The sequence below is a fragment of the Bradyrhizobium sp. MOS001 genome (assembly GCF_004634465.1).
GTDB classification, from domain to species: Bacteria; Pseudomonadota; Alphaproteobacteria; order Rhizobiales; family Xanthobacteraceae; genus Bradyrhizobium; species Bradyrhizobium barranii.
This window is the reverse complement of record NZ_SPVJ01000002.1, coordinates 223371-338713: the sequence shown is the minus strand read 5'-3', so window position 1 is coordinate 338713 and position 115343 is coordinate 223371. Positions and strand designations below refer to the sequence as shown.

General features: G+C 64.5%; 105 protein-coding genes and 2 tRNA genes (2 of these 107 cut by a window edge). 49 read left to right on the top strand and 58 right to left on the bottom strand.

The features are described 5' to 3' along the window. Positions 1-627 carry the 3' portion of a polyribonucleotide nucleotidyltransferase gene (pnp, locus tag CT676_RS05040; protein WP_135214068.1) on the top strand. 1530 nt of this gene lie to the left of the window's left edge, so the window shows 627 of its 2157 coding nt (coding positions 1531-2157); the start codon falls outside the window, past its left edge; it ends in the stop codon at positions 625-627. A 76-nt stretch (positions 628-703) separates the two neighbouring features. Here pnp and katG read toward each other — a convergent pair whose 3' ends face one another. Then, the gene (gene katG, locus CT676_RS05035) at positions 704-2869 is read right to left on the bottom strand and encodes a catalase/peroxidase HPI (RefSeq protein ID WP_135214067.1); all 2166 of its coding nucleotides are present in this window, start codon (positions 2867-2869) and stop codon (positions 704-706) included. Positions 2870-2983: 114 nt separating this feature from the next. Here katG and CT676_RS05030 point away from each other — a divergent pair, with 114 nt between their 5' ends. The 5 genes from CT676_RS05030 to CT676_RS05010 all read left to right on the top strand — a co-directional run bounded on the left by CT676_RS05030 (position 2984) and on the right by CT676_RS05010 (position 6948). Continuing rightward, the gene (locus CT676_RS05030) at positions 2984-3910 is read left to right on the top strand and encodes a hydrogen peroxide-inducible genes activator (RefSeq protein WP_028150571.1); all 927 of its coding nucleotides are present in this window, start codon (positions 2984-2986) and stop codon (positions 3908-3910) included. 76 nt (positions 3911-3986) lie between these two features. Further along, the gene (locus CT676_RS05025; protein WP_135214066.1) at positions 3987-4451 is read left to right on the top strand and encodes a GNAT family N-acetyltransferase; all 465 of its coding nucleotides are present in this window, start codon (positions 3987-3989) and stop codon (positions 4449-4451) included. 90 nt (positions 4452-4541) lie between these two features. Further along, entirely contained in the window at positions 4542-5369 is an 828-nt protein-coding gene (locus tag CT676_RS05020) for a hypothetical protein (protein WP_135214065.1), read from the top strand. A gap of 2 nt (positions 5370-5371) precedes the next feature. Next, positions 5372-6187 carry a hypothetical protein gene (locus CT676_RS05015; protein ID WP_135214064.1) on the top strand — a complete coding sequence of 272 codons (816 nt, stop codon included), beginning with the start codon at positions 5372-5374 and terminating at the stop codon, positions 6185-6187. A gap of 164 nt (positions 6188-6351) precedes the next feature. After that, positions 6352-6948: a glutathione S-transferase family protein gene (locus tag CT676_RS05010; protein ID WP_135214063.1), complete on the top strand. Its 597-nt coding sequence runs from the start codon at positions 6352-6354 to the stop codon at positions 6946-6948. A gap of 112 nt (positions 6949-7060) precedes the next feature. Here CT676_RS05010 and fabI read toward each other — a convergent pair whose 3' ends face one another. From fabI to fabA, 3 genes are all read right to left on the bottom strand, one after another. Beyond that, entirely contained in the window at positions 7061-7861 is an 801-nt protein-coding gene (fabI, locus tag CT676_RS05005) for an enoyl-ACP reductase FabI (RefSeq protein ID WP_135214062.1), read from the bottom strand. Positions 7862-7996: 135 nt separating this feature from the next. Further along, on the bottom strand, positions 7997-9220 hold the full coding sequence (gene fabB, locus CT676_RS04995) for a beta-ketoacyl-ACP synthase I (RefSeq protein ID WP_135214061.1): 1224 nt from the start codon (positions 9218-9220) through the stop codon (positions 7997-7999). Between the two features lie 40 nt (positions 9221-9260). Then, the gene (gene fabA / locus CT676_RS04990; RefSeq protein ID WP_063980149.1) at positions 9261-9782 is read right to left on the bottom strand and encodes a bifunctional 3-hydroxydecanoyl-ACP dehydratase/trans-2-decenoyl-ACP isomerase; all 522 of its coding nucleotides are present in this window, start codon (positions 9780-9782) and stop codon (positions 9261-9263) included. A 352-nt stretch (positions 9783-10134) separates the two neighbouring features. Here fabA and irrA point away from each other — a divergent pair, with 352 nt between their 5' ends. Continuing rightward, positions 10135-10614, top strand: a complete 480-nt coding sequence (gene irrA, locus CT676_RS04985; RefSeq protein WP_135214060.1) for an iron response transcriptional regulator IrrA — start codon at positions 10135-10137, stop codon at positions 10612-10614. 154 nt (positions 10615-10768) lie between these two features. Here the strand turns inward: irrA and CT676_RS04980 are convergent, their stop codons facing one another. Further along, positions 10769-11299, bottom strand: coding sequence for an SH3 domain-containing protein (locus CT676_RS04980; RefSeq protein WP_071908916.1), 531 nt, complete (start codon positions 11297-11299; stop codon positions 10769-10771). A gap of 312 nt (positions 11300-11611) precedes the next feature. Here CT676_RS04980 and CT676_RS04975 point away from each other — a divergent pair, with 312 nt between their 5' ends. Then, a complete protein-coding gene (locus CT676_RS04975; protein ID WP_028149823.1) occupies positions 11612-12613 on the top strand; it encodes a D-glycerate dehydrogenase in 1002 nt (333 codons plus the stop codon). Between the two features lie 3 nt (positions 12614-12616). Here the strand turns inward: CT676_RS04975 and CT676_RS04970 are convergent, their stop codons facing one another. Further along, positions 12617-13528, bottom strand: a complete 912-nt coding sequence (locus CT676_RS04970) for a LysR family transcriptional regulator (RefSeq protein ID WP_135214059.1) — start codon at positions 13526-13528, stop codon at positions 12617-12619. A gap of 120 nt (positions 13529-13648) precedes the next feature. On the opposite strand from CT676_RS04970, the gene CT676_RS04965 reads away from it, so the two are divergent. Then, entirely contained in the window at positions 13649-14656 is a 1008-nt protein-coding gene (locus CT676_RS04965; RefSeq protein ID WP_135214058.1) for an aldo/keto reductase, read from the top strand. A gap of 9 nt (positions 14657-14665) precedes the next feature. Here the strand turns inward: CT676_RS04965 and moeB are convergent, their stop codons facing one another. Then, positions 14666-15469 carry a molybdopterin-synthase adenylyltransferase MoeB gene (gene moeB, locus CT676_RS04960; protein WP_039155124.1) on the bottom strand — a complete coding sequence of 268 codons (804 nt, stop codon included), beginning with the start codon at positions 15467-15469 and terminating at the stop codon, positions 14666-14668. Between the two features lie 126 nt (positions 15470-15595). Between moeB and CT676_RS04955 the strand changes: the two genes are divergently transcribed. Then, positions 15596-16954: a serine protease gene (locus tag CT676_RS04955; RefSeq protein ID WP_167767945.1), complete on the top strand. Its 1359-nt coding sequence runs from the start codon at positions 15596-15598 to the stop codon at positions 16952-16954. Between the two features lie 88 nt (positions 16955-17042). Here the strand turns inward: CT676_RS04955 and CT676_RS04950 are convergent, their stop codons facing one another. Both CT676_RS04950 and ggt read right to left on the bottom strand, forming a co-directional pair. Beyond that, entirely contained in the window at positions 17043-18011 is a 969-nt protein-coding gene (locus CT676_RS04950; protein WP_244623070.1) for a PAS domain-containing sensor histidine kinase, read from the bottom strand. Between the two features lie 373 nt (positions 18012-18384). Beyond that, positions 18385-20064 (bottom strand): gamma-glutamyltransferase, encoded by a 1680-nt coding sequence (ggt, locus tag CT676_RS04945; protein ID WP_135214055.1) that lies wholly within the window; start codon positions 20062-20064, stop codon positions 18385-18387. Positions 20065-20308: 244 nt separating this feature from the next. Here ggt and CT676_RS04940 point away from each other — a divergent pair, with 244 nt between their 5' ends. Beyond that, on the top strand, positions 20309-21052 hold the full coding sequence (locus CT676_RS04940; protein WP_085405035.1) for a ParA family protein: 744 nt from the start codon (positions 20309-20311) through the stop codon (positions 21050-21052). Positions 21053-21325: 273 nt separating this feature from the next. Here the strand turns inward: CT676_RS04940 and mutM are convergent, their stop codons facing one another. Beyond that, entirely contained in the window at positions 21326-22225 is a 900-nt protein-coding gene (gene mutM, locus CT676_RS04935) for a bifunctional DNA-formamidopyrimidine glycosylase/DNA-(apurinic or apyrimidinic site) lyase (RefSeq protein WP_028149815.1), read from the bottom strand. Between the two features lie 81 nt (positions 22226-22306). Between mutM and ubiE the strand changes: the two genes are divergently transcribed. The 11 genes from ubiE (at position 22307) to trxA (ending at position 39420) form a co-directional block, all read left to right on the top strand. Beyond that, a complete protein-coding gene (gene ubiE, locus CT676_RS04930) occupies positions 22307-23068 on the top strand; it encodes a bifunctional demethylmenaquinone methyltransferase/2-methoxy-6-polyprenyl-1,4-benzoquinol methylase UbiE (RefSeq protein WP_135214054.1) in 762 nt (253 codons plus the stop codon). Next, on the top strand, positions 23065-24639 hold the full coding sequence (ubiB, locus tag CT676_RS04925; protein WP_135214053.1) for a 2-polyprenylphenol 6-hydroxylase: 1575 nt from the start codon (positions 23065-23067) through the stop codon (positions 24637-24639). Before ubiE ends, ubiB begins: the two co-directional genes overlap by 4 nt. Positions 24640-24696: 57 nt before the next feature. Further along, positions 24697-26148 (top strand): bifunctional phosphopantothenoylcysteine decarboxylase/phosphopantothenate--cysteine ligase CoaBC, encoded by a 1452-nt coding sequence (coaBC, locus tag CT676_RS04920; protein WP_135214052.1) that lies wholly within the window; start codon positions 24697-24699, stop codon positions 26146-26148. After that, the gene (dut, locus tag CT676_RS04915) at positions 26145-26603 is read left to right on the top strand and encodes a dUTP diphosphatase (RefSeq protein ID WP_135214051.1); all 459 of its coding nucleotides are present in this window, start codon (positions 26145-26147) and stop codon (positions 26601-26603) included. The genes coaBC and dut overlap by 4 nt, the downstream gene beginning before the upstream one ends. Positions 26604-26792: 189 nt before the next feature. Further along, entirely contained in the window at positions 26793-29297 is a 2505-nt protein-coding gene (locus CT676_RS04910) for a PAS domain-containing sensor histidine kinase (RefSeq protein ID WP_135214050.1), read from the top strand. Further along, entirely contained in the window at positions 29294-30862 is a 1569-nt protein-coding gene (tsaE, locus tag CT676_RS04905) for a tRNA (adenosine(37)-N6)-threonylcarbamoyltransferase complex ATPase subunit type 1 TsaE (RefSeq protein ID WP_135214049.1), read from the top strand. Before CT676_RS04910 ends, tsaE begins: the two co-directional genes overlap by 4 nt. A gap of 89 nt (positions 30863-30951) precedes the next feature. Continuing rightward, positions 30952-31269 carry a PilZ domain-containing protein gene (locus CT676_RS04900; RefSeq protein ID WP_135214048.1) on the top strand — a complete coding sequence of 106 codons (318 nt, stop codon included), beginning with the start codon at positions 30952-30954 and terminating at the stop codon, positions 31267-31269. A 155-nt stretch (positions 31270-31424) separates the two neighbouring features. Then, positions 31425-32147: a nucleotidyltransferase family protein gene (locus CT676_RS04895; RefSeq protein WP_071908906.1), complete on the top strand. Its 723-nt coding sequence runs from the start codon at positions 31425-31427 to the stop codon at positions 32145-32147. Between the two features lie 235 nt (positions 32148-32382). After that, complete coding sequence (gene addB / locus CT676_RS04885) at positions 32383-35529, top strand: double-strand break repair protein AddB (protein WP_135214047.1); 3147 nt, start codon at positions 32383-32385, stop codon at positions 35527-35529. After that, positions 35523-39032 (top strand): double-strand break repair helicase AddA, encoded by a 3510-nt coding sequence (gene addA / locus CT676_RS04880; protein WP_167767944.1) that lies wholly within the window; start codon positions 35523-35525, stop codon positions 39030-39032. The genes addB and addA overlap by 7 nt, the downstream gene beginning before the upstream one ends. A 67-nt stretch (positions 39033-39099) precedes the next feature. Then, a complete protein-coding gene (gene trxA / locus CT676_RS04875) occupies positions 39100-39420 on the top strand; it encodes a thioredoxin (RefSeq protein WP_007598398.1) in 321 nt (106 codons plus the stop codon). Positions 39421-39494: 74 nt separating this feature from the next. Here the strand turns inward: trxA and CT676_RS04870 are convergent, their stop codons facing one another. From CT676_RS04870 to aroA, 13 genes are all read right to left on the bottom strand, one after another. Then, positions 39495-39923, bottom strand: a complete 429-nt coding sequence (locus tag CT676_RS04870) for an SRPBCC family protein (RefSeq protein WP_135214045.1) — start codon at positions 39921-39923, stop codon at positions 39495-39497. Between the two features lie 79 nt (positions 39924-40002). Beyond that, on the bottom strand, positions 40003-40743 hold the full coding sequence (locus CT676_RS04865) for a metallophosphoesterase family protein (RefSeq protein WP_135214044.1): 741 nt from the start codon (positions 40741-40743) through the stop codon (positions 40003-40005). A gap of 137 nt (positions 40744-40880) precedes the next feature. Continuing rightward, on the bottom strand, positions 40881-42224 hold the full coding sequence (locus CT676_RS04860) for a folylpolyglutamate synthase/dihydrofolate synthase family protein (protein ID WP_135214043.1): 1344 nt from the start codon (positions 42222-42224) through the stop codon (positions 40881-40883). Further along, positions 42221-43162: an acetyl-CoA carboxylase, carboxyltransferase subunit beta gene (accD, locus tag CT676_RS04855; protein ID WP_135214042.1), complete on the bottom strand. Its 942-nt coding sequence runs from the start codon at positions 43160-43162 to the stop codon at positions 42221-42223. Before accD ends, CT676_RS04860 begins: the two co-directional genes overlap by 4 nt. A 112-nt stretch (positions 43163-43274) precedes the next feature. Beyond that, positions 43275-44111 (bottom strand): tryptophan synthase subunit alpha, encoded by an 837-nt coding sequence (gene trpA / locus CT676_RS04850; protein ID WP_135214041.1) that lies wholly within the window; start codon positions 44109-44111, stop codon positions 43275-43277. Next, a complete protein-coding gene (trpB, locus tag CT676_RS04845) occupies positions 44108-45325 on the bottom strand; it encodes a tryptophan synthase subunit beta (protein WP_135214040.1) in 1218 nt (405 codons plus the stop codon). The genes trpA and trpB overlap by 4 nt, the downstream gene beginning before the upstream one ends. Continuing rightward, entirely contained in the window at positions 45322-45993 is a 672-nt protein-coding gene (locus CT676_RS04840; protein ID WP_135214039.1) for a phosphoribosylanthranilate isomerase, read from the bottom strand. Before CT676_RS04840 ends, trpB begins: the two co-directional genes overlap by 4 nt. A gap of 66 nt (positions 45994-46059) precedes the next feature. Further along, positions 46060-46452: a lipopolysaccharide assembly protein LapA domain-containing protein gene (locus CT676_RS04835; RefSeq protein WP_135214038.1), complete on the bottom strand. Its 393-nt coding sequence runs from the start codon at positions 46450-46452 to the stop codon at positions 46060-46062. 71 nt (positions 46453-46523) lie between these two features. Further along, entirely contained in the window at positions 46524-46829 is a 306-nt protein-coding gene (locus tag CT676_RS04830; protein ID WP_007598410.1) for an integration host factor subunit beta, read from the bottom strand. A 171-nt stretch (positions 46830-47000) separates the two neighbouring features. Beyond that, complete coding sequence (sppA, locus tag CT676_RS04825) at positions 47001-47981, bottom strand: signal peptide peptidase SppA (RefSeq protein WP_085405021.1); 981 nt, start codon at positions 47979-47981, stop codon at positions 47001-47003. A 393-nt stretch (positions 47982-48374) separates the two neighbouring features. Then, complete coding sequence (rpsA, locus tag CT676_RS04820; RefSeq protein ID WP_063980172.1) at positions 48375-50078, bottom strand: 30S ribosomal protein S1; 1704 nt, start codon at positions 50076-50078, stop codon at positions 48375-48377. Positions 50079-50344: 266 nt separating this feature from the next. Next, positions 50345-50983 (bottom strand): (d)CMP kinase, encoded by a 639-nt coding sequence (gene cmk, locus CT676_RS04815; protein ID WP_063980173.1) that lies wholly within the window; start codon positions 50981-50983, stop codon positions 50345-50347. Beyond that, positions 50980-52317: a 3-phosphoshikimate 1-carboxyvinyltransferase gene (gene aroA, locus CT676_RS04810; RefSeq protein WP_063980174.1), complete on the bottom strand. Its 1338-nt coding sequence runs from the start codon at positions 52315-52317 to the stop codon at positions 50980-50982. The genes cmk and aroA overlap by 4 nt, the downstream gene beginning before the upstream one ends. Before the next feature lie 170 nt (positions 52318-52487). On the opposite strand from aroA, the gene CT676_RS04805 reads away from it, so the two are divergent. The 3 genes from CT676_RS04805 (at position 52488) to CT676_RS04795 (ending at position 53479) form a co-directional block, all read left to right on the top strand. Then, a complete protein-coding gene (locus CT676_RS04805; protein ID WP_063980175.1) occupies positions 52488-52895 on the top strand; it encodes a TIGR02300 family protein in 408 nt (135 codons plus the stop codon). A 96-nt stretch (positions 52896-52991) separates the two neighbouring features. Beyond that, positions 52992-53067 (top strand) — tRNA-Ala (locus CT676_RS04800). A gap of 175 nt (positions 53068-53242) precedes the next feature. Next, positions 53243-53479, top strand: a complete 237-nt coding sequence (locus tag CT676_RS04795) for a GIY-YIG nuclease family protein (RefSeq protein WP_161495934.1) — start codon at positions 53243-53245, stop codon at positions 53477-53479. A gap of 8 nt (positions 53480-53487) precedes the next feature. Here the strand turns inward: CT676_RS04795 and CT676_RS04790 are convergent, their stop codons facing one another. Then, positions 53488-53946, bottom strand: coding sequence for a MarR family transcriptional regulator (locus CT676_RS04790; protein ID WP_028149792.1), 459 nt, complete (start codon positions 53944-53946; stop codon positions 53488-53490). Between the two features lie 154 nt (positions 53947-54100). Here CT676_RS04790 and CT676_RS04785 point away from each other — a divergent pair, with 154 nt between their 5' ends. From CT676_RS04785 to CT676_RS04745, 9 genes are all read left to right on the top strand, one after another. Beyond that, positions 54101-54526 (top strand): organic hydroperoxide resistance protein, encoded by a 426-nt coding sequence (locus tag CT676_RS04785; protein ID WP_014490914.1) that lies wholly within the window; start codon positions 54101-54103, stop codon positions 54524-54526. A gap of 184 nt (positions 54527-54710) precedes the next feature. After that, complete coding sequence (locus CT676_RS04780; RefSeq protein WP_135214037.1) at positions 54711-55913, top strand: CaiB/BaiF CoA-transferase family protein; 1203 nt, start codon at positions 54711-54713, stop codon at positions 55911-55913. Between the two features lie 220 nt (positions 55914-56133). Continuing rightward, complete coding sequence (gene ugpB, locus CT676_RS04775; RefSeq protein ID WP_135214036.1) at positions 56134-57450, top strand: sn-glycerol-3-phosphate ABC transporter substrate-binding protein UgpB; 1317 nt, start codon at positions 56134-56136, stop codon at positions 57448-57450. Positions 57451-57498: 48 nt separating this feature from the next. Further along, complete coding sequence (gene ugpA, locus CT676_RS04770) at positions 57499-58380, top strand: sn-glycerol-3-phosphate ABC transporter permease UgpA (protein ID WP_063980179.1); 882 nt, start codon at positions 57499-57501, stop codon at positions 58378-58380. Next, positions 58380-59228: a sn-glycerol-3-phosphate ABC transporter permease UgpE gene (ugpE, locus tag CT676_RS04765; RefSeq protein WP_063980180.1), complete on the top strand. Its 849-nt coding sequence runs from the start codon at positions 58380-58382 to the stop codon at positions 59226-59228. Before ugpA ends, ugpE begins: the two co-directional genes overlap by 1 nt. Before the next feature lie 12 nt (positions 59229-59240). Continuing rightward, on the top strand, positions 59241-60326 hold the full coding sequence (locus tag CT676_RS04760; protein ID WP_135214035.1) for a sn-glycerol-3-phosphate import ATP-binding protein UgpC: 1086 nt from the start codon (positions 59241-59243) through the stop codon (positions 60324-60326). Between the two features lie 308 nt (positions 60327-60634). Continuing rightward, positions 60635-61060, top strand: a complete 426-nt coding sequence (locus CT676_RS04755; RefSeq protein ID WP_014438749.1) for an Hsp20 family protein — start codon at positions 60635-60637, stop codon at positions 61058-61060. 51 nt (positions 61061-61111) lie between these two features. Beyond that, complete coding sequence (locus CT676_RS04750; protein WP_011083553.1) at positions 61112-61384, top strand: DUF1150 domain-containing protein; 273 nt, start codon at positions 61112-61114, stop codon at positions 61382-61384. 81 nt (positions 61385-61465) lie between these two features. After that, on the top strand, positions 61466-62245 hold the full coding sequence (locus CT676_RS04745) for a HEAT repeat domain-containing protein (RefSeq protein WP_135214034.1): 780 nt from the start codon (positions 61466-61468) through the stop codon (positions 62243-62245). Between the two features lie 177 nt (positions 62246-62422). On the opposite strand, the gene CT676_RS04740 is transcribed toward CT676_RS04745, so the two are convergent. The 4 genes from CT676_RS04740 to CT676_RS04725 form a co-directional block, all read right to left on the bottom strand. After that, positions 62423-63265, bottom strand: coding sequence for a DUF1194 domain-containing protein (locus CT676_RS04740; RefSeq protein ID WP_135214033.1), 843 nt, complete (start codon positions 63263-63265; stop codon positions 62423-62425). A gap of 173 nt (positions 63266-63438) precedes the next feature. Further along, a complete protein-coding gene (locus tag CT676_RS04735; protein WP_135214032.1) occupies positions 63439-64977 on the bottom strand; it encodes an AMP-binding protein in 1539 nt (512 codons plus the stop codon). Positions 64978-65033: 56 nt separating this feature from the next. Beyond that, positions 65034-66164, bottom strand: coding sequence for a DUF5938 domain-containing protein (locus CT676_RS04730; RefSeq protein ID WP_135214031.1), 1131 nt, complete (start codon positions 66162-66164; stop codon positions 65034-65036). A gap of 36 nt (positions 66165-66200) precedes the next feature. Continuing rightward, on the bottom strand, positions 66201-67004 hold the full coding sequence (locus CT676_RS04725) for an SDR family oxidoreductase (RefSeq protein ID WP_135214030.1): 804 nt from the start codon (positions 67002-67004) through the stop codon (positions 66201-66203). Between the two features lie 280 nt (positions 67005-67284). Here CT676_RS04725 and CT676_RS04720 point away from each other — a divergent pair, with 280 nt between their 5' ends. Further along, on the top strand, positions 67285-67923 hold the full coding sequence (locus tag CT676_RS04720) for a TetR/AcrR family transcriptional regulator (protein WP_085405011.1): 639 nt from the start codon (positions 67285-67287) through the stop codon (positions 67921-67923). A 125-nt stretch (positions 67924-68048) separates the two neighbouring features. Here CT676_RS04720 and CT676_RS04715 read toward each other — a convergent pair whose 3' ends face one another. The 11 genes from CT676_RS04715 to CT676_RS04665 all read right to left on the bottom strand — a co-directional run bounded on the left by CT676_RS04715 (position 68049) and on the right by CT676_RS04665 (position 82897). Then, entirely contained in the window at positions 68049-69161 is a 1113-nt protein-coding gene (locus CT676_RS04715; RefSeq protein WP_135214029.1) for a tetratricopeptide repeat protein, read from the bottom strand. A 214-nt stretch (positions 69162-69375) separates the two neighbouring features. Next, a complete protein-coding gene (locus CT676_RS04710; protein WP_167767943.1) occupies positions 69376-72891 on the bottom strand; it encodes a filamentous hemagglutinin N-terminal domain-containing protein in 3516 nt (1171 codons plus the stop codon). 19 nt (positions 72892-72910) lie between these two features. Continuing rightward, positions 72911-74599, bottom strand: coding sequence for a ShlB/FhaC/HecB family hemolysin secretion/activation protein (locus tag CT676_RS04705; RefSeq protein WP_244623068.1), 1689 nt, complete (start codon positions 74597-74599; stop codon positions 72911-72913). 315 nt (positions 74600-74914) lie between these two features. Beyond that, positions 74915-75376 (bottom strand): PTS IIA-like nitrogen regulatory protein PtsN, encoded by a 462-nt coding sequence (gene ptsN, locus CT676_RS04700; RefSeq protein ID WP_008141251.1) that lies wholly within the window; start codon positions 75374-75376, stop codon positions 74915-74917. A 221-nt stretch (positions 75377-75597) separates the two neighbouring features. Beyond that, positions 75598-76197: a ribosome-associated translation inhibitor RaiA gene (gene raiA, locus CT676_RS04695; RefSeq protein WP_028149778.1), complete on the bottom strand. Its 600-nt coding sequence runs from the start codon at positions 76195-76197 to the stop codon at positions 75598-75600. An 84-nt stretch (positions 76198-76281) separates the two neighbouring features. Continuing rightward, positions 76282-77895 carry an RNA polymerase factor sigma-54 gene (rpoN, locus tag CT676_RS04690; RefSeq protein WP_135214026.1) on the bottom strand — a complete coding sequence of 538 codons (1614 nt, stop codon included), beginning with the start codon at positions 77893-77895 and terminating at the stop codon, positions 76282-76284. 90 nt (positions 77896-77985) lie between these two features. Further along, entirely contained in the window at positions 77986-78993 is a 1008-nt protein-coding gene (lptB, locus tag CT676_RS04685; protein WP_135214025.1) for an LPS export ABC transporter ATP-binding protein, read from the bottom strand. Between the two features lie 246 nt (positions 78994-79239). Next, a complete protein-coding gene (locus CT676_RS04680) occupies positions 79240-79956 on the bottom strand; it encodes an LptA/OstA family protein (RefSeq protein ID WP_167767942.1) in 717 nt (238 codons plus the stop codon). 5 nt (positions 79957-79961) lie between these two features. Beyond that, positions 79962-80693, bottom strand: a complete 732-nt coding sequence (gene lptC, locus CT676_RS04675) for an LPS export ABC transporter periplasmic protein LptC (RefSeq protein ID WP_135214023.1) — start codon at positions 80691-80693, stop codon at positions 79962-79964. A 146-nt stretch (positions 80694-80839) separates the two neighbouring features. Further along, positions 80840-81454: a ribonuclease D gene (locus CT676_RS04670; protein WP_135214022.1), complete on the bottom strand. Its 615-nt coding sequence runs from the start codon at positions 81452-81454 to the stop codon at positions 80840-80842. A gap of 117 nt (positions 81455-81571) precedes the next feature. Next, the gene (locus CT676_RS04665; protein WP_085405006.1) at positions 81572-82897 is read right to left on the bottom strand and encodes a UbiA family prenyltransferase; all 1326 of its coding nucleotides are present in this window, start codon (positions 82895-82897) and stop codon (positions 81572-81574) included. A gap of 299 nt (positions 82898-83196) precedes the next feature. On the opposite strand from CT676_RS04665, the gene CT676_RS04660 reads away from it, so the two are divergent. Continuing rightward, positions 83197-84468 (top strand): MFS transporter, encoded by a 1272-nt coding sequence (locus CT676_RS04660; protein WP_085405110.1) that lies wholly within the window; start codon positions 83197-83199, stop codon positions 84466-84468. A 21-nt stretch (positions 84469-84489) separates the two neighbouring features. On the opposite strand, the gene CT676_RS04655 is transcribed toward CT676_RS04660, so the two are convergent. Further along, positions 84490-84873, bottom strand: coding sequence for a response regulator (locus CT676_RS04655; RefSeq protein ID WP_071908878.1), 384 nt, complete (start codon positions 84871-84873; stop codon positions 84490-84492). Positions 84874-84976: 103 nt separating this feature from the next. Between CT676_RS04655 and CT676_RS04650 the strand changes: the two genes are divergently transcribed. Next, a complete protein-coding gene (locus CT676_RS04650; RefSeq protein WP_085405005.1) occupies positions 84977-86146 on the top strand; it encodes a GAF domain-containing sensor histidine kinase in 1170 nt (389 codons plus the stop codon). A 32-nt stretch (positions 86147-86178) separates the two neighbouring features. Here the strand turns inward: CT676_RS04650 and CT676_RS04645 are convergent, their stop codons facing one another. From CT676_RS04645 to CT676_RS04630, 5 genes are all read right to left on the bottom strand, one after another. Continuing rightward, complete coding sequence (locus CT676_RS04645; RefSeq protein WP_085405004.1) at positions 86179-86388, bottom strand: hypothetical protein; 210 nt, start codon at positions 86386-86388, stop codon at positions 86179-86181. 56 nt (positions 86389-86444) lie between these two features. Then, a complete protein-coding gene (locus tag CT676_RS46040) occupies positions 86445-86570 on the bottom strand; it encodes a hypothetical protein (RefSeq protein ID WP_256468676.1) in 126 nt (41 codons plus the stop codon). 74 nt (positions 86571-86644) lie between these two features. Beyond that, on the bottom strand, positions 86645-87256 hold the full coding sequence (locus CT676_RS04640; protein WP_244623067.1) for a molecular chaperone TorD family protein: 612 nt from the start codon (positions 87254-87256) through the stop codon (positions 86645-86647). 36 nt (positions 87257-87292) lie between these two features. Next, positions 87293-87928 (bottom strand): DUF3306 domain-containing protein, encoded by a 636-nt coding sequence (locus CT676_RS04635; protein ID WP_085405002.1) that lies wholly within the window; start codon positions 87926-87928, stop codon positions 87293-87295. A gap of 20 nt (positions 87929-87948) precedes the next feature. Then, positions 87949-88410, bottom strand: a complete 462-nt coding sequence (locus CT676_RS04630; protein ID WP_085405001.1) for a DUF3305 domain-containing protein — start codon at positions 88408-88410, stop codon at positions 87949-87951. Positions 88411-88659: 249 nt separating this feature from the next. Here CT676_RS04630 and CT676_RS04625 point away from each other — a divergent pair, with 249 nt between their 5' ends. Continuing rightward, positions 88660-90645 (top strand): 4Fe-4S binding protein, encoded by a 1986-nt coding sequence (locus CT676_RS04625; RefSeq protein ID WP_135214021.1) that lies wholly within the window; start codon positions 88660-88662, stop codon positions 90643-90645. Between the two features lie 35 nt (positions 90646-90680). On the opposite strand, the gene CT676_RS04620 is transcribed toward CT676_RS04625, so the two are convergent. From CT676_RS04620 to CT676_RS04600, 5 genes are all read right to left on the bottom strand, one after another. Beyond that, positions 90681-91679, bottom strand: a complete 999-nt coding sequence (locus CT676_RS04620; RefSeq protein WP_135214020.1) for a formate dehydrogenase subunit gamma — start codon at positions 91677-91679, stop codon at positions 90681-90683. A gap of 49 nt (positions 91680-91728) precedes the next feature. After that, a complete protein-coding gene (gene fdh3B, locus CT676_RS04615; RefSeq protein ID WP_014490880.1) occupies positions 91729-92331 on the bottom strand; it encodes a formate dehydrogenase FDH3 subunit beta in 603 nt (200 codons plus the stop codon). A gap of 11 nt (positions 92332-92342) precedes the next feature. After that, positions 92343-95297, bottom strand: coding sequence for a formate dehydrogenase subunit alpha (locus CT676_RS04610; protein ID WP_135214019.1), 2955 nt, complete (start codon positions 95295-95297; stop codon positions 92343-92345). 9 nt (positions 95298-95306) lie between these two features. Further along, positions 95307-95516 carry a hypothetical protein gene (locus CT676_RS04605; protein ID WP_071908869.1) on the bottom strand — a complete coding sequence of 70 codons (210 nt, stop codon included), beginning with the start codon at positions 95514-95516 and terminating at the stop codon, positions 95307-95309. 580 nt (positions 95517-96096) lie between these two features. Beyond that, positions 96097-98136 (bottom strand): TonB-dependent siderophore receptor, encoded by a 2040-nt coding sequence (locus tag CT676_RS04600; protein ID WP_205124591.1) that lies wholly within the window; start codon positions 98134-98136, stop codon positions 96097-96099. A gap of 504 nt (positions 98137-98640) precedes the next feature. On the opposite strand from CT676_RS04600, the gene CT676_RS04595 reads away from it, so the two are divergent. Then, positions 98641-99897, top strand: coding sequence for a PepSY-associated TM helix domain-containing protein (locus tag CT676_RS04595; protein ID WP_135214017.1), 1257 nt, complete (start codon positions 98641-98643; stop codon positions 99895-99897). A 189-nt stretch (positions 99898-100086) separates the two neighbouring features. On the opposite strand, the gene CT676_RS04590 is transcribed toward CT676_RS04595, so the two are convergent. Beyond that, a tRNA-Leu gene (locus CT676_RS04590) sits at positions 100087-100173 on the bottom strand. Positions 100174-100336: 163 nt separating this feature from the next. On the opposite strand from CT676_RS04590, the gene CT676_RS04585 reads away from it, so the two are divergent. Then, positions 100337-101302, top strand: a complete 966-nt coding sequence (locus CT676_RS04585) for a complex I NDUFA9 subunit family protein (protein ID WP_135214016.1) — start codon at positions 100337-100339, stop codon at positions 101300-101302. Between the two features lie 126 nt (positions 101303-101428). Here CT676_RS04585 and CT676_RS04580 read toward each other — a convergent pair whose 3' ends face one another. The 3 genes from CT676_RS04580 to CT676_RS04570 form a co-directional block, all read right to left on the bottom strand. Further along, the gene (locus tag CT676_RS04580; RefSeq protein WP_135214015.1) at positions 101429-102169 is read right to left on the bottom strand and encodes an SDR family oxidoreductase; all 741 of its coding nucleotides are present in this window, start codon (positions 102167-102169) and stop codon (positions 101429-101431) included. 3 nt (positions 102170-102172) lie between these two features. Further along, on the bottom strand, positions 102173-103498 hold the full coding sequence (locus CT676_RS04575) for an FAD-binding oxidoreductase (RefSeq protein ID WP_135214014.1): 1326 nt from the start codon (positions 103496-103498) through the stop codon (positions 102173-102175). 101 nt (positions 103499-103599) lie between these two features. Next, positions 103600-104406 carry an undecaprenyl-diphosphate phosphatase gene (locus tag CT676_RS04570; protein ID WP_063980219.1) on the bottom strand — a complete coding sequence of 269 codons (807 nt, stop codon included), beginning with the start codon at positions 104404-104406 and terminating at the stop codon, positions 103600-103602. Positions 104407-104575: 169 nt separating this feature from the next. On the opposite strand from CT676_RS04570, the gene CT676_RS04565 reads away from it, so the two are divergent. The 3 genes from CT676_RS04565 (at position 104576) to CT676_RS04555 (ending at position 107374) form a co-directional block, all read left to right on the top strand. Next, positions 104576-105268 (top strand): glutathione S-transferase family protein, encoded by a 693-nt coding sequence (locus CT676_RS04565; protein WP_063980220.1) that lies wholly within the window; start codon positions 104576-104578, stop codon positions 105266-105268. Next, positions 105217-106392 (top strand): tRNA epoxyqueuosine(34) reductase QueG, encoded by a 1176-nt coding sequence (gene queG, locus CT676_RS04560; RefSeq protein WP_135214013.1) that lies wholly within the window; start codon positions 105217-105219, stop codon positions 106390-106392. Before CT676_RS04565 ends, queG begins: the two co-directional genes overlap by 52 nt. A gap of 184 nt (positions 106393-106576) precedes the next feature. Then, positions 106577-107374 carry an acyl-CoA thioesterase domain-containing protein gene (locus CT676_RS04555; protein ID WP_135214012.1) on the top strand — a complete coding sequence of 266 codons (798 nt, stop codon included), beginning with the start codon at positions 106577-106579 and terminating at the stop codon, positions 107372-107374. A gap of 66 nt (positions 107375-107440) precedes the next feature. Here the strand turns inward: CT676_RS04555 and CT676_RS04550 are convergent, their stop codons facing one another. Beyond that, positions 107441-107908, bottom strand: a complete 468-nt coding sequence (locus tag CT676_RS04550) for a nuclear transport factor 2 family protein (RefSeq protein WP_135214011.1) — start codon at positions 107906-107908, stop codon at positions 107441-107443. A 192-nt stretch (positions 107909-108100) separates the two neighbouring features. Then, positions 108101-108889 carry an alpha/beta hydrolase gene (locus CT676_RS04545; RefSeq protein ID WP_135214010.1) on the bottom strand — a complete coding sequence of 263 codons (789 nt, stop codon included), beginning with the start codon at positions 108887-108889 and terminating at the stop codon, positions 108101-108103. 248 nt (positions 108890-109137) lie between these two features. Here CT676_RS04545 and infC point away from each other — a divergent pair, with 248 nt between their 5' ends. Continuing rightward, positions 109138-109677, top strand: coding sequence for a translation initiation factor IF-3 (gene infC, locus CT676_RS04540; RefSeq protein WP_071917037.1), 540 nt, complete (start codon positions 109138-109140; stop codon positions 109675-109677). A 62-nt stretch (positions 109678-109739) separates the two neighbouring features. On the opposite strand, the gene CT676_RS04535 is transcribed toward infC, so the two are convergent. Beyond that, a complete protein-coding gene (locus CT676_RS04535; protein WP_085404991.1) occupies positions 109740-110144 on the bottom strand; it encodes a hypothetical protein in 405 nt (134 codons plus the stop codon). Between the two features lie 271 nt (positions 110145-110415). Here CT676_RS04535 and rpmI point away from each other — a divergent pair, with 271 nt between their 5' ends. Both rpmI and rplT read left to right on the top strand, forming a co-directional pair. Further along, a complete protein-coding gene (gene rpmI / locus CT676_RS04530) occupies positions 110416-110616 on the top strand; it encodes a 50S ribosomal protein L35 (protein WP_008539890.1) in 201 nt (66 codons plus the stop codon). Between the two features lie 88 nt (positions 110617-110704). Further along, positions 110705-111064: a 50S ribosomal protein L20 gene (gene rplT, locus CT676_RS04525; RefSeq protein WP_014490867.1), complete on the top strand. Its 360-nt coding sequence runs from the start codon at positions 110705-110707 to the stop codon at positions 111062-111064. 26 nt (positions 111065-111090) lie between these two features. Here the strand turns inward: rplT and CT676_RS04520 are convergent, their stop codons facing one another. Continuing rightward, a complete protein-coding gene (locus CT676_RS04520; protein WP_028148823.1) occupies positions 111091-111498 on the bottom strand; it encodes a hypothetical protein in 408 nt (135 codons plus the stop codon). Positions 111499-111634: 136 nt separating this feature from the next. Between CT676_RS04520 and pheS the strand changes: the two genes are divergently transcribed. The 3 genes in view from pheS to CT676_RS04505 are tightly spaced (each overlapping or abutting the next) and all read left to right on the top strand, a layout consistent with a single transcriptional unit that may run on beyond the window. Further along, positions 111635-112717 carry a phenylalanine--tRNA ligase subunit alpha gene (pheS, locus tag CT676_RS04515; protein WP_038932708.1) on the top strand — a complete coding sequence of 361 codons (1083 nt, stop codon included), beginning with the start codon at positions 111635-111637 and terminating at the stop codon, positions 112715-112717. Continuing rightward, complete coding sequence (pheT, locus tag CT676_RS04510) at positions 112714-115122, top strand: phenylalanine--tRNA ligase subunit beta (RefSeq protein WP_135214009.1); 2409 nt, start codon at positions 112714-112716, stop codon at positions 115120-115122. Before pheS ends, pheT begins: the two co-directional genes overlap by 4 nt. Next, positions 115119-115343: the 5' end (the start) of a sulfite exporter TauE/SafE family protein gene (locus CT676_RS04505; RefSeq protein WP_135214008.1), read on the top strand. It continues 546 nt past the right edge of the window; the window shows 225 of its 771 coding nt (coding positions 1-225); the start codon lies at positions 115119-115121; its stop codon lies off the right edge, out of view. The genes pheT and CT676_RS04505 overlap by 4 nt, the downstream gene beginning before the upstream one ends.

The following is a 115343-nucleotide window of genomic DNA, read 5'->3' as shown; positions in this document are numbered from 1 at the left end:
AAGATCGAGGGCATCACCGAAGAGATCATGAAGGTCGCACTCGGTCAGGCCAAGGATGGTCGTATCCACATCCTCGGCGAGATGGCCAAGGCGCTCACCAACGCCCGCGCCGAGCTCGGCGAATACGCGCCGCGCATCGAAACCTTCAAGATCGCCACCGACAAGATCCGCGAAGTGATCGGCACCGGCGGCAAGGTGATCCGCGAGATCGTCGAGAAGACCGGCGCCAAGGTCAACATCGAGGACGACGGCACCGTGAAGGTCGCCTCCAGCGACGGCGAGGCGATGAAGGCCGCGATCAAGTGGATCAAGTCGATCGCGTCCGATCCGGAAGTCGGCCAGATCTATGACGGCACCGTCGTCAAGGTGATGGAGTTCGGCGCCTTCGTGAACTTCTTCGGCTCCAAGGACGGTCTCGTTCACATCAGCCAGCTCGCTTCGGCGCGCGTGCAGAAGACCTCCGACGTCGTCAAGGAAGGCGACAAGGTCAAGGTCAAGCTGCTCGGCTTCGACGACCGCGGCAAGACCCGGCTGTCGATGAAGGTGGTCGACCAGACCACCGGCGAAGACCTCGAGGGCAAGGGCGGCGACGGCGAGAAGGCCCAGCGCGAAGCAGCCGGCGAGTAATCGCTCCGCATATCAGAAACACGAAGGGCGGCCTCTCGGCCGCCCTTTTTGTTTGTCGCTTGCTTAAGCCCGGGGATCAGGCCGCGAGGTCGTACCGGTCGAGGTTCATCACCTTGATCCAGGCCTTCACAAAGTCCTGCACGAACTGCTGCTTGGCGTCCGACGAGGCATAGACCTCGGCGAAGGCGCGGAGCTGCGAGTGCGCACCGAAGATCAGATCGGCGCGCGTGCCGGTCCACTTCACCGCGTTGGTCTTGCGGTCGCGGGCCTCGTAGCTGCCGTCAGCCGCTGGCGTCCACTGCGCGCTCATGTCGAGCAGGTTGACGAAGAAGTCGTTGCTCAGCGTGCCCACCTTCGCGGTTAGGACGCCGTGCTTCGAACCGTTCGCATTGGCGCCGAGCACACGCAGGCCACCGACCAGCACGGTCAGCTCGGGTCCGCTCAGCTTCAGCAGCTGCGCGCGATCGACGAGGGCTTCCTCCTGATGCAGGAACTGATGCTTCTTGCCGACGTAGTTGCGGAAACCATCGGCCCGCGGCTCCAGCGGGGCGAAGGAGTCCGCGTCGGTCTGCTCCTGCGAGGCATCCATGCGGCCCGGCGTGAAGCCAACCTTCACGTCAACGCCGGTATCCTTCGCGGCCTTCTCGACCGCGGCAGAACCGCCGAGGACGATGAGGTCGGCGAGCGAGACCTTCTTCGCACCGGCCGATGCGTTGAAGTCCTTCTGGATCGCTTCGAGCTTGCCGAGGACCTTGGAGAGCTGAGCCGGCTGGTTCACCTCCCAATCCTTCTGGGGGGCCAGACGGATGCGCGCGCCGTTGGCGCCGCCGCGCTTGTCCGAGCCGCGGAACGTCGAGGCCGACGCCCACGCGGTCGAGACCAGCTCGGAGACCGAGAGGCCCGAAGCCAGGATCTTGGTCTTCAGCGCGGCGATGTCCTGGTCGCCGACCAGCTCGTGGTTCACCTTCGGAATCGGATCCTGCCAGATCAGCGTTTCCTTCGGCACCAGCGGGCCGAGATAGCGCTGGATCGGACCCATGTCGCGGTGGGTGAGCTTGAACCAGGCGCGGGCAAAGGCGTCCGCGAACTGATCCGGGTTTTCCAGGAAGCGACGCGAGATCTTCTCGTAGGCCGGATCGAGGCGCAGCGAGAGGTCGGTCGTCAGCATCGTCGGCCGGTGCTTCTTCGACTTGTCGAAGGCATCCGGAATGATCGCCTCGGCGCCCTTGGCCGTCCACTGATTCGCGCCGCCCGGGCTCTTCGTCAGCTCCCATTCGTACTTGAACAGGTTCTCGAAGAAGTTGTTGCTCCACTTCGTCGGCGTCGTCGTCCAGGTCACCTCGAGACCGCTGGTGATGGAATCACCCGCCAGGCCCGAAGCGTGCTTGCTCTTCCAGCCGAGGCCCTGGTCTTCGAGCGCACCCGCTTCCGGCTCCGGACCGACCAGCGACGGATCGCCCGCGCCGTGGGTCTTGCCGAAGGTGTGGCCGCCGGCGATCAGCGCGACGGTTTCCTCGTCGTTCATCGCCATGCGGGCGAACGTCTCGCGGATGTCCTTGGCCGCGGCGACCGGGTCAGGCTTGCCGTTCGGGCCTTCCGGATTGACGTAGATCAGGCCCATCTGCACCGCGCCGAGCGGCTCGGCGAGCTGGCGTTCGCCGCTGTAGCGCTCGTCGCCCAGCCACGTGCCTTCAGGACCCCAATAGAGCTCTTCCGGCTCCCACACGTCGGCGCGGCCGCCGGCGAAGCCGAAGGTCTTGAAGCCCATCGATTCCAGCGCGACGTTGCCGGCGAGCACCATCAGATCAGCCCAGGAGATCTTGCGGCCGTATTTCTGCTTGATCGGCCAGAGCAGACGGCGCGCCTTGTCGAGATTGGCGTTGTCGGGCCAGCTGTTGAGCGGTGCGAAACGCTGCTGACCGGCACCGGCGCCACCGCGGCCGTCCGTGGTGCGATACGTGCCGGCGCTGTGCCAAGCCATGCGGATCATGAGGCCGCCATAGTGGCCGAAATCGGCGGGCCACCATTCCTGCGAGTCCGTCATCAGAGCCGTCAGGTCCTTGATGACGGCATTCAGGTCGAGCGACTTGAACTCCTTGGCATAGTCGAACTCCTTGCCCATCGGGTCGGACAGGGTGGAATTCTTGTGCAGCATCTCGATGCTGAGCTGGGTCGGCCACCAGTCGCGGTTCACGCGCGTGGGTTTTCCGCCCGAAAACGGGCACTTCGAAGTGTCATCCATGAATACCTCCTCTGGTGGCGTCGAACTCGCGCCTTTAACCAGGTAGAATTACTCTAGGCTTCGCATTCGATCAGGGGAAGTTGACTTTAATGATCGCTGCGATAGGATTTTCTGATGGCCAACGTGACGATGCGCCAGCTCAGATATTTCGACGCGCTGGCGCGTCACGGCCATTTCGGCCGCGCGGCGGAGGCAAGCTCGATCTCCCAGCCGGCCCTGTCGATGCAGATCAAGGAACTGGAGGAGGCGCTCGGCGGCCTGCTGCTGGAGCGCAGCGCCCGGCAGGTGGCGCTGACCCGGTTCGGCGAGGAACTCGCACCGCGCGTCCGCGACATCCTGCGCTCGGTCGATGAGCTCGGCGATTTCGCACGCGCCTCGCAGGACCGGTTTGCGGGCCGGCTGCGGATCGGCATGATCCCGACGATCGCGCCCTATCTGCTGCCGAAGATCACCAAGAATCTCACGCGCATGCATCCGGAGCTCGACATCCGCGTGCGCGAGACGATGACGCCGCGGCTGATCCAGGAACTGGTCGAAGGCCGGCTCGACACGGCCATCGTCGCACTGCCGGTGTCCGAGCCTTCGCTCACTGAAGTCGCGCTGTTCGATGAAAAATTCCTGCTGGTGCGGCCGGGCTCCGACGAAGGCACACCGGTGCCATCACGCGAGATGATGCGCGAGATGCGGCTGCTGCTGCTCGAAGAGGGGCACTGCTTCCGCGATCAGGCGCTGTCGTTCTGCAACATGCAATCGGCGCCGCCGCGCGAGATGCTGGATGCGAATTCGCTGTCGACGCTGGTCCAGATGGTCAGCGCCGGAATCGGCGTCACCTTGATCCCGGAAATGGCGGTGTCGGTGGAGACACGATCGGCCTCGGTCTCGCTGTCGCGCTTCCGCGATCCCGAGCCCTCGCGCACCATCGGCATGGTCTGGCGCAAGACCAGCCCGCTGGCGCGGCAGCTGCTGCAGATCTCCGAGGTGGTGTGCCTGTCGGCCGGCAAGGCGCGCCCGCGGCAAGCCACGCGCGGCCAACGTGGGTAGGCGGGAATTTTCCTGAATAGCCGGGATCATTCAAGCGAGCCCCCGCGCAAGGCGGCAGATCGAACTGAGAGCACCAATGTCTGATCCCGTCATCCGTCCCGCGCGCACCGACGAATATGACGAGATCGGCCGCGTCTGGATGGAAAGCTGGGTCTCCACCGGCCTCGCCGAGGCGAGCGAGTTCCTGCTGGCAAATCTGCGCGCACGCATCAGGCGCGAGATCGAGAACGGCTGGAGCCTGTTCGTGGCCGACGACAACGGCACGATCGCCGCCATGCTGGCGCTGCATCTGCCAAAACTCTATCTCGACATGCTTTTCGTCGGGCCCGCCTACCAGGGCCAATCGCTCGGACGGCAGTTGCTCGCCTTCACGCGCACGCAAATGCCGGATGAAATGTACCTGCGCTGCGTCCGCGAAAACGAAAGAGCCTGGCGCTGGTACGAGCGCGAAGGCTTTGTGTTCGAGAAGGAAGAGATCGAGCCCTCGAACGGGTTCGTGATGAAGTATTATCGGTGGAAGCGGCAGCGGCTCACCGGATAGACAGCGATCCCGGGCTGCAGCTTGCGGTTGTCACGATCCCACCCTAGTGTGGCGTATCCGATGACCTCCCGCCTCTGATCCTTGGAATCCATGTTTCGACTTGCTGCCCCGGTGCTCATCCTGCTGTCCTTCCTGACTTCGGCAGCAGCGCAAACCCCTCTCGCTCCCGCCGCTCAGACCGCACCATCGGCAAAGCCGACAGCCAAGAAAGCGACGACGAAGCCGAAGGCGGCGCCGAAGCCTGCGGAGGCGGCGACTGCCGGTCCTTGCGGCGTCGGCGTGATTGCGGGGACCGGGGACATCTTTGTCGTCCAGAAGATCGGTCTGACCGTGTTCGGCAACGACTATGCCGAAGTCCCGGTATCCTGGGGCCTTGACGATCTTGTCTTTGCGCGGGTGCGGGCCGCAGCAGGCAACACGCCGGTGCGACGGATCACTTACGCCAAGGGCGCACTCGATTCCTACTACCACCCCAAATCCGGCCTGTTTCGCAATCAGCGCGAGGAGCTGTCGAACCTGATCCGGCAGGTCGCGGGCAATGCCGGTTGCGAGCGCTATCTCGTCGTCATGCGCAGCGAAGGACAGCTTGACGGGACCAATCAGTCGCTCAGCGGCGTCGGCATCTTCAGCCGGGGTGTCGGTCTCATCTCCTACGCGTATGTCTTCGCCTATATCGGCGTGACATGGGTCGATGGCCGCACCTTCGAAATCATGAAGGGCCCCGCCGTGACGTTCGAAGGTGTCATGAAGCATATGGCAGACAACTTCGTTTCGAACGAGCTTTTGCAGAAGGTGGACAAGTCCATATTTCCGGAGACGGCCGCGGACTCCGCCAACAACACCGCCCTGCGCGACACCACGCGCGACTTCCTGACCAAACGGCTGGACAAGATCCTGCCGCCATATTTCGCGCAGTGACGATGCTGAAAGGAAGCCAAGCTCGTAAGAAAGCGACGATCAAGGCGATGCAGGCCTTCGCGATAATCGTCGCGGCTCATCTGCTCTCGACGGCGGGAGTCGGGGCCCAGGCTGCGTCAAAGACGAGCACGGCCAAGTCATCGAACGCGTCCCCAACGACACCAGCAGAGAGCGGCCCATGTCAGATCGGCGTCATCCCGATCGCCGGCGATCTCTTCATGATTAAGAACTTCGGTCCCCTGGAGTTCCTCGACAAATACTCGCGGGCCTCCGTGACCACGTGGGCACTCGACGACCTCGTCGTGTCCCGTGTTCGCGCGGCTGCGCCCGGCCGCTCCGTGCGTAGAATCTCCTACACAAGGGAAGAGTTGAAATCCGGTGGCCGGCGGGAGCAAAATCCGTTCTTCTACCGTGCCGAAAGAGACATCGCGGACTTCGTTCGGTTTCTCGCACCAAGACTCCGTTGCGAACGTTATGTCGTCGTGCACCGGCACGGCGGAACGCATCGCGAATACGGCATTGGAATCTCGCGGTACCCCTACGACGGATCCGTGCATCTCTACGCGATAATGTACATCCGTGTTTACGACGGCGGGACTTTTACGTTGATCAAGGAAGCGCAGGCCTTGATGACTGACGACACCTACGTCGACCGCTTGCTGCGCAATCCGCTTGGTGGACCATCGCGCGAGCTGGATCGGACAATGTTTCCGGAGAAGCCTGCGGATGTTGCCAATAATCCGGTACTGCGCGACGGCGTGCGCGCCATGCTGACGGCAAGTCTCGACAAGACATTGCCGCCCTTGCTCCGGCACTAGGACATCCTGCGCGCTGCTTGAGAACGCCACCGTCAACCGGTCGCGTTGACCAACATGTCGTTCGCGCAGCTGACCTCTTGCCTAGGCGTAGTGCGTTGCGAATACGCGGCAAACGCGCCATGAATTGCGCGCTGTTTACCTCTCGCCGATGAAAGGTCCGCTCCATGATCAAGCTCTATTGGTCGCCACGCTCGCGCTCGTTCACGACGCTCTGGCTGATGGAAGAGAGCGGGCTGCCCTATGAGCGCGTGCTGACCGACATCTCGACCGGTGCGCAGAAAGCGTCGGATTATTTGAAGGTGAATCCGATGGGCAAGGTGCCGGCGCTCAGCGACGGCGATGCCGCGCTCGGCGAAGCCGCCGCGATCTGCGCCTACATCGCCGACCGCTATCCCGACACGAAGCTGGCGCCTGCCGTGGCCGACCCGCGCCGTGCGCGCTATCTGCAATGGCTGTTCTTCTCGCCGGGCTGCATCGAGCCTGCCATCATCCAGATCTTCACCAAGATCGAGATCCCGACCTCGACCGCGGCCTGGGGCAGCGCGACACAGGTGTTCGACGTGCTGGAAGCTGCGCTCGCGAAGGGACCGTGGATCCTCGGCGAGGAATTTTCGGCCGCCGACATCACGGTCGGCTCCGGCCTGAACTTCGCGGTCCGCCTGTTCAAGATGGTGCCGTCGCGCCCGGCCTTCGATGCCTATCTCGCGCGCTGCATGGCGCGGCCGGCGTTCCAGCGGGCGGAAAAGATCGCGGCGGGGTGAGGCAAGCTCAGAACTCGTAGGGTGGGCAAAGCGGAGCGTGCCCACCGCGTCTCTCTGCGATCGAGGAGAGATGGTGGGCACGGCGCTCTGCGCCTTTGCCCACCCTACGAAATCACTCTGACGATTTCAAATCGTCGGGCCTCGGCATCAGGATGATGTTGTAGCCGGAATCGACATAGTGGATCTCGCCGGTCACACCGCCGGAGAGATCCGACAACAGATACAGCGCCGAGCCGCCGAGCTCGTCGAGCGTGACGCCGCGGCGGAGCGGCGAATGTTTCTGCATGAAACCGAACATCGCACGCGCCTCGCCGATGCCCGAGCCGGCGAGCGTACGGATGGGGCCTGCGGAGATCGCGTTGACGCGGATGCCGCGCGGTCCGAAATCGGAGGCGAGGTAGCGCACGGAAGCTTCCAGCGCCGCCTTGGCGACGCCCATCACGTTGTAATTCGGCATCGCGCGCTCCGAGGCGCCGAAGGTCAGCGTGATCATGCTGCCGCCCTCCGTCATCAGCTCGGCGGCGCGTTTGGCGACCTCCGTGAACGAGAAGCAGGAGATCACCATGGTGCGCGAAAAGTTCTCGCGGCTGGTGTCGGCGTAGCGGCCCTTCAGCTCGTTCTTGTCGGCAAAGCCGATGGCGTGGATGACGAAATCGAGCTTGCCCCATTTCTCGCGCAGCACGGCGAAGGTCGCATCAACGCTGGCGATGTCCTCGACGTCGCAAGGCAGCACCAATTCCACGCCGAGCTGCTCCGCCAATGGCTTGACGCGCTTGCCCAGCGCCTCGCCCTGGAAGGTGAAGGCAAGCTCGGCACCGTGGGCATGCAGCGCCTTCGCCATGCCCCAGGCGATCGAATGATCATTGGCGATGCCCATGATCAGACCGCGCTTGCCTTTCATCAGTCCTTCCATTGCCTCGTAACTCCACTATTCGATGTCATCGCCCGCGCAGGCGGGCGATCCAGTATTCCAGAGATGATCGTGATAGATCGAGAAGCCGCGGCGTACTGGATGCCCCGCCTTCGCGGGGCATGACAAAGTCCGTGCTCACACATCCAGCCGGCTGAACACCAGCGTGGCGTTGGTGCCGCCGAAGCCGAAGGAGTTCGACAGCACGGTGCCGATCTTGACGTTGTCGATGCGCTTGCGCACGATCGGCATGTCGGCAAACACGGGATCGAGCTCCTGGATGTGAGCGCTCTCGCAGATGAAGCCGTTGTTCATCATGAGCAGCGAGTAGATCGCCTCCTGCACACCGGTTGCGCCCAGCGAGTGACCGGTCAGCGCCTTGGTCGCCGAGATCGGCGGGCACTTCTCGCCGGCACCGAACACGCGGCGGAGCGCGTCGATCTCCGGCGGATCGCCTGCCGGCGTCGAGGTCGCGTGCGGATTGATGTAATCGACCTTGGTCTTCACCGTCGACATCGCCATGCGCATGCAGCGCTCGGCGCCTTCACCGGAGGGCGCGACCATGTCGTAGCCGTCCGACGTCGCGCCGTAGCCGACGATCTCGCCGTAAATGCGCGCGCCGCGCGCCTTGGCATGTTCGAGCTCTTCCAGCACCAGCACGCCGGCGCCGCCGGCAATGACGAAGCCGTCGCGGTTGACGTCATAGGGACGCGAGGCGGTGGCGGGCGTATCGTTGTACTTCGACGACATCGCGCCCATGGCGTCGAACAGCACCGAGAGCGACCAGTCCAGCTCCTCGCAGCCGCCGGCGAAAATGATGTCCTGCTTGCCGATCTGGATCGTCTCATAGGCGTTGCCGACGCAATGGTTCGACGTCGCGCAGGCCGAGGAGATCGAATAGTTCACGCCCTTGATCTTGAACCAGGTCGCGAGCGTCGCGGAGGCCGTGGACGACATCGCCTTCGGCACGGCAAACGGTCCGACGCGCTTCGGCCCCTTGGTGCGGGTGATGTCGGCGGATTCGACGATGGTGCGGGCCGACGGGCCGCCGGAACCCATGATGATGCCGGTGCGGATGTTGGAGATATCTTCGGACGACAGACCGGAATCCTGGATCGCCTGCTCCATCGCGATATGATTCCACCCCGCGCCCTGGCCGAGGAAGCGCATCGCACGCCGGTCGACGACCGTCGCAGGATCAATCGTCGGCGCACCTTGCACCTGCGAACGGAAGCCGAGTTCGGCATATTTCTCAGCCCGCGAAATGCCTGACTTCGCCTCGTGAAGGCTCGCAAGCACTTCCTGGGTGTTGTTTCCGATGGACGAGACGATACCCATCCCGGTGACCACAACCCGCCTCATGACAGCCTCGCCTAAATCATTGTCTTTCTTGGTGATGCGCTCAGCCCAGGCTCACGCCCTGCTTGAACAGGCCGACCTTCAGATCCTTCGCGCGATAGATAATCTGGTCATCGACCGAAAGCCATCCGTCGGCGATACCGAGCACCAGCTTTGAACGCATCACGCGCTTGATATCGATGTTGTACACAACCTTACGGGCCTCGGGCAGCACCTGGCCGCTGAACTTCAGCTCGTTCAGGCCAAGGGCGCGGCCGCGCCCTTCACCGCCGCTCCAGCCCAAATAGAAGCCGACCATTTGCCACAGCGCATCGAGGCCGAGGCAGCCGGGCATGACGGGATCGTTCTTGAAGTGGCAGCCGAAGAACCAGAGGTCGGGCTTCACGTCGAGCTCGGCCCGCACCATTCCCTTGCCGAACTCCCCGCCATTGTCGTTGATTTCCGCGATGCGGTCGAACATCAGCATCGGCGGCAGCGGCAGCTGGGCATTGCCCGGGCCGAACATTTCGCCGCGGCCGCATGCCAGCAGATCTTCGTATTCGTAGCCGTTGCGCCTGTTCAGCATGCGGAAGCCTCTGTTCAAATCCCGATTGAGCGGCGTTTCTGGCGAAAATGGGCCCCGTTTCGTTCGGAAAGCCGCGCCAATTCCCGTCATGAGGCGCGACTGCCACGAGCCAGGATGGACTGCGGGCCGGGCCTCAATGCCCGGCTGCGCCATAATCGGCCAAGCGGAACCGGGGGCTCTCTAACACAGGCATTTCGGGTGGCAAAGCGATCTCATGAAGGTAAAGTGACCACCTGCTCGCCCGGTTCCATTTCTCATTAGAACCTCTCTAGTTGCGAGAAACTTGCATCTGCATCTATCTGTCCATATATTGCATATAGATGCAGTGTCCACGCGTGCCCGAAATCTGGAAATGAGCGAGAATCCCGCGCCCCATCACGACGACGACGTCCATTCCGCCGGCCGCCAGCCGGCCTTGACCGGCTGCCCGTGGCACGACGTCAACGAAATGCTCCAGTCCGCGGGGCTTCGTCCGACGCGCCAGCGCATGGCGCTCGGCTGGCTCCTGTTCGGCAAGGGTGCTCGCCACCTCACGGCTGAAATGCTCTATGAGGAGGCGACGCTGGCCAAGGTGCCGGTGTCGCTCGCGACCGTCTACAACACGCTGAACCAGCTGACCGATGCCGGCCTGCTGCGCCAAGTCAGCGTCGACGGCACCAAGACCTATTTCGACACCAACGTCACCACCCACCACCATTATTACCTCGAGAACAGCCACGAGCTAGTCGATATCGAGGATCCGCATCTGGCGCTGTCTAAGATGCCGGAGGTGCCCGAGGGTTACGAGATCGCGCGCATCGACATGGTCGTGCGCCTGCGCAAGAAGCGCTGAAGATCGATCCAAAGCTGCTGAATTTGTCGTCATGGCCGGGCTTGTCCCGGCCATTGTCGTTTTACGCTGTCATTCCGGGATGGTCCGAAGGACCAGACCTCAGATGCGCAATTACGCATCGGGGAATCTCGAGATCCCGGGATGACCCTTCGGGTCAGTTGACCTGCTCGTCCGAATAAACGCCCCAGAGGCGCTCCTGCTGGATCCAGCCGTCAAAGCCGTTGCCGGTGACGCGACACCAGTTTGCAGTGCACTTCTTGACCTGCGTGACGACGCCGGCCTGGAGCTTGGCCGCAACCGCGCTGTCGAGATCGGCGCGGTCGTAGATCGGGGCGAGGTCGTCCTTGTGCTTCATGGTGACGACCGCAGTGCGGCGGCCCGACAGCAGCGAATGATAGACCCAGCCCTCAGCGCCTTCGGAATCGCGCACCCGGCGCCAGTTCTCGAACTCGGCGGTGATTTCGACCGGCAGGCCGGCGCGGGTGTAGACCCAGGCGACGTCATTGTCCTTGGTCGGGCCGGCGCGCACGTTCACATGATCCGATTTGAGGCTGACATAACGCGGCACCGGCAGGCCGCTCGCGGTCTGGGGGGTGCTGTCCTTCGCCGAATGCCCGGGGCTGACCGAGGCGCTCAACCAGGTGCAAACGAGCGCCATCACCGAACAAAAACGCCCCAACGCCATCAACCCGTCTCCTGTCGAGGGCCCCGCCACGCCGGGCCCTCACCCCAAAATCAGAACCTGCCGCGCAAGCCCCTCGCCCGTGTTCCCGAAGCCTTAACCCGTGGTTCTTGTCTTGGCCCGGCCTTCTGCTAGAGAGGACGGACACTTGAACAACCAGTTTGCCCCGATTTTCCGGTCGGAAATGTCGGGAGAGCTTGAAGGAAGCGCCGGGGACGACACGGCAAAGGCAGTGTCGAACAACCGGGTTAATGAGGCCTCAACGGCCGGCCTTTGGTAACAGAGGCGGCTTGCGGCGCCTCATGAGGGCATGACATGTCGGTGAAGAAAAAGCCCCTCGTGGTGGTGACGCGCAAGCTGCCGGACTCGATCGAGACCCGGATGCGCGAGCTGTTCGACGCGCGGATCAATCTCGAGGACACACCGATGTCGGCCGAGCAGATCGCTGAGGCCGCGCGCACCGCCGACGTGCTGGTTCCGACCGTCACCGACCACATCACCGCCGACATCGTCAACCAGCCCGACTGCAAGCTCCGCCTGATCGCCAATTTCGGCAACGGCGTCGACAATATCGACGTCGAGGCCGCGCATGCCCGCGGCATCACCGTCACCAACACGCCAAAGGTTCTGACCGAAGACACCGCCGACATGACCATGGCGCTGATCCTGGCGGTGCCGCGCCGGATGATCGAAGGCGCCTCGATCCTGACTGAAGGAAAGCCCTGGCCCGGCTGGTCACCGACCTGGATGCTCGGCCACCGCATCGGCGGCAAGCGTCTCGGCATCATCGGCATGGGCCGCATCGGCCAGGCGGTCGCGCGCCGCGCGCGCGCCTTCGGCCTCCAGATCCACTACCACAATCGCCGCCCCGTGGCGCCCAAGATCGCCGAAGAGTTAGGGGCGACCTATTGGGAAAGCCTCGACCAGATGCTGGCGCGGATGGACATCATCTCGGTGAACTGTCCGCACACGCCAGCGACCTATCATCTGCTGTCGGCGCGGCGGCTGAAGCTGATCCGCAAGGACGCCTACATCGTCAACACCGCGCGCGGCGAGGTGACCGACGAGGACACGCTGATCAAGCTGATCGAGGGCGGCGAGATCGGCGGCGCCGGCCTCGACGTCTACGAGCACGAGCCCGCGGTCAATCCAAAGCTGGTGCGGCTCGCCAAGGCCGGCAAGGTGACGCTGCTGCCGCATATGGGCTCGGCCACGATCGAGGGCCGCGTCGAGATGGGCGAGAAGGTGATCATCAACATCCGCACCTTCCTCGACGCGCACAAGCCGCCGGATCGCGTGCTGCCGAGCATGCTCTGAGGTTTATTTGCCGCGCGCTTCGTGCCTGCGCCAATCCGCGGCGAAATCGATGAAAGCGCGTAGCGCGGGCGGCGTCTGGCGGCGGCTCGGATAGTACAGGAACGGGCCCGGAAACGGCTCGCACCAATCTTCCATCAAGCTGACCAGCGTGCCGGACGTCACGGCGTCATGGACGTAGCCATCGAGCGTCGCCCAGATGCCGGCGCCGTCGAGCGCAGCGCGCATGGCGAGCCCCATGTTGGTCGAGATCAGCTTTGCGGGCGGATCGACCTTCACGATCTGGCCAGCCTTCTCGAACTCCAGATCATGCATGACGCCGCTCGAGTAGCGGGCGCGGATGCAGTCATGGTCGAGCAGATCTTTCGGATGCTTCGGCTTGCCGCGGCGCGCGATGTACGCAGGCGATGCGACGACGACATAGCTCTGCTGACCGCTCAGCGGGATCGCCACCATGTCCTGCGCGAGGTGCTCGCCATAACGCACGCCGGCATCGTAGCCCGCGCTGACGATGTCGACGAAGCCGCTTTCGGAAACGATGTCGAGATCGACCTGCGGGTAGGTCGCGAGAAACGGCCCGACCATCGGCGCCAGCACGAGGTCCACCGCCGGCGGCGGCGCGTTGATGCGCAGGCGGCCCGAAGCCACCTCGCGCAGGCCGCGGACCTGATCCAGGGCATCGCCGACATCGCGCAGCGCCGGAGCGATGCGGGATAGCAGCAGCTCGCCCGCCTCGGTCAGCGCGACGCTGCGGGTGGTGCGGTTCATCAGGCGGACGCCAAGGCGCTCCTCCAGGTCCCGCAGCCGCTGGCTAAGGCTCGACACCGACACGCGAATTTCAATCGCCGCACGCCGGAAATTGCGGGTGCGGGCAACCGCCACGAAGACGTCGAGATCACGCAGATCGGGCTCGGCCATTGTTCGTTATGATGAACAAGCCATACTGGATTGTCCAGCTTATCGGCCTAATCGGTCAGGCGCATATCTGGCCTCGTCACGCGGCACAATCAGCCTGCCGCCTTTTCGAGGAGAACCATCATGGAACAGCGCAAACTCGGTTCAACCGGCCCGACCGTCTCCGCCCTTGGTCTCGGCTGCATGGGCATGTCGGAGGTCTATGGCCCCGCCGACCGCGGCGAAAGCATCGCCACGGTCCATGCGGCGCTCGATGCCGGCATCACACTGCTGGACACCGGCGATTTCTACGCCATGGGCCACAATGAAATGCTGGTGCGTGAGGCCCTGAAGGATGTGTCGCGCGACAAGGTGCAGATCAGCGTGAAGTTCGGCGCGCTGCGCGGTCCCGCCGGCGAATTCTCCGGCATGGACACAAGGCCAGCCGCGACCAAAAACTTCCTGGCTTATTCGCTGCAGCGCCTCGGCACCGATTACATCGACATCTACCGTCCGGCGCGTCTCGATCCCAACGTTCCCATCGAGGAGACGATCGGCGGCCTCGCCGATCTCGTGAAGGCCGGCTACATCAGGCATATCGGCCTGTCCGAGGTGGGCTCCGACACCATCCGCCGCGCGCACGCCGTGCATCCGATCGCCGATCTCCAGATCGAATATTCGTTGATCGAGCGCGGCATCGAACGCGACATCCTCAAGACCTGCCGCGAGCTCGGCATCGGCATCACGGCCTACGGCGTGCTGGCGCGCGGCCTGATCAGCGGCCATTGGTCGAAGGACTCCGGCAAGACCGGCAGGGATTACCGGCCGATGACGCCGCGCTTCCAGGGCGCAAATCTCGACGCCAATCTCGCGCTGGTGGAATCCCTGCGGGCGATCGCCACAGAGATCGGCGCAACGCCGGCGCAAGTTGCGATCGCCTGGGTAGCGGCGCAGAGCAAAGAGATCATACCGCTGGTCGGCGCACGCACGCGCAACCGTCTCAACGAAGCGCTCGGCGCGGCGAAGGTAACGCTGACGCCGGCGCATCTCGCGGCGCTTGCAAAAGCATTTCCGCCCGACGTCGCTTCCGGCACGCGCTACGCGGCCGAGCAGATGGCGCATCTCGACAGCGAGAAGCCGGCCACGCGGTAGCGGCGGCGATCAGGTGCGATGGGCGCTGAGGTCAGTGATGACAGGCCCATCGCCGTTGAGCGGATTGGCCGGATCGCGCGCGTAGCGCAGCGTCTCGAAGCGCATCGCGCGCGCATCGATCATCAAGAGGCGGCCGACGAGGCCGTCGCCGAAGCCGACGATCTCGCGGATCGCCTCCAGCGCCATCATCGAGCCCATCACGCCCGCAAGCGCGCCCATGACGCCGGCCTCGGCGCAGGCCGGCACGGTGCCGGGCGGCGGCGCTTCCGGAAACAGGCAGCGATAGGTCGGATTGAACACGCCCTGCTCATTCTTCTCATGCGCGCGGATGGTGGTGAGCGAGCCGTCGAACGTGCCGAGCGCCGCCGTGATCAGCGGCCGCTTCGCGAAGAAGCAGGCGTCCGAGACCAGATAACGCGTCGAGAAATTGTCGGAGCCGTCGAGCACGAGATCGTAGTCTCCGATCATGCTCAGCGCATTGTCGGCATTGAGCCAGGTGGCGTGGCCGACGAAGCGGACATGCGGATTGAGCGCGGAGATCCGCTCGGCCGCGCTCTCGACCTTGTGCCGGCCGATATCGGGCGTCGTATGGATCACCTGGCGCTGGAGGTTTGACAGCGAGACCACGTCGTCATCGACCACGCCGAGCGTGCCGACGCCGGCGGCCGCCAGATACATCAGCGCGGGCGCGCCGAGCCCGCCGGCGCCGATCACCAGCACGGAGGCCCGCTTCAGCGCAGCCTGGCCCGGCCCGCCGACGTCGCGCAGCACTATATGCCGGGCATAGCGTTCAAGTTCGTCCGGGCTCAGCATCGTCGTCCTTCGTACCTCTCGCCCCTCATGATGAGGCGGCGCAACACCTGAACCACCCCAACATTGTTCGCGACCAACGAGATGTGCTTCAATGGTAGCACGTTCAATGGGCTGGCTGGATTTGTCATGAGATCGATGCTTGCGGCAACACTGATGTTCGCGGCTGCCACAGGCGCTAGCGCCCAGATGACGACACCAGAGATCCCCGGCACCAAGCCGAAGCCGGTCCAGACCGTGCCGATCCGGCCTCCCGCACTGCAGACGCCGTCGGCGACGGCCGATGCGATGGCGCAGGCGGAACGGCTGTCGCTCCAGTCCGACCTCGCCTGGGTCGGCCAATATAACGGCGCCATCACCGGCGACGTCAGCGCGCGCATGGTCGAGGCGATCAAGGACTATCAGAAGGCCAAGGGCGGCAAGCCGACCGGCGTGCTCAATCCGCAGGAGCGCGCCGCGCTCGCCGAGACCGCGCGGCGGAAGCAGGAGAGCGTCGGCTGGAAGATCGTGATGGAGCCGACCAGCGGCGCCCGGCTCGGTATCCCCGGCAAATTGGTGCCGCAGCAGGCGACCGATGCCAACGGCTCGAAATGGACTTCGCCGACCGGCACGGTGCAGGTGCTGCTGAGCCGCCGCAAGGAAGCCAACCCGACCACGGCGAAACTCGCCGAGCTGGAGAAGGAGCCGTCGGGGCGCAAGGTCGACTACACCGTGGTGAAGCCCGACTTCTTCGTACTATCGGGATTGCAGGGCCTCAAGAAATTCTACGTGCGAGGCACCTTTAAGGGCGACGAAGTCCGCACCATGACGATCCTCTACGACCAGGCGACGGAGAACACCGTCGAGCCGGTCGTTATCGCGATGTCGAGCGCGTTCAATGCGTTTCCGACGGGACCGCAGGCCGGGCCGCCGCCGCGCAAGACCGTCGAATACGGCACCGGCATCGTCGTCAGCGACGACGGTGCGATTGTCACCGACCGCCTCGTCACCGATAACTGTCTCGCGATCACCATTGCCGGCTATGGCAGCGCCGACCGTCTCGCCGAGGACAAGGAGCACGATCTCGCGCTCCTGCACATCTACGGCGCGCGCGGCCTGAAGCCGCTCAGCCTCACCGGCGGTACAGCGAAGACGAGCGTCGATGTCATCGGTATTGCCGATCCGCAGAGCCAGGGCGGAGCTGCGGGCGTGTCGAGCCTCAAGGGCGCGCTGGCGCCGGTCACAGCAAGCGATTCCGCGCTTTCCCCTCCTCCGGCGGTCGGCTTCTCCGGCAGCCCGGCCATCGACGGCGATGGCAAATTCGCCGGCGTCGCGCTGTTGAAGCCGGCGATGGTCGCGGGGCCCGCGACATCGGTGCCGGCGTCGCAGGCGGTGATGGTGTCTGCAGAAGCGGTGCGTAATTTCCTGAAGGCGAACGATGTCACGGCGAACGGCACGTCGACGGATGCGAAGGCGGCCGTCGTCCGCGTGATCTGCGTGCGGAAGTAGGCGAGAGAGAATAACACTTCTCTCGTGTCCCGGACGCGGTGCGGAACGCAATGCCCTCTCCGTTGAGCCACGCAGCTCCTACACGGTCTCACGTGCTCTTTGGCGAAGGTCCCAGATTTTCGAGGGGCGCGGTCAGCCTGCATGTAAGCCCGGCTGCGCCATACGAAACGTCAACGGAACCGCTGAAATCGTCCTTCAGCACCCGGGAAATCAGCCTGGAGCCAAAGCCTGTGCCGACGGGTTTCGATACGGACGGACCGCCAATCTCCTGCCAGACAAAGACAAATTTTGACTCGCCATCCTGAGCCTCGGTTGACCATGTAATCGATACGCAGCCTCCCGCTACGGTCAGAGCGCCGTACTTCGAAGCGTTGGTCGCGAGCTCGTGGAGCGCCAATGACAGAGCCAGCGCTTGTCGAGATTTCACGACGAGTGGAGGACCCGAGACGATGAAGCGGCCTTCGCCTGTCCGATAAGGTGCAAGAGCAGTGCCGATCACATCGTGGAGTGGCGCGGCCGCCCAATTTGATGCGGTCAGCAGATCCTGCGCTCGTCCAAACGCGCCGAGCCGTGCCTGGTACTTTTCGAGATCGGCTTTGCTCGTCGGGTCACGAAATGTCTGGGCAGCTACCGCGCTCAACACTGCGAGCGTGTTCTTGACGCGGTGCTTCAGCTCCTCATTGATGAGGTTCAGCGCTTCCCTTGCCATATGCTCGGACGTGACATCCCTGCAGACGACAAGCACGCCGCCCACCTTGCCTTCAAGATCAATTGGACCAAAGCTGTACGTCCACCAAACGTCCTCGCGGCGCCCGTGACGGGTCACCGGCACCAGCTGGTCCTCATTCCAGGTCGCCCCCTTGCCCGACATGACGTACTCGATCTGGGGACCAATGATGTCCCAGATCTCGGCCCAACACTCACGGCCGCGCGCGCCCAAAGCGCTTGGGTGCCTTTCCGGCCCCATCGTCTCCCGGTATGCATCGTTGTAGAACTGGATGAGTTCTGGTCCCCACCAAATGAACATCGGGTGCCGCGAGGTCAGAACGAGCCGCACTGTAACTCGAAGACTTTGGGGCCAAGTGTCCGGAGAGCCCACGGATGTGCTTGACCAGTCAAACGCTCGCGTCAAAGAGCCCATCTCGCCGCCGCCGGCCAGGAAGTCGCCGCTTATATCGCCGCCCATACGCACAGCCTTACTCAGACGCTGATCGACGAGCCTGCCGCCAGTGTTCCGCACCCTACATTGCCGAACTTGTGCCGTCATCTGCGCGGATCGGGCCGCATAGGCGACATCTGCCTCGCACCGAAAAATACCGCGGAGGTTCGAAAACCGCGAACCGCTGGATTTGCGGTCGCGACACCTGCCGGCGATTGGACGACGTCAGTTGTACAAGAGGTACGAGCGCACCGTCCTTGTGAATGCGCGGTCAGCTCAACCTGAACCTGACACCGCTCCGCGCAAGCCCTCCAGAGATCCCGACCGGCGTGCCGTCCGCGCGCCAGCAGGCGGCGCCGGTCATGCTGCCGTCGTCGTGGAAGGCAATGCCGTTCATGCCGCCCGCCACCGTCGCGACGGGCTGCACCTTGTGGCCGAGGCCCGCAAGCTTCGCGCGCACGGCCTCCGGCACCTTCTGCTCGACTTCGAGCGTGTTGCCTTCGGTCCAGATGCGCGGCGCCTCGACCGCTTCCTGCAGGCTCATGCCGTGGTCGATCAGATTGACCAGCGCCTGCATCGCGCTGGGGAAGATGCGCTTTCCCCCGGGCAGGCCGAGCGCATAGCGCAGCTTGCCGCCGCGCAGCGCCATCATCGGCGACATCGAGGTGGTGACGCGCTTGCCCGGCGCCAGCGACAGCGCGTGGCCGGGGCGCGGATCGAACAGGTTCATGTAGTTGTTGGCGATGGCGCCCAGGCCCGGGATCATGATCTTGGCGCCAAAGAGATTGTTGATGGTCTGCGTGGTCGCGACGACGTTGCCAAACGCGTCCGCCGCGGTCATGTGCGTGGTGTGCGCGCCTTCGAGCTGCGAGACGCCGGCGCCCCAGGCCTGCGCCCGCGCCGGATCGATGGCGCGGCGGCGTTCGTCGGCATAGGCCTTCGACGTGAGCTTCTCTACAGGCACGCCGACATAATCAGGGTCGCCGCTGGCGGCCGCACGGTCGGCGAAGGCGATCTTCAGGACTTCGGCGAGATAGTGGATGGTCTCTGATGTACCGAAGCCGAGATCTCCGATGTCATAGCCCTCGAGAATGTTCAGCATCTGCGCGATGTGGACGCCGGAGGCCGCGGGCGGCGGCGGGCCAAGGATAGTCCAGCCGCGATAGTCGGCGCGGATCGGTTGCCGTTCAACGGTCTTGTAGCCGGTGAGATCGTTGCGGCGGATGAAGCCGCCGGTCTTCTCCATGTAGTCGACGAGGATGTCACCAAGCGGCCCCTCGTAGAGCGCGGTCTCGCCGTGGTCGGCGATGGTGCGGAGCGTCTCGGCATATTCGGCCTGCACCACGCGTTCGCCGACCTTGAGCGGCTCGCCATCAGGCAAATAGATCGCCGCAATCGGCTTGTCCTTGCGCATCTCGGCGGCGCTCTCGCTGATGCATTCGTGCAAATATGGCGTCGCCGCATAGCCGCGCGCGGCATGCTTGATCGCGGGCTGCATCACGTCGCCAAGCGACATGGTGCCGAACCGGCGCAGCGTCTCGCACCAGGCTTTCAGCGAGCCCGGCGTGGCGACCGCCTTCGGGCCGTTGAGGTTCTCGTTGCCGACGGTGTCGAACACGTCATGCGCCGCGCCCGGCGCGGAGGTGTAGGTGGTGTCGCGCACCGCGGCGGGCACGGTGCTCTGCCCATCGATGAAACGGTGGCTGCCGTCAGCCAGACGTATATGCGCCATGCCGCCGCCGATGATGCCGACCATCATCGGCTCGACCACGGTCAGCGTGAACAGGGTCGCGATCGCGGCGTCGATGGCGTTGCCGCCCGCGGCCAGCATCTCGGCGCCGGCGCTTGAGGCCAGCGGATGGTTGCTGACCACCATGCCGCGGCTCGAGACCGCCGGCATCTTCTGGCATTCAAAGATCGTTGCCGTCCGGTCGCGCCAGTTTCCGCCCATGCCGCCTGCCCCTTTTATTCACGGCGGCAAGCACATCATACGCGCGATGACGGGTCCAGTATTGGTACGGATTAGCTGGCATTCCCGATTCTGCCATCATCGTTACCGTTGATTCGGACATCCGCGGTCCCCTTTGGATCGGGCAGGGCACGTCCTGAGCGAGTAGAGCTCAGCATCGAGAAGCGATGCACGTTCGCGTGGCGTTACCCCACAGACCCAAGCATTCCAAAGGATTCAACTTTCCATGCACACGATCGTACTGGCCACCCAAAAGGGTGGCAGTGGCAAGAGCACGCTTGCCATCGGCCTCGCGCTGGCGGCCAAGCAGGCCGGCTTCACCGTCCGCCTGATCGAAACCGACCCCCAGGGTACCCTGTCCAACTGGCTGCGTCGCCGCCACGCTGACGATCTCGTCGTCGAGCCGATCTATCACGCGGCCGACATCGCGCCGCGCCTGAAGATGCTGGCCGACAGCGGCTTGCAGCTCGCGATCGTCGACACCGCGGCCGGCCTCAGCGCCGCGACCACCGCCGCGATCCGCCATTCCGACCTCTGCCTGATTCCCGCTCGCCCGAGCGTTGCCGACATCGAGGCGACCGTCTCGACGCTGAGCGTCGCGCGCGCCTGGAAGCGGCCCTACGGCTTCGTGCTGAACCAGGCGCCGATCCGCGGCCAGCGCATCGACAACGCCGCCAACACGCTCGCCGAGGAAGCAGCGCTCGATCTCGCCGAGGTGCTCGCGCGCCCGCTGATCGTGATGCGCAACGACCACCAGGACTCACTCGCGAGCGGCCTCGCCGTCAGCGAATTCGCGCCGAACGGCAAGTCGGCGGACGAGATCCGCGGCCTCTGGCGCTGGATCGAGACCCGTCTCGAGCTCGAAGCCACGACCAACGTCCTGATCGACCAGGTCATCTCGGTCGCGGACGGGATGCTGCACGTCGCCGCCGAACACGCGGCGGACGAGACCACGACACTGGCGTCCTGAGCGGGGCGATCGCTCGGACGACAGGCGGCCTCTTCACTTATCCGGTTGAAGAGCCCAAGCGACGAATCAATCCGGCCACCAGCCCGGCCGGATTGCTTCGCTTCGCGTTTTTTCAGGCGAGCAACCATCCTCTTCGTCATTGCGAGCGCAGCGAAGCAATCTAGAGTCTTTCCGCGGAGGGATTCTGGATTGCTTCGCTGCGCTCGCAATGACGGCGTGGTGGGGTCGTCGCCTTCGCCGAGACTCACGGCCTATCGGCGGCAGGCCCGATCTTCACTTCTGACATTTCTGACACCAGAAGGTGGAGCGCCCGTTCTGGGTGAATCGCTTCACGGTGCCGCCGCACCCTGGCGTCTTGCAGGTCTCGCCCTCGCGGTCATAGACCTTGAAGGAGTGCTGGAAATAGCCGAGTTCGCCCGAGGTCTGGCGATGGTCGCGCAAGCTGGAGCCGCCGGCCTTGATCGCGTCGTTCAGCACGGTGTGAATGGCACTCACCAACCGCTTCGCATGATCGGTCGGCTCGCCGCCGCCGACACCCTTGCGACCCTTGGTCGCGAGTGTCGCGGCAATGCGGCGCGGTGACAGATGCGAGCGATGCAGCGCTTCGCAGACATAGATGTTGCCGAGCCCGGCGACCACGCGCTGGTCGAGCAGCGCGGCCTTCAGGCTCGTCGTCTTGCCCTCGCACGACCGCGCCAGCATCGCAGCATCGAATTCGTTGCCGAGCGGCTCGGGACCGAGGTCGCGCAGCAGTGGCTCGTCCTCAAGCGCGTTGCGCGCGATCACTTTCATGTAACCGAAGCGGCGCGGGTCGTTGAACACGATGTCGGCGCCGGAGGACATCCGAAACAGCACGTGGTCGTGCGTGGAGTCCTTGCCACGCGGGTAGTGAAACTCGCCCGGCGCGGCCTCGTTGTCCGGCTTGATGACGCGGAACGAGCCCGACATGCCCAGATGCATCAGCAGCACGTCGCCGGAGGCGAGATCGGCCATGAGATATTTTGCACGGCGGCCAAGCCCCGTGACGACCTGCCCCTGGAGCCGGGCCACGAAATCGGGCTGGAAGGGAAAGCGCAGATCCGGCCTGCGGGCCTCTGCGACGAGGATTTTCGCACCCTCCATGACGGGCTGAAGGCCGCGGCGGACGGTCTCGACTTCGGGCAATTCAGGCATGGTCAGGCATTCACCTTATGAGGGCGGTGTGATAGCGCCATTGCGGCGGCCGCGCTATGGTCCGCCCAGTGGAGTGGAGTAATGGATCGGCCGGGCGAAACCACGCATTTTGGCTTCAGGGACGTTCCCCTGGGGGACAAGCAGACGCTGGTGAACGATGTGTTTCACAGCGTGGCGTCGCGCTATGACTTGATGAACGACCTGATGTCCGGTGGCCTGCACCGGGTCTGGAAGGACATCATGATCACCGCGCTCAACCCGCCGCGGGGTGACCGGCCGTTCGCGCTGCTCGACGTTGCCGGCGGCACCGGCGACATCTCGTTCCGCGCTGCCAAGGCGGCAGGTCCCGGCTTCCATGCCACGGTGTGCGACATCAACGCCGAGATGCTGGCCGTGGGCCGCGAGCGTGCCGCGAAGCGGCATCTCGACACCCAGGTCGATTTCGTCGAGGGCAATGCCGAAGCGCTCGCCTTCGCGGACCGCAGCTTTGACGCATATACGATCGCTTTCGGCATTCGCAATGTGCCGCGGATCGACCTGGCGCTGCGCGAGGCCTATCGCGTGCTGAAGCCCGGCAGCCGCTTCCTGTGCCTGGAATTCTCCACCGTCGAGATGCCTGGGCTCGACCGGATCTATGACCTGTTCTCGTTCAAGGTGATCCCGCCGCTCGGCCGCATGGTCACGGGCGACGCCGAGTCCTACCAGTATCTCGTCGAATCGATCCGCAAGTTTCCGAAACCCAACGCCTTCGCCGACATGATCCGCGACGCCGGCTTCGCCCGCGTCGGCTGGCAGACATTGTCCGGCGGCATCGTCGCACTGCATTCGGGCTGGCGTTTGTGATTTCTTCCATTACCCACATTTCGCGCCTGATCCGCGCCGCGTTCGTGTTTGCGCGCGAGGGCGTGTTCGGTTCCGTCGATCCGACCCTAGTGCCGCCGCCAGGGCAACTCGCGCTGAAGCTTGCGCGCCTCGTCGAACGGCGCGGTCCAAAGCACGGACCACGGCTGACGCGCGCGCTGACCCGGATGGGCCCAGCCTATCTCAAGCTCGGGCAGTTTCTGGCCACGCGTCCCGACGTCGTCGGCGTCGTCATGGCGCGTGATCTGGAAAGCCTCCAGGATCGCTTGCCGCCGTTTTCGCAAGCCGAAGCGGAAGCCGCGATCGCGAGCTCGCTGGAGCGTCCGCTCAAGGACGTGTTCGCGAGCCTCGGCCCGCCGGTCGCCGCCGCCTCGATCGCGCAGGTGCATCGCGGCGAGGTGTCGCGCGACGGTGTCCGCAGGCCTGTCGCGGTGAAGGTGCTGCGGCCGAACGTGGCCTCGCGATTCCGCCGCGATCTCTCCGATTTCTTCTACGTCGCGCACAAGGCCGAGACCTATTCGAGCGAGGCGCGGCGTCTGCGCCTGATCGAAGTCATCAACACCATGTCGCGCTCGGTCGCGATGGAGATGGACCTGCGGCTGGAAGCGGCTGCAATGTCGGAGATGGCGGAGAACACAGGCGACGATCCTGATTTTCGCGTGCCGACCGTCGACTGGGACCGCACCACGCACAACGTGCTGACAATGGAGTGGATCGACGGCATCGCGCTGAACGATCACAAGCGCCTGGCAGAGGCGCAGGTCGACCTGCCCGATCTCGGCCGCAAGGTGATCCAGAGTTTTCTGCGCCACGCGCTGCGCGACGGCTTCTTCCACGCCGACATGCATCCCGGCAACCTGTTCCTAGATGACGCCGGCCGTCTGGTCGCGGTGGATTTCGGCATCATGGGCCGGCTCGGGATGAAGGAGCGGCGCTTCCTCGCCGAGATCCTGCTCGGCTTCATCACCCGCGATTATCGCCGCGTCGCTGAGGTGCATTTCGAGGCGGGCTATGTGCCGGCGCACCACTCGGTCGAGAACTTTGCGCAAGCGATCCGCGCCATCGGTGAACCCATTCACAACCGCACGGCGGAAGAGATCTCGATGGCGCGGCTGCTGACGCTGCTGCTCGAGGTCACCGGTCTGTTCGACATGACGACGCGGCCCGAGCTGATCCTGCTGCAGAAGACCATGGTGGTCGTCGAGGGCGTGGCGCGCGCCTTCGATCCCAAGCTCGACATCTGGAAGGTCGCCGACCCCGTGGTGCGCGAATGGATCGAGCGCAATCTCGGCCCGCTCGGCCGGGTGCAGGGCGCGCTCTCCGGCGGCAGCGACCTCGCCCGCGTGCTGATGCGCCTGCCCGACATCGCGCAGCGCTCGGTCGCGGTGCTCGAGCAGCTCGAGACCATGACGCGGGAAGGCATCCGGCTGTCGCCGGAGAGCATCGCCGCGATGGGGCGCAGCGAAGGCCGCAAGAACCGCTGGCGCACCGTGGCGCTCTGGATCATCGCCGCCACCTTCATCGGAATCCTGATCGCCGTCCGGAATCTGTGATTGCACTGCAATCACGGAAACGATAGCATCGCTATCATTCCGTGCTGGAGGGGCGTCATGGCAAGCCTGACCATCCGCAAGCTCGACGAGGGCGTCAAAACCTATTTGCGCCTGCGCTCGGCCAGGAACCGCAGGTCGGTCGAGGAAGAGGTCCGGGTCATCCTCGGGGAGCTGATCGAGGGCCGCGAGGAGCCGCTGACGCCGTTTGCGCTGCCGCCGGCCCAGTCCACCGCCCCCACGCCGCAACGGACCGGCGCCCTCCCCGAGGCCAGCGTCACCCTGATCATCGGGGGCGGGATCGCGGCCTATAAGTCGCTCGACCTGATCCGCCGGCTCAAGGAACGCCGGATCGAGGTCCGTTGCGTCCTGACCAAGGCGGCGCAGCATTTCGTCACGCCGCTGGCCGTGAGCGCGCTGTCGCATGAGCGCGTCTACACTGACCTGTTCGACCCCCAGAGCGAGTTCGACGCCGGGCACATCCGCCTGGCGCGCGACTGCGACCTGATCGTCGTCGCGCCCGCGACCGCCGATCTCCTGGCGAAGATGGCCAATGGCCATGCCGATGATCTCGCCAGCGCCATCCTGCTTGCGACCAACCGCAAGGTCCTGCTGGCGCCGGCGATGAACCCACTGATGTGGAACAATGCGGCGACCCGCCGCAACGTGACGCAGCTTCAGCGTGACGGCGTGGTCCTGATCGGCCCGAATTCCGGCGAGATGGCGGAGGCAGGCGAAGCCGGAATCGGCCGCATGTCCGAGGCGATCGAGATCGCCACCGCCGCCGAGCGCCTGCTACGGCCGCCGGTGCCGCGCCCGCTCGCCGGCAAGCGCGTGCTGATCACCGCAGGTCCCACCCACGAGCCGATCGACCCGGTGCGCTACATCGCCAACCGCTCCTCCGGCAAGCAGGGCTTTGCCATCGCCGCCGCCGCGCAGGCTGCCGGCGCCGAGGTGATTTTGGTCAGCGGCCCGGTCGATCTCGGCGATCCCCCGGGCGTGACGGTGAAGCGCATCGAATCAGCCCGGCAGATGCTGGAGCAGGTGCAGGCGGCGCTTCCCGCCGACATCGCGATCTTCGCGGCCGCGGTCGCCGACTGGCGGGTCGCCAGTGAGGGCGAGCAGAAGCTGAAGAAGACCTCGGCCGGCATGCCACCGCTTCAGCTGGTCGAGAATCCCGACATCCTCGCCACGATCTCGAAGCTGACCGACCGGCGCCCGCCGCTGGTGATCGGCTTTGCCGCCGAGACCGAGCACCTCATCGACAACGCCAAGTCCAAGCTGGCCCGCAAGGGCTGCGACTGGATCGTCGCCAACGACGTCTCGCCGGCGACCGGCGTGATGGGCGGCGACCGCAACACCGTGCATCTGATCAGTCGCAAGAATGGTGAGGAGGACGGCGAGATCGCAGTTGATTCCTGGCCGGTGATGACCAAGGAACAGGTCGCCATCGAGCTGGTCGCGCATGTTGCAAAGAGCGTGACCGACAAATCCCGGGAGCCGGCATCTTGAGCACGAAAGTCACGGTCGAACTGCAGCAACTGGCCCACGCCGAAGGCCTTCCGCTGCCGGCCTATCAGACCTCCGAAGCCGCCGGCCTCGACCTGATGGCCGCAGTTCCCGACAGCGAGCCGCTGACGCTCGCTGCCGGCCAATATGCGCTGGTGCCGACGGGCCTCGCGATCGCGCTGCCGCCCGGCCACGAGGCGCAGGTGCGGCCGCGCTCGGGCCTTGCCGCCAAGCACGGCGTCACCGTGCTGAACTCGCCCGGCACGATCGATGCGGACTATCGCGGCGAGATCAAGGTGATCCTGATCAACCACGGCGCGGCGCCCTTCGTGGTCAAGCGCGGCGAGCGCATCGCGCAGATGGTGATCGCGCCGGCGGTGCAAGCCGCGCTGGTTCCCGTGGCGACATTGTCCGCGACCGATCGCGGCGCCGGCGGCTTCGGCTCGACCGGCCGCTAACACACGGCAGCTCCAGCCGAATCACCCGAAGAACTACGAGGATTGGAACCGCGCGCCCGGCATTTTTGTGGGACCGCCTTTGCGTTCACGATCTGGACTCTTACCGCTGGAGTCACGGTGGGGGTATTGTCGTTTGATTCGCGCGCGACGGGGGTCGCCGCGCGCAAATTCGTGCGATCTGGGGCAACTATGTCAGGCGTGATCGTGTCGATGCGTCGGACGCTGCTGTCGTGCACATCGTTGGCGCGCAACGGCTTGTTGGGAGGCGCTCTCGCGGCGCTGCTGCCGGCTGCGCCGGCTGAGGCTGCCGACCTCGTCGACACACTTTCCATAATGCTGGACTTCAACCGGCAGGAACTCGCGGTGCTGGCCACCGCGCTCGCGCTGCTCGGCTTCTCGGTCGTGGCCGCGATCCTGTTGATGCGCACGCGCGTGCGCACGGCGAACAACGAGGCGCGGCTGCGCGCGCGGATCGGGGAGCTGCAACTCCAGTCCGATCGCTTCGGCGCGCTGCTGTTCGCCGAGCCGCAGATCCTGATCTCGTGGCCGGCCGGCGACAATCGCGCGCAGATTTCCGGCGACATCTCCATGGTGCTGCCGCGCGATTCCTCCCCCCAGCGCGTCCTCGCGTTCGGAACGTGGCTGCCGCCGGAACCTGCGCTCCAAATGGATCACGCGGTCGATGCGCTACGTGACCGCGGCGACGGGTTCCAGCTGACGCTGACCACCGCGCACGGCCACACGCTGGAGGCCATCGGCCGCGCCATCGGCGGCCAGGCCATTGTCAGGATTCGCGAACTCTCCGGTCTCCGGCGCGATCTGGCCGAGACCAATCTGCGTTACAAGGCCCTCGCCGACGAGACCGAGATGCTGCGCGGCTTTGCCGCCGCCGCGCCCTGGCCTATCTGGGCCAAGGCCGAGAACGGCGCGCTGAGCTACGCCAATCCGGCCTATGTGCGCGCGACCGAGGCAAGCAGCGTCATCGACGCCCAGCAGCGCAAGCTCGAGCTGCTCGACAGTGCCGACCGGACCGCGATGGAGCGGGGCCTGAAGGACGCGGCCAGTTTCACCTCGCGGCTGCCGATCGTGATCGGCGGCGAGCGGCGCATCTACGACGTCCGCGCGGTCAATGTCGGCAGCGGCAATGTCGGCGTCGCCATCGATGCCAGCGAGGCGGATGCGCTGAGCTCGGCGCTCGTGCGGATGGCGGAGGCGCATCGGCGCACGCTGGACCAGCTCTCCTCGGGCGTTGCCGTGTTCGACGGCCAGCGACGGCTCGCCTTCTACAACGATTCCTACCGCCGGCTGTGGGACCTCGACCGCATCTTCCTCGACGCCAATCCCGACGATTCCAGCGTGCTCGACCAGCTCCGCGCAGCGCGCAAGCTGCCGGAGCAGCCGGACTTCCGCGCCTGGAAGGCCAAGCTGCACGAGGCCTATCGCGCGGTCGAGGCCGCCAAGGACACCTGGTACCTGCCCGACGGCCGCGCGCTCTCCGTCGTCACCACGCCGAATCCGGAAGGCGGCGTCACCTATCTGTTCGACGACGTCACCGAAAGCCTCGAGCTCGCCCGCCGCTTCGACGGCATGATCCGCGTCCAGCGCGAGACGCTGGACAGCCTCGCCGAGGGCGTCGCCGTGTTCGGCAGCAACGGCAGGGCGCAGCTGTTCAACCCGGCCTTCGTCCGGATGTGGAAGCTGTCGAGCGACGCCATGCGCGACGAGCCGCACATCCAGACGGTCGAAGGCTGGTGCCATCAGCTGTTCGACGACCCGCAAGTCTGGCGGCAGATCCGCGAGGCCGTCACCTCGATCGAGAGCCGCGCCGACGTGCCGCTGAAGCTCGAACGCAAGGACGGCAGCGTGCTCGACGGCATGATCCGTCCGCTGCATGACGGCGCGACCATGCTGACGTTCCAGGACATCACCGACACCGAGAATGTCGAGCGTGCGCTGCGCGAGCGCAACGAGGCACTTGAGGCCGCCGACCAGATGAAGGTGGATTTCGTCCACCACGTCTCCTACGAGCTGCGCTCGCCGCTCACCACCATCATCGGCTTCGCGCATTTCCTCAGCGATCCCTCGACCGGGCCGCTGACGCCGAAACAGGCCGAATATCTCGACTACGTCACCAAATCCACCAACGCCCTGCTGGCGCTGACCAACAACATCCTGGATCTCGCCACGATCGACGCCGGCGCCATGAAGCTGGAACTCGGCCCGGTCGACGTCAGCAAGGCCATCGAGCTCGCCGCCGAGGGTATCCAGGACCGCCTCGCCACCGACCGCATCCGCCTCAAGGTCGAGATCGCGCCCGATATCGGCAGCTTCGTCGGCGACGAGAAGCGCGTGGTGCAGGTGCTCTATAACCTCCTCGCCAACGCCGTCGGGTTTTCTCCACAGGATTCCACCGTCGGCATCAGCGCACGCCGCACCGAACGCAGCGTGGTCTTCACTGTGACAGATTCCGGGCCTGGAATACCTGCCGACATGAAGGACAAGGTGTTCAACTGGTTCGAAAGCCGCTCGCAGGGGTCGCGTCACCGCGGCGCCGGGCTCGGCCTGTCGCTGGTGCGCTCCTTCGTCGAGCTGCATGGCGGCAAGGTGCGGGTGGATTCGATCGTGGGCAGGGGCACGGTCGTGATCTGCGACTTCCCGACCGACCAGGCGGCGCATCGCGACGCCGCCGAATGACTGAACCGACCACATTCTCCGTCGCGCTTGTCAACGAGACGGCCACTGCGCAATTGATGGCCGACCTCGCGCTGCTGGTCGGCCCCGGCGACGTCATCACCCTCACCGGCGATCTCGGTGCCGGCAAGACTGCGGCTGCGCGCGCCATGATCCGCTATCTCGCCGGCGACGAGGCGCTGGAAGTCCCGAGCCCGACCTTCACGCTGGTGCAGGGTTACGAGCTGCCGCCGTTTCCGGTGATGCATGCCGATCTCTACCGCGTCGAGGACGAAAGCGAGCTCGAGGAGATCGGCCTGTCGCCGCTTCCCGATGCCACGCTCGTCCTGATCGAATGGCCGGAACGCGCACCGTCGGCGATGCCGCAAGACCGCATCGACATCGCTCTGACGCACCGGCCGGCGCTGGGCTCGAATGCGCGCGCCGCCGACTTCACCGGTTACGGCAAGGCCGCCGCACAAGTCGCGCGGCTGAAGGCGCTGCGGGAATTCCTCGAGGAATCCGGCTACATGGATGCAAGGCGCAAGTACATGGCCGGTGATGCCTCGACCCGCTCCTATGCGCGACTGCTGCGCGACGACGAGATCGTCATCCTCATGAACTTTCCGCAGCGGCCCGACGGCGCTGCGATGTACAACGGAAAATCCTACAGCGCGGCGGTGCATCTTGCCGAGAACATCAAGCCGTTCGTTGCCGTCGACGAAGGCCTGCGCGTGGCGGGAGTCTCAGCGCCCGCGATCCACCACTACGATCTCGACCACGGCTTCCTGATCTCCGAGGATTTCGGCAGCGACGGCGTGATCGAAGGCGATCCGCCGCGCCCGATCGCCGAACGTTACGAAGCTGCGACCGACGTGCTGGCCGTGCTGCACAGCAAGACATTGCCGGAGACGCTGCGGCTGGCGGATCAGACCTACACCATTCCTGCCTTCGACACCGAGGCGCTGCTGATCGAGATCGGGTTGATGCCGGAATGGTATCTGCCCGATCGCAACGCGCCGCTGAGCGACGAGAAGCGCGCGGAATTCTTCGCGATGTGGCGCGAGCTGCTGAAGAAGCCGCTGGCCGCGCCAAAAACCTGGATCATCCGCGACTACCACTCGCCCAATCTGATCTGGCTCGCCGATCGTACTGGCATGGCGCGCGTCGGCGTGATCGACTTCCAGGACACCGTGCTCGGGCCGCGCTCCTATGACGTAGTGTCGCTGCTGCAGGACGCGCGTATCGACGTCCCTGAGACCCTCGAGCTGACACTGCTGTCGCGCTACATCAAGGCGCGGCGCACGGCCGATGCGAGCTTCGATCCGGCCGGCTTCGCCGAGCTCTACGCCATCATGTCGGCGCAGCGGAACACGCGCCTGCTCGGCACCTTCGCCCGCCTCAACCGCCGCGACGGTAAGCCGCATTATCTGCGCCACCAGCCGCGGATCTGGACCTACCTCCAGCGCTCGCTGGCACATCCCGCGCTGGCTCACCTGCGCGACTGGTATCTCGCCAACGTCCCGCCGCCCCAGGGGGCGTCCCAAGAGCCGTCTGAAGAACAGCCTCAAGAGCAGCCCCAAGCCTGATTCGCGGCCCGATTTACCGCCTGTTAGCCATCGCATCGGTATCATCGCCCGCAGGCAGCCGGACAAGGACGGGGCTGGAGCAAGGGCAGATGGCGGTCAAGACGGACCATCGTGGCAACAGCCGGGTTGTTTTCGAGCGCGGGATACCGGCCCAGATGATGGGGATCGACGGCACCTGGCGGCGCGAGTGCACCATGGAGGACGTCTCCGAGAGCGGTGCCAAGCTGACCGTCGACGGCTCGGTCGAGGGCCTGCATCTGAAGGAATTTTTTCTCCTGCTGTCGTCCACCGGACTTGCGTACCGTCGCTGTGAGCTGGCGTGGGTCAACGGCGACCAGATCGGCGTCAATTTTCTCAAGCTCGGCGACAAGAAGAAGAAGGCGCGTTCCACATCCGTTGGGGCGTGACGGCCACACCCGTCGTACAACCGTCACGGCAGGTGGTTAAGGCGGTTAAGACGCGGTGCGGCCAATTGCGGTCCGTGTTAGGATTGCTGCGTACGCGAACTTCAAAAGTTCTCAAGTCCAGGATTCCGGGAAAGACGAGTCTGAGAAAGCGAACGATGTCCGTCAAACCGACCAAAGCCATGGTGCTCGCTGCGGGGTTCGGGCTGCGCATGCGTCCGTTGACGGAGAAGATGCCGAAGCCGCTCGTGCCGGTGGCCGGCCAGCCGCTGCTGGACCATGTGCTCGACAAGCTCGGCGACGCCGGCGTGACCGAGGCGATCGTCAATGTGCACTATCTGCCGGACCAGATCATCAACCACACCGCATCCCGCCAGCATCCGCGCGTGACCATCTCGGACGAGCGCGACCAGGTGCTCGGCACCGGCGGTGGCGTGGTCAAGGCGCTGCCGCTGCTCGGCGACGCGCCGTTCTTCCATGTCAATTCCGACACGCTGTGGATCGACGGCGTGCGCTCGAACCTGGCGCGGCTTGCGGAAAACTTCGACCCTGAGCGCATGGACATTCTGCTCTTGATGGCGCCGACCGCGACCAGCATCGGCTATAGCGGCCGCGGCGATTACGGCATGCTGCCCGACGGCGCCCTGCGCAAGCGCAAGGAAAAAGAGGTCGTTCCGTTCGTCTATGCCGGCGCGGCGATCCTGTCGCCATCGATCTTCGCCAACGCACCGCAGGGCGAGTTCTCACTGACCAAGATGTTCGACCGCGCCAACGAGCAGGAGCGGCTGTTCGGCCTTCGCCTCGACGGCGTCTGGATGCATGTCGGCACGCCCGATGCCGTGCATGCGGCGGAAGAGGCGTTTCTGGAGAGCGTGGCGTAGGGCCAGCTCTCGCGTCCCGGACGTGGGTACCGTAGGGTGGGCAAAGCGAAGCGTGCCCACCATCTCTCTGCTTAGAGATCGGGGATACATGGGTGGGCACGGCGCGAGTGCGCCTTTGCCCACCCTACGGCACCTGATCCTAGTCCAGCGAACAGCGGGGACTATCTCCCCCCCACCCATATCCATTTGAATCCGCCTCCCTATATTGGCGCCTGATTCCCGAATCAGGCAGCCCATGCGCGTTTTCAGCGTTCCCATCTCAGTTCCGTTCCTGCGCACGGTCGTCTCGAGCCTGCTCGACGGCCGGCTGGTCGACGGATTCGAGGCGCGCAAGGAACCGGCGCGGCTTGCGGATGCCACGCTGTACCTGCCGACAAGGCGCGCCATGCGCGTCGTTCGCGAGATCTTTCTCGACGAGATGGCCGCCGATGCGGTGGTGCTGCCGCGCATCGTCGCGCTCGGCGACATCGACGAGGACGAACTCGCTTTCGCCGACGAGGGTGAGCAGTTCTCCGGCGGAGCGCCGCTCGACATTCCGCCACGGCTTGGCGAGCTCGAACGGCGGCTGACGCTGGCGCAGCTCGTGGCCGCCTGGGCCAAGGGCCCGGTGCTGTCCCCGCTGGTGGTCGGCGGCCCCGCCTCGACACTCGCGCTGGCCGGCGACCTCGCACGCCTGATCGACGACATGGTGACGCGCGGCGTCGACTGGAGCGCGCTCGACGGCCTGGTGCCCGACATGCTCGACCGCTACTGGCAGCACTCGCTCGAATTTTTGCGGATCGCGCGCATCGCGTGGCCCGGCCATCTCGCCGAGATCAACCGGATCGAGCCCGCGGCGCGGCGCGATCTCCTGATCGCGGCGGAAGCCAGGCGGTTGACCGCGCATCCCCATGGCCCCGTGATCGCCGCCGGCTCCACCGGCTCGATGCCGGCCACCGCAAAATTCCTGCATGCGGTCGCATCGCTGCCGCATGGTGCCGTGGTGCTGCCCGGCCTCGACACCGATCTCGACGACGACGCCTGGCGCAGCATCGGCGGCGTGCGCGATTCGCTCGGCAAGTTCGCCGAGCATCCGGCGTCGAACCATCCGCAATATGCGATGCATGCACTGCTGGAGCGCTTTGGCATCAAGCGCGGCGATGTCGAGCTGCTTCAACCGGCAGCGGACGGCGGCCGCGATCTGCTCGCCTCCGAATCGATGCGGCCATCTGCCAAGACGGAAGTCTGGCACGACCGGCTGAAGCAACCGGATGTCGCAGCGAAGATCGCCGGCGGCATGTCAAACCTCGCGGTGGTCGAGGCGCCCAATCCCGAAATGGAGGCGCTTGCGATCGCCATCGCGATGCGCGAGGCGCGCCATCTCGACAAATCGGCGGCACTGGTGACGCCCGACCGCGCGCTGGCGCGGCGGGTGATGGCCGCGCTCACGCGATGGGATCTCGCCTTCGACGATTCCGGCGGCGACGTGCTGATGGAAACATCCGCCGGCGTTTTTGCGCGTCTGGCATCGGAAGCGGCGACCAAGGGATTGGAGCCGCCGACACTGCTGGCGATGCTGAAGCATCCGTTGTGCCGGCTTCGCCGGCTGCCTGGCGCATGGAAGGCGGCGATCGAGGGCCTCGAGCTTGCAGTCCTGCGCGGAACGCGGCCGCCTGCGGGCACCGCGGGCCTGCTGCGCGAATTCAATCGTTTCCGTGAGGAGCTGGCAAAGCTGTGGCGCAAGGAGGTCTCTGCGCTCCACCACGCGGAGCCACGTGCGCGTCTGAAGGCAGAGGACCTCGATCGCATCCAGGCGCTGATCGATGCCCTGCGACAAGCGTTGGCGCCGATCGAGAGTCTCGCGTCATCGAGACCGTACGACTTCGCCGAGCTCGCGCACCGGCATCGCGAGATCATGATCGAACTGTCGCGCGACGAGCAGGGCATCCCGCTCGCTTTCGAGGAGCGCGAGGGCCTGGCGCTCGCAGCCGCTTTCGACGACCTCCTGCGCGGCGGCACCACCAGCGGGTTGATGGTGACGCTGCCTGACTATGCCGACGTCTTCCAGACCGCGTTCAGCGACCGGGCCGTGCGGCGGCGGGACAGACCCGGCGCGCGGCTGCAGATCTACGGCCCGCTGGAATCGCGCCTGATGCAGGCCGACCGGGTCATCATCGGCGGCCTGATCGAGGGCGTCTGGCCACCGGCGCCGCGCATCGATCCCTGGCTCAGCCGGCCGATGCGGCACGAACTTGGCCTCGATTTGCCGGAGCGCCGCATCGGCCTCTCCGCACACGATTTCGCGCAACTGCTCGGCGGCGACGAGGTGATCCTGACCCATTCCGCGAAAGCCGGTGGCGCACCGGCGGTCGCCTCGCGCTTCCTGCATCGATTAGAGGCGGTCGCGGGCGACGAGCTCTGGAAGACGGCCATCCGCGCGGGCGAAAAATACGTGCAGTTTGCGGGCGCGCTGGACCAGCCCGACGAGGTCAAGCCGGTCAAGCAGCCCGAGCCGCGGCCGCCACGCGCAACGCGGCCGCTGAAGATGTCGGTCACCGCGATCGAGGACTGGCTGCGCGATCCCTACACGATCTACGCAAAGCACATTTTGCGGCTCGATGCGCTCGACCCCGTCGACATGCCGCTGTCGGCCGCCGACCGCGGCTCGGCGATCCACGATGCGCTCGGCGAGTTCACGGAAAGCTACGCCACGCGCCTGCCCGACGATCCCGCGCGCGTGCTGCGCGCGATCGGCGAAAAGTATTTTGCGCCGCTGATGGAGCGCCCCGAAGCGCGCGCGCTGTGGTGGCCGCGTTTCCAGCGCATCGCGCGCTGGTTTGGCGAATGGGAGACGGCGCGTCGCGACGTGATCGAGGTCATCACGGCAGAAACGCGTGGCGAGATCTCGATCCGGCTCGACAACGACCGCAGCTTCCAGCTTTCCGCCCGCGCCGACCGCATCGAGCGGCGCCAGGGCGGCAGCTATGCCATCCTCGACTACAAGACCGGGCAGCCGCCGACCGGCAAGCAGGTCCGCATGGGCCTGTCGCCGCAGCTGACGCTGGAAGCCGCGATCCTGCGCGAGGGCGGATTCCCTGACATCGACGCGGGTTCGTCCGTCAGCCAGCTCGTCTATGTGCGCCTGAGCGGCAACAATCCACCCGGCGAGGAGCGCATCCTCGAGCTCAAGTATAGGCAAGGCGACGAGCCACAGCCGCCGGACACGGCCGCCGCCGAAGCCCGGGCCAAGCTGGAGGCGCTGATCCGTGCCTTCGAGGACGAGAACCAGGCGTACACCTCGCTGAACCTGCCGATGTGGACCAACCGCTACGGCACCTATGACGACCTCGCCCGCATCAAGGAATGGTCCGCGGCCGGCGGTTTGGGGATCGAGGAATGGTGAAGCTGCCGCGTCCCATTCCCGACGAGGTGCGTGCGCGGCAGGCGCGCGCGTCCGATCCGACTGCGTCGGCGTTCGTGTCGGCCAATGCCGGCTCGGGCAAGACGCATGTGCTGGTGCAGCGGGTGATCCGCCTGCTGCTGTCGGGCGTGCCGCCGGAAAAGATCCTCTGCATCACCTTCACCAAGGCCGCCGCCGCCAACATGGCGGAGCGCGTGTTCACGACGCTCGGTCATTGGGTGACGCTGGACGACAACGCGCTCGACGCGGCGATCAAGGCGGTCGGCATCCCACATCCCGATCGAAAACTACGCCGCGAAGCACGAAAGCTGTTCGCCTGCGCGCTGGAGACGCCGGGCGGATTGAAGGTGCAGACCATCCACGCGTTGTGCACCCGCCTGCTCCAGCAATTTCCGTTCGAGGCCAATGTTCCCGCACGCTTTGCCGTGATCGACGAGCGTGACCAGACCGACATGATGGAGCGCGCCAATCTGAAGGTGCTGCTGGAAGCCGCGCGCGATCCGGAGACCGTCACTGGCCGCGCGCTGCTCACCGCGATGGCAAGCGCGGCCGACGTCACTTTCAAGGAGGTCGTGCGGGAGGCCTGTCTCAGCCGCGATCATTTCATGGCCTGGACCGACGAGGCCGGCAACGCCGGGGCAGCTGCTGAGCAGATGGCGGCGGTGCTGGGCGTGGAGGCGGGCGATCGGATCGAGGACGTCGAGACGGAAATTCTCGACGGTCCCTTCCTGCCGCGGTCGCGCTGGGACGACATCGCCTTCGCGCTGGAGGACGGGAGCAAGTCCGACAACGACCAGGCCAGCCGGCTCCGCGAGGCCAAGGTGTTTTCCGGTGCCGCGCAGGTCGACGCCTATCTCGGCGTCTTCCTCACCGACGAAAAACTGCCGCGCAAGGCGGTGCTGACGAAGAAGTTTGGCGATCACAACCCATCCGTCGCCCGCCTGTTCGAGAACGAGGTGCAGCGCCTCGGCGGATTGATCGAGAAGCGCCGCGCGGTGACCATGCGCGACCGCACCGCGGCCCTGCTGCACATCGCGACCGCGGCCGCCGCAAACTACCGCCGTGAGAAGCAGGAGCGCGGGCTGCTCGACTACGACGACCTCATCGACAAGACGCTGGCGATGCTGAACCGCGTCTCTTCAGGCTGGGTACATTACAAGCTCGATCGCGGCGTCGACCACGTGCTGATCGACGAGGCCCAGGATACGAGCCCGCGGCAGTGGGACATCGTCGCGCATATCATTTCGGAGTTCACCGCCGGCGAAGGCGCGCGCGAAGGGTTGAACCGCACCGTCTTTGCCGTCGGCGACGAGAAGCAGTCGATCTTCTCCTTTCAGGGCGCCCAACCCCGAGAATTCGACGCGCGCCGGCGCGAGCTGCGCAGCAAGTTCACCGCCGCCGGGCTGAAGTTCGATCCGGTCGCCTTCACCTATTCGTTCCGTTCGGGCGCGGCGATCCTGCACTCGGTCGACCACGTCTTCCGCGAGCCCCAGATCTACAAGAGCATCCATTCGGCCGAGATCGGCCATCCCCTGCACAATGCGCTCGCCGATGCGGGCCCGAGCGTGATCGAGCTGTGGGATCTCGCCGAGCCCGATGACAGGCAGGAGATCGAGGGCTGGCGCGCGCCGTTCGATGGCGTCGCCGCCACCAGCCCCGAGGTGAAGCTCGCCCGCCGTATCCAGACCGAGATCAAGCAACTGGTCGAGAGCGGCACGCTGACGGGACACGAAGGCGAGCGCCGGCCCTTGCGTTACGGCGACATGCTGATCCTGGTGCGCCGGCGCGGCAATGCGTTCGACGCCGTGATCCAGGCGCTGAAGCACGCCAATGTTCCGGTCGCCGGCGCCGACCGGCTGAAGCTGACCGAGCACATCGCGATCATCGACCTGATGAATCTTGCGGACGCGCTGCTGCTGCCGCAGGACGATCTCGCGCTCGCGGTTGCGCTGAAGAGCCCTCTGTTCGGGCTCGATGACGACGACCTGTTCCAGCTCGCCTGGGGCCGCAAGGGCTCGCTGCGCCGCGCGCTTGCCGAACATGCTGCCACAAGCGAGACGTTCGCCACGGCGCTGCGGCGGCTTGAAGCCTGCGAAGCGCGGTCGCGCGACGAGACTCCGTTCACCTTCTACGCCTGGCTGCTCGGCGGCGACGGCGGACGCGCGCGGATCCTGCGCCGGCTCGGCCATGAGGCTAACGACGCGATCGACGAGTTTCTGGAGCTGGCGCTGAACTACGAGCGCAAGGCACCGGCCTCCCTGCAGGGTTTCATGGCCTGGCTGCGCTCGGCCGACACCGAGGTGAAGCGCGACATGGAGATCTCGCGCGACGAGGTGCGGGTGATGACGGTGCACGGCGCCAAGGGCCTGGAAGCCTCCGTTGTGTTCATGGTCGACACGACATCATCGCCCGCGGATTCGCAGCGGGTCCGGCTGATCCACGTGCCGCGCGGCAATGGCGGCGAGGTCGTGGTCTGGGCCGGGCGCAAGGCCGATGATCCCAAGCCCGTCGCCGACGCACGCAAGGCGATGATCGAGGAGACCGAGGACGAGTATCGCCGCCTGCTCTATGTCGCGATGACGCGCGCGGCCGATCGGCTGATCGTCGGCGGCTGCATGCCCGGCAACATGAAGACGGTGCGCAAGCTGAGCTGGTACGACCTCATCGACACCGGGCTCACCGGCTCGGGCCTGGACAAGCAGACGATCGAGACGCCGCTCGGCAAGGTGACCCGATTCGCCCGGCCGGCGGATGTCGCGGCGCTCGGCACGCCTGCGATGGCGGTGGACCAATCGATCGCATTGCCGGACTGGCTGCGGACGCCGTTACCGCGCGAGAGCGTCGATGACGATCCCGTGCGCCCCTCCGGCCAGTCGGCCGAGGACGGCCGTAGCGTGCGGTCGGGCGAATCGGTGCAGTCGCGCGCGGTGGCGCTGCAGCGCGGCACGCTGGTGCACCGGCTGCTGCAATCCCTCCCCGACATCGCCCCCGAGCGCCGGCGCGAGGCCGCGCTTGGCTTCATGGCGCGCAACGCGCCCGGCTGGACGGAGGCCGACCGGGCCGCGCTGGCCGACAAGGTTCTCGCCCTGATCGCCGAACCGCGCTTTGCCCCGGTGTTTGCCGCCGGCAGCCGTGCCGAGGTCTCGATCGTCGGCCGATTGGACCGGCCGGGGCGGGCGCCAGCGCTGGTGTCGGGGCAGATTGACCGGCTGGTCGTTCGTCCGGATGAGGTTCTGATCGTCGATTTCAAGACCAACCAGGCGGCGCCCAAAAGCGCCGCTGAGGCGCCTGCCGCCTATGTCCGGCAGCTTGCGCTGTACCGGGCGGTGCTGGCGCGGCTTTATCCCCAAAAGCCGATCAGGGCCGTCCTGCTCTGGACCGAGGCCCTTGAATATATGGAGATTTCAGCCCCCGCGCTGGACGCGGCGCTGGCATCCCTTCATCTCAGTGCGAGCGTCCTTGACCCGGCAAGGGGCCGTTCATAGGTTGACGGCATGATCCCGGGCGCGATTCCCATGCGCGCCGATTCTTTCAACCGAGTGAGGTACTCCCATGGCCGTTGGCAAGGTTTCCGACACCGATTTCGAAGCCGAAGTGCTCAAGGCGAACGGCCCCGTGGTCGTCGATTTCTGGGCCGAATGGTGCGGCCCCTGCCGCATGATCGCACCTGCGCTCGACGAGATCGCCGGCGCGATGGGCGACAAAGTCAAAATCGTGAAGCTCAACGTCGACGAGAGCCCGAAGACCGCGTCGAAATACGGCGTGATGTCGATCCCGACGCTGATGATCTTCAAGGGCGGCGAGATGGCCTCCCGCCAGGTCGGCGCGGCGCCGAAGGCGAAGCTGCAGCAGTGGATCACCTCCGCGGTCTGATCCGCTTCGCGTGTAACTGAGAATTCTTCAACGGCCGGCCACCCGCCGGCCGTTTTATTTTTGCTCGACGGCAATCACGCCGATCTCGTTTCGGCGAGTTTGGCGAGGCTGGCGAGAACATCGGGAAAGTCCGACGCGACGGCCGGACCGATCTCGGACGCTTGCGGCCCTCGCGCGTCGACGGCGTAAACGATGCGCGTGCGTCCTGCCCCAAGGGATTCGATGCGATGGGCGACCTTGATGACGAGATCGCCGACCCGCGTTTCGTCGATGAAGCACGCGTTCTCGCGGACCTCGATCAGCTGCGAGCGCAGCGCGTCCTCGCCGGGAGGCTTCATCGTGAACCAGGTCCCGGCCGCAAATGGCCCGTCAATGTCGATCTGCTCGATACCTGCGTTCCAGGTTTTCCAACCGGGCACATCGCGGAAGATGCTCCAGATCGTCTCCGGGGCTGCCGACGTCTCGACCGCGTATTCGCCCCGCCAGACATTGTCGTCGTTCATCGCACGCTGCCCTCTTTGATATGTACGCTCATAATAAGCGCGCCTATTAAGGAGTCGAGGCAACCGGGACGAAGCGCCTCTATCCGATCCACCCCGTCGCCAATGCATTCGCCAGCTCCGGCTGGCCATTGCGGCGCGCGAGTGCAGCCATCGCCTCGTGGTCATATGCGACGTGCCGGAACGTCACCTGCCATGCACTCCCGACAAGCTCGAGGATCGCGTAGCGCGCGTGCGGCGTGCCGGCTTCGACGACATGCGGGAATGGATGCACGTCGCGATAGCCGGGGCTGCCGACGCTGCCGGGGTTCACGATCAGCCGGCCGTCGCGCAGCCGCACCGCGCGGGCAAGATGGGTGTGGGCGCAGAGGATCAGCGATTGGGTGATGCCTTGCGCGAACTGCTCGATGCGGTCGAGCGGCGAGAGCGCCACCGTGCCGTCGGAATGCACGGTATCGAGCCAATAGACCTCGTCATCATCCGGCGTCGCGTGGCAGAGGAAGACCTGCTCACGAAACACCCGCGTCATCGGCTGCGCGCGCAGCCAGTCGAGCTGGGCGGCGTTGAGCGCTTCGTAGGCGGGACGGTCCCACGAGCCCATCTCTTCCGGCGGGCGGTCGAGCAGGTAGCGGTCATGATTGCCGAGCACGTGCACGGCGTCGAGCTGCATCAGGATCTCGATGGTCCGGCGCGCATCGAGCGGGCCGCTCAGCATGTCGCCGAGATTGACGATGTCGGCGATGCCTTGCGCACGGATGTCGGCAAGCACCGCCTCCAGCGCGAGATGGTTCCCGTGAACGTCGGCGATCGCGGCAAAGCGCATTGGTAGTCTCTCTTGCCCCGGACGCAGCGCAGCGTGAAACGGTGCGCTGCAGAGCCGGGGCCCATGTTGCGGCATTCTAGGTCCCGGCTCTGCGGAGCAGCGTTGCACGCTGCACCGCGTCCGGGACACGAGACCGACTATGCAGGAGGCGTGCCGTTGATGCCCAGCACATGGCCGGCAAGATAAAGCGAGCCGGTGATCAGGATGCGCGGCGGCACTTCGTAGGCGAGCTTCGCCAGGCCGCGCAGCGCGGCTTCGACGCCGGGCGCGCTCTCGACGCGCATGCCGAGGCTGCGCGCGGCATCCGCGAGGCGGTCGACCGGCATTGCATTTTCGGTGTCGGGGATCGGCACCGCGATGATGTGACGGGTCAGGCCGGCGAAATTGGCGAGAAAACCTTGCGCGTCCTTGTTGGCCATCATGCCCGCGATCACGACCAGCGGCCGCGAGACCCGCTCTTCGAGATCGCCGAGCGCGGCTGCTGCAACGCGCCCGCCTTCGGCATTGTGGCCGCCGTCGAGCCAGATCTCCGAGCCCTGCGGTCCGAGCGCAAGCAGCTCGCCCGAGGTGATGCGCTGCATCCGCGCCGGCCATTCGGCGCCGACGATGCCTGCCTCGAAGGCCGCCTGGTTGACCTTGAAGGCCGGAATCGCGCGCAGCGTCGCGATCGCAAGGCCGGCATTGTCGAACTGGTGACGGCCGAACAGGCGCGGCGCCGCCAGATCCATCAGGCCGCGCTCGTCGGAATAGACCAGGCGTCCATGCTCGACATTGACGTGCCAGCTTTCGTTCGCGGCGAACAGCGGCGCGCGCATGCGCCTCGCCTGCGCCTCGATCACGGCCATCGCCTCGCCCGTCTGCTCGGCGCAAATCACGGGCACGCCGCGCTTGATGATCGCGGCCTTCTCGCCGGCGATGGAGGTCAGCGTATCGCCGAGGAAATCCATGTGATCCATGCTGATCGGCGTGATCACGCAGGCCGCCGGCGTGTCGACCACATTGGTCGAATCGAGCCGGCCGCCGAGGCCGACTTCGAGCAGCACCACATCGGCCGGGTTCTGTGCGAACAGATGAAACGCCGCAGCCGTCTTCAGCTCGAACACGGTCGCGGCTTCGCCGGCATTGACGCGCTCGACCTCTTCCAGCGCCGCGCGCAATTCATCGTCGCCGACCAGCACCCCGCCGCCGACGCGGCCGAGCCGGAAGCATTCGTTGATGCGGACGAGATAGGGCGAGGTGTAGGCATGGACACGCAGACCGGCGGCCTCCAGCGTCGCGCGCAGATAAGCGAGCGTCGAGCCCTTGCCGTTGGTGCCGGCAATGTGAATCACCGGCGGCAGCTTGCGTTCGGGGTGGTCGAGCCGCTCGAGCAGGCGGTGCATCCGCTCAAGCCCGAGATCGATACGCTTCTGATGCAGGGCCGACAGCCGCCCGATCAATTCACCGAGCGGCGGCTTTGCGCTGTCAGAGGACGCGTTCACGCGTGCGGCGCGGCCGGCGCCGTCTCGGCGGCCGAGACGATCTGCGCCGGACTGACGACCGGCTGCACCGATTTCGATGCGCCTTCCTGCGCCGGCGCCTTGGTCAGCAGGCGGCACAGCCGCGCCAAGGTCGGGCGCAGTTCGTGACGATGCACGACCATGTCGACCATGCCGTGATCCTTCAGATATTCGGCACGCTGGAAGCCTTCCGGCAATTTCTCGCGGATGGTCTGCTCGATCACGCGCGCGCCGGCGAAGCCGATCAGCGCGCCGGGCTCGGCGATCTGCACGTCGCCCAGCATCGCATAGGACGCGGTGACGCCGCCGGTAGTCGGGTTGGTCAGCACGACGATGTAGGGCTGTTTTGCTTCACGCAGCATCTGCACGGCAACCGTGGTGCGCGGCATCTGCATCAGCGACAAAATGCCTTCCTGCATACGGGCTCCGCCCGAGGCGGCGAACACGACGAACGGCGACTTCTTCTCGACGGCGAGCTCCAGCCCACGCACGATCGCTTCGCCCGCGGCCATGCCGAGCGAGCCGCCCATGAAATCGAAATCCTGCACGGCAACGACGACGGCGGCGCCTTCGAGCTTGCCATAGCCGACCTTGATCGCATCGTTCAGATTGGTGCGCGCACGGGCATCCTTGATGCGGTCGACGTACTTTTTCTCGTCACGGAACTTGAGCGGATCGGGCGTGACGTCGGGCAGCGCGACGTCGTACCAGGTCTCGTTGTCGAAGATCGACTTCAGACGCGCCACCGCGCCCATGCGCATGTGGTAGTTCGAGCCGGGGATGACGAACTGGTTGGCCTCGACGTCCTTGTAGAACACGAGCTGTCCGGAATCCGGGCACTTGATCCACAGATTCTCCGGCGTCTCTCGCCGCAGCATGTTGCGGATCTTCGGCCGGACCACATTGGTAAGCCAGTTCATGGTTTGCTCCGATGTGCGAGCCCCGCGAAAGGGCCGCCTGAAGGATATATGGCGGCCGGGCCTCTGCCCGGCAAGCCGCCGTGTTCGCCCGCCCCAGAAGCGGAATTATGGCCTATTCCGCCGCAGCTTTCGCGCCCTTGACGCCCTGGGCCAGGGCCGCGGTCAGCTCGGCTACCGCGTTAACGGTTTTGGCGGTCGCGCGACCCTCGGCATCGAGGCTGTTCTTGAGTGCATCGACCAGTGCCGTGCCGACCACCGAACCATCGGCCTTCTCGGCAATGGCGCGCGCCGCCTCTGGCGTGCGGATGCCAAAACCAACGCAGATCGGCAGCTTGGTATGCCGCTTGATGCGCGCGACAGCTTCACCGACGGCATTCGCATCCGCCGCCGCGGCACCGGTGATGCCGGCGATAGAGACGTAGTAGACAAAGCCTGATGTGTTCGCGAGCACCGCGGGCAGGCGCTTGTCGTCGGTGGTCGGGGTCGCGAGGCGAATGAAGTTCAGGCCCGCCTTCAGCGCGGGAATGCAGAGCTCGTCGTCTTCCTCCGGCGGCAAATCGACGATGATCAGGCCGTCAACGCCGGCCGTCTTGGCATCGGCCAAAAACTTGTCGACACCGTAAATGTAGATCGGATTGTAATAGCCCATCAGCACCAGCGGCGTGACGTTGTCGTCCTTGCGGAAGTCGCGCACCAGTTCCAGCGTCTTCTTCAAGGTCATGCCGTTCTTGAGCGCGCGCAGACCTGCAGCCTGAATCGAGGGACCATCCGCCATCGGATCGGTGAAGGGAATGCCGAGCTCGATGACGTCGGCGCCTGCCTTGGGCAGCGCCTTGACGATATCGAGCGACGTCGCGAGATCGGGATCGCCGGCCATCACATAGGTGACGAAGGCCGAGCGGCCTTGCTTCTTCAGCTCAGCGAAACGGGTATCGATACGCGTGGTCACTTGCTCTTGCCCCTCAGGATGTCGCCGACCTGCGGGACGTCCTTGTCGCCGCGGCCGGAGAGATTGACGACCATCAGGTGATCTCTCGGCCGCTTCGGCGCGAGCTCCATCACCTTGGCGATGGCATGCGCGGGCTCGAGCGCGGGGATGATGCCTTCGAGCCGCGACAGCAGCTGGAATGCCGCGAGTGCCTCGTCATCGGTCGCGGAGAGATAGTTGACGCGGCCGATCTCGTGCAGCCAGGAATGCTCGGGACCGATGCCGGGATAGTCGAGGCCGGCGGAGATCGAATGCGCGTCCTGAATCTGGCCGTCCGCATCCATCAAGAGATAAGTGCGGTTGCCGTGCAGCACGCCGGGACGGCCGCCCGCGATCGAGGCCGCATGCAATTGCGTGAGCCCATGGCCGGCGGCTTCGACGCCAAAAATTTCAACGGAGGGATCATCGAGGAACGGATGAAACAGGCCCATCGCGTTCGAGCCGCCGCCGATGCAGGCGACCAGCGAATCCGGCAGGCGTCCCTCGACCTCCTGCATCTGCGTCTTGGTCTCGTTGCCGATGATCGACTGGAAGTCGCGCACCAGCGTCGGATAGGGATGCGGGCCCGCCACCGTGCCGATGCAATAGAACGTGTTGTGCACGTTGGTGACCCAGTCGCGCAGCGCCTCGTTCATGGCGTCCTTCAGCGTGCGCGTGCCCGACTGCACCGGGACCACGGTTGCGCCCAGCATCTCCATGCGGATGACGTTGGGCTGCTGCCGCTCGACGTCGACGGCGCCCATATAGACCACGCATTCGAGGCCGAAACGCGCGCACAGCGTCGCGGTGGCAACGCCATGCTGACCGGCGCCGGTCTCGGCGATGATGCGCTTCTTGCCCATGCGCCGTGCCAGCATGATCTGGCCGAGCACGTTGTTCACCTTGTGCGAACCGGTGTGGTTGAGCTCTTCGCGCTTGAGGTAAATCTTGGCGCCGCCGAGCTGCTCGGTGAGGCGCTCGGCGAAATAGAGCGGCGAAGGCCGGCCGACATAGTTCTTGAGATAGCCGTTCATCTCGGCCTGGAAGGCCGGATCGGCCTTGGCCGCGGTGTAGGCCTTCTCCAGATCCAGGATCAGCGGCATCAGGGTTTCGGCGACGAAGCGGCCGCCGAAAATGCCGAAGTGCCCGCGCTCGTCGGGACCGCTGCGGTAGGAATTTGGTTTGGCGATGTTCATCGAACGCTCAACTCTTGACTTGCATCTTGGGTGGCGCGCGCGGCGCGAATGAAGGCCTTGATCATCTCGGGATCCTTGACGCCGGAGGCGCTCTCGACACCGGAGGAGACGTCGACACCGCCGGCGCGCGTGACCCGAAGAGCCTCGGCGACGTTGTGGGCATCAAGTCCGCCCGAGACCATATACGGCAGCTTGAGTTCCAGGTTTTCGAGCAGATGCCAATCGAAGGCCGCGCCGAGGCCGCCCGGGCGTGTCGCGTCCTTAGGCGCACGCGCGTCGAACAGGATGCGATCGGCAACCTCTGCGTAGCCAGGCAGCACGGCGAGATCGGCGGCGGTTGCGACCGGCACCGCTTTCATCACCGGACGGCCGAACCGCTGCTTGATGTCGCGCAGGCGTGCGACGCTCTCCTTGCCGTGGAGTTGAAGGATATCCGGCGACAACGCGTCCATGATGTTGTCGAGCGTGGCGTCATCGGCATCGACCGTGAGCGCGACCTTGAGCGCGCGCCGCTTCACCTGGCGGCCGAGGTCGCGGCCAAGCTCCAGAGAGACGTGCCGCGGCGACGGCGGAAAGAACACGAACCCCACCATGTCGGCGCCGGCGTCGAGCGCTGTTTCGAGCGTCTCGCGCGTGGACAGGCCGCAGATTTTGACGAGCAGGGACATGGTCTCAAAGCAGGTGAAGGCCGCGGGTCTGCGGCCGGAAAACCGGGTTTTCGGTTGCGGCCGCTTCTACAACGTCGCGCGCTGCTTGTCTCGCCCGATGGGCCCGTAAAGGCCAACCCCGGAGGGAACGGGGAGGCGCTGGGGCTGGGGCTTCGCTGCGGCCGCCTGAGCCCGCAGATCGGCCAATTCGGTCCTGGCAGCCCGTGCATCCGCATCATTCCGGCGCGCCGCACGCCGCCATCGCCGCTGGCCGAACCAGACCGCGCAGCCGCCCGCGAGGACCCCGAGGGCAGCCACCAGGATGAGGAGCAGGAACAGCGGCAACGTCGCCGAGAATGACGGGTCGTTCGTAATGAAGGGATCGAATGAGACCGTGACGAAATGCCGGTTGGCGACGGCAAAGGTCACCAGGATCAGGCCCAGCGGAATCACGATCAGCGCGGTCAGGAACTTTCGCATCTCGCTTCGCTCGCCTTGAATCAAGCTTCCGGCCGCATCGCTCGCGACCGCGGAAAACCCTGACGCCGGTCTCAGTCTGGCGCGCCTGGATCCGGATGGTCGCGGTTCAGCCGTTCGCGCATTTCCTTGCCGGTCTTGAAGAACGGAACGCTCTTCTGATCGACGGGTACATGGGCGCCGGTGCGCGGATTGCGCCCTGCGCGCGCAGGGCGATGCTTGACCGAGAAGGCACCGAAGCCGCGCAACTCGACGCGATCACCGCGCGCGAGAGCCGCTACGATCTCTTCGAGAATCGCATTCACAATGTTCTCGACATCCCGCTGGTACAGATGCGGGTTGTGCTCGGCGATACGCTGAACAAGTTCGGATTTGATCATCGAGAGATAGGACCCGGAAGCGTGCGGATGACCATTTCCGTGAAAATACTGTGATCTGTCAAGACGCTAAATGAAGGTTGAGCGTCGGGAAAATGCGTGACAAATGCCGAAAAAGCGGGCTGCCCCGCTACCCGCCAGACGGGAAAAGCCTCTGAAGCTCGCCCGGTTCCATCAATTTGACGCAGCCGGCTGCCACAGGGCCAGCATTCCATCCATTCCGAGCCGATCGACGGCCTGCGCGACGCCGGTTTGCCCGATCTGATGCGCAATCGAGCCTAAACCAAGCGCTTCCAGCGTGACGACGGCAGCCGTTTTGAGGAACGGCAGATCGCCAAAGCGGGGCTGGAGCTTGTAATCGCGGACGGTGAGGCCCTTCTTGACGCCCTTCTGCTCGACCAGCCAGGTCACGGCGGTCTTCTCGTCGCCGAGCTGATCGATCAGCTTGAGATCGATCGCCTGGCGTCCGGTGAAGACGCGGCCATCGGCGACTTTTTCGAGCTGCGTGTCATCCATGCCACGCCGCTCCTTCACCAATCCCTTGAACCAGGCATAGGAATCCTTCACCAGCGCATCGAGCGCGGCGCGTGCCTCGGGGCTGGTCGGCTCAAAACCGTTCGGCGCGGCCTTCAGCGGCGAGGATTTCACCTCCTCGACCTTCACACCGACGGTCTTCAGCAGCTCCGTGACGTTGGGAAACTGGAACAGCACGCCGATCGAACCGACCAGCGAGCTCTGCTGGGCAATGATGTGGTCACTCGCAATCGCGGTGATGTAACCGCCGGACGCGGCGAGGCCTTCGACCACGACGACGAGCGGCTTCTTCGCCTTCAGCCTCACAAGCGAGTCATAAAGCTGCTCGGAGCCGGCGGTGGTGCCACCCGGCGAGTTGATGTGAATGATGACGGCGGCGGCCTGCGAGTTCTCCAGTCGCTCCAGCGCCTGGGTGCGATCGGAGTCGCTGCGGATCAGGCCATCGATCTGGACCCGCGCGATCGAGCCGGCGGATGCGAACGTGCCGCGCGCACCGGGTGTTGCGATCAGCGCGACGCCCGCGATCGCCGCGATCGCGATCAGCGCAGCCATCACGCGCCAGAACGTCAGCTTGCGACGAATCCTGCGGCGATCGACGATGATGTCCGAATCGAGCGACATCGGAATATCTCCAAATGAAAGGCTGGGCGCGTTGTGCCGTCACAGCGTGACCATTGGCTTATCTGGATACATCAATTGCGGCGTAATTTGAAGAAAACAAGGCTGCGCGAGGCCGGATGGTAGCCAAGCACTCAATGTCATCCCCGCCTAGTGCGCAATTGCGCACGGGCGCCGGGACCCATACCCCCAGGGAGAAGTTGTCGCGCGAGTTGGTAACCACGAGTCTTCGCCAAACTCGATCCTGTGGCTATGGGTCCCGGGCTCGCGCTTCCGCCTTCGCTCTTCGAGCTACGGCGGACAAGTCGCGCGCCCCGGGACGACAGCGGAGCACGCCGCAACAAAAAAGCCCCGGCTTACGCCGGGGCTTTGATGGTTGCGAAACAGGCGTTTCGCTTACTTGTCGCGGTTCTTGAGCGCGGTGCCGAGAATGTCACCGAGCGTCGCCCCCGAATCGGAGGAGCCGTACTGCGCGATGGCTTCCTTCTCTTCGGCGACTTCGAGCGCCTTGATCGACACCTGGACCTTGCGGGCCTTCTTGTCGAACTGGATCACGCGAGCATCGACCTTCTCGCCGACGGCGAAGCGCTCGGCGCGCTGGTCGTTGCGGTCACGGGCGAGCTCCGAACGCTTGATGAAGGTCGAGAAGTCGGTACCGGTGATCTTCACCTCGATGCCGCTTTCCTTCACTTCGAGCACTTCGCAGGTCACGACCGCGCCCTTCTTGACATCGCCCGGCTCGGCGAAGGGGTCGCCTTCGAGCTGCTTGATGCCGAGCGAGATACGCTCCTTCTCGACGTCCACATCGAGCACCACGGCTTTCACCACGTCGCCCTTCTTGTAGTTGTCGATCACCTGCTCGCCCGGAAGCTTCCAGTCGAGGTCGGAGAGATGGACCATGCCGTCGACGTCGCCCTCGAGGCCCAGGAACAGACCGAACTCGGTCTTGTTCTTGACCTCGCCTTCGACCACCGAACCGGTCGGGTGACCTTCGACGAAGACCTCCCACGGGTTGCGCATGGTCTGCTTGAGGCCGAGCGAGATGCGGCGCTTGACGGAATCGACTTCCAGCACCTGCACTTCGACTTCCTGCGAGGTCGAAACGATCTTGCCGGGGTGCATGTTCTTCTTGGTCCACGACATCTCGGAGACGTGGATCAGGCCTTCGATGCCCGGCTCGAGCTCGACGAACGCACCGTAGTCGGTGATGTTGGTGACGCGGCCGGTGAAGCGGGCACCCAGCGGGTACTTGGCTTCGATGCCCTGCCACGGATCGTCCAGCAGCTGCTTCATGCCCAGCGAGATGCGGTGCGTCTCGTGGTTGATCTTGATGATCTTGACCTTCACGGTCTGGCCGATCGAGAGCACCTCGGTCGGGTGGTTGACGCGGCGCCACGCGATGTCGGTGACGTGCAGCAGACCGTCGATACCGCCGAGATCAACGAACGCACCGTAATCGGTGATGTTCTTGACCACGCCGTCGATGACCTGCCCCTCTTCGAGGTTCTGCACCAGCTCCTGACGCTGCTCGGCGCGGGTCTCTTCCAGCACCGTGCGGCGGGAGACGACGATGTTGCCGCGGCGGCGATCCATCTTGAGGATCTGGAACGGCTGCGAGTTGTTCATCAGCGGCGCAACGTCGCGGATCGGACGGATGTCGACCTGCGAGCGCGGCAGGAAGGCCACGGCACCGTCGAGGTCGACGGTGAAGCCGCCCTTGACCTGGTTGAAGATGACGCCGTTGACCTTCTCGTTGTTCTGGAAGGCCTTCTCGAGCTTGCCCCAGCTCTCTTCGCGGCGCGCCTTGTCGCGCGACAGCACGGCTTCGCCGAGGGCGTTCTCGATGCGATCGAGGAACACTTCGACCTCGTCGCCGACCTTGATCTCGCTCTCACGGCCGGGGCCGGAAAATTCGCGCAGGGCAACGCGGCCCTCGGTCTTCAGGCCGACGTCGATGACGGCCATGTCTTTTTCAATTGCAACCACCTTGCCCTTGACGACGGAGCTCTCCTGCAGGTTGCCACCTGCGAAGGACTCGTCGAGCATCGCGGCGAAATCGTCGCGCGACGGGCTATAGGTATCAGCAGAAATCGAAGCCATTTGTTCTCCAGTTGCGGATGTCGTGCCGGCCGTTGGGTTCATGGGCGCATCGCACACGCAGTGTCGGAAGGTCCGCAAGACCTTCGAGCGACCGCTCGTTGCTCCGGCATGGAGGCGGAACAGCGGAGGCGGGCCGGCTGAGGCCCGCGCGTTCGATACGTGGAAATCTTGGTCCGGAGCCTGGATCGCGCCGGGCCCAAACAGGGGACCGGGGTTATCGACCTCAAAGAGCGGGAGCGGGCGCTTCCTCCAATGACGGCGGCGGCTTAACCCCGCGACCGGCCCGCTCGGACGGCCTCGATAATGTCGATGGCGGCCCGGACGCCGCCTTCTATATCCAGTTGGGAGTTATCTAGCAAGTAAGCATCCGGGGCCGGTTTCAAGGGCGCAATCGGCCGGTTCTTGTCGCGCTCGTCGCGCCGGATGATGTCAGCGAGCACCGCCGCCTCGTCCGCCTCCTCGCCCCTCGCCTTGGCCTCCATGGTCCTGCGGTGGGCGCGGACCCTGGGGTCGGCCACGACGAAGATCTTCACGTCGGCATGGGGGCAGATCACGGTTCCAATGTCCCGGCCGTCGAGCACGGCGCCGGGCGGATCGGCGGCGAATTGCCGCTGGAAATTGAGCAGGACCTCGCGAACCCTGGGGATCGCCGAGACGATCGAGGCGCCCTCGCCGGCCTCCTGGGTCTTCAGGGCGGGATTGCCGAACTTTTCGGGATCAAGCTCCAGCGCAGCCTGCACCGCAGCCGCCTCGTCCCGGAGATCATGACCGGATTCCACCACGGCGTAGGCCACCGCGCGATAAATGACGCCGGTATCGAGATGACGATAGCCGTAATGGTGGGCGAGGCGCTTGCCGAGCGTCCCCTTGCCCGAGGCCGCGGGCCCGTCGATGGCGATGATCATGAAAACTCGGCCCCAAGCGAACGCATCATCGGGATGAAGTCCGGGAAACTGGTGGCGATGAAGGCGGTGTCGTCGACGGTCACGGGCTGGTCGGAGGCGCAGCCCATCACCAGCGCGGACATCGCGATGCGATGATCCATGTGCGTGGCGACTGTGCCGCCGCCGGGGACATGGCCGCGGCCTTCGACGATCAGGTCGTCGCCGGAGACCTCGACCTTGACGCCGTTGACGCGGAGCATGTCGGCGGTGGCCTCAAGCCGATCGGATTCCTTGACGCGCAGCTCCTGGAGGCCGCGCATGATGGTCGTGCCCTCGGCGAAGGAAGCCGCCACCGCCAGCACGAGATATTCGTCGATCATCGAGGGCGCGCGCTCCGGCGGCACCTCGACGCCGCGCAGTTTCGACGCGCGCACGCGCAGCTGCGCCATGGGCTCGCCGGCATCGCCCCGGACTTCGCTTTCCTCGATCGAGGCACCCATTTCACGCAGCGTGGTGAACAGGCCCGTGCGCAGCGGATTGGTCATCACGTCGGACAGGACGACATCCGAGCCTTCGACAATCAGCGCCGCGACGACCGGGAAGGCCGCCGAAGAGGGATCGGCGGGCACAACGACGGTGGCGCCGTGCAGCTCGGGCTGGCCAACGAGCGTGATGCGGCGGCCGTGCTGACCCTCCTGCGCGGAGGTGATGTCGGCGCCAAAGTGCTTCAGCATCAGCTCGGTATGGTCGCGGCTGGCCTCGGTCTCGATCACCGTCGTGGTGCCGGGCGCGGCCAGGCCCGCCAGCAGCACGGCGGATTTGATCTGGGCCGAGGCGACCGGGGTCTTGTAGGTGATCGGCAGCGGATCGCGCGCGCCCTGGACGGTCAGCGGCAGACGGCCGCCCTCGCCGCCGGACACCACTTTGGCGCCCATCTTCTCGAGCGGGTCGAGGATCCGGCGCATGGGCCGGCTGCGCAGCGAGGCATCACCGTCGAAAACCGCCGAAATCGGGCAGCCGGCGACGGCGCCCATGACGAGCCGGCAGCCGGTGCCGGAGTTGCCGAAATCAAGCGGCGCCCTGGGCTCGGCGAAGCCGGCGACGCCCACGCCGTTCACCCTCCAGGCGAAATCGCCGGTGCGCTCGACCCTGGCGCCCAGCGCCTGCATGGATTTGGCGGTGTTGAGGACGTCCTCGCCCTCGAGCAAGCCCGAAATCCGGGTCTCGCCGACCGCGAGCGCGCCCAGGATGAGGGCGCGGTGGGAGATCGACTTGTCCCCGGGGACCCGTACTTTCCCGGTCAGGGGACCGCTTGCGCGCGACTGAAGCGGCGTCGGCTTGTCGGAATCAGTCAAGTTTGTGTCCTTGGATAGGCCCGAAACGTCCCTGCGGGGCTCGCGGGGCAGGTACCATAAGGTCTGCCCGCCGTCACGGGCATGTCTTTCTCCCGTAATGCGCTATTGACAGCGGGCCGCCAACTAGCCAAGTGAAACACCGCTTTTCAGACATTCCCAGGATTCCTGCCGTGGCCAAGTCCGAACTCGGAACCAAACGTATTTGCCCGACCACGGGCAAGAAGTTCTATGACCTCAACAAGAATCCGGTGATCTCGCCCTATACCGGCGAAGTCGTCCCGATCGCGCCTGTGGCGCCGGCCCGCGCGACTCGCGGCGCCGAACCTCGCCACACGCCGGCTGCCGACACCACGCCGGAGCCGGCAGAAGTCGAAGAGGTCTCGCTCGAGGAGGCCGACGCCGAGGAAAACACCGGCAAGGTCAAGGCCGCGGTGCCCGAATCCGAGGACGACATCGAGGTCGACGAGACCATCGAGGACGATGACGACGATGATTCGACCTTTATCGCCGACGACGAAGAGGGCGATGAGGACGTCACGGACATCATTGGTGATGTCGGAGGTGATGAAGAGACTTGAGATCAGCCCTGATCTGTGAAAAAGGGTGCACCGCGCGAGTCACCAGGCTCGGCGGTCGGGAGTGATCCACCAGGATCCTCCCAACTGGAAGACTAAGGGGCCATAGCTCAGCTGGGAGAGCGCTTGCATGGCATGCAAGAGGTCGGCGGTTCGATCCCGCCTGGCTCCACCAGCCTTCGCTCGCTTCGCGAGCTTCGGCTGGGCAAGCCCGGGAAGTCCCTCGTAGCGAAGTGAGCGAAGGCTGTCCCGCCATAGCCCGAAGGGCGGCGGCGGACTTCATCGAGGATCACCAGCGAAGCCCCGTGATGGTTCCAAGCTGCTATCCTGCCCTCCGGGGAGGAAGCAGAATGAAATACGTCTATATCCTCGAAAGTCTCAATTCCGAGCATTTCTACGTCGGCATCACCGACGACCTACGGGCCCGTTTAGCCAAGCATAACGCCGGCGAGGTGCCACACACGTCGAAATATGGGCCTTGGAGAATTCGGACCTATTTCGCCTTTGATGACGCGGCACGCGCTGTCGCGTTCGAGCGATACCTGAAATCGGGCTCGGGGCGCGCCTTCGCGAAGAAGCACTTCTGATCGCCCCCCTACTCCCCGATCACCGCATTCAACCGATCCCGCAGCGCGACGATCTCGTCCTTCATCGCGACCAGCTCCGACACCGAGCAATCCGACGCCGCCAGGATCGATTGCGGCACGGCGCGCGCTTTTTCCTTCAAGGCATGGCCCTGCGGGGTCAGCGCGATCAGCACCTGACGTTCGTCCTCGCGCGAGCGCGTGCGCCTGACGAGGTGGGCGGCCTCGAGGCGCTTGAGCAGCGGCGTCAGCGTGCCCGAATCCAGGAACAGCTTTTCGCCGATGTCCTTGACCGGCACGTCGTCGCGCTCCCACAGCACAAGCATCACCAGATATTGCGGGTAGGTCAGGCCGAGCCGGTCCAGCAGCGGCTTGTAGACCCGGTTGAAGGCATGCGCGGCCGAATAGACCGCGAAGCAGATCTGATTGTCGAGGCGCTGCGGGTCCAGCGCCGATAATTTCCGGGGCATCGAGAATCTCACGCGGTTTCCTCCATTCTGGGACCGGGCGGCCGTACATTCAATTGCGAACAATTAAATGTGAGGCATGCAGATTTCAATTGCGCGCAATCTAATTGTTTGCGATGTAGGTTCCACCCCAACCCGAAGACCTGAGGAGACGAAAATGTCGGTAAACGTCCTGTACAAGACCAGCGCAAAGGCCACCGGCGGCCGCGACGGCCATGCGGCGACCCTCGACGGCGCGCTCGACGTCAAGCTCACCACCCCGAAGGAACTCGGCGGCGGCGGCGGCGCCGGCAACAATCCCGAGCAGCTGTTCGCGGCCGGCTATGCCGCCTGCTTCATCGGCGCGATGAAGTTCGTGGCCTCGCAGGGCGGCCCGAAGGTTCCGGCTGACGCCTCGGTCACCTCCACCGTCGGCATCGGCCCGCGCTCGGCCGGCGGCTTCGGTCTCGACATCGATCTGGCCGTCTCGCTGCCGGGCCTCGCCCGCGCGGAAGCAGAGGCGCTGGTCGAGAAGGCCCACCAGGTGTGCCCCTACTCCAATGCCACGCGCGGCAATGTCGACGTTCGCCTGACGGTCGTCTGATCAAACGGCGGATTGGCTGGCCCGAGATCCCCCTCGGGCCGGCCGCTTCCCTTTGTTTTGTTGTTTTGCCACGCCGCGGGATTGTGCGGCGGCACCGCATACGCCCCTACGCACCAAGCCATTGCTGGCGCAAAAAAACCTCGCTAGGCCTGTGATCAATGATCGACACAGGGGAAGCGAAGGCATGACTGAAGCCGTTTTGGGCGCAATGAGCGGACTGCGCGTCATCGATCTCACGCGCGTGCTCGGCGGCCCCTACTGCACCCAGATCCTCGCCGACCACGGCGCCGACGTGATCAAGGTCGAGCCGCCCGCCGGCGACGAGGTGCGCGACTGGGGCCCTCCGTTCCACGAGGAAGACGCGGCCTATTTCATCGGCATCAACCGCAACAAGCGCTCGATCGGCCTCGACCTTGCCTCCGAGGGCGGCCGAATCGTGCTGCTCAAGATGCTGGAGACAGCCGACGTCCTGATCGAGAATTTCAAGCCGGGCACGCTGGAGAAATGGGGCATCGGCAACGATGTGCTCAGCAAGAAATTCCCGCGCCTCGTGCATTGCCGGATCTGCGGCTTCGGCGCCGACGGTCCGCGCGGCGGCAATCCCGGCTATGACGCCATCATCCAGGCGATGACCGGCATGATCGCGGCGACCGGCTCTCCCGAGAGCGGACCGATGCGGATCGGCGTGCCGCTGGTCGACATCACCACCGGCCTCTATGCGGCGATCGGCATCCTGATGGCGCTGTCGGAGCGGCAGCGCTCGGGCCAGGGCCAGTTCCTGGAGACGACGCTGTACGAGACCGGCCTTGCCATCATGCATCCGCACACCGCGAATTATTTCATGCACGGCAAGCCGCCGTCGCTCACCGGCAACGAGCATCCCAACCTCGTGCCTTACGCGATCTTCCCGACCAGGACCGACGACATCTTCATCGGTGTCGGCAATGACGGCACCTTCCGCAAGCTCGCCAAGGAAATCGGCAAGCCTGAGCTCGGCACCGATCCGCGCTTTGCCCGCAACAAGGACCGCATCGCCAATCGCGAGGCGCTGCGCGCCGAGCTCGCCGCCGTGTTCAGCCAGCACGAGGCCGAGCCGCTGTGCAATCGTCTGCTCGCCGCCGGCCTGCCCGCAGGTCCCGTGCAGAAGATCGACCAGGCCTTGACCAACCCGCACACGATCGCCCGCGGCGATGTCATCGAGAAGGACTGGTACAAGGGCGTGGCCTCGCCGATCCGGCTCGATCGCAGCAAGCCGAGCCTGCGCCGCCTGCCGCCGAAATTCAGCCAGCACTCCCAGGAGGTGCTGGGCGAGTTCGGCTACTCCAAATCGGAGATCGACGCGATGGTCGAAAAGGGCACCGTCTGCGGCCCCGAGCGCAAGCGCTAAACGCCCTCGCCGCCTCACCCGAGCAAATGCCGCACTGCGGCGCGGGCACGCATGTGCGCCGCGAAGGGAGGAGGCTGCGCGCTCGGCATTCGCCTATTTGACGGCTTCCCTTTTGGCCGCGCTTGCTGCTTTCGTTTCTCCCGCTTACACAGTCATGTGAACGTCATATGGCGCTGCTAGCGCAAGCGCTTCTTTTTGACGGCCAAGGGAGGTTTACTTGATGGCTCTTCGACACTTTGGGGCGGCTGCCGCAGTTGCGATCACAATCGGCATGGGCGCATCGCCGGCCTTGGCCGTGACCGAAATCCAGTGGTGGCACGCGATGACTGGCGCCAACAACGACGTCATCGTCAAGCTCGCCACCGACTTCAACGCCTCGCAGACCGACTACAAGGTGATCCCGACCTACAAGGGCAACTATCCCGATACGATGAACGCCGGCATCGCGGCGTTCCGCGCCGGCAACGCCCCGCACATCATGCAGGTGTTCGAAGTCGGCACCGCGACCATGATGGCCGCGACCGGCGCCGTAAAACCCGTCTACAAGCTGATGGCCGAGGCCGGCGAGAAGTTCGACCCCAAGATCTATCTGCCCGCCATCACCGGCTACTACTCGACCTCGAAGGGCGAGATGCTGTCGTTCCCGTTCAACTCGTCGTCGACCGTCATGTGGGTCAACCTCGACGAGCTCAAGAAGGCGAACGTCGAGATCCCCAAGACCTGGCCCGAAACGTTCGAGGCCGCCAAGAAACTGAAGGCAGCGGGTCATGACACCTGCGGCTTCTCCGGCTCCTGGGTCACCTGGGTCAATCTCGAGCAGCTCTCCGCCTGGCACAACGTGCCGCTCGCCAGCAAGGCCAACGGCCTCGACGGTTTCGACACCGTGCTGGAGTTCAACGGCCCGCTCCAGGTCAAGCATCTCGAAACCCTGGTCGAGCTGCAGAAGACCAAGACTTACGACTATGCCGGCCGCACCAACACCGGCGAAGGCCGCTTCACCTCCGGCGAATGCCCGATCTACCTGACCTCGTCGGCGTTCTTCGGCAACGTCAAGGCGCAGGCCAAGTTCAACTTCACCGCCGTGCCGATGCCATACTATCCGGACGTCAAGGGCGCGCCGCAGAACTCGATCATCGGCGGCGCTTCGCTCTGGGTGATGGGCGGCAAGTCGGCCGACGAATACAAGGGTGTCGCGAAGTTCCTGACCTTCCTCTCCGACACCGATCGCCAGGTCTACATCCACAAGGCCTCGGGCTATCTGCCGATCACCAAGGCGGCCTACGCCAAGGCGAAGGAAGAGGGCTTCTACAAGGATCAGCCCTATCTCGAGACCCCGCTGATCGAGCTGACCAACAAGGAGCCGACCGACAATTCGCGCGGTCTGCGCCTCGGCAACATGGTTCAGCTGCGTGACGTCTGGTCGGAAGAGATCGAGCAGGCGCTGGCCGGCAAGAAGACCGCCAAGCAGGCGCTGGATGCTGCCGTCGAGCGCGGCAACACGATGCTGCGGCAGTTCGAAAAAACCGCCGTCAAGTGAGGCGACGAGCGGCAGGCCGCGACCCGGCCTGCCGCTTCTGCTGACATCATGCAAAAGCAAGCCATTTTCCAAGCAAAACTATTGCCCTACGCGCTGGTTGCGCCGCAGCTCGCGATCGTCCTGATTTTTTTCTACTGGCCGGCCGCGCAGGCGGTGATCCAATCCTTCCTGCTCCAGGACGCCTTCGGTCTGTCGACAAGCTTCGTCTGGTTCGAGAATTATCAGGACCTGTTCAAGGACCCGGCCTATTTCGAGGCGGTTGTCCGTACGTTCGTCTTTTCGTTCGCCATCGCCGTCTCGTCGCTGTCCTTCGCGCTCTTGCTCGCCGTGATGGCCGACAAGCCGCTGCGTGGCTCGATGCTCTACCGCACGCTGCTGATCTGGCCCTATGCAGTGGCGCCGCCCGTGGTCGGCGTGCTCTGGATCTTCATGCTGCATCCTTCGCTCGGCGTGCTGTCGCGCTATCTGCGCAACCTGGGCGTCGACTGGAATCCGCTGCTTGACGGCAACCAGGCGGCTGGGCTGATCATCCTCGCCGCGGCGTGGAAGCAGATCTCCTATAATTTCCTGTTCTTCCTCGCCGGCCTGCAAGCCATCCCCCGAAGCGTGTTCGAGGCCGCCGCGATCGACGGCGCCCGCCCGATGCGGCGGTTCTGGACAGTGACGTTCCCGCTGCTGTCGCCCACGATCTTCTTCCTGCTTGTCGTCAACATCGTCTACGCCTTCTTCGACACCTTCGGCATCATCGACACCATGACCCGCGGCGGTCCCGGCACATCGACGGTCACGCTGGTCTACAAGGTCTATTCCGACGGCCTGCTCGGCGGCAATCTCGGCAGCTCGGCGGCGCAGTCGGTGATCCTGATGGTCATGGTCATCGTGCTGACGGGAATCCAGTTCCGCTTCGTCGAACGCAAGGTGACCTACTGATGGTCGAAGAAGAGGGCTTTCGGCGCTACGTCGCCCACGCGATTCTCTGGATCGGGATCGCGATCGTCGCATTCCCGGTCTACATCGCGATCGTCGCCTCGACCCAGGACAACGCCCTGATCGCGAACGGGCAGATGTCGCTGCTGCCGGGCGGCCATTTCTTCGAGGTCTACTACAAGACCATCTTCGTCGGCACGAGCGGCTCGACTCGCGAGCCCGTCGGCAACATGATGCTGAACTCGCTGGTGATGGCGCTGGCAATCGCGATCGGCAAGATCGCGATCTCGATCATCTCGGCCTATGCGATCGTCTATTTCCGCTTTCCGTTCCGGATGGCGATCTTCTGGATCATCTTCATCACGTTGATGCTGCCGGTCGAGGTGCGCATCTATCCGACCTACAAGATCGTCGCCGATCTACACATGCTCGACAGCTATGCTGGCCTCGCGCTGCCGCTGATCGCGTCGGCCACCGCGACGCTGCTGTTCCGCCAGTTCTTCATGACCGTGCCGGACGAGCTGCTGGAGGCCTCGCGCATTGACGGTGCCGGACCCTTGCGCTTCTTCTGGGATACGCTGCTGCCGCTGTCGCGCACCAACATGGCGGCGCTGTTCGTGATCCTCTTCATCCTCGGCTGGAATCAATATCTCTGGCCGCTGCTGATCACAACGCGCGACGACATGCAGACCATCCAGGTCGGAATCCGCAAGATGATCACCACTACCGATGCGCTGACCGAATGGCCGATCGTGATGGCGACTGCCGTGCTGGCCATGCTGCCGCCGGTGTTCGTCGTCGTCGCCATGCAGAAATTGTTCGTGCGCGGCCTGGTCGAGACGGAAAAGTAGAAGCGAGTTTTCATGGCTAACGTCACCCTGCGCAACGTCCGCAAGACCTATCCCGGCGGCTTCGAGGCCATCAAGGGCGTCAACGTCGATGTCGGCGACGGTCAGTTCTGCGTGCTGGTCGGTCCCTCCGGCTGCGGCAAGTCCACGCTGCTGCGCATGGTCGCAGGTCTCGAGACCGTCACCGGCGGCGAGATCGACATCGGCGGCCGCGTCGTCAACCAGATCGAGCCCGCCGATCGCGACATCGCGATGGTGTTCCAGAACTACGCGCTCTACCCGCATATGAGCGTCTTCAACAACATGGCCTACGGCCTGCGCAACCGCGGCATGAAGGAGGCCGAGGTCAAGACCCGCGTCGAGGAAGCCGCGCGCGTGCTCGAGCTCGCGCCGATGCTGGAGCGCAAGCCGCGCCAGCTCTCCGGTGGCCAGCGCCAGCGCGTCGCCATGGGCCGCGCCATCGTGCGCCAGCCGAAAGTGTTTCTGTTCGACGAGCCGCTGTCGAACCTGGACGCAAAGCTGCGCATCGCGATGCGCGTCGAGATCCGCAAATTGCAGCGCCGGCTCAACACGACCTCGATCTACGTCACCCACGACCAGCTCGAGGCGATGACGCTCGCCGATATTCTCGTCGTGATGAACGGCGGCCAGGTCGAGCAGGTCGGCAATCCCCTTGCGATCTACGAGAAGCCGGCGACGACCTTCGTCGCCTCCTTCATCGGGGCACCGCCGATGAACCTGATGTCGACGCGCGCCGATGAGATCAAATCGCAACTCGGCGGCGGCGCGACCGAGGCCGGCATCCTCGGCATCCGCCCGGAAGATTTCGTCATCACCGACCAGACCCCGGCCGGCGGCGTCGCACTGCCGCTGACCGTGGAAGCGATCGAGCGCGTCGGCGCCGAAACTTTCGTCTACGGCACGCGGGCCCAGGACGAGCAGCGCGTCGCCGCCACCCCCGGCGAGCTGCCGCCCGGCGAGGTCATCGTCCGCATTCCCGGAACCGAGGCCCCCGCCATCGGTGAGAGGATCCGCGTCGCCGCGGTACGGCCGAAGCTGCACCTTTTCAGCGGCGACGGGCGGACGCGGATCGAGGCCTGACTGGTTCCGAGGGCCGGCCGATCAGAAACGCGAAAAACAACCCCATGCACAGTAGCCGGGGGTTTGATTTCATTGAGATAAATCGTCGGCCGATTCGTCATGCCCGGGCTTGCCTGAGCATTTGCGTTCCCGGTGACGAATTGGGCGCTTCCGCGCGACCGCGGTCGGGGTCAGGCGCGAAAATGGGCAATCCACAGGCCCCCGCTACGTCCTTGAACCCCCAAGGGGTTATGACCATATTGCTGACCAAGGGGCGCCGCTTCCGGGCCCTGAAATGCCAAAGTCGCTTCGAGAGGACTTTGTAAACTATGTCTCGTGTTCCAACGCTTTCCAGTCCGTTCCTTCTGGGCTTCGACGAGATCGAGCGCGTGCTTGATCGCGTCGTCAAAGGCGCCGACGGCTACCCTCCCTACAATATCGAGAGGTGCGACCGGTCGGACGGCCAGCCCGAGCGGCTGCGGATCACGCTGGCGGTCGCCGGATTCACCCGCGACCAACTCGATGTAACCATTGAGGAAAACCAGCTCGTGATTCGCGGGCGGCAGCAGGACGACAAGACCCGGCAATACATCCATCGCGGCATCGCCGCGCGCCACTTCCAGCGCACCTTCGTGCTGGCGGAGGGGATGCTCGTGCTGGGAGCGGATCTGAAGAACGGGCTGCTGTCGGTCGATCTTGCCCGGCCTGAACCGGAGAGGATCGTTAAGACAATCGCTATCAATGAGCACGAATAATGGAACGAGTAGCGGACTCGACCGCTTAGTTTCTGTGAAGGAGTCGAGACCATGAGTGAAGGTCACGTTGCGTTCGAATACGAAGCCAAGAACGTCTCGCCCGAGACGCTGGCAACTCTCGGCGAAGGTCATATCGCCTATGTGAAGCAGATCCGCTCCGAGGATGTGCCGGGCCTGTTTCCCGAAGCGCCAAAGATCGCGCCGGGCCTCAAGCTCTTCGCGCTCCACGCCGCCGACGGCACGCCGATCATGCTGACCGACAGCCGCGAAGCCGCGGTCGCCAACGCCTGGAGCAACGAGCTGCAAGCCGTGAGCGTGCACTGACGCACGCTTAGCGCGACATCTGCGAATTCAAATGCGCGGGCATGCCTCAAGGCGGCCCGCGCATTTTTTATGGGCCATCCCATGACGCGGCACCAAGCGGACGCCTCGCTTTCTTTGTGCTATGGCCCGATATCCTCCGGCTACTCGATCAGCCGGATCGGGCTATGGAAGCGTGACCAGACCATCATGACCGACGAGCCAATCGCGTACATTGGAGGTGCTCAGGCTCGATTCGTTGAGGTGGTGTTGGCATTTCGCCGTTGGGCTGATCGCTACCCTGTTGACCAGAGATCTGGCGAGTGGGAATGCGACTATGGAGAATGGCCCGCGATCACGACTGCCTTCGCCGCGTTCCTGGATTCGGGCGTTCCGCAGCATTGGAGCGCTCCTATCGTCGAGTTGCTGCTTTACATCCTTGCTCGCGACAATGAGGTGGAGGTACTCAAGCGCGAGTTGATGGCCAAGCCGGCTCATCTGCTGGCTTTGGCGAGGGTAGCCCCGCATTCACCGGAGCGAGATGCCCGGTGGCAACTCGCCGATGCGCTTGGGAGCGACGAATTTGCCGCCGATGAAGTCGAACCGCTGTTGGAGCAATTCTTTCACGACGCGGATGAGTATGTAAGCCGGCGAGCGCTTCTTGCTCTCGCGCGCAGGCGGTCGAAAAGGTCGGAGACGCTGGCGCTTCGCGCGTGGAGCACGGAGTATGAATATCAGCGGATGGCCGCGCTCGACGCACTTTCCGCGGTTAACTCGCCGTTGTTGCCGTCATATCTCGATCTCGCTCAGCGCGATGGGCGGCAGTATCTCGTCAATTTTGCCAATTCGCTCCGCGCGAAGCCGGCTTCAGAAGGTAGCGAGTAGGAGAAGGCGACCACATCGACCAAATGTCGTCTTGCACCGCTCGGGTATTGCCGACGCACCGTCACCCTTGATTACCTGCCTGACCGCCCTGCCAGCCGCGCGCGAATGTCCGGCTTCAGCACCTTGCCCACCTTCGAGCGCGGCAGGTCGTCCCGGACTTCGATCAGCTTCGGTGTCTCACCGTCGCCCGCGCTCCCGCCATTTTTCTTCGCCGACCAGACAGGACACCCGGGGCTCTTTCTCGGCGGTTCGGACGATCCTCCCCTCCGGCGTGAGGCCCGCAACTTCGAGAACAAGCTTGGTCCGGATCGCTTCCTGGAATTTTTCGCGATCCTTGATTGTCATGATGAAGGCACCCGGCCCTCCGATCACGCAGTCCTCGTAGTAGAGATCGAGATTCTCGATATCGGTCGTCAAATAGGACGGCTCCTTCACCATGATCGGCAGGCCGTTGATGATGATGCCTTTCTCAACGGCAGCGTCGCGCGCGCCGGTGACGGGGGCTCCGTCGTTGTTCGGCCCATCGCCGGAAATGTCGATGACGCGCCGCGACCCGCGATAGGGATTCTCTTCGAACAGCTGCACTGCGAAATTGATCGCGCCGGAAATCGAGGTGCTCGAACCTCGGCGAATCGGCGTTTTCATGATCTCGGCGGCCACGGCGTCCGCCGATTCCGGGCCGTCGATCACGCGCCACGGAATGATGATCCTGTCGTCGCCCGACATCGACCACTCGAAATAGGTCAGAGCCACCTTGCTGGCCGGACGGGCCCTTAGCGCCTGAAGAAAGTCTTTCGAGACGATGGCCTGTGCATAGCCCTCGCGCTGAATGGCGAGTTCGTCCAGATCCATCGAATAGGAGACGTCGACGGCGATAACGAGCTCGACATTGACGGACAGTGCGCTGTGCCTGGCGTCGGCTATCCCTGATTTCGGGCTCGGCGCGGCAATGCTGGCAACGTCACCTCCGACGATCGCCCCCGCAACAAGCACCGCCCCGACCGAGACACACCAGCGCATGGCGGCCCTCCCGTCCGTTCAAAAGCATGGTGACACCCAAAACGCGCATCGAAAAGCGGAGACATGCCTTTGCCTGCCCGGACACGGATGAGAGTTCCAGGCCCGCGCGAATGTCCGCGTCAGCGCGTCTCGCGGATATCTTCGAAGCGATGGGCGCTGCAATAAGATGCGCCTCAGTCGCCTGAGCGACCTGCCAGCCGCGCGCGGATGTCCGGCTTCAGCACCTTGCCGACCTTGGAGCGCGGCAGATCGTCCCAGACTTCGATCTGCTTCGGTGTCTTGACGCTGCCGATCCGCTGCTTGACGAAGGCCGCCAGCGCCGTCGCATCGACGCTTTGGCCGGCGCGGGGCTGCACCACGGCGACGATCCGCTCACCCCATTTCTCGTCCGAAAGGCCAATCACGGCGCAATCCTGCACCGCCTCATGCGCCCGCAGCGCGTTCTCGACCTCGATCGAGTAGACGTTGAACCCGCCGGTGATGATCATGTCCTTGGCGCGATCGACGATATAGAGGTAGCCGTCGTCGTCGATGTAGCCGATGTCGCCGGTGTGGTGCCAGCCATGTGCGGAGGCTTCCGCCGTAGCCTCGGGATTTTTGTAATAGCCCTCCATCACCAGCGAACCGCGGACCACGATCTCGCCGCGGGCGCCGGTCGGCAGCAAATTGCCGTCGCCATCCATGATGCCGGCCTGCACCAGCGGGCTGATCCGCCCGGCCGAGGCGAGACGCTCCATCGCGATCGTGCCGTCGGCATTGTAATGCTCGCTAGGTGCCATCATCGAGATCATCATCGGCGCTTCGGTCTGACCGAACAACTGCGCCATCGGCCCGATACGCTGGAGCGCTTCCGCAAGCCGCGCGGCCGAGATCGGCGCCGCGCCGTACCAGAAACATTGCAGAGACCCGAGCCTCGCGGAGTCGAGCTTCGGATGATCGAGCAGCATGTAGATCACGGTCGGCGGCAGGAAGGTGTGCGTGACGTGATAGCGCTCGATCAGATCGAGAAATTCTGCGATGTCGGGGTGATGCATGATCACGATGCGGCCGCCGAGCGCCATGATCGGGAAACACAGCACGCCGGCCGCGTGGGTCAGCGGCGCAAGCGCGAGGTAGATCGGGCGGCCCTTGAAGGGATAGCCCATCAGCGTCAGTGCCGTCATAGCCTCGATGTTGCGGCCCGACAGCATGACCCCCTTCGGCTTGCCGGTGGTGCCGCCGGTGCCCGGGATCATCGCGAGATCGTCGATCGTCTCGCGTTGATAGTGGTCGTCTGCAAGGCCGGCGAGCCAGCTGGCGAACGAGGGCGCGAAGGACAACTCGGCATCGAGGCAGACGACGGCGCGCAGCATTGGCAGCTCTGCACGCACCGCCTCGACCATCGCCGCGAAGCTTGAATGAAACAACAGCAGGCTGCAGTCGAATTGCTCGAGGATGAGCCGATTTTCGGCCGCCTCGTTGCGCGGATTGATCGGGCACCAGACCGCGCCCGCACGGGAAATGCCGAACACGCAGGCAAACGCGACCGGATCGTTGCCGGAGAGGATTGCGACCTTCTCGCCGGCAGCAATGCCCGATCGCGCGAGCCCGCGCGCGACGCGGTAGCTCAGCCGCTGCACCTCGCGATAGCTGAGGTCGCGTCCATCCATGGTGAGGCACGGCGCGTCGGCGCCGAGCGAGGCACCTTTGTCCAGGTAATCGATGAAGCGCATGATCAACACCCGAAGCAGAGCGGGTGACGCGGAGGACCGCGCCACCCGCGATTTACTTAATCGTGCACGGTCAGAACCGGCTTGCTGACGAGCCCGAAGCTGCGCAATTGCCCGAGCAGCTCGTGATGGCCGAACGCCTGGCAGCCGGAGGCGAACCCCACGCGCTTCGGCGGCTGCTGCAGCAGGTGCGCCGCGGCATAGGCCTGCAGCAAGCCGGTCTGCTTGTAGTTGCTGTTGCCGTAGATGATGCAGTGCGCGCGCCCCAACGGGCCGGAGGCATGTACCGAATCCATCGACTTGTTGACGCGCGGGTTCTCGCGCGGCGGCATGGTGTTCATCACACCGGCGGCCGTCTGCGCCAATGCGGCGTAGCGCTCGTCGGGATTCATATCCTTGGTCGCCTCCAGCGCGGCCGCGACGATCTGCGGCACGCCCAGCATCAGCGCGCGATTGAACACGCCGCCCAGCACTTTCACGTTGGCCACGCGCGGATCGCGCTTGAACCACACCGGGTGCGAGGTGCCTCCCCAGGGCAACGCCAGCGCCAGCTCGTGCTGACCGGGGATGGCGAGGTTGTAGAGGCCGGCATCGGGCTGATGCTCGACGTACTTGTTCTGCTCCAGGTAGTAGGCCTTGGCCATCGCGGCGTTGACCAGGATGGTCTGCGTCGATGCGATGGTCGGGCTGCCACCCCAGAACACGGCAATGTCCAGCGTGTCGAGGCCGGGCGTCTCCAGGCACAGCTGCGCGGCGATCTCGCCGGTGGTGTACATCTGCGCGATGCCTGGCGCCAACAGCAGTCCGGCATTGGCGAACTTCGTGCCCCACTCCTGCTCGAGCGTGATCAGCCAGTCCTGCTCACCTGTGGTGTCGGTGTAATGACACTTGGAAGCGAGGCAAGCCTGCACCACTTCGCCGCCGAACTTGGCGAAGGGACCCACGGTGTTGAGCACCACCGAGGCGCCCTTGAACAATTCAGTCAGCGCAGCCACGGTGTGCGGCACCTTGACCACCTCGTAGTCGGCGGTCTCGATGCCCGCTACATTCGACTTCATCGCGGCGTTGAGCTTCTCATTGCTGCGGCCGGCGGCGATGAAGGGGATGTTGTATTCGCGTAAGTATTCACAGACCAGCCGGCCGGTATAGCCGGAAGCGCCATAGACGATGACGGGCTTCTTCTCGCTCATTGCGTTCCTCCGAAATGCTTGTTGTCGGCTTTGTCGTTACATGCCCATGCCGCCATCGACCGGCAGTCCGATGCCGGTGATGAAGCGCGCCTCGTTCGAGCACAGGAACACCGCGGCATCTCCGATGTCCGTGACCTCGGCGAGACGGCCGAGCGGGGTTTGCTCCACCACCGAGCCGACTGCGGCGTTGACGTCAGCCGCGAGCCCGACCTTGACGATGTCGTTGGCGAGCTGCATGCCCATGTCGGTCGGGATCAGGCCCGGATAGATGCAGTTTACGCGCACGCCGAAACCGAGCTTGCCGGCTTCCATCGCTCCGACCCGCGTCATGCGGTCAACCGCGGATTTGGTGCCCGAATAGACCGCGATGCTCGGGAAGGCGATCGTTGCCGCAACCGAGGCGATGTTGACGACGGCGCCGCCCTTGCCGGCCGGCCCGCCCGGGCGCATGGCACGGAAGGCGTGCTTCATGCCGAGCACGGTGCCAACGATATTGACGTCGCACATCCGCCGCGCGTCGTCGGCCTTGACCTCGGAGATCAGCGACGTGATCTCGATGCCGGCATTGTTGATCAGAATGTCGTAGCCGCCGAGGGTTGCGACGGTCTTGGCAACCGCCCGCTCCCATTGAGCGTCGTCGGTGACGTCGAGCTGGACGAAGCCCGTGGCGACGTCTTCCTTCGCGATAGCGGCTGCGCTGGCGCGGCCAGTCTCTTCCAGGATGTCGGCGATCATGATCGAGGCGCCGGCTCGCGCCAACGCTTGCGCGATGGCCGCGCCGATTCCTCTAGCACCGCCGGTGACCAGGGCGTTCCTGCCTGCAAGGCTCTTCCCACTCATGACGCACTCCTCCGTTGCTGGTGATCGATTCGTGCTGCGCCAAGCGGCGCGCACCAGGTCGATGGGCGCAGGCCTTTCGGCGGCACCCAGCGAAGCGTTCCTCCATGGTCGGACGTCTTGACGACTGTCCAAATTCTTGGTGCGAACCTCCGCCAAAATCTTGACACTTGTCAAGAACGAATTTGACAGTTGTCAAAGGAAGTGGTTGTGAGGGGATGGAGCATTCCGCGGTCGACGCGGTATAAGTCCTTGAAAGAACGGGACTGAGGATAAGGACAAGATGGCGCGGCAGGTGACGGGAGCGGCCCGGCGTGTGGCTGATGCGGCCGAGGTGCTGCGCGACGAGAAGTTCAACGCGCGGCGCGTCGAACTTGCCGAGGCCGCGCTCGAAACGCTTGGAGAGCTCGGCTTCGCACGCACCAGCCTGCGCGAAATCGCGCAGAACTCGGCGTTCACGCACGGCGTGTTCCACTATTATTTCAGCGACAAGCTCGACCTGATCTGCTGCTGCGTCCGCCACTACAAGGCGAAGTGCGTGACGCGATATGACGATGTCGTCGCGACAGCAACGAGCCGCGACGAATTGACGGAGGGTTTCCTCGCCAAGCTCGCCGCAACGCTGCAGAACGAAGCCCGCATGCACCGCCTTTGGTACGACCTGCGCTCGCAGGCGATGTTCGAGGCGGCGTTTCGCAAGGATGTACTCGAGATCGACAAGAGCCTGGAAGCGATGATCTGGCGCATCGCCTCCCGCTATGCCGAGCTCGGCGGCAAGCGGCCGGCGTCGTCGCCCGCCGCGCTCTATGCGCTGTTCGACGGTCTATTCCAAAGTGCGCTGCTTAAGCACCTCGCGGGTGACAAGACGGCGATTCCCGAACTGCTCGACGAAGTCCGGCGCCTGCTGCCGACGGTCTGCTGACGCGCACGAGCGGCGCCGGCGAAGGCTCTGCAGCGCACCGCTCTCGACGATGCTTCGCATCGCGGGGGAAGCGCTGCGCTGCGTCCGGGGGACTAGAGCGGAGATGCACGCTCTTTCGAGACGCATCACTTCAAAAAGCCAAGCCCTTCGCGCGCCGTGCCCACGGCCCATTGGTCGCCCGGCGGCAGCGCGAGCACGCTATTGAAATCGGCGCGCGCGTGTTTGGCGTCGGACAGTTTCATATAGAGGATGCCGCGATTGACCAGAGCGACCTGATTGTTGGGATCGAGCCGGATCGCATCGTTGTAGTCGGCGAGCGCGCGGGCGTGCTCACCGATGTCGCGTAGCGTGCTGGCGCGATTGCTGTAGGCCATCGAATTTCCCGGCTGCAGCCGGATGCCCTCGTCGAAATCGGCAATGGCGCGACGATCATCGCCCTTCTTGCGCCAGGCGGTTGCACGAACGAAGTAGGCCTTCTCGAAGGAAGGCGTGATCCTGGTGACGTCATCGAGCTCGTGGATGGCGTTGTCGGTGTCGTCCTTTTTCAGGAGAACGATGGCCCGGCAATAATGACCGCCAGCACTCCCGGGCTCCAGACGGACGGCGGTGTTGCAGTCGTCGAGAGCCTCGTCGATCTCGCCTCTGTCGACATGGACGGTGCTTCGCAGCTCGTAGGGCCATGCGGCGGCGGGATTGCGCCGCATCGCCTCGTTGTAATCGGCGACGGCATGATCGGGGTCGCGCTTCGCCGCATACGCTTCGCCTCTCATGACAAGAGCAAAGTAGGCTTGCTTGGGATTGCGTTCGATGGCCTCGGTAAACGCGCCGATCGCCAGATCGAAGTCGCGCTTGTTGAAATATTCGAGGGCACGGGAGGTGTAGGACGGTCCGTAGCCGGGATCGAGGCGAATGGCCTCGTTGTAATCGGCCAAAGCGTGATCCCGTTCACCCCTCGCCGAATAGGCGCGGCCGCGGCAGTTATAAGCCCGCCCGAAATTCGGATCGATCCGTATCGCGGCGCTGCAGTCCTCGAAGGCGCGATCCTTGTCCCGCTTGAGGTACCAGGCTTCGCCACGCAGCTCGTAGGCAACCGCGTTTGTCGGATCAGCCGCAATGATCTCGGTCTTTTCGGCGATGACGCGGTCGTTGGACGTATCGTCGGCATGAACCGCAACCGTCACGGCAATGGTGACCGCGCAAAACAGACCGAAAATCCGGCCGATCGAACTGCAATTCATGGCTCAAAAAACCCCGCATCGAAGCCGCGCCGGGACGCGCAACCGGACGACGATCGAATCCGGCGGAGAAACATCACAGCGCCCCGGCTGCGAAAATAAGTCGCAGAACGCGGGGCTTCGGTTCGAACGAGTAAGGGCCGCCTCTGCGGTCTCACCAGGCGTAGCGCAGGACGCCCTTGCCGGCGTAGCTGCGATTGTGCCGCTACCAGGTGCTCTAACGCAGCACGACCTCGATCGGCGCCTGGTCGTTCAACCCGAGCGGCGCGGCGGGATCGGGCGGAGTGGCGCCGCAGACCGGGTTGCCGCCGGCCCCAAGCGAACAGGCGCCTGCGTCGCGCGGAATGATCGCGAGCCGGCCGTCGACATAGGTGATGTCGTAGTTCGCGGATGTCGGCCCCGAGGCGGCGATGCTGTAGACCCCGGGATTGCGCGTGCCCTGGGCCGAGCCGCCGTAGACGAGCGTACCGGAGAGCGCGGACAGCCCCTCCCCGTTCACGAAGCCGGAATAGATCGCGCTGCCGCCGGAGAACGGCACGCCGTCGTAATTCTTCGTGACGCCGTTGACTGCAATGGTGAGCGGCGCCTTGTTGACGGTCAGCGAACCGTCGACATAGGTGATCGCATAGTTGGCCGAGGAGAGGCCCGACGCCGTCAGGCTGTAGCGACCGGCATTCACCGCGCCCTGCGCCGTGCCGCCATAAAGAAGCGTGCCCGACAACACGGATGCAGTCTCGCCATTCATGAAGCCGGAATAAGCGGCGCTGCCGCCGGAGAAGGCGAGGCCGTCATAGGTCTTGGACGCGTTGGCGCTGATGGTGAGCGGCGCCCTGTCGATGGTGAGGCCGACCGCGACCGAGCCGACATAGACCGCGCCGCCCGAGCCGGTCGCGTTGAGAACGTCGGGGCCGCTGAGATTGTAGCTGCCCGCGCCCAATGCGGTGGTGACTGCGCTGCCCCAGCCGAGCGTGACGCGATTGGCGTTCACACCGGTCATCGTCAAGCCGCCGAGCGAGGCCAGCGTGCCATAGGTGGTGCTGGCCGAGCCCGCGACGTTGACATAGGCATCGTAGACGGTGTCGCCGAACGCGCGCAGCACCGGCATGCCGTTGTTGGCGCCGCTGACGGACTTGCCCCAGACGGCGGCAAAGTCATAGCCGTTGTTGATAAAGGTGAAGGGATCGCGCAGCTGGGCCGTGGTGAGCATGCCGCCATCGCAGACGTTGCCGATGCCACCGGATCCGCCACAGGCGGCGCTCTGCCCCGATGTGTCCCTGTTCGCATAGCTTTGGATGACTTCGCCGCCATCCCAGTTCATTCCCACGATCGCGCCGACATTGCTGGTTCCCGACACGGTGCCCGCGAAGTAGCTCCGGCTCACATGGCTTTCCTGATTCATCCCCACCAGCCCGCCGACTTCGGAAGTTCCTGAAACCGCTCCCGTGGCGTAGGAATCGAGCACCCAAACGGCTTCATTGCTGTGCCCGACCAGCCCGCCAACCGAACGCGTCCCGGACACGTTGCCGGTCGCGTAAGACTGGCTTACCACGGCGCCGTACCAGCTGCCTCCCACCAGCCCGCCGACCGAATCGACACCGGACACGTTGCCGGTGGCGTAAGATCGCTCCACCCGACTGTACTGTTGGAACCCCACCAGTCCGCCGGCAGATGTGCCTGTGCCGCCAATTGCGCCGGTGCCCGAAACATTACCGGTGGCGTGACTGTCGGTGACGAGACCGATGTTGCTGTATCCCAACAAGCCACCGACATTGATGCCGCCGGATACGGTACCCGTGGCATAAGAGTGGCTCACCGTACCGATGGCATAATCCCCGGGGCCCGGTCCCATCCACGTGCCGATATTGTACGCGATCAGCCCGCCAGCGCCGTCCCAGCTAGCGGAAACGTTGCCGGTCGCATACGAGTTGGAGACGAACGAGGCGACGACGCGCCCTCCCAGCCCGCCGGCGGCGCCATAGCCCGCGATCGTGCCGGTGGCATATGAGTTGCTGATCGTCGTGATATAGGCGTCGCCGACCAGCCCGCCGACCATGGCGCCGCTGCCGGTCACATTGCCGGTGTTGTAAACGTTGCTGATGGTGTTGTAAGCGACGCTGCTCGTGCCGCCGTAGACCCAGAGACCGCTCGACCCGACCAGCCCGCCGACGGCATTGTTGCCCGTCACGCTGCCGCCTTCCAATCCGACATTGCGGATGGTCCCGCCATCGATGTAGCCGAACAGGCCGATGTTATCGCTGGACGGCCGGTTGATGGTCAGGTTGCTGATGCGGTGACCGAGCCCGTCGAAAATGCCGGAAAAATATTTGCTGATATCGCCGATGCCGCCGATCGGTGTGAAGCCGGCGCCACCATTCCAACCCGCCGTCGCGCTGGCATCGATGTTCGCGCCCAGCACATAGTTGCCGGACCGGTTGGTGTTGATGTTCTGCAGGGCATTCACGTCGGTGATCACCGCATAGGTGATGGCGGCATCAGTTCCTTTCTGGGTCTGGAACAAGCTGCCCGCCGCCAGGTTGACCGGCGCGTTGATGGTGTAGCCACCGGTGGCCGTGGTCTGTGCGTATTGCAGGACCAGCCCGTCACTGCTCGTCGTGCCGGTCGACGTCAACGGCGCGTTGATGACGATGTTGTTGTCGGCCCGCAGCGTCAGGATATGCGAGCCCCAGGTGACGGCGGAGTTGACCGTGACGTTGCCTTCATCGGTGCCGCTGCCCGAGGTCGTCACCGTCACGTCGCCGCTCGCAAGTGCCGTCTGCAAGACGCCAGCGTAGTTCGCGTCGATGGTGATGTTGACGGGATCGATCAGCCAATGCCCGCCGAGCGTATCGACCTTCAGATCGGCGGCGAGATTGACCTTGGCGGCGGAGGTTTCAACCGAGCGGGCCCGCAGCGTGCCACCGGCATTGACCTCGCCGTGCCTGGCATCGCCGAGCAGCAGGATGCGGCCGTTCCTGCTGCCGATGCTCGCGGCCTGCACCACGCCGGTGTTGTTGACGACGCCCTTCATGGCGTCGCTCGCGCCCTTGGCGGTGAGGATAGCGAGCCCACCATCGGCGCGGATCAATCCCTTGTTCTCGACCAGGGTCTTGACGGTGGAGGCCTTGACCTCGACCGAGAGCAGGCCGTCGCCATTGAAATCGAGCAGCACGTCGGTGCCGGCGGCGAGCGCCGTGCTGCCGGTGATGCTGCCGGAATTGCTGACGCTCGGCGAGATCAGCGCCACCACCTTGCTGGAGATGCTGCCCTCATTGGTGATCGCGCCGCCGCTGCCGGTGAAGTTGTAGCGACCGGCGAGAAAATCGGCGTTGCTGATGCCGAGCGTGGAGGCGACAAAGCCGCCGGTCTGCACGCTGCCGGTCTTGCCGATGGCGATGCCGTTCGGATTGATCAGGAACACTTGTCCATTGGCGCTGAGGCTGCCGAGGATTCTTGACGGGTCCTGGCCGACGACGCGGTTCAGCGCGACCGAGGATGCGCCGGGCTGATTGAAGGTCACGGAGCTGCCGGCGCCGATCGAAAAACTCTGCCAGTTGGCGATCATCCGGTCGCTCGACTGGTTGATCGTCATGGCGTTGCCGGACTGACTGATCGTGGCCTGTCCCGACACGACCTGGCCGCCGGTCGGCAGCGTCTGCGCCAGCGCCGGCGGCGTCAGCATCGTGGTCGCGGACAGCGCGATTGCGAGTCGCATCCGCGGCAGGGTCGATGTCATCGCGTGCCCCCTCGAAACATCAGAAGCGAATGCCGGCTTGCAGCCAGAACTGATCGTTGGCTTTGACGCCATCGGCATTGGCGCCGGTGATGATGGAACGGCCGGGATTGTCGCCCAGCGTATGGGCCCAGCTCGCCGAGACGTTCAGCCATTCGCGCGTCCAGCGCGCGGCGAGGCCGGCGCTGGCGAGCCCGTAATCGTTGCAGCCGCAGACAGTGACCGGCGCGATGCCGTTCGGCGACACGTTGATCTTGACGTAGCCGCCATCCAGGAAGCTCGCGAGTTGCAGGCTGCCGAAGCGCACAGGCACCGGCGCGTTGTAGCGAAGCTCCAGCGTGCCGAGCACGCCCATATCGCCGCGCGCCTCGCCGACGGGATAGCCGCGCACGCCGAACGGGCCGCCCAGCGCAAAATCTTCCGAGGAATCGAGGTTCTTGTCGGCCCATTGCCCGTAGAGGCGACCGAACAGTGCGAAGTCGCCGGGCAAGGCCTGAAGCCGGGCGACCGCGGCATTGATCCGGTTGAACGGCCCTTGCGTCCGGAGCCCAGCCTGGTCCGCCGCGAGCGCGCTCGCCACGCGCGCGAGATCGAGGTCGCCAAAAGTCCAGCTCACCGACCAGTTGGTGATGCCGCCGCCGAGCAGCGCGTCGCGCCGGTCGCCGTTGAGGCTGAGCGTACCGGAGGTCGACCGCTTGTCCTGAAGCTTTCCGACGATGCTGTCGTCGACCAGCGCCTTCCAGGTCACGGTGCCGCCAAGCTGGAGGTTGAAATCGCGCGAGCGGATCAGGCTGTAGTCGACGCCGCCATTGGCGAAATGGGCAAAACCGGTGAGACCGAGGGCGCTGCCGATGGCGTCGATATTGTGGTAGTCGAGATAGCCGTAGCTCGCATTGGCAATGAAGCCGCTGGCGCCGAGCGGCACGCTCGTCACCAGCGAGCCGTACTCCTGCCCTTGCGATACCGTGCCGGAGAGCCGCGTCAGGTCGCCGTAGCCGGACACGTCGGTGAGCGAGATGAGCCCGTTGCCCTGCGCCTTGCCCACGTTGGAGCTGCCGTAATTATCGGCCCAGATACCGCCCCCGAGAATGGGCGCCTGCGCGACGCCGACGACGAGCTTGCTGGTGTTCGGCGCATCGCCCGGCGCGAGCTTGGCATGCACCGACACGCCCGGCAGGTCGTTCATCCGCAACAGCGCGTCTTCCAGATCCTGCCGCGTCACGCCGTCCGACTTGACGCGGCCCTCGATGATCGCGCGCAACAGGTCCTCACGCACGCGCACGCCCTTGACGCGATCGAGCGTGATGGTCTTGAGCGCGCCCTCGGCGATCTCGATCGTGACGATGCCGTTGGTGATGTCCTGAGGCGGCAGCAGCGCGCGCGCCAGCAACCGGCCGCGCCTCTGGAGCACGGCCGTCACCTGATCGGCCAGCGCATAGAGCCCTTTGATGCCGAGGCGCTTGCCGCGCACCGAGGCAACGAGTTGCTCGCGCTCGGCCTGTGGCAGAAGCTCCACCTTGCCGGTGAAGCGAACGCCCTTCACGATGATGCGCTCGCCCCGGTCGGGGATGGCGGCGGGCGCCTGCTGCGGTCGAATCTCGTCAGGGGACGGCAGCCTTTCCTGCCGCTGCATCTCCTGCTGCCGCTGCATCTCGCGGAGCAGCGATCCGGCATCCTGCGCGACGGCCGGGACTGCGGTACCTGCTATCACTAGCCCCACCACAACAGCCCTGCTCTGCACCGCGCCAACCACTTTCATCCTACGGGCCCGACCTTCGGGCGATAGGTAACGACCTCAGCGAAAGCGCAGGACGGCGCGTCGCGCCACTTGCGTTCCTGGGCGTCTTTAGCGGACTCCGACAAGGCGCAATGTGCCGGACGTCTCAGCTGGGGAAATTTTTCGCGTTACCTTGCCGGCTATTGCGAGATCACAACATCCCGTGCGCATGCCACGAGGATGGCCGGCGTGCATTGGCAATTGCGTGGATCGATTCCGCTTCTCAGCGGGCGACGAGGACAGGCGACGTTACGCCGCGGTCGCGGGCGGCAGCGCCAGCACCGAATAGATCGCCTGGGCGTCGCGCGAGGCGCGGAGCTTCTTGGCGATGTCCTGGTCGCGCAGGAGGCGGGCGATGCGGGCGAGCGCCTTGAGGTGATCGGCGCCGGCGCCTTCGGGCGCGAGCAGCAGGAAGACGAGATCGACCGGCTGGCCGTCCATCGCCTCGAAATCGATTGGGCGATCGAGGCGCGCGAACAGGCCGAAGATCTTTTCCAGCTTGGGCAGCTTGCCGTGCGGAATGGCGACACCGTAGCCGACCGCGGTGGTGCCGAGCTTCTCACGCTGCAGCAGCACCTCGAACACGGAGCGTTCGTTCTGCCCGGTCAGCTCGGCGGCCTTGGCCGCAAGCTCCTGAAGCGCCTGCTTCTTGCTGTTGACCTTCAATGCCGGGAGAATCGCCTCGGGTGCGACCAGATCGGTAATCGGCATGGAAGGTTTCCGAGGTGAATTAAACCGTCAGGTTCCGAATTGGCCAGCTTGGTCAAACCATGCCTGGCCGGCATCAAGAAGGTGAAGCAGGAGGGGGACTTAGCCCCGATCCTGATGTGGGGCGCTTCTACTCCAACGCAATCCCGGTGCCAACTGCTGCGTGCGGCTTTGCCCCGCTCATTGTTAAGGGCTGCGGTTGGTACGGGGGCCGGTTCCAGCCCTCAACCGTCCGGTTTGGCCCCCGGCGGGTCGATCCAGCCGACATTGCCGTCGGCCCGGCGGTAAATGATGTTCACCCGGCCGCTGGAGCCGTGCTGGAATACCAGGCAGGGCGCTCCGCTGAGGTCCAGCTCCATCACCGCCTCGCTCACCGACAGCTGCTTCAGCGAGGTGGTGGCCTCGGCGATGATGACGGGACTGTAGCCGGTGACCTCGTCCTCGTCCTCACCCTCGCCCGGCGCCTCCAGCACGTAGCTCGTGGCGTCCATGGCGGCCAGCGCCGCGGAGGCGACATGGGCCTTGCGGGCCGAGCGGTCCTTGAGCCGGCTCTTGTAGCGCTTGAGCCGCTTCTCGATCATCAGGAGCGCCTGGTCGGCGCTGGCATAGGCATCCGGCGCGTTCGAATCGGCCTCCAGCGTAATTCCCGTATCGAGATGCAGGGCACAGTCGGTGCGGAAGCCGAAGCCATCCTTGCTCAGGGTGATGTGGCCGGAATAGTTCCCGTCGAAATATTTACGCAGGACCTCGTCGGTCCGATCGGTCACGCGGCCGCGCAGGGCGTCGCCGACGCTGACGCTCTTTCCCGAGATTCTGAGGGTCATGTGATGCCTCGCTTGGTTTTAAGTGCCCAGCTTGGATCGGTCTCGATGGGGGATCGAGAGTAGCGCGATTTCGCGCCAGCGCAATCAGGCCGGCTCGGTGTTGCGGGAGCGATCGGGCATTGCGGTGGAGAGGACGTTACCAAGAGCGCTCTGCTTGTCACGGCGGCGTTGCACCGAAGAGGGAATGCGCATGGCTTCGCGGTACTTCGCGACCGTGCGGCGGGCAATATCAATTCCCGAGGCGCGTAAGCGTTCCACGATGGTGTCGTCCGACAGGATCGCCGACGGCGCTTCCGAATCGATCAACTGCTTGATGTGGTGGCGCACGGCCTCGGCGGAATGCGCCTCGCCGCCGTCGGCGGAGGCGATCGAAGCCGTGAAGAAATATTTCAATTCGAATGTGCCGCGATTTGTCGCCATGTACTTGTTGGCGGTGACGCGCGACACCGTGGATTCATGCATCTGGATGGCGTCGGCAACGGCCTTCAGATTCAGCGGCCGCAGATGCGCAACGCCATGGGTGAAGAAGCCGTCCTGCTGGCGCACGATTTCCGTCGCAACTTTCAGGATAGTGCGGGCCCGCTGATCAAGCGCGCGCACCAGCCAGGTCGCGTTCTGGAGCGCGTCGGTGAAATAGGACTTGTCGCCGTCCTTGCCGATCTTCTTCGACAGCTGGGAATAATAGGTCTGGTTGACCAGCACGCGCGGCAAGGTGTCGCTGTTGAGCTCGACATGCCAGCCGCCATCCGGGCCCGGGCGGACATAGACGTCGGGCACCATGGTCTGCAGCCGCGCCGAGCCGAACTTCATGCCGGGCTTGGGATTGAGGCGGCGGATCTCGCCGATCATGTCGGCGATGTCCTCGTCGTCGACGCCGCAGAGCTTGCGCAGCGAAGCGATGTCGCGCTTCGCCAGCAGATCGAGGTGCTCGACGAGGGCCTGCATCGCAGGGTCGTAGCGGTCTAGCTCGCGGAGCTGGATCGCCAGGCATTCGCTCAAATTGCGCGCGCAGACGCCGGGCGGGTCGAATTTTTGCAGCACGGCAAGGACGTCCTCGACGTCGGCTTGCGATGCGCCAAGGCGCTCGGCGGCCTGGCCGAGATCCGGCGGCAGATAGCCGGCCTCGTCGACGAGGTCGATCAGGTACTGGCCGATCATGCGCTGCGCCGGGCCGGTGAAGGCGACCGAGAGCTGCTCGGCAAGATGGTCGCCGAGCGTGATCTCCGCGGCGACAAAGGCTTCGAGATTGTAGTCCTCGTCGCCGGAGGCACCGCCGCCCCATTCGGTATAGGTGGTCGGCGCCGCATCCTGGGCGTCGCGCGCGGCGGCCTCGGCCGGTTCCTCGGAGAAGACGTTGTCCAGGCCCGTATCCAGGGTCTGCTCGATCTCGGCGCGGGTGCCGAGATCCTTGCTCATCCATTCTTCCTGGCCCGGCTCGAACGCCTCGCCCGGACCGCCGCCCGGCTCGTCGTTGTGGCCACCGTCGGAATCGCTGAACTGGCCGGTCTCGGCCGGGGCTTCACCGGCGGGCGGCTCGTCGTTGGCCCGCTCCAGCAGGGGGTTCCGCTCGAGTTCCTCTTCCACGAAGGTCGTGAGATCGAGATTGGACAATTGCAGCAGCTTGATCGCCTGCATCAGCTGCGGCGTCATAACCAGCGACTGCGATTGCCGGAACTCTAATCTCTGCGTGAGCGCCATGAAGCAAGAACCGATCCCAAAAGTTGGTCCGATTTTTGCTTATCTTAGTCTTGGCACGATGTACACGGCTTGACGAACGGGAAAAAAGGGCTAGAGGCGGAATTCCTCGCCAAGGTAAAGCCGGCGAACATCGGGATCGGCGACGATCTCATCCGGGCTACCCTCGGTCAAGATTTCACCGGCATAGACGATGTAGGCGCGATCGGTCAGGCCGAGCGTCTCGCGCACATTGTGGTCGGTGATCAGCACGCCGATGCCGCGGTTGGTGAGATGGCGAACGAGGTCCTGAATGTCGCCGACCGCGATCGGATCGATGCCCGCGAAAGGCTCGTCGAGCAGCATGTAGTTCGGACGCGTCGCCAGCGCGCGCGCGATCTCGACGCGGCGGCGCTCGCCGCCCGACAGCGCGATCGACGGCGATTTCCGCAAGCGCGTGATGTTGAATTCGTCGAGCAGCGAGTCGAGCTGCTGCTCGCGCTTCTTGCGCGAGGGCTCGACCACTTCGAGCACGGCGCGGATGTTCTGCTCGACGGTGAGGCCGCGAAAGATCGAGGCTTCCTGCGGCAGATAGCCGATGCCGAGCCGCGCGCGCTGATACATCGGCAGCTTGGTGACGTCGTGGCCGTCGAGCTCGATCGCGCCGCGATCGGGCTTGATCAGGCCGGTGATCATGTAGAACACGGTGGTCTTGCCGGCGCCGTTCGGGCCGAGCAGGCCGACCGCTTCGCCGCGGCGCACATAGATGCTGACGCCGCGCACCACCTGGCGGCTGCCGAAACTCTTTTCCACGCTATGCACAGCCAGGAAACCCGGCCGCTTCAGAAGCTGCGGTCCGCCGGCGCCGTTAGGCCTGCTGGCGGCTCTGACAGGGTGAACCGCCTGGGCACGCGGCGGTTCGGTCTGGTAGTCGGCTTGGTAGTCGGCCTGGAAATGGTCGGGCGCGCGCATCTGGTCGCGGGCGATCGGCGATGCATCCCGCACCGGGCTGGGCACGAGACCGCCGACGCTGTCACCGAGGGTGGTGATGTCCTGGCGCGCAAATCCTGGCCGGCCGCGCTTGGCGGGGCGCCGACGGAACATGCTGAAGAGATCGACCATCCCGCCTTCTAGCCTTTCACGACAATCCCGCGCGATGATCCGCGCGTGATCCCGCGATCTGCCGCACCGGCCTTGCGATTCGCCAGCACAGCATGAGTGAAGGGATGTCTCATGCCCAGTGAAACACGCCCGAAAAGCGGCGAACCCCGCTTGGAAAGCCCTTCGCGCTAGATACAGCCTCGCCGGGCAAGCTTCAACCTCGGATCGGGAGAATCTGACCCAAGCGCTTGAAGTTACTTCAGGAATTTACTTTTGCTTGCCTGCGCCGGGCAATTGCAGCGGCGGCGCCGCGGCGGGCTTGCCCGGGCTCCCCGATCCGCAATCATTGCTGCCGCCCTGCGGCAGCAATGCCTGCACCCTGCCGCTGTCGGATTCCACCCGCGAGACGCCCGTGGTCATGTCGACCGCCAGACGGTCGCCGCGCAGCACGTTCCTGCACTGCGTGAGGACGACGCCGCCGAGCATGGTGATGAGGTTGGTTTTGGTGTCGAACACGGCGGTCTCGCCTGTTACCACCTGGTCCTTCTGGGTGACGACGACATTGCCGCGCGCTTCCAGCCGCTTGATCGAGGAGCTGCCGCCCGGCCCCGGCTGCGCCGACTGCATCGGCGCACCCTTGGTCCCCTTCGCCGCGGGCTGCGGCGCGGCCGGCTTGTCGCCGCCGCCGGAGTCGTAAAACACCACGAGCGTCTTCGAGGTCATGGTGGTGTCGCCCTGGATGACCTTCACATTGCCGGAGAAGGTCGCCTCCTTCTTCTTGTCGCGCATCTCGAGCGAGGCAGCTTCGATCTGGATCGGCTGGTCGCGGTTTTGCGAAAAGCCCTGCATTGCGTTGGGCACGCCTTGCATCGTGCTCTGCGCGACGGCCGCACCGGTCGCGACCAGCGCGACGGTGACGGCGAGCGCGGCCACACCGAGAATGGCGCACCGCTTGTCTTCGTTGCGCGAAAAGAATCTCACCATGAAAATCACTTTGAATTGGCCGACTTGTTCTGAGGCGTGCGTGTCTTCACCGGCGGCGCGGGCTGCTCGGCCGGCGCAGGCTGGGCAGCGGCGGGGTCATCCAGCTTGTCCAGATGCATCACCACATTGCCCTCGAAGCGGATGACGTCGCCGCCTTCCGTGATCCGCAGCCTGTCGGCGGTCAGCGTTCCGTTGGTCAGCTTGACGTCGACATGCTCATCCGAGGAGACCGTTCCCTTGCCCATGTCGACGAAGGCCGAGTTCAGCCGCGCCTCATAGCCGGACGAGGTGCGCAGGAAGATGTCCTTGTGCAGGTCGAGCTGCTGCTGCTTGTTGTCGAAGCGGCCGGTGCGCGCATCGAGCAGCAAAGTGGATTTGTCTTCCATCAGCACCTTTGCGCGCAAATCGTTGAGATCGACATGATCGGGGTCGGTGATGTCCTGCGTCGCGGTCTTGGCCCAGAGCTCGTAGGGCCGCTGGTCCGGGGTGAAGCCGGACATATGCGGCGTTTCCATCGTGATCTTGGTGCCCGTCACCACGAGATTTCCGGAGTCGAGCTTCACGGGGATCTGGAAGGGATTGAGGAAGGTCGAGACGGCGACGATCGCGGCCATGGACGCAGCCACCGTCACCGGCACCGCGATGCGCAGAATCCGCACCAGGCGGCTGTGGCGCGCCGCGCGGGCAAACTTCGCCGCAAGCGCGGCGTCGTAGGTTGGATTCTGGGCCGAATTCACCTGAGCTCCCGAGGTGTCGCTCGTCTCGTCCGGTTGACGGGCGCACGCCATTGTATCCGGCGCCGCCTGAATATGCAGCCTGCGACAGGCCGCACGAAAGTGTCCGAAACGGGGCGGCAGCCCTAAGCTAACAGCGGCCCGAGGCCTCAGGAATGCGCGAAAATGTCCTCTTCCGCCCAGCCCTGGAGATCGAGCAGGGCGCGGGTCGGCAGGAAGTCGAAACAGGCTTTTGCCAGCGCGGTGCGGCCTTCCCGCACCAGCATGGCGTCGAGCCGCTCGCGCAGGGCATGAAGGTGCAGCACGTCGGAGGCGGCGTAGGCGAGCTGCGGCTCGGTCAGGCTGTCGGAACCCCAGTCGCTGGATTGCTGCTGCTTGGAGAGGTCGACATTGAGCACCTCGCGCACGAGGTCCTTGAGGCCATGCCGGTCGGTGTAGGTGCGGGTCAGGCGGGAGGCAATCTTGGTGCAATAAATCGGGCCGGTCATGACGCCAAACGTCTGGTACAGCACCGCGACGTCGAACCGCGCGAAGTGGAAGATCTTCGTGATCGCAGGATCGGCCAGCAGGGCCTTCAGGTTCGGCGCGTCGGTGTGGCCCTTGGGGATCTGCACCACGTCGGCGCTGCCGTCGCCGGGCGAGAGCTGCACCACGCAGAGCCGGTCGCGGTGCGGGTTCAGCCCCATGGTCTCGGTGTCGATCGCCACCGCTCCGGTGTAGCGGGACAGGTCGGGCAGGTCGCCGCGATGCAGGCGTACGGTCATGGCGTTTCAAAACCTCAATCGAATTGGTCGGTCGGCATCATAAGCTAATCGGATTGCCCGCGATGTAGCCACTGCCGGCCGGCCGCGCAAGCGGCAGCTGTTCCCGCCGGGGCGCGGTCAGATCGCCGCCAGCATGATGCAGATCATCGCCGCCACCGTGGCGCGGCTGGCGCCATCGCGAAAAGTGTAGAGAATCGGGTCGTCGGGCATCTCGCGGCGATGGGCCATCATCAGGGCGCGGCCGAACCAGTAGAGCAGCAGCGGGTTGAGCAGCCACAGCATCCAGGGACGGCTGTAGAGCGGCGTCACGGCGGAGGAGGAGACGTAGAGCGAGAACACGGTCACCGCGTTCATGGCGCTCGCCGCCGCCATCGCGCCGATGATGTGCAGGTCGGTGATCCTGTAATCGCGGTTGGAGGGATCGGCGAGGCCGGCGTTCTCGCGCATGCTGAGCTCGCTGAAGCGCTTGATCAGCGCCAGCGAGGTGAACACGAACAGCGAGAAGATCAAGAGCCATTCCGACAGCACCACGCCGACGCCGACCGCGCCGGCGATGATGCGTAGCGTGTAGAGGCCGGCGAGTGTCACGACGTCGACCAGCATCTTGCGCTTGAGCACGAGCGAATAGGCGATCGTGGTGGCGAGATAGCCACCGAGCACGCCGAGGAACAAAGGCGAGATGCAGAGGCTGGCGGCGACCGCGAGCAGCCACAGCGCGGGGATCGCAAGCAGCGCCGAGGACATCGGCAGTCGACCTGCCGCCAGCGCGCGATGCCGCTTGGTCGGATGCTGCCGGTCGGCGGCGAGGTCGAGCAGATCGTTCATCAGATAAGCGCCCGACGCACAGGCCGAGAACGCCAGGAACGCCAGCAACGCATAGCCGAGCGTCGCAAGATTAATCTGATGCGCCGTGATCGCCGGCACGAACACCAGCGTGTTCTTTGCGTATTGATAGATGCGCAGCGCCTGCGCCCAGGTTTTGAGGCTGGCACGGCTGCTGCCGCGCGTCTCGATGCGCTCCATGGAGGCGCGGTCGAACGGCAGCCGGTCGCCCGCCGCGAGATCGGCCGGCGCAACGACGCCATCGAACCCGAGATGCGCGGCAATGCCCGCCGCATGGTGCGCAAACCGGCCGGCAACCAGATAGATTGTCTCGCCCCGCGCCCGCGCCGCCAGCGCCTGGTTCAGCACGTCGGCGTCATAGGGAAGATGGGCGTAGTCGAGCTCGGCCTGCGCCAGGATATCGGTGAGCGCCGCCATGCCCGGGCGTCCGCCCGCGCCGAAGCGGGCCAGCATCCGGCCGGGGCTGGAAAACAGCGCTTCCAGCAGCAGCTCGGAACGGAGCAGGGCGCCTTCGAGATCGATGACAAGCGTCCGCGCCGCGGCGGGGGTCGCCGACGGTGTGGGGACGCCCGAATCGTAGTGCCAGGCAGGCTGCTCCATCCGAAAACGCTCTATTGGCCGCAACATGACCGGCCCTGAAGCCGGGGAGCAGGGAAATGGACGGCCGAGAGCCTAGGCGGCATTCGCTAAGGGCGGCTTAATCCGGCTGAGGGCCGGCGGCCCCTGGGGGATGCCGGGTCCAAACCATGCACCCTGCTGTTGCATGGATCCCACAACCCGGCGCCAGCTTCGCGTTCCGGCAGGGCTTTTGCCGCGCGCCCCGTGAAAATCCTCCGGGCCGACCCCATCTGCCAGTTTTCGCGCGCTCGCCCGCCCCGCCCACAATGAAATCAGGTGTCATGACCGAACAGACGCTCGCTGCGCCTATCGACGACCAACAGGAACGCCAGCGCGGCTTTACGCGCTACCAGGCGCTCCTGATCGCGCTGCTTGCGTTCACGCAGTTCACGATCATTCTCGATTTCATCATCATGTCGCCGCTCGGCGCCATCCTGATGCCGGCGCTCGACATCACGGCCGGACAATTCGGCGTCGCGGTCTCGGCCTACGCGTTCAGCGCGGGACTATCGGGAATCCTGGCCGCCGGCTTTGCCGATCGCTTCGACCGCAAGCGCCTGCTGTTGTTCTTCTATGTCGGCTTCACGCTCGGGACCCTGCTCTGTGCCGCCGCGCAGACCTACCACGTGCTGCTGCTCGGCAGGATCGTGACCGGATTGTTCGGCGGCGTGATCGGCTCGGTCGTGCTGGCCATCATCACCGATTTGTTCGCGCTGCACCTGCGCGGCCGCGTGATGGGCTTCGTCCAGACGGCGTTCGCCGCGAGCCAGGTGCTCGGCATACCCGCCGGGCTGTTTCTCGCCAATCACTGGAACTGGCATGTCTGCTTCATTGCGATCGTCGGCCTGTCGATCGTCGCGATCGCAGTCATCGCCTTCGCCATGGAGCCGGTCGACGCGCATCTGAAGCTTAAGCAGGACAGAAATCCGTTCCGCCATCTGATCGCGACCGTCGGACAACCCCGCTATACGCTGGCCTTCGCCGTCACGACGCTGCTGGCGACGGGCGGGTACATGCTGATGCCGTTCTCCAGCGCCTTCACCGTGCATAATCTCGGCATCGACATCACGCATCTGCCGACGATCTATCTCGTCTCCGGCCTGTTCAGCATCGTCACGGGGCCGCTGGTCGGCAGGGCGAGCGACGCGTTCGGCAAGTACCCGACCTTCGTCTTCGGCAGTGTGGTGTCTGTCATCATGGTGCTGATCTACACCCATCTCGGCCACGTCTCGCTCGCGACCGCGATCCTCGTCAACGTGCTGATGTTCGTCGGCATCTTCTCGCGCATGATCCCGTCGCAGGCGCTGATGTCGGCGATCCCCGACCCCAGCCAGCGCGGCTCGTTCAGTGCGGTCAGCGCGTCGCTTCAGCAGCTCTCCGGGGGGCTCGGTTCGGTCCTCGCCGCCGCCATCATCGCGCAACAACCGGATGGTTCGCTGCTCCATTTCGACCGGATCGGCTACGTCGTCGTCGCGTCGGCAATCGTCTCGCTGGTGGCGATGTACTTTGTGCAGAAGGCAGTGGCGGAGCGGACCGGGAGACGGATGGTCTGAGGGCTCGACTTGAAAAGCCCGCTATGCCCGCCCGCCGGCCAGCATTTCAAGCTGGTCGTGCAGCTGCGCAGGAAGATACGGCTTGGGGATGAACCTCGCCCCGAGCGGGATGTCATCCGCTGCCGGGCTGACTTGGCCGGACGTAATGAGGAGCCGCACGGGCGGCCATCGATCTCTGATCACCGCCGCCAGCCGAAGGCCATCCATCGAGCCGGGCATCTGAATGTCTGTGAAGACGACGGTGATCGCCGGTTCCGTCTCCAGCAGATTGACAGCCTCGTCTGCGTCGGCCGCCTCGAAGACATCGAAGCCCATATCCCGCACCATGTCAGCCGCGTTCACGCGGATGAGGAAGTCATCTTCCACGATGAGGATCACGTCCCTATGCTGGCTGAGATTGGACACTTATGCTCCGGCATAACCGACCATAAGGTTTGAACGGCTTCTTTGTTCCACCGAACGTCTTGCAAAGGATCGCGTTTGTTAGAGTAGGGCGTTAGGGTTCACCATGGCAATTGACATCAAGGCGGACGTGGATGCCGTCCAGCAGATTGGGGCAGTTCCCAAAGTTTTGGATTTGGCCGCACGCATAACGGGCATGGGCTTCGTCGCGATAGCGCGCGTGACTTCAGATCAATGGATTTGCTGCGCCGTTCGGGACAGCATCGCCTTTGGCCTTGAGCCGGGCGGAGAACTGCGTGTCGAGACGACCATCTGCAACGAGATCCGGCAGCACGGCAACACGGTCGTCATCAACGATGTGCAGACGGACGACGTCTTCTGCAATCATCCGACACCGGCCATGTATGGATTTCGCAGCTACATCTCAGCTCCCATCGTCCTGATCGACGGAGCCGTCTGGGGAACATTGTGCGCCATCGACCCCACGCCTCGACAACTTCGTACGCCTGAAATCCTCGACACGTTTCAGCTGTTGGCGGAACTGATCGCTGCGCAGCTCGAACTCAATCAACGTCTGGAGCGGAGCCAGGCCGATCTCATCGACGAGCGAAAAACGGCAGAGCTTCGCGAGCAGTTCATCGGCGTATTGGGGCACGATCTTCGCAATCCCCTCGCAGCCGTCGATGCGGGAATGCGCGTGCTGCTGAAGAACCTCGACACCGGGCGGGCGCCCGAAATCGCGCTCGGCGTTCAAAAAGCCGTCTATCGCATGGCCGGCATCGTCGAAAACGTCATGGACTTCGCGCGAGGCCGACTTGGCGGAGGCCTTACGATCAAGCGAGATGCGACGCTGCCTTTGGCGCCGGTGCTGGAGCAAATCATCGCGGAGTTCAGGACGGCCTGGCCGACCGTGACGATCAGCTCATCGGTCCAGATCGAAGTGCCCATCAGCTGCGATCGGAGCAAGATGGGCCAACTTTTCTCGAACCTGCTCGGGAATGCAATTACGTACGGTGACCAGAGTAGGCCGATCCACGTCGTAGCCAGAACCTTGGACGGAACGTTCGATCTGACGGTGTCCAACGAAGGCCCGCCAATCTCCGAAAAGGCGCTGGCAAACCTCTTCAAGCCATACACGCGAGGCGACCGGCCCAGTCAGCAGGGTCTGGGACTTGGTCTCTACATTGCTTCGCAAATCGCCCAGGCCCATGGCGGCAAATTGAGTGCGATATCGACCGGACGCGAAACGACCTTCTCTTTCGAGATGCCGATCTAGGCGGGCCGGGAGCAGGATCGTCTGGAGCCAGGTTATTGCTTTACGCTGGCCGGGAAAATGAGCGACTGATCGTCGATCTCCTGATCCGCGAGCTGATGGACGCCCGCCATGGCGTGCAGCTCGACCAAGGACGGCATGGCCGCGGCGGACAGCTCTATCGAGCGAGGTTGCGTCCTGAAGATCAGAGCAGAAGCGGCGATCAGAGCTGCAACGACGAAACAGGCGATCAGCAACCGGCGCATATGGCGTCTCCCACGTCTATGTGGAGAACAGAAAGCTTAACAAACAATAATGACCGCTAAACGCGGGCGCTCGACTCAGCGAACGCCGTTGTGGCGGACTCCTGCACGAAATGATCAAGGATGCCGGCGGCACCGAGTGCGACGACGACGGCGAACAGACAGGCAATTATGAAAACGCGCATTCTGTTGATCCCTACATCTATAATCTAGCACGCTCCCAAACGGATTTGTGCAGCGGCCGTACAAAACGCCGTGTTCAACCTGGAAGTGCGAAGGCCTCCGCCTCGATATCGATGAACGTCCGTCCGAGCGCGCCAACGGCGGCATAGAAGTGAGCCGACCGCGCGCGCTCGAGATCGGCGAAAAAGCGCCTCATCCAGCGTGAGACATGCTGATCAAAGAAGAGGCGCTCGGCGCCCGCTGGCGCTGCAAGGCTCCCGCCGGCGAGGCCTGCCATGATCTCACAGAGAAATCCCGCGTGATCTTCGGGCTCCGTACGCTCCGGAGCCTTTTCGAGGCCGAGACCCCCGAGAGTTTCCCGCAACCGCGCGAGTGGACGGCCATACAGGGTGTCGGACAGGTAGTGTGACGCATAAGGCAGCAGCGCCCCCTTGCCCAACCCTGCAAAGAGGGCGAAGAACTCGCGCGATGCGGCCTGCTCGTTGGTCCGGCGCGCTGCATCCGCCAGCGCCATGTGTGCCGCGCCCATCGCACTTGCATCGCCGTGCAATGCAGAGATCCGGTGCAGCAGCTGCGTGTCGGGGCTGCGCGTCAGCAACGTCGCCAACAGCGCATATTCCTGCGCCCGGGCGAGGTCGAATTCATCGACGATACGCACTGAAGCGATTGTTGAAGTTGGATCCATCATTGTTCGATCGCGCAAGACATATGATCCTGCCGGTTGCTAGCGGGGCAATGCGCTGCCATGACGTCGTGCTCGCCGGGAGGGCGGCTCTCCGGCAGCAGGACTGACGGACTGCATGCTCTCATTCCGGTCCTGGTCCGGTCGTGCCGTCGCATCATCGGGCAGCGATTGAGCTGCCAATATCGTCGGTTCGAGAATGGGCTGTTCGGCATCGGGCCGCCCTTGCGGAATGAGCTCGGTTGGCGGCTGCACGTCCGCAAGCGCGTCACCCACCTGCTCGAGCCCCTTTGACATCCGCGCGACAAGATCGGCGACGTTGTCCGCCGGATCGAGCGGGCCAAATCCGGGAATTGCGTTGGGATCGTTGAAATCCCACTGATTCTCTGCGATTCCGATGAAGTCGCGGATCGCAGGGTCGGTTGCCCAGGCACGGCGCAATGCCAGGCGCGTCAGTTCGGCCGGAACGCCCGTCTGCAGGAACGCCGCAATGTCGGTGTGAGCGGTGATCGATTCGATCGACGGTAAACTGGCGAGATCGAAAGGCTGGTCGTTCCCGTCATTCGCTACGGACGGCTCGGCAGCTCGCTCTTGGTCGGCCGGAGCAAGTTCAGCGTTTTGGCTTCTCGAGGCTTGCTTGAGCCGCGCCCAGCGAACGAAGACGTTAGTCTCTGACATCGATCTCTTTCATGCCGCTGCTAACGATTGCGCTGCCGTTTGACGAATGGTCGTTCGACATGATGCTCGGCGACGAACCGGCCGACGATCTCGGAGATGCCTGGTGGCATCGGCACGGCTTCGACCAGATTGCTGCCTGCATCGGTAAACGCCTCGCCCTCCGCCGGATCGGCCGTGACCGCGAGCAACTCGTAGGGCGGCTCGGAACCGGTCGGGCGCAAATTGACCCACAGCGTCGGCGATCCTGACGTGAGATTTTCGCGATAGTTGGTGGTTTCGGTCCGGTGCAGCTCGATCACGGCATCACCGGCGTAGAACAACGTGACGTCGCCTTCGCCTCCAATCGGAGTCCACGGCTTCGCAGTCGGCTCTCCCGCGAACACCGAGACGGGCCGCCACAGAAAATCGGCCCACGCACTCTTCGCCTTGCGCCGTTCGATTGCGACACCGACAGCAATGCGTGCAAGACTCGTCGATATCAATGTGCCCTCTCGCGATCGAGACGTGGTTCCTGCTTCCGAAGCCAATCCAGCGACGCTGCGCGCTCGCCCCCGGCGAGAGCGATAATCGTGCGCCCATGATACGGGCGTCGTCTTTTCCGATACGCGGAGTATATACTTCGGGGGTGAACGGGCCAGTAGGTGGCCGCTCTATTTTGGGAGCCGCGAGATATTGTGACCGTCATATCTGACACCGGCAGGCGCCTCCTGATCTGCTCGTGCGAAGGGACGATGCCGCTCGATGCAGACGCAATTCGCCGCGGCTGCCGCGGTGAAGTGACGGCAGCGACGCAGCTCTGCGGCGCCGAACTCGGCCGATTCAAGGCTGTCGCCGCCGAAGATGGTCCGCTCACGGTGGCCTGCACGCAACAGGCGGCGTTGTTTTCGCAGGTTGCTTCCGAAAATAATCGTGCGAATTCGATACAGTTTGCCAACATCCGCGAGACCGCCGGATGGTCTGGCGATGCCGACCGCGCCGGACCGAAGATGGTCGCGCTGCTGGCCGCCGCGGCCGAAGTCGCCGCACCCGCGCCGACGGTCCAGCTGGAAAGCGGCGGAGTCATCCTGATCTACGGCCGCGACGAGGCCGCGATCGAGGCTGGCGACTTGCTGAAGGAGCATCTCGACGTCACCGTGCTGATTGCGCCGCCAGCCGCGATCGCACCGCCACGTAACGCCGACTATCCGATTGCCAAGGGCCGGATAACGGGCGTCAAAGGACACCTGGGCGCGTTCGATGTGGTGGTCGACGATTTCGCCGAAGCCGCACCGTCCTCGCGTCGAGCCCTGACGTTTGGCGCGTCGCGCAACAACGCCCGTTCGACCTGCGATATCGTCCTCGACTTGACCGGCGGGCCTGCGCTGGTTCCTGCCGACTTGCGCGATGGCTATCTGCGTGCGGATCCCGGCAGTCCCGCAGCTATCCTCCAGGCCGTGCTGAAAGCGCGCGACCTCGTCGGGACCTTCGAGAAGCCGCGCTACATCACCTTCGACGCCGGGCTTTGCGCACATTCGCGCTCGAAGCGGACCGGCTGCACCCGCTGTCTCGATTTCTGTCCGGCCGGCGCGATCACACCTGCCGGCAACCATGTGGCGATCGACGCCAACATCTGCGCGGGCTGCGGCCAATGCGCGACGGCCTGTCCCACGGGCGCCGCATCCTATGCGCTGCCGGCGGAAGACGCGCTGGTCAGAAAGCTGCGTGCCATGCTGCTCGCATACCGTCAGGCGGGCGGCGAGCGGGCCGTTGTCCTCGTCCATGACGAAGGCCACGGCGCGCCGCTGATCGACGCGCTGTCGCGGTTCGGCGACGGCTTGCCCGCAAACGTGCTGCCGTTCGCGGTCAACGAGGTCACGCAAATCGGGTTGGAAAGCATCATCGCGGCTTTTGCCTATGGCGTGTCGGCGGTGCGCTTCCTGCTGCGGGCCAAGCCGCGCCATGACGTCTCCGGATTGACGCGGACGATCGCGCTCGCCGATCCGATCCTTGCCGGACTCGGCTTCGGCCCGGCCCGGCTTTCCGTCATAGCGACCGACGATCCGGACCATTTGATCGAGGCGCTCCGCACCGCGCCGGCCGACGCGCCCGCTCCGCGCCCTGCGAGCTTCCGCGCCGTGGGCGGCAAGCGCGACGTGCTGCGCTTTGCGCTGGCCGAACTGCACCGCGCGGCGCCTGCACCCGTCGATGTCATTCCGTTGCCCGAAGGCGCGCCGTTCGGGACCGTCGAGATCGATGCTGCCGGCTGCACACTTTGCCTGTCCTGCGTGTCGGTCTGTCCGACGAGTGCCCTGCGCGACGACCCCGAGCGCCCGGCATTGCGTTTTGTCGAAGACTCCTGCGTTCAGTGCGGCCTGTGCCGGACGACGTGCCCGGAAAACGTCATCACACTGGTTCCGCAGATTGATTTCCGTGCCAGTCGGGCGCCAGCCCGCCTTCTCAAGGAAGAGGAGCCGTTTTGCTGTATCCGCTGCGGCAAGCCATTCGGCGTCAAGAGCAGCATCGAGCGTGTGGTCGCGAAGCTCGAAGGCCAGCACTGGATGTATTCGGGCTCGGCGCAGCGGCTCGACGCCATCAAGATGTGCGGCGACTGCCGCGTCGGCTTCGTCGCCGAACAAGGTTTTGAATCTTATGGCGCAACCGGCCCGACCGTCCGCACCACCGACGATTACCTGCGTGACCGGGACGGGAAGCGAGACCCGGACGGCCGCTCCGGCTGAATTGCCCGGTTCAGGTTGGTCCGAGCGCCATCGCGCTATTCAGCCGGCGTGGCCGAGGGTTGCCGGCCTTCCGCTTCGAGCTTTTCGGCGAGCCAGCGGTCGTGATGCTCTCTCGCCCAATTGATATCGACCTCGCCCGTACCCATGGCTTCGAACGCGCCTTCCATGCCGAGCGTGCCGATATAGATGTGTCCCAGGATCAGCGCGATGAAAAGGATCGCGATGACGGCGTGGGCGACCTGGGCGATCTGCATGTCGGCAATGTTAGTGCCGTAGAAGGGAAACAGCAGCACGAATCCCGATGCGGAGACCAGGAGGCCGGCCGCGACCGACAGCCAATAGACCAATTTCTCACCGAGATTGAAGCGGCCTGCAGGCGCATGTTTCGACTTGATGAAGCCACCCCCCTGCTTGACCCAGTCAATATCGACTCGCTTGAACAGATTGTCCCGGAAGAAGAGCACCGTGATCAAAACGAGGCCCGCCACGAAGGCGAAGCTCGTGAAATTGTGCACGTACTTGGCGACCTGGGAGATGTCGGAGAACAGATCCGGGCCGACCAGCGGCCGCAGCAGGACCTTGCCGAAGGTGATGTTCAGGCCGGTCAATCCGAGCAGCACGAACGAAACCGCTGTCAGCCAATGCGCGAACCGCTCGAAAGCCTTGAAGCGGACAATCGTCTGGCCGGAGCGCCCCGCTTCGATGCGAAGCCGGCCCATGATCAGATAAGCAAGCGCGAGCACGGCAAGCATGCCGACGATCACCACCGCCCCACCCCAGTGCAGCAGGACCTCGTGGAAATAATCCCAGGTCCGTCCCGCCGGCTGCATCAGCACGCTGGCTTTGACATCTGGAATGTCGATCCGGCCCTGGATGCGCGGCGCCTGCTCGAGAAGCGTCTTCTGATTGGCCACACTGGCGGTCGGATTGGGCGCCCCGTCGGGACCGAGCTTCTGGGCGAGCACCGGGGCTGTCGTGAGACCGAACAGCATCAACAACAGCGCTACGAAGCGAATGCGTGCGAAAGCCGTCATGACGGATACCCAATCTTCGTCCCTAATCGTCGCGGTAAGCGCAGGTCCCTTATGACTTGACGTCCTCGTGATAGGCGGTTGTCCAGCCCCAGGCTCCGGAGCCGTAGCCGCGCTTCTCGACGCGCTCCTCGTAGATCTGGGCGATGATGTCGCCATCGCCTGCGAGCAGCGACTTGGTCGAGCACATCTCGGCGCACATCGGCAGCTTGCCTTCGCCGAAGCGGTTCGAGCCGTATTTCGCATATTCTTCGGCGCTGCCCGGCGCCTCCGGTCCGCCGCCGCCCGCGCAATAGGTGCACTTGTCCATCTTGCCGCGCGAGCCGAAGTTCCCGACCTGGGGATATTGCGGCGCTCCGAACGGGCAGGCGTAGAAGCAATAGCCGCAGCCGATGCACAAATCCTTGTCGTGCAGGACGATGCCGTCTTCGGTCGGATAGATGCACTTGACCGGACACACCGACGCGCAAGGCGCATCGGTACAGTGCATGCAGGCCATCGACACTGACCGCTCGCCGGGCTTGCCGTCATTGATCGTGACGACGCGCCGCCGATTGATGCCCCAAGGCACTTCGTTCTCGTTCTTGCAGGCGGTCACACAGGCATTGCAGTCGATGCAACGGTCCGCATCGCACAGGAATTTCATGCGTGCCATGGTCTAACCTCTCATGCGGCCCTGATCTGACACAGCGTGGCTTTCGGCTCCTGCATGCCGGTGGCAGGATCATAGCCATAGGTCGTCAGCGTGTTGTTGCTCTCGCCGAGCACGATGGGATCGGCTCCCGTTGGATATTTCGCCCGAAGGTCGGCTCCCTCGTACCAGCCGGCGAAATGGAACGGCATCCAGGCAACGCCCTTGCCGACGCGTTCAGTCACCTGCGCCTTCATCCGGGCCCGCGAGCTGTTCTCTGCACCGGTCACCCAAACCCAGCCGCCATCGACGATGCCGCGCTCGGCTGCGTCCGCCGGATTGATCTCGACGTACATGTGCTGCTTCAGTTCGGCGAGCCATCTGTTGGACCGCGTTTCCTCGCCACCGCCTTCGTATTCAACCAGACGGCCCGAGCTCAGGATCAGCGGGAACTGCTTCGAGATTGCGCGATCGACGGCGGCCTTCTGCACGGAGAAGCCGATATTGGGCACGCGGAATTGCTTCGCGTCCGGCAAGGTCGGATAGTCGGCGACGAGGTCGGGACGCGGCGTGTAGATCGGCTCGCGATGCACCGGAACCGGATCGGGAAGATTCCACGCGATCATGCGGGCCTTGGCGTTTCCGTAAGGCGAACACCCGTGTTCGATCGCGACCCGCTGGATGCCGCCGGACAGATCGGTCGACCATGACACCTTGTCGGGATCGGCCGGATTGATGCGCTCGATCACCTCGCGTTCTTGCGCCGTGAGGTCCTTGTCCCAGCCGAGCTTCTTCAGCACGCCAAGGGTGAACTCGGGATACCCGTCCTTGATCTCCGAACCGACGGAGTACGAGCCCTCGGCAAGAAGATTATCGTGATCTTCCCGCTCCACCTCCTGCCCGTTCTCCATCACCTTGCGCTTCACGACGCGCTCGACTCCGAACCGCGCGCGGAAGGTGCCGCCGCCCTCTTTCACCGAAAGATTGGTGTTGTAGAGGATCGGCGTGCCCGGATGCCTGTACTCGGGCGTGCCCCAGCACGGCCATGGCAGGCCGTAATAATCTCCACCAACCTCCGGATCGTCCTTCGGCGCCCGCAGCGTCACCAGATCGAACTTGTGCTGGTTTCTCATGTGGGCCTTGAGCCGCTCCGGCGACTGGCCGCAATAGCCGGTCGACCAGCCGCCCCGGTTGATCTCGCGCAGGATGTCCTCCGCCGAGACTGCGCCGTTCTCGACCTTGATGTTCTTGAACATCAGGTCGGCAAATCCGAACTTGCGGGCGAGCAGGTACATGGTGTCGTAGTCGTTCTTCGATTCGAAGACCGGATCGACGATCTTTTCGCCCCATTGCAGGGAGCGGTTGGAGTTGGTGCGCGAACCTTCCATCTCGAAACTCGTGCAGGCCGGCAGGAGGTAAGTGCCGTTCTTGCGCTCCGACAGCACCGACCACGCGGTCGGATAGGGATCGCAGACCACCAGCAACTCCAGCTTCTCGATGCCCTTCACCGCTTCCGGCATCCGCGTGATGGTGTTGACGCCATGGCCCATGATGAACATGGCCTGCACCGGATTGGGCTGGCTGATCTGATTCTTCGGGAGCAGGGTTGCGTCGAACCAGCGCGTGCTGGGAATGCCAGGCGTTTCCATCAGCTTCTTGTCGGGGAAGCGCGACTTCATCCAGTCGTAGTCGACCTCCCATACCCGGCACCAATGCCGCCAGGCCTCCTCGGCAAGACCGTAGTACAGCGGCAGCGACGTGACATCGAGACCGAGATCGGTTGCACCCTGCACGTTGGTGTGGCCGCGGAAAATGTTGGCGCCTGCGCCGGGCAGCCCCATGTTGCCGGTGGCGAGCAGCAACAGGCAGCTGGCGCGGACATTGGCGGTGCCGGTGGTGAACTGGGTCTGCCCCATCGCCCAGATCAGGGTGGACGGCTTCTGTTTGGCGAACAGTTCGGCGACGTGCTTGACCTGCGCCTCCGGCAGGCCGGTCACGCGCTCGACCTCCTTGGGCGGCCACTTCGCAACCTGCTTCCGGACCTCATCCAGGCCATAGACGCGCTGAGCGAGGAATTCCTTGTCCTCCCAGCCATTCTCGAAAATGTGCCACAGCATGCCGTAGATCGTGGCGATATGCGTGCCGGGGCGAACCCGGACATATTCGGTCGCGTGCGCAGCGGTCCGCGTCATCCGGGGATCGACCACGATCATGTTGGCGCGGTTGAGCTCCTTGCCTTCAAGAATGTGCTGCAGCGAAACCGGATGGGCCTCGGCTGGATTGCCACCCATCAGCAGGATGGTCTTGGCGTTGCGGATGTCGTTGTAGCTGTTGGTCATCGCGCCGTAGCCCCAGGTATTGGCTACACCGGTGACCGTCGTGGAGTGGCAGATCCGCGCCTGATGATCGGAATTATTGGTGCCCCAGAACGCCGCAAGCTTGCGATTGAGATAAGCGGCCTCGTTGGTGAACTTGGCGGAGCCAAGCCAATAGACCGAGTCGGGCCCCGCCTTCTGGCGGATATCCAGCAGCTTGTCGCCGATCTCGTCGATCGCCGTCTCCCAGGAGATGCGCGTCCACTGTCCGTTGACGAGCTTCACGGGGTAACGCAGGCGTCGTTCGTTCAACACGTCGTCGCGAACTGCCGCACCCTTGCAGCAATGCGAGCCGCGATTGATCGGACTGTCGTAGTCGGGCTCCTGCCCGATCCATACGCCGTTGGCGACCTTGGCAATCACCGAGCAACCGACCGAGCAGTGCGTGCAGACGTTCTTGCGGGTCGTGACCGTTGCGCCGACAGGTGGCGGCGGACCGGCTTCGGCCTTGCGCACGCTGTGCAGCGCGAGCTCACCCACCGCGGCCAATGCACCGGCCGTGACTCCAGAGCGCTTCAGGAACGTCCGTCGGTCCAGTTTCGCCGATGCTGCGTCGGCCGCCGCATCGAAAAGCCTGGCACGCTCCGGACGACGATCGGACTTCCTGATCAGCACGGAAGTCTCCTATCGAGCGGGATAGCTGTTGACGCGATAGAAATTCCTGACTTCCTGGGAGTCAGGTCGATAGCGAGCCTTCCGCTTCTGATCGAGATCAACGGGCTTTGCGGAAGCCGCCGCCGGCAACAATTGGCCGGCACCCAACGCACCGGCACCGACAATCGTCAGCCGAAGCAAGTCACGTCGAAGAAGCTTTGGCGCTTGATCATTCTTCAACGAAGCACACTCCCTGTCGGGGTCAGGCCTTCCCGAAGGCTATCCGAGTTTTGCGCCGGACATCAATCACAGACCTGCGTTGCATAATCTGCAGGAGCAGCCGTGCACGCAGCTTTGCGCTTGTGTTACCGCAGCAAGCAGTCGATCGTCGTCAACATCATTGTTATCAGCCGTTCGGCTCTGCAGATTGTCGTGCGAATTGGAAACGGCGAAACATCGAGCAGGTGATTGCCGGACGGGTGACGTCACACGCGTCGCGAGTGACGAACTCGCGATCGATACGAATGATACGTCGACATCGTGAGCGATCGCGGAAATCCGCGTCGGGTCGGCGGGGCCGCGCCCCTTCGTTGCGCATTTGAGGTCACGCAACACAAGGATGCGATTTATCTATCTGGAAATGCTGGGTATCCAGAAAAAGCTGGCGCCCCGGAAAGGACTCGAACTTTCACGGCCGCGAAGGCACCTGAAGCCAGAGCGTCTACCAATTCCACCCACCTGCGCGCCGTTTGGGGCACGGAGGCGGTTACCATGGTTCGGTGACGCGCTTGGCGCAGGACGATGCGCCTCTCTGGCAGCGTCAGAAGTCAACCGTCATTGACAACCACAACGTACGCGGCATGCCGCTGATCACATAACCAGTCGGATTGCCGATCCAATAGCGTTTGTCGAAGAGGTTCGTGAGCGATGCACGGAACGTGGTGGGTCGTCCCGCCAGCTGGGTTGCGTAACGTGCACCAATGTCGAACGTCATCCAGGCCGGAACACTTTGGATGTTGTCAGCGCTGACATAGGCTTGGCTGGTGTAGATGGTACGCGCCGTCGCGGTCAGCCCGGGCAGGAACGGAGTGTCCCACTCGACACCGAGATTGCTCTGCCATTCCGGTGCGCCGATGGCACGGTTGCCATCATGGAGGTGCCCTTCAGTCTTTGTCAGCCGCGCGTCAAGGTAAGTCACCCCTCCCAGGACGCGGATCCCGGGCCCGACTTCACCGAACGTATTGAACTCGATGCCCCGGTTCCTTTGCTCACCATCGAGACTGAAGATCCTGGTAACCGGATCGGTCGCGCCGCTCGGCAAGCTGATCTGGAATGCCGCGAGGCTCGCGCCGAAGCCTCCGAGATCGAGCTTGGTTCCGACTTCATACTGCTTTGTCTTGAAGGGCGCGAACACCGCATTGGTGTTGGCGGCGCCGGACGGCGGCGTTGGTCCAGGCGTGAGGCCTTCGATGTAGTTGGCGTAGAAGGACAGCTCCTTGATCGGCCGAACCAGCAGCGCCACGGAAGGCGACGTGGCGCTCTGATCGTAGTGAGTCGTTTCCAGGCCGCTCACGGGGGCATAGCTGTTCGCGATGACCTGCTGCTGTCGCGCTCCGACGATCACCTGAAGCATCCCGTTCATCATCGAGAGCGTATCGGCAACGCCGACACTTCTCAGACCGAGGAAATCCGACTTCCCCTCAGGGAATGAAGACACCGGGGTGCCCGGACTCGCCAGCAGGGTCGGCGTGTAGATGTTGGTAAGATAGTTTCCGTAATTGGTCTGACCGAGCCAGTCAGTGCGGTTCATGGCGCTGCCGCTGACAACGACCTCATGACCGACCGGACCTGTGTCGAAACGCGCCCGCACGCCGGCTTCGCCCGATACGCCGTCGTTTTTGCCGGTCTGGAAGCGAGAGGTCGAGAGGGCATCGCCTGCCGTGTTTAGAATGGTGGCGCCGGGGGCTTCCTGCTTGTCGAAGGTGAATTGGTTGGCGCCGATTGCGCCGAACACGGTGACATTATTCGACACATCATATTCGGCGCGCGTAAGCCCGGTGAGGCTCTTCGCGCGGGCATAGTCGAACGGCTGGGCGAGGTTGATGCGGGGGTCTGGAGCATTCGGCACCGCGATGCCAGTGACGGGCGTGTAGCCGCGAGCTGCCGCTTTCATCCAGTCGTCCTGATAGATGACATCGGCGGACCACCTGAAGCGCTCGCCCCGATAGTCAACGCCAAGCGAACCGACTCCGTCGCGTACCGACTGACGGTCGATCGTCGTATTGCCGCCATCGATCCCGCCGTTGAAACGAACGCCCCATTCGCGCTGTTCGCCGTAGCGGCGCGCCACGTCGATTTCCGTGCCAAACCGCGCATTCGAGATGTAGCCGGCAGTCAGACGCGTCAGGTCCTCGTTTGCCCGTTTGGTCACGACATTGACGCTGCCGCCGATGCTGCCGGACGGAGCCATGCCATTGAGGAACGCCCCGGGTCCCTTGAGCAGTTCGATGCGCTCGATCGGCGCAGGGTTGATCCGGTAAGCCGGCACGAGGCCGTACAGCCCATTCAGCGCGATCTCGCTGTTCTCGACCCGGAAGCCGCGAATGGTCAGCGCGTCATAGCGATTGCTGCTGCCGATCGCCGCCCGTACTGACGGATCGGAATTGGTCAGGACCTCGGCGACACTGGTCGCCTGCTGATCGCGGATGGTCTTTTCCGTGTAGCTCGTGAGGCTATATGGCGTTTCCATATAATCCCTGTTGCCGAGCAGGCCGACCTGTCCGCCCCTTGCGACTTGCCCTCCAACATACGGCACCGGCAACGCTGCCTGTTTTGCTCCAAGCGTGGCAGGCGCGCTCATCACTGGCGCGTTCTCACGTCGCTCTGCCCGCCGCGTCGTCGCAGCGCGCGATGTATTGGATGACCGCTGTCGCCGCGCGAGAGAGGCTCGCTGCTCAGGCGCGACGACGGTCACGGGAGGGAGTGACTGTCCGGACGTCGCCGATTGTTGGCGGCCCGACTGCTGTGCGACGGATGAGGTCGTGGTCAAAAACACTGACACGCACGCAAGCCCGAATGCGCGCGAGAAGGTCACGTCGTTAAGCATGCAGTCCCCGGAGTCTTTTCTTCTTGATGCCCCGTCCCAGACACGAATCGCTTGGGACGAGAGCGAATAAGCATTCGGGAAATTCCATGCCAACTAGAAGGCGTCTAAGCTTCCAGGTGATCCTGGCGCGCCGCTCTACGTTTCGATTTCACATCGCATCGATTGTTGGTAAGCGCGAAAGCCTTTTGCTGCCGCCCGAACGCACGATTCGAAAAACTTCGTAAGACCGCAACGCGCCGGATGTGATCGTGACGAGCCATGAGGCAGACCGCGCGAAACCACCGCGGTCAATTGTCACAGACGCGCAATTGCTGGGGACTCAAGACCCGACATGACATCGCTACTGGTAAATGCGTCGCGTACCGCCGCGCGGAAGCGACCCAACATGCGATCGCTGCGGACGTGGGCCGGCACCACCGCTGGACGAGCATCATCTCGACGCTGTTCCTGCTGATCCTCTCGCTGACGGGCTTGCTGCTGATATTTCAAAAGGAGATCGACGAGGCGTTTGGTTCATCGGGAATGTTGGCCGAAGTCCCGGAAAGCAAGGGCGCGCCAACGCTTGATTCCATCGTCGCGGCAGCGCTGGCGCGACACCCCGGCGATACGATGATCTCACTCGAATTTGCAAAGCGGTGGCCAATCGTAGAGACGCGCTCAGCGCCAACTCCGGATGGCGGCCCCACCCAGATCCACCGCGAGGCGATCGACCTTCGCACCGGTCAGCTCACAACGATGCCGCAACGACGTAGTCCCGTGATGCAATTCCTGCATACGCTGCACGCGGATTTGTATCTGGGGCTGCCCGGCGGCTTGTTACTTGCCGGCATGGCACTCGTCGTCATCGCCTCTGTCGTCTCGGGCTTGATACTCTATCCGCCATTCGTCCGCCGATTTGGATTTGGCACGGTTCGCACGAACAAGAGCCGAAAACTATTGTGGCTCGACCTGCACAATCTGACGGGCATCATTACGATGGCATGGCTGCTCCTCGTTGCCACGACCGGAGCAATCAACACCCTGCATGGCCCCGTTTCCACGTCGGTAAGGACGGCCATGTCCGACGAGATTCGGCGGCGGGTCGTCATGACACAGGCAGGGCGAATGGACGAGGTCGATCGGCCTGGGTCAATCGAAGCTGCGATTGCTGCTGCCCGCGGCAAGGTGCCAGCAGCACGAGTGATGTCGTTGTTGTTCCCGAACGCTGAGATCAGTCCGTCCAACCACTACGTGGTTCTGATGAAGGACGGACAAATGATGACACAGGAGCTCTTCTACGCGGTGCTCATCGACGCCCATACCGGTGGCGTGTCTGATGTATTCGAGCCGACGGGCGTTACGAAGGCGCTGCTGATTGCCGAGCCGTTGCATTTTCCGACGACGTTTCCCGGCCTGGCGCCCAAGCTCGTCTGGGCGTTTTTCGACATCGTGACGATCATGGTGCTGGTGAGCGGCTTGTATTTGTGGGCCAGCAAACCGGGCGGTCGCATCCAACGCAAACGCCCTGCGAAATAGGATGCGCTGGTGCCGACACGGCGAGCGTATTCTTGCAAGCCAGGAGCCCGCGGCCGCCATCCTCGCCAGAGGGAACGGATGGGTTGAGCGCGCTCGCCGGGCGAGACAAAACCACGCGTGGCCAAGGGAGCCGTCCAAGCAGGCAGATGGGGCTCAACTAACTGGAATTGCTCATTTTCCAGAATTGTATGGTGCCCAGGAAAGGACTCGAACCTTCACGGCCGTTAAGCCACTGGCACCTGAAGCCAGCGCGTCTACCAATTCCACCACCTGGGCATGCCGTTTGGGGCACGGAGGCGGTTACTACGGTTCGGTGACGCGGTTGTCAAATGCTGCTTGGCACCTGCGCGGCGATGCGGATTGCGCATCGCAAACCGGCCCGATACAAGCCTGATAACACGCACTCTTTCCGCAGGAATGGACCCCAGGAATGGATCCCATGGCATCGAATCTGGAAACTCTCGTCACGGTTTTCGGCGGATCGGGGTTTTTGGGCCGGAATGTCGTCCGCGCGCTGTGCCGGCGGGATTACCGGGTCCGGGTCGCGGTGCGGCGGCCGGAACTGGCCGGGTACCTCCAGCCGTCTGGCAAGGTCGGGCAGGTCCACACCGTGCAGGCGAATCTGCGCTATCCGGCCTCGGTCGAAGCGGCGCTGCGTGATTCGGATATCGTGATCAATCTGGTCGGCATCCTCACCGAGGGCGGCGCGCAGAGCTTTGACGCCGTCCAGGCCAGGGGCGCCGAGACCGTCGCCAAGGCGGCGGCCGCCGCCGGCGCGCGCCTGGTGCATGTCTCCGCGATCGGCGCCGATGCGGAATCGCCCTCGCGCTATGCCAAGGCCAAGGCGGCCGGCGAAGCGGCGGTGCTGGCCGCGGTGCCCTCGGCCACCATCTTCCGTCCCTCCGTGATGTTCGGCCCCGAGGACCAGTTCACCAACCGTTTTGCCGCGCTGGCGCGGATGTCGCCGGTGCTGCCGCTGATCGGCGGCGAGACCAGGATGCAGCCGGTCTATGTCGGCGACGTCGCCACCGCGATCGCGGATGCGGTCGACGGCAAGGCCAAGGCGGGCGCGACCTACGAGCTCGGCGGGCCGGAAGTGCTGACCATGCGCGAGATCATCGAGGCCATTTTGGCCATCACCGACCGCAAGCGGGCGCTGGTCCCGCTGTCGTTCGGCCTTGCTCGCTTCCAGGCCAACTTCCTGCAATTCGCGCCGGGTGCGCTGAAGCTTACGCCGGACCAGGTCACGCTGCTCGAGCACGACAATGTCGTGTCGGAGGCGGCCAAGGCGGCGGGGCTGACGCTGGAAGGCCTCGGCATTGCCGGGGATTCGCTGGAGGCCATCGCCCCGCAATATCTCTGGCGTTTTCGCGCGGCCGGGCAGTTCCAGCGAATGAGCGTTTGAGGTTTCCGCAGCGTCATGGCCGGGCTTGACCCGGCCATCCACGTCTTTCTCACCGCGGCCACCAAGAACGTGGATGCCCGGCACAAGGCCGGGCGTGACGAGACTGTGGTGTGGGTCGCAACCGCCTCAGAACTTCAGCTTCTTGAAAATCGCTTCCGGCAGCGTCTTGATGATGAGCATCACGAGACGCCATTTGCCGCTGACATAGACGACGTCGGTCTTCTTCTCGACGGCGTTGAGGATCGCATCGCCGACGACCGGCGCCTCGACGGTGAGCGGGCCGATCAGCTTCATGCCCTCCGTCATTTTCGTGCGGACGAAGCCGGGTTTTACGGTGACGACATGGACGCCGCCGCGGCTGGCGCGGGCGCGCAGGCCCGACAGGAAGGCGGAGAAGCCTGCCTTCGCCGAGCCGTAGACATAATTGGAAGCGCGGCCGCGATCGCCGGCGACCGAGGACACGCCGACAATCGTGCCATTGCCGCGCGCCAAAAACTTTTCCGCGAACAGGCCGAGAATCAGCGAGGGGCCCTCGTAATTCGAGCGCATGATCGTGGTGGCGTGCGCGAGATCGCTCTCGGCATTTTGCTGCACGCCCAGTAGGCCGACGATCGAGATGACGACATCAGGCAACGCAGCAAGGCCGCTCACAAAACCCTCGAACGAAGCGGTATCGAGCACATCGAATGTGTGGAGGCCAACCTCGACATTGTAGCGCGCGCGCAGATCGGCGGCGTCAGGCTCCAGTGCGGCGACGTCACGGCCCGCGAGGGCGACATCGTATCCGGCCTTGGCAAAGGCGCGCGCGGCGGCGCGGCCGATATCGGAGGAGCCACCGAGCACAATTGCGGACTTGCGTGACGTCACGGCTTAAACCTCATCGAACAGGCGTTGTGAAAGTTTTGAGCGGATGGTCCCGGCGGGATCGAGCGATTTGCGGATCGCGTTGAAGCGCCGCAAGGCCGGATAGCCGGCTTCGAACGTGGCGCGCGACTGGCGTGCATCCTTGGCCAGATAAAGCCGGCCACCGGCGGCGACGACCAGGCGATCGATCTCGTCGAGGAAATTCAGGATGTCGCCCTTCACCGGGAAATCCAGCGCCAGCGTGTAGCCGGGCAGCGGGAACGACAGGATGCCGTCGCCCTGGCCGAGTTTCTTGAGCACCGCGAGGAAGGAGGCATCGCCGCGCCGGGCGACGCGATCGAGGATCTCGCCGAGCACGGCGCGGGCGCCCAGCTCCGGGATCACGCATTGATGCTGGAGAAAGCCGCGCCGGCCGTAGATGCGGTTCCAGTCGGCGATGCTGTCGAGCGGGAAGAAATACGGATAGAGCGAGACCACATGACTGCCCCCGGCGCGCCTTGCACCCATGCGGTAGTAGAGCTCGTTGAAGGCGCGGATGCTGTAGCGGTTCAGCGTCATCGACGGCAGGTCGACGGGCACCGCGAGGCCGGGATTTTTGCCGGCGGGAAATGCACCGGCGCCGTCGGCAATCTCGCCCGTCCTTGCGTGCTCGCCGAGATAGACCAGCGAGCGGCCGAGATCGCCGCCGCGTGCGGCACAATCGATCCAGGCCACCGAATAGGTCGCGGAATCGCCCGCATCGAGCGCGCGCATCGCGGCGTCGAGATCGGATGCGGAGATCACCCGCTCGCGGATCCACCCCGTTTCGACCGGTCGTAGCCGCATCGTCGCCTCGAGGATCACCCCGGTGAGGCCCATGCCGCCGACGGTCGCGAAGAAGGCATCGGGGTTCTGCTCGCGCGAGGCCTCGATGGTCTCGCCCTGCCCGGTGCGCAGCAGGATGCTGTCGACATAGCGGCCGAAACCGCCCTCGCAATGATGGTTCTTGCCGTGGACATCGGCGGCAATGGCGCCGCCAACCGAGACGAAGCGCGTTCCGGGAACCACGAAGGGCAGGAAACCGCGCGGACCAAAGGTGTCGATCAGGTCCGACAGCAGCACACCGGCTTCGAGGCGGATGCGTCCGGTCACGGGATCGAACGACCGGACCCGGTCGAACCCCGTCATCGCGATGGTTCTGATGGCGCCGATCGCGGCATCGCCATAGGCGCGGCCATTACCCCTGGCCACGGAGCCCGTCACCACGGCTTCGCCCACGGCCTCGAACGACCGCGGCCGCAGCAGCTCGCTATCGACGACCGGGAAACGCCCCCAGCCGCTGACGAGGGTCATGGCTCAGCTCCTGTGCCGGGCGCGCGCCGCCCTGCTCTGGAAACTGCCTACCGATCAAAAGCTTATATTGCGTTGAGGCGCGTCAGTGAGTTTTCGAGAGGTTAACGGCCGAGCGCCAGTGCGATCAGGCCGAGCGTGCCGACGATCACGCGCCACCAGGCAAACACCGCGAAGCCGTGGCGGGTGACGTAGCTCAAGAACGTCTTCACCACGATGATCGCGGTGATGAACGACACCACGAAGCCGATCGCGACGATGCCCATGTGGTCCATCGTCATCTCGGAGCGGTTCTTGTAGAAATCGTAGGCGAACGCGCCGATCATGGTGGGGATGGCGAGGAAGAACGAGAACTCCGCCGCCGCGCGCTTGTCGGCGCCCAGAAACATCGCGGCGACGATGCTGGCGCCGGAGCGCGACACGCCCGGGATCATCGCGATGCACTGCGCAATGCCGATATAGAGATACATCAGCAGCGGAAAGCGGGTGGCGTCATGCTCGCGCGCCTTGAGATCGAGCCGATCGACCCACAGCAGGATGGCGCCGCCGACGATCAGCGAGAAGCACACGACCCACGGATTGAACAGCAGGCTCTTGATGTATTTGCCGGCGACGAGGCCGACGATGACCGCGGGCAGGAACGCCACCAGCACGCCGATCACGAAGCGGCGCGCATAGGCGTCGCCGGTGAACATGCCGATCGCGACGTCCCACAATTTCTTGAAGTACAGCACGACGATCGCAAGGATCGCACCGAGCTGGATCAGAACGGTAAACGAATCCCAGAAGGCGCCTTCGCCGAGATGGAAGAAGCGCTCCGCGAGCAGAAGGTGGCCGGTCGAGGACACGGGAAGGAACTCGGTCACACCCTCGATGATGCCGAGGATCACTGCCCGTATTGCGTCTGACATATTTACGGTCCATTTCCGCTGGAAAAGCGGGGCTCTTCTCGCCTATTCGTCCTGCTCTCGCAATCGCAAAATGCGACGTCACGCCCTTGCCTCGCGGTTTTGAAGGACTAGTGTGGCGCAGCACAAACATTGATGGATTCTTAATCACCATCAAATAGTCAAAGGCTTCATGTTTACGCTGTTTCATCATCCGTTCTGCCCGCACTCGCGTTTCATCCGCCTGATCGCGGGAGAATACGGGCTCGAATTGCGGCTGGTCGAAGAACGCAGCTGGGAGCGGCGCGAGGCATTTCTGCTGCTCAATGCGGCCGGCACCACGCCCGTCCTGGTGGACAAGGAACAATCGCCCATACCGGGCGCGGCGATCATCGCCGAATATGTCGACGAGGCCTATGGCGCCGACATGGGACCGAAGCGCCTGATGCCGGAAACCGTCGCCGAGCGCGTCGAGGTGCGCCGGCTGATGGCCTGGTTCAACGAGAAATTCTTCGAGGAGGTCTCGCATCCTCTGGTCACCGAGCGCATCTACAAGCGCTTCATGAGCGAGGAGAACGGCGGCGGCGCACCCTCGGCCGACGTGATGCGAGCCGCCAAGGCCAACGTGCGCTATCATCTGGCCTATATCGGCTGGCTGGCGCAGACGCGGAACTTCCTCGCCGGCGACCGGCTCACCTACGCGGACCTCGCCGCCGCGGCGCATCTCTCGGCGATCGACTATCTGGGCGACGTGCCATGGAGCGAGGACGACGCAGCAAAGGCGTGGTACGCGCGGGTGAAATCCCGCCCGTCGTTCCGTCCGCTGCTGAGCGAATGGCTGGCGGGCGTGCCGGCATCGCGGACCTACGTGGACCTCGACTTCTGAACTCGGATCCGACCGAATTGAAGACGGCGCTTGCAAACGAGGCACGCGCGCTCGGCTTCGACTGCATCGGCATCACCGCATCCGGCACGATCGAGAACGCCGGGAAGCATTTTCTCGAATTCATCGCCTCGGGCGGCCATGGCGACATGGACTGGCTTGCAGCACACCCCGAGCGCCGCGTCGATCCGCGCGGGCTGTGGCAGGACGTGCGCAGCGTCATCATGCTCGGCGTCAATTACGGGCCCGACCAGGATCCGCTCGCGATCCTGCAGCAGCGCACGCGCGCGGCGATCTCGGTCTATGCGCAGGGCGACGACTATCACGATCTCATCAAGAAGCGCTTGAAGGCGCTGGCGCGCTGGCTGGTGGCGACCGCGCCATCGGACGTCAAGGTGTTCGTCGACACCGCGGCGGTGATGGAGAAGCCCTTGGCGCAGGCCGCGCATCTTGGCTGGCAGGGCAAGCACACCAATCTCGTCTCGCGCGAGTTCGGCTCCTGGCTATTCCTCGGCGCGATCTACACGACGCTCGAGCTGCCGCGCGACGACGCCGAGATCGATCATTGCGGCTCGTGCCAGGCGTGCCTCGACATCTGCCCGACGTCGGCGTTTCCGGCGCCCTACAAGCTCGATGCACGGCGCTGCATCTCGTATCTCACCATCGAGAACAAGGGACCGATCCCGCGCGAGCTTCGCAAAGCCATCGGCAACCGCATCTATGGCTGCGACGATTGCCTTGCGGCCTGTCCCTGGAACAAGTTCGCGCAGGAGGGACGCGAGGCAAAGCTCTCCGCGCGCGACGAATTGCGCGCGCCGTCGCTCGCCGAACTCGCACGGCTCGACGATGCATCGTTTCGCGCGCTGTTCACGAAGTCGCCGGTCAAGCGCATCGGCCGCGACCGGTTTTTGCGGAATGTGCTGATCGCGATTGGTAATTCCGGTGAGGCGATGCTGGCGGAGGAGGCGCGGCGATTGCTCGGCGATGAGAGCGCGTTGGTGCGTGGCGCTGCAGTGTGGGCGCTGGAGCAGCTGGTGTCGCGGGAAGAGTTCGATGCAATGAAGTCCGCGGCGGCGAGCATAGAGCGTGACGAAAGCGTGCGTGAGGAGTGGCAAGCCGCTTCCTAATTCTCGGTGTCATGCCCCGGCTTGACCGGGGCATCCAGTACGCCGCGACTTATCGGTTCAATCACGACCGCCTCGGAGTACTGGATCGCCCGGTCAAGCCGGGCGATGACCGCGGTGTTGTTGCTTGCCGCGCGCGTCTCACCGCCCCTTGATTTCCTCACGCGTTTCCTCAAAGTCGCGCGTCATGACAAACATGCCTTTCTTCACCCGCGACGGCGATACATTCCATCCGACGGAAGTGGCCAACGGTCCCTGGGATCCGAAATCGCTGCACGGACGCGTCATCGTCGGACTGCTCGGCTTCGCCATCGAGGAGCGCCATTCCGGCCCCGAATTCGTCCCCGCGCGGCTCACGGTCGACATGTTTCGGCTGCCGACCATCGACAAGCCGATCGAGGTGACGACGCGGCTGGTGCGCGACGGACTACGCATTCGCGTGGTCGAGGCCGAATTTGTCTCCGGCGGCGTCAGCATGGCGCGTGCCTCGTGCCAGCTGCTGCGCAAAACGCAAAATCCGGACGGCAACGTCTGGTCGCCGCCGAACTGGGACGTACCGAAGCCGGACGACATTCCCAAGCCCACCGATCCCAGGCTCGGCATGAACGGCAAATGGACGACGCGGCCGATCGTCGGCCATATGGGCTCGCGCGGTCCGCGCCGGCTCTGGATGAGCGAGGTGCGCGAGCTCGTGGCCGGCGTTCCGATGACGCCGTTCGTGCATGTCGCTGTTGGTGCCGACTTCGCGAGCCCCTTTGCGAATGCCGGCGACAAGGGGCTCGGCTACATCAACAGCGACGTCACGATCTATCTGCATCGGCTGCCGGTGACGAACTGGATCGGCTTCGACGTGGTCAATCACCAGGCGACCGACGGCGTCGCGATCGGCGAATGCTGGCTCTACGACGAGCAGGGCCAGATCGGCACCGCCACCGTCGCCGCGCTGGCACAGCGCAAGCCGATGGCGAATCCGTCGAAGCGATAGTCGTTACTGTCATTCCGGGGCGCGCGCAGCGCGAGCCCGGAATGACAAGAGGAGAGGGCCGCGCGGCTACGCCAGATGCCGCTGCATCTCAGGCCGCGCTTTCAGCTCGGCGCCCTGCTTGCCGACGATCTTCGCAATCCGTTCCGGCGCAAACTTCAGATCGACGAACGCCGGCGCGGTGTTGGCGACCTCGTGATAGCTCACGATCTTGCCGTCGCGCAGCGTCATGATCGCGACGCCCTCGAACATCGCCCGCGCGCCGTTCGCTTCGGCCAAGGTCGAGCGATAGCTGAAGGTGTAGCGCGCATAGAGCGTGGTGCCGTCGGTCACGGGGTCATGCATGTCCCAGCGGAAATCGGTCGCCGTGCGATAGAACCAGTCGTCGACCATCGCTGCGATCTTTTCGCGGCCTTCGAAGGCGCCGTAGAAGACATCGTGATAGACGCCGTCCTCGGTGAAGAGATCCGCGAAGGCTTTTCCGTTACGCTGTTCAACGGCGTCGCAGAAGGTGCGCAGCATCGTGGTGGCGGTCATTGTATTTGCCTCCCAGTGTTTCTTGTTGTGCCCTCTCCCCTTGTGGGAGAGGGCAGCTCCGCTCGTTGACACGCATTCACCTGGGTGAGGGGTCTGTCTCCGCGAGTCCAACTCTCATTCGGACGTGCAGAGACAACCCCTCATCCGGCGCTTCGCGCCACCTTCCCCCACAAGGGGGGAAGGAAGAAACTCTCACCCGATCTCGGCCACCGCGGCAAGAATGCGGGCGATGTCCTGCGGGCGGGAGAGGCGGTGATCGCCGTCCTGGATCATGGTCAGCACCACGTCGTCGGCGGGCAGGCGATGCGTCAGCGCGAATGCGTGCTGCCAGGGCACATCCGGATCCTGCGCGCCCTGGAGGATGCGCACGGGACAGCCGAGATCGATGGCGCTGCCGAGCACGAGGTGATTGCGGCCCTCCTCGATCAGATTCCGCGTGATCGGATAGGGCGAGCCATCGCCATAATCCGACGGCCGCAGCCAGAAGCCCTTGGTCTCGATTTCCTTCTTCACCGCGGGCGAAAAATTCTTCCACATCAGCTCCTCGGTGAAGTCGGGCGCCGGCGCGATCAGCACCAGGCCCGCAAGCGACGCTTGACTGGCCCGCTTCCTGATCTCGCGCGCGAGCAGCAGCGCCATCCAGCCGCCCATGGAGGAACCGATCAGGACCTGCGGGCCGTCGCAGAACCGCTCGAACACCGCCACGCTGTCCTCGAGCCAGCTTCCGATGGTTCCATCGGCGAAATCGCCGCCGGATTCGCCATGGCCGGAGTAATCGAACCGGACCGCGGCGCGGCCATGGTCCGCGGCCCAGGCATCCAGCGCCACGGCCTTGCCGCCCTGCATGTCCGACTTGAACCCGCCGAGCCAGACCAGTCCGGGTCCTCGACCGGCGCGGCTGCGCACCGCGATCCTGCGTGCGGACGGGCCCTCGCCCACATCGATGAAGTCGAGCACGGCTTCGGGAATTGCATTGCTCATGGAACGTTTACTCTGGTTGTTCGGTTTGAACTGTCTGGATGCGTTCCGAGGCCCAGCCCAGCATCGCTATTGCCCTTTGGGACGCTTGCGGAACAGAAGCAAGGTGTCTATGTCCTGCAGCGTGCCCATGGGCGTGACCAAAATGCCTCGCATTTGAGGCTTTTTCGCCTCCCGCACGCGACTTGCTTGCCCGCAAACGCATCTTCCTTCAGACTAGCCGCCTCTTTCACAATTTTGGAGAACCACCCATTCGCCGTCCCAATAAAGCCCCGCCCGTTGCCAGCAAAGACGGGCCGCGCATCAATGATGATATTCGCAATGCGCAAATCCAGCTGATCGATCAGACCGGTGACAACAAGGGCACGGTCGAAACCGTCATGGCCATCCGCATGGCCCAGGAAGCTGGCATGGATCTGGTCGAGATTTCGCCGAATGTCAGCCCTCCCGTCTGCAAGATCATGGACTACGGGAAGTACAAATATTCCGCCCAGAAAAAGGCCGCCGAAGCCCGCAAGCGGCAGAAGATCGTCGAGATCAAGGAGATCAAGCTCCGCCCGATGATCGACGACCACGATTACGACGTGAAGATGCGCGCGATGCAGCGGTTCTTCGAAGAGGGCGACAAGGTCAAGATCACGCTGCGCTATCGCGGCCGCGAAATGGCGCACCAGGAGATCGGCACCAAGCTTCTGGACAAGATCAAGAACGACGTCGCCGAGCTCGCCAAGGTCGAGCAGGACGCCAGGTTCGAGGGCCGTCAGGTCGTCATGGTGCTGGCGCCGCGCTGACGCCGGCTCTTCAGGACTGAGAGTTCAACGGCCCGTCCGGATTCCGGCGGGCCGTTTGTGTATCAGGACCGGGTCGCATGCCAGATGCCGCTGCAGCGGTCGCCGGAAATGATGCCGTTCCAGGAGCCTGCACCGGCCACCCCGCCGAGCCGGCCGCCTCCACTGGCGTGGGACGCGCCGACCGAGACCTGGACCGCGACGGCGCCGCCGCGACGAACCGTGCCGGAGACCCGGCCACCGCCGGCGGACGACACCCGGCCGCCGGTAACGGTGAAGGGGACACTGTAACCGGAACTGCAATTGCCCCGCGTGGTGGCGAAAGTGACATTCCAGATGCCGTCATAGCTGCCGATACGGGCGTCGGCGGTCGAGGGCAGCATGGCCGTGGCGAGCACGGCAAGCAGCGCCAAGCGGCGCGGGCGGGCGAGGTCCGTCAAGGACGAAAGCGATCGGGGAAAATGGGCCATTTTGGTCTTGCTCCAGGCGACACGGCTTGGACATATGGGTGGTAACTCCGAATAGTCGCCGGGCAGGTTTCGGCGGTTCAGCGTTGCCATTTGGCTTGTCCTCTGTCATAAGCCCAGCCTTCATCGCCCGGCTGATTAAGGGCTGCCGTGGCGGTGTCCGTGTGGGTTTCGCGCTTGTTCGTAAAACCTGAGCACAATCAACGCTCTAACGAGCATTTTTGACGGCCAGCCGCCTTCGCGGGCGGATTTCTGTGGCCATTAGGAGAGCCAAATGCCCAAGCTGAAGACCAAATCGGGCGCTAAAAAGCGCTTCAAGGTGACTGCTACCGGCAAAGTGATGCACGCCCAGCGCGGCAAGCGTCACGGCATGATCAAACGGACGAAGAAGCAGATCCGTCAGCTGCGCGGCACTCGCGTGCTGTTCAAGACCGACGGCGACAACGTCAAGAAGTACTTCTTGCCGAACGCCTGATCGCGTCCAAGATCGTCGAAGATCATTGCCACCTCCGCCGCGCTCGCGCGGCGATCCGAAAACCAAGTCATCTCTGAAGGATTTTGTCATGTCTCGCGTCAAACGCGGTGTGACCGCCCACGCCAAGCACAAGAAAGTCTACAAGGCCGCCAAGGGCTTCTATGGCCGCCGCAAGAACACCATCCGCGCCGCCAAGCCGGCCGTGGAAAAGGCCCAGCAGTACGCGTTCCGTGATCGCAAGCGCAAGAAGCGGACTTTCCGCGCGCTCTGGATCCAGCGTCTCAACGCCGCTGTGCGTCCGTTCGGCCTGACCTACAGCCGATTTATCGACGGTCTCGCCAAGTCGGGCATCACCGTGGACCGCAAGGTGCTGTCGGATCTCGCGATCCACGAGCCTGCGTCGTTCCAGGCGATCGCCGAGAAGGCCAAGGCTGCGCTGGCCGCCTAAGCGGCTGCTTCAGAGCAAGCCCAGCACTAACGGCCGGCTCCGCCGGCCTTCAGCGCACGTCGCGAGTAACGCTGGGCGACCTCCGCCCGGCAGAAGGCCGTGGCCGAGATATACATGGTGCCGGACTTGTTCCGGTACTTCCGGTCGCAGACCCGCAACTCGCGCTGATAGCTGAGCTTCTGCGGCGTTCTCAGCCGGCCGACAAAATCGGCCTCGCACTTCTTCTCGACCGCTTCGCCGAATTGCACGTCGCCGCTGGCGCCGTATGCGCAAGCATCGAACAGCGTCATGGCACGGTCGCAGCTCGGCGCCGCGTTCAGGACCGCGATGATGTCATCCATCGACGTCGATTTGGCCGGGCATTCCTCCGCGGCGTGAGCCGCGCTCCCCAAAAGAACCAAGCTCAAGCCGACCACCCAGGATCGTAAACGCATCGTCTTCTCCCTCGACTTCAGGTTGGTGCCAGCCATGCCTATAGGGTTCAAATGCCCTGCATTTACGACGGCTATACGGCTTGACGTTCCGGCCCGGCTGCGGCCACAACCGGCAGCGTTTTGAAAGGATCCGACCGTGTCCGACCTCGCCAGTCTCGTCCAATCCATCCTCGCGCAGATCAGCGCTGCCGGGGACGAAGCCGCCCTCGAAGCCGTCCGCGTCGCGTCCCTCGGCAAGAAGGGCTCGATCTCGGCCTTGCTCGCAACGCTCGGCAAGATGTCGCCGGACGAGCGCAAGACGCAAGGCGCCGCGATCAACCAGGCCAAGGACGAGGTCACCCAGGCCCTCGCCGCGCGGCGTGACGTGCTGAAGTCGGCGGCGCTCGATGCGCGGCTCGCATCCGAGACCATCGACGTCACCCTGCCGCTGCGCGATGCGCCGACTGAAGCCGGCCGCATCCATCCGCTGAGCCAGGTCTGGGACGAGTTGACGACGATCTTCGCCGACATGGGATTCTCGGTCGCGGAAGGCCCCGACATCGAGACCGACGACTACAACTTCACCAAGCTGAATTTTCCGGAAGGCCATCCCGCCCGCGAGATGCACGACACCTTCTTCTTCCATCCGAAGGAGGACGGCTCGCGCATGCTGCTGCGAACCCACACCTCGCCGGTGCAGGTGCGCACCATGCTGAGCCAGAAGCCGCCGATCCGCGTGATCTGCCCGGGCCGCACCTACCGCATCGATTCGGACGCGACCCACACGCCGCAATTCCACCAGGTCGAAGGCCTCGTCATCGACAAGCACTCGCATCTCGGCCACCTCAAATGGATCCTGCACGAGTTCTGCAAGGCGTTCTTCGAGGTCGACCACATCAACATGCGCTTCCGGCCGTCGTTCTTCCCGTTCACCGAGCCGTCGCTGGAAGTCGACATCCAGTGCCGCCGCGACAAGGGCGAGATCCGGTTCGGCGAGGGCGAGGACTGGCTCGAGATTCTCGGCTGCGGCATGGTGCATCCGAACGTGCTGCGCGCCTGCGGCATCGATCCCGACGAGTACCAGGGCTTTGCCTGGGGCATGGGCATCGACCGCATCGCCATGCTGAAATACGGCATCGCCGATTTGCGCCAGCTGTTCGACAGCGACGTCCGCTGGCTGTCCCATTACGGCTTCAAGCCGCTCGAAGTGCCGACGCTTGCGGGAGGACTGAGCTCGTGAAATTCACCCTCTCCTGGCTGAAGGATCATCTCGACACCGACGAGCCCCTGGAAAAGCTCGCCGACAAGCTGACCATGATCGGGCTCGAGGTCGAGAACATCGAGGACAAGGCGAAGGCGCTGAAGCCGTTCACCATCGCAAAGGTGATCTCGGCCGAGCAGCATCCGAATGCGGATCGCCTGCGCGTCTGCATGGTCGACACCGGCGATGGTGGCGCACCGGTGCAGGTCGTGTGCGGCGCGCCGAATGCGCGCACGGGCCTGGTCAGCGTGTTCTCGCCGCCGGGGACCTACATTCCCGGCAAGGACATCACGCTCGGTGTCGGCACCATCCGCGGCGTCGAGAGCCGCGGCATGCTGTGCTCGGCGGCCGAACTCCAGATCTCCAACGACCATGACGGCATCATGGAGCTCCCGGCGGATGCGCCGATCGGTGCTGCTTACGCCGCATGGGCGGGCCTCGGCGATCCCGTGGTCGAGATCAATCTGACGCCGAACCGGCAGGACTGCACCGGCGTACACGGCATCGCGCGCGATCTCGCTGCCGCCGACATGGGCAAGTTCAAGGACCCCACGATCAAGCCGATCAAGGGTGAATTCCCGTGCCCCGTGAAGGTCGCGGTCGAGGACGCCACGCTGTGTCCGGGCTTCGCGCTGCGCCTCGTGCGCGGGGTGAAGAACGGGCCGTCGCCGGAATGGCTGCAGAAGCGGCTGACCGCGATCGGGCTGCGTCCGATCAATGCGCTGGTCGACATCACCAACTTCATGACCTACGACCGCGCCCGTCCGCTGCACGTGTTCGACGCCAAGAAGGTGAAGGGCAATCTCGTCGTGCGCCGCGCCCGCGATGGCGAGACGCTGCTGGCGCTCGACGGCCGCACCTACAATCTCGATCCCGCCATCTGCGTGATCGCGGACGAGCACGGCGTCGAATCGCTCGCCGGCATCATGGGCGGCGAAGCCTCGGGCTGCGACGAGAACACCACCGATGTGCTGATCGAATCGGCGCTGTGGAACGAGATCAACATCGCCCAGACCGGCCGCAAGCTCAGCATCAATTCGGACGCGCGCTACCGCTTCGAGCGCGGCGTCGATCCGGCCTTCATGGTGCCGGGGCTGGAGCTCGCGACCAAGCTCGTGATGGAGATGTGCGGCGGCGCGCCGTCGGAGAACGTCGTGGTCGGAAAGGCCTTCGGCGACGACCGCGTGATCGATTTTCCGGTTACCGAGGTCAAGCGGCTCTCCGGCATCGAGGTGCCGCAGCCCGAGATGAAGCGTATCCTGACCCATCTCGGCTTCATGATGGCCGGACCGGGTCCGGTGGTGAAGGTCGCGGTGCCCTCGTGGCGCACCGATGTGCATGGCAAGGCCGACATCGTCGAGGAGATCGTGCGCATCTACGGCGTCGACAAGGTGCCGATGACGCCGTTCGAGCGCGGCGAGGACGCGCGCAAGCCGGTGCTGACGCCGCTGCAGCTCCGCACCCGTCGCGCCAGGCGCGCACTCGCGAGCCGCGGCATCATCGAAGCGGTGACCTGGTCCTTCATCACCAAGTCTGCCGCAACCCTGTTCGGCGGTGGCCAGCGCGAGCTCGAAGTCGCCAACCCGATCGCCTCGGATCTGTCCGACATGCGGCCGACGCTGTTGGCGGGCCTGATCGCGGCGGCGCAGGCCAATGCCGATCGCGGCTTTGGCGATGTCGCGCTGTTCGAGGTCGGCCAGCTGTTCAAAGGCGACCGCCCGCAGGATCAGTTCATGGCGGCCAGCGGCGTGCGCCGCGGCTTTGCTTCGTCCGAAGGTCTGGGACGGCATTGGTCGGGTTCGGCGCAGGCCGAATTGTTCGACGCCAAGGCCGACGCGCTCGCGGTGCTTGCCGTTGCCGGTGCACCGATGCAGGCGCTGCAGATCGTCGCGGGCGGACCAACCTGGCTGCATCCGGGTCGCTCGGGCACGATCCAGATCGGCCCGCAGAACGTGCTCGGCTATTTCGGCGAGATGCATCCGCGCGCGCTGGAAACGCTCGGTGCCGATGGCCCGCTGATGGTGTTTGAGGTGATCCTGGATCGCATCCCCGAGGCGAAGAAGAAGCCGACCCGCGCCAAGCCCCTGATCGAGCTGTCGGCCTTCCAGCCGGTGTCGCGCGACTTTGCCTTCATTGTCGACCGCACGGTCAAGGCCGGCGACATCGTTCGCGCCGCCCAAGGCGTCGACAAGAAGCTGATCACCGGCGTGAATGTCTTCGACGTCTACGAGGGCAAGGGCATCGATGACGGCAAGAAGTCGATCGCGATCGCCGTGACGATCCAGCCGCGCGAGAAGACGCTGACCGATCAGGAGATCGAGGCCGTCGCCGGGAAGATCGTGGCGGAAGTCACGAAGAAGACCGGCGGCGTCTTGCGCGGATGACCCTTGCGGATGTTCTTCCGAAGGACGTCAGCCTCACCATTGCGATGGCGCTCTGCGCCGTCGCTTTCGTTTCAGGTACCGCGCGCGGCTTCTCCGGCTTCGGCTCGGCGCTGATCTTCATGCCGCTGGCGAGCAGCATCGCGGCGCCGCGTCTCGTTGCCGCGCTGCTGCTCGTGATCGATTTCGTCGCGGCCCTGCCGCTGCTGCCCAACGCGTGGCGG

Coding starts and splice junctions, on each gene's coding strand:
- katG (WP_135214067.1), bottom strand. CDS start 2,869: ATGGATGACACTTCGAAGTGCCCGTTTTCGGGCGGAAAACCCACGCGC.
- CT676_RS05030 (WP_028150571.1), top strand. CDS start 2,984: ATGGCCAACGTGACGATGCGCCAGCTCAGATATTTCGACGCGCTGGCG.
- CT676_RS05025 (WP_135214066.1), top strand. CDS start 3,987: ATGTCTGATCCCGTCATCCGTCCCGCGCGCACCGACGAATATGACGAG.
- CT676_RS05020 (WP_135214065.1), top strand. CDS start 4,542: ATGTTTCGACTTGCTGCCCCGGTGCTCATCCTGCTGTCCTTCCTGACT.
- CT676_RS05015 (WP_135214064.1), top strand. CDS start 5,372: ATGCTGAAAGGAAGCCAAGCTCGTAAGAAAGCGACGATCAAGGCGATG.
- CT676_RS05010 (WP_135214063.1), top strand. CDS start 6,352: ATGATCAAGCTCTATTGGTCGCCACGCTCGCGCTCGTTCACGACGCTC.
- fabI (WP_135214062.1), bottom strand. CDS start 7,861: ATGGAAGGACTGATGAAAGGCAAGCGCGGTCTGATCATGGGCATCGCC.
- fabB (WP_135214061.1), bottom strand. CDS start 9,220: ATGAGGCGGGTTGTGGTCACCGGGATGGGTATCGTCTCGTCCATCGGA.
- fabA (WP_063980149.1), bottom strand. CDS start 9,782: ATGCTGAACAGGCGCAACGGCTACGAATACGAAGATCTGCTGGCATGC.
- irrA (WP_135214060.1), top strand. CDS start 10,135: ATGAGCGAGAATCCCGCGCCCCATCACGACGACGACGTCCATTCCGCC.
- CT676_RS04980 (WP_071908916.1), bottom strand. CDS start 11,299: ATGGCGTTGGGGCGTTTTTGTTCGGTGATGGCGCTCGTTTGCACCTGG.
- CT676_RS04975 (WP_028149823.1), top strand. CDS start 11,612: ATGTCGGTGAAGAAAAAGCCCCTCGTGGTGGTGACGCGCAAGCTGCCG.
- CT676_RS04970 (WP_135214059.1), bottom strand. CDS start 13,528: ATGGCCGAGCCCGATCTGCGTGATCTCGACGTCTTCGTGGCGGTTGCC.
- CT676_RS04965 (WP_135214058.1), top strand. CDS start 13,649: ATGGAACAGCGCAAACTCGGTTCAACCGGCCCGACCGTCTCCGCCCTT.
- moeB (WP_039155124.1), bottom strand. CDS start 15,469: ATGCTGAGCCCGGACGAACTTGAACGCTATGCCCGGCATATAGTGCTG.
- CT676_RS04955 (WP_167767945.1), top strand. CDS start 15,596: ATGAGATCGATGCTTGCGGCAACACTGATGTTCGCGGCTGCCACAGGC.
- ggt (WP_135214055.1), bottom strand. CDS start 20,064: ATGGGCGGAAACTGGCGCGACCGGACGGCAACGATCTTTGAATGCCAG.
- CT676_RS04940 (WP_085405035.1), top strand. CDS start 20,309: ATGCACACGATCGTACTGGCCACCCAAAAGGGTGGCAGTGGCAAGAGC.
- mutM (WP_028149815.1), bottom strand. CDS start 22,225: ATGCCTGAATTGCCCGAAGTCGAGACCGTCCGCCGCGGCCTTCAGCCC.
- ubiE (WP_135214054.1), top strand. CDS start 22,307: ATGGATCGGCCGGGCGAAACCACGCATTTTGGCTTCAGGGACGTTCCC.
- coaBC (WP_135214052.1), top strand. CDS start 24,697: ATGGCAAGCCTGACCATCCGCAAGCTCGACGAGGGCGTCAAAACCTAT.
- CT676_RS04910 (WP_135214050.1), top strand. CDS start 26,793: ATGTCAGGCGTGATCGTGTCGATGCGTCGGACGCTGCTGTCGTGCACA.
- tsaE (WP_135214049.1), top strand. CDS start 29,294: ATGACTGAACCGACCACATTCTCCGTCGCGCTTGTCAACGAGACGGCC.
- CT676_RS04900 (WP_135214048.1), top strand. CDS start 30,952: ATGGCGGTCAAGACGGACCATCGTGGCAACAGCCGGGTTGTTTTCGAG.
- CT676_RS04895 (WP_071908906.1), top strand. CDS start 31,425: ATGTCCGTCAAACCGACCAAAGCCATGGTGCTCGCTGCGGGGTTCGGG.
- addB (WP_135214047.1), top strand. CDS start 32,383: ATGCGCGTTTTCAGCGTTCCCATCTCAGTTCCGTTCCTGCGCACGGTC.
- addA (WP_167767944.1), top strand. CDS start 35,523: ATGGTGAAGCTGCCGCGTCCCATTCCCGACGAGGTGCGTGCGCGGCAG.
- trxA (WP_007598398.1), top strand. CDS start 39,100: ATGGCCGTTGGCAAGGTTTCCGACACCGATTTCGAAGCCGAAGTGCTC.
- CT676_RS04870 (WP_135214045.1), bottom strand. CDS start 39,923: ATGAACGACGACAATGTCTGGCGGGGCGAATACGCGGTCGAGACGTCG.
- CT676_RS04865 (WP_135214044.1), bottom strand. CDS start 40,743: ATGCGCTTTGCCGCGATCGCCGACGTTCACGGGAACCATCTCGCGCTG.
- accD (WP_135214042.1), bottom strand. CDS start 43,162: ATGAACTGGCTTACCAATGTGGTCCGGCCGAAGATCCGCAACATGCTG.
- trpB (WP_135214040.1), bottom strand. CDS start 45,325: ATGAACATCGCCAAACCAAATTCCTACCGCAGCGGTCCCGACGAGCGC.
- CT676_RS04840 (WP_135214039.1), bottom strand. CDS start 45,993: ATGTCCCTGCTCGTCAAAATCTGCGGCCTGTCCACGCGCGAGACGCTC.
- CT676_RS04835 (WP_135214038.1), bottom strand. CDS start 46,452: ATGCGAAAGTTCCTGACCGCGCTGATCGTGATTCCGCTGGGCCTGATC.
- CT676_RS04830 (WP_007598410.1), bottom strand. CDS start 46,829: ATGATCAAATCCGAACTTGTTCAGCGTATCGCCGAGCACAACCCGCAT.
- sppA (WP_085405021.1), bottom strand. CDS start 47,981: ATGTCGCTCGATTCGGACATCATCGTCGATCGCCGCAGGATTCGTCGC.
- rpsA (WP_063980172.1), bottom strand. CDS start 50,078: ATGGCTTCGATTTCTGCTGATACCTATAGCCCGTCGCGCGACGATTTC.
- cmk (WP_063980173.1), bottom strand. CDS start 50,983: ATGATCATCGCCATCGACGGGCCCGCGGCCTCGGGCAAGGGGACGCTC.
- CT676_RS04795 (WP_161495934.1), top strand. CDS start 53,243: ATGAAATACGTCTATATCCTCGAAAGTCTCAATTCCGAGCATTTCTAC.
- CT676_RS04790 (WP_028149792.1), bottom strand. CDS start 53,946: ATGCCCCGGAAATTATCGGCGCTGGACCCGCAGCGCCTCGACAATCAG.
- CT676_RS04785 (WP_014490914.1), top strand. CDS start 54,101: ATGTCGGTAAACGTCCTGTACAAGACCAGCGCAAAGGCCACCGGCGGC.
- CT676_RS04780 (WP_135214037.1), top strand. CDS start 54,711: ATGACTGAAGCCGTTTTGGGCGCAATGAGCGGACTGCGCGTCATCGAT.
- ugpB (WP_135214036.1), top strand. CDS start 56,134: ATGGCTCTTCGACACTTTGGGGCGGCTGCCGCAGTTGCGATCACAATC.
- ugpA (WP_063980179.1), top strand. CDS start 57,499: ATGCAAAAGCAAGCCATTTTCCAAGCAAAACTATTGCCCTACGCGCTG.
- ugpE (WP_063980180.1), top strand. CDS start 58,380: ATGGTCGAAGAAGAGGGCTTTCGGCGCTACGTCGCCCACGCGATTCTC.
- CT676_RS04760 (WP_135214035.1), top strand. CDS start 59,241: ATGGCTAACGTCACCCTGCGCAACGTCCGCAAGACCTATCCCGGCGGC.
- CT676_RS04755 (WP_014438749.1), top strand. CDS start 60,635: ATGTCTCGTGTTCCAACGCTTTCCAGTCCGTTCCTTCTGGGCTTCGAC.
- CT676_RS04750 (WP_011083553.1), top strand. CDS start 61,112: ATGAGTGAAGGTCACGTTGCGTTCGAATACGAAGCCAAGAACGTCTCG.
- CT676_RS04745 (WP_135214034.1), top strand. CDS start 61,466: ATGACGCGGCACCAAGCGGACGCCTCGCTTTCTTTGTGCTATGGCCCG.
- CT676_RS04740 (WP_135214033.1), bottom strand. CDS start 63,265: ATGCGCTGGTGTGTCTCGGTCGGGGCGGTGCTTGTTGCGGGGGCGATC.
- CT676_RS04735 (WP_135214032.1), bottom strand. CDS start 64,977: ATGCGCTTCATCGATTACCTGGACAAAGGTGCCTCGCTCGGCGCCGAC.
- CT676_RS04730 (WP_135214031.1), bottom strand. CDS start 66,164: ATGAGCGAGAAGAAGCCCGTCATCGTCTATGGCGCTTCCGGCTATACC.
- CT676_RS04725 (WP_135214030.1), bottom strand. CDS start 67,004: ATGAGTGGGAAGAGCCTTGCAGGCAGGAACGCCCTGGTCACCGGCGGT.
- CT676_RS04720 (WP_085405011.1), top strand. CDS start 67,285: ATGGCGCGGCAGGTGACGGGAGCGGCCCGGCGTGTGGCTGATGCGGCC.
- CT676_RS04715 (WP_135214029.1), bottom strand. CDS start 69,161: ATGAATTGCAGTTCGATCGGCCGGATTTTCGGTCTGTTTTGCGCGGTC.
- CT676_RS04710 (WP_167767943.1), bottom strand. CDS start 72,891: ATGACATCGACCCTGCCGCGGATGCGACTCGCAATCGCGCTGTCCGCG.
- ptsN (WP_008141251.1), bottom strand. CDS start 75,376: ATGCCGATTACCGATCTGGTCGCACCCGAGGCGATTCTCCCGGCATTG.
- raiA (WP_028149778.1), bottom strand. CDS start 76,197: ATGACCCTCAGAATCTCGGGAAAGAGCGTCAGCGTCGGCGACGCCCTG.
- rpoN (WP_135214026.1), bottom strand. CDS start 77,895: ATGGCGCTCACGCAGAGATTAGAGTTCCGGCAATCGCAGTCGCTGGTT.
- lptB (WP_135214025.1), bottom strand. CDS start 78,993: ATGGTCGATCTCTTCAGCATGTTCCGTCGGCGCCCCGCCAAGCGCGGC.
- CT676_RS04680 (WP_167767942.1), bottom strand. CDS start 79,956: ATGGTGAGATTCTTTTCGCGCAACGAAGACAAGCGGTGCGCCATTCTC.
- CT676_RS04670 (WP_135214022.1), bottom strand. CDS start 81,454: ATGACCGTACGCCTGCATCGCGGCGACCTGCCCGACCTGTCCCGCTAC.
- CT676_RS04665 (WP_085405006.1), bottom strand. CDS start 82,897: ATGGAGCAGCCTGCCTGGCACTACGATTCGGGCGTCCCCACACCGTCG.
- CT676_RS04660 (WP_085405110.1), top strand. CDS start 83,197: ATGACCGAACAGACGCTCGCTGCGCCTATCGACGACCAACAGGAACGC.
- CT676_RS04650 (WP_085405005.1), top strand. CDS start 84,977: ATGGCAATTGACATCAAGGCGGACGTGGATGCCGTCCAGCAGATTGGG.
- CT676_RS04645 (WP_085405004.1), bottom strand. CDS start 86,388: ATGCGCCGGTTGCTGATCGCCTGTTTCGTCGTTGCAGCTCTGATCGCC.
- CT676_RS46040 (WP_256468676.1), bottom strand. CDS start 86,570: ATGCGCGTTTTCATAATTGCCTGTCTGTTCGCCGTCGTCGTCGCACTC.
- CT676_RS04640 (WP_244623067.1), bottom strand. CDS start 87,256: ATGATGGATCCAACTTCAACAATCGCTTCAGTGCGTATCGTCGATGAA.
- CT676_RS04635 (WP_085405002.1), bottom strand. CDS start 87,928: ATGTCAGAGACTAACGTCTTCGTTCGCTGGGCGCGGCTCAAGCAAGCC.
- CT676_RS04625 (WP_135214021.1), top strand. CDS start 88,660: ATGCCGCTCGATGCAGACGCAATTCGCCGCGGCTGCCGCGGTGAAGTG.
- CT676_RS04620 (WP_135214020.1), bottom strand. CDS start 91,679: ATGACGGCTTTCGCACGCATTCGCTTCGTAGCGCTGTTGTTGATGCTG.
- fdh3B (WP_014490880.1), bottom strand. CDS start 92,331: ATGGCACGCATGAAATTCCTGTGCGATGCGGACCGTTGCATCGACTGC.
- CT676_RS04600 (WP_205124591.1), bottom strand. CDS start 98,136: ATGAGCGCGCCTGCCACGCTTGGAGCAAAACAGGCAGCGTTGCCGGTG.
- CT676_RS04595 (WP_135214017.1), top strand. CDS start 98,641: ATGAGGCAGACCGCGCGAAACCACCGCGGTCAATTGTCACAGACGCGC.
- CT676_RS04585 (WP_135214016.1), top strand. CDS start 100,337: ATGGCATCGAATCTGGAAACTCTCGTCACGGTTTTCGGCGGATCGGGG.
- CT676_RS04575 (WP_135214014.1), bottom strand. CDS start 103,498: ATGACCCTCGTCAGCGGCTGGGGGCGTTTCCCGGTCGTCGATAGCGAG.
- CT676_RS04570 (WP_063980219.1), bottom strand. CDS start 104,406: ATGTCAGACGCAATACGGGCAGTGATCCTCGGCATCATCGAGGGTGTG.
- CT676_RS04565 (WP_063980220.1), top strand. CDS start 104,576: ATGTTTACGCTGTTTCATCATCCGTTCTGCCCGCACTCGCGTTTCATC.
- queG (WP_135214013.1), top strand. CDS start 105,217: ATGGCTGGCGGGCGTGCCGGCATCGCGGACCTACGTGGACCTCGACTT.
- CT676_RS04555 (WP_135214012.1), top strand. CDS start 106,577: ATGACAAACATGCCTTTCTTCACCCGCGACGGCGATACATTCCATCCG.
- CT676_RS04550 (WP_135214011.1), bottom strand. CDS start 107,908: ATGACCGCCACCACGATGCTGCGCACCTTCTGCGACGCCGTTGAACAG.
- CT676_RS04545 (WP_135214010.1), bottom strand. CDS start 108,889: ATGAGCAATGCAATTCCCGAAGCCGTGCTCGACTTCATCGATGTGGGC.
- CT676_RS04535 (WP_085404991.1), bottom strand. CDS start 110,144: ATGGCCCATTTTCCCCGATCGCTTTCGTCCTTGACGGACCTCGCCCGC.
- rpmI (WP_008539890.1), top strand. CDS start 110,416: ATGCCCAAGCTGAAGACCAAATCGGGCGCTAAAAAGCGCTTCAAGGTG.
- rplT (WP_014490867.1), top strand. CDS start 110,705: ATGTCTCGCGTCAAACGCGGTGTGACCGCCCACGCCAAGCACAAGAAA.
- CT676_RS04520 (WP_028148823.1), bottom strand. CDS start 111,498: ATGCGTTTACGATCCTGGGTGGTCGGCTTGAGCTTGGTTCTTTTGGGG.